Origin of the sequence: Flavisphingomonas formosensis (assembly GCF_009755815.1) — a bacterium.
Lineage (GTDB): Bacteria > Pseudomonadota > Alphaproteobacteria > Sphingomonadales > Sphingomonadaceae > Flavisphingomonas > Flavisphingomonas formosensis.
Genome location: NZ_WRPK01000002.1, coordinates 339478 through 452173, shown reverse-complemented (window position 1 = coordinate 452173; position 112696 = coordinate 339478). Strand labels below are relative to the sequence as shown.

102 protein-coding genes, 1 tRNA gene and 2 riboswitches (1 of these 105 cut by a window edge) are annotated in these 112696 nt (G+C 65.9%); of the genes, 51 read left to right on the top strand and 52 right to left on the bottom strand.

Going from position 1 to position 112696, the window contains the following annotated elements:
* Positions 1-78: 78 nt before the first annotated feature.
* Entirely contained in the window at positions 79-306 is a 228-nt protein-coding gene (locus GQY20_RS08170; RefSeq protein WP_157216562.1) for a hypothetical protein, read from the top strand.
* 252 nt (positions 307-558) lie between these two features.
* On the opposite strand, the gene GQY20_RS08165 is transcribed toward GQY20_RS08170, so the two are convergent.
* The 3 genes from GQY20_RS08165 to GQY20_RS08155 all read right to left on the bottom strand — a co-directional run bounded on the left by GQY20_RS08165 (position 559) and on the right by GQY20_RS08155 (position 3306).
* Positions 559-1395 (bottom strand): SDR family NAD(P)-dependent oxidoreductase, encoded by an 837-nt coding sequence (locus GQY20_RS08165; protein WP_157216561.1) that lies wholly within the window; start codon positions 1393-1395, stop codon positions 559-561.
* Between the two features lie 34 nt (positions 1396-1429).
* Positions 1430-2347, bottom strand: coding sequence for a homoserine O-acetyltransferase MetA (metA, locus tag GQY20_RS08160; RefSeq protein ID WP_157216560.1), 918 nt, complete (start codon positions 2345-2347; stop codon positions 1430-1432).
* 44 nt (positions 2348-2391) lie between these two features.
* Positions 2392-2497, bottom strand: a riboswitch (SAM-I-IV-variant riboswitch).
* 92 nt (positions 2498-2589) lie between these two features.
* Positions 2590-3306 carry a 2OG-Fe(II) oxygenase gene (locus tag GQY20_RS08155; RefSeq protein ID WP_157216559.1) on the bottom strand — a complete coding sequence of 239 codons (717 nt, stop codon included), beginning with the start codon at positions 3304-3306 and terminating at the stop codon, positions 2590-2592.
* A gap of 38 nt (positions 3307-3344) precedes the next feature.
* Here GQY20_RS08155 and GQY20_RS08150 point away from each other — a divergent pair, with 38 nt between their 5' ends.
* Positions 3345-4061, top strand: coding sequence for a DNA-3-methyladenine glycosylase (locus GQY20_RS08150; RefSeq protein ID WP_232475945.1), 717 nt, complete (start codon positions 3345-3347; stop codon positions 4059-4061).
* 15 nt (positions 4062-4076) lie between these two features.
* Here GQY20_RS08150 and GQY20_RS08145 read toward each other — a convergent pair whose 3' ends face one another.
* The 3 genes from GQY20_RS08145 to GQY20_RS08135 all read right to left on the bottom strand — a co-directional run bounded on the left by GQY20_RS08145 (position 4077) and on the right by GQY20_RS08135 (position 6109).
* Entirely contained in the window at positions 4077-4472 is a 396-nt protein-coding gene (locus GQY20_RS08145) for a nuclear transport factor 2 family protein (RefSeq protein ID WP_157216558.1), read from the bottom strand.
* A 408-nt stretch (positions 4473-4880) separates the two neighbouring features.
* Complete coding sequence (locus GQY20_RS08140; RefSeq protein WP_157216557.1) at positions 4881-5630, bottom strand: SDR family NAD(P)-dependent oxidoreductase; 750 nt, start codon at positions 5628-5630, stop codon at positions 4881-4883.
* A 14-nt stretch (positions 5631-5644) separates the two neighbouring features.
* Positions 5645-6109, bottom strand: coding sequence for a nuclear transport factor 2 family protein (locus tag GQY20_RS08135; RefSeq protein WP_157216556.1), 465 nt, complete (start codon positions 6107-6109; stop codon positions 5645-5647).
* Between the two features lie 155 nt (positions 6110-6264).
* Here GQY20_RS08135 and GQY20_RS08130 point away from each other — a divergent pair, with 155 nt between their 5' ends.
* The 15 genes from GQY20_RS08130 to GQY20_RS08060 all read left to right on the top strand — a co-directional run bounded on the left by GQY20_RS08130 (position 6265) and on the right by GQY20_RS08060 (position 23534).
* Positions 6265-6699 (top strand): nuclear transport factor 2 family protein, encoded by a 435-nt coding sequence (locus GQY20_RS08130; protein WP_157216555.1) that lies wholly within the window; start codon positions 6265-6267, stop codon positions 6697-6699.
* Positions 6700-6891: 192 nt separating this feature from the next.
* Positions 6892-9021 (top strand): oxidoreductase, encoded by a 2130-nt coding sequence (locus tag GQY20_RS08125; RefSeq protein ID WP_157216554.1) that lies wholly within the window; start codon positions 6892-6894, stop codon positions 9019-9021.
* 14 nt (positions 9022-9035) lie between these two features.
* Positions 9036-9755, top strand: a complete 720-nt coding sequence (locus tag GQY20_RS08120) for an SDR family NAD(P)-dependent oxidoreductase (protein WP_157216553.1) — start codon at positions 9036-9038, stop codon at positions 9753-9755.
* 127 nt (positions 9756-9882) lie between these two features.
* The gene (locus GQY20_RS08115) at positions 9883-11010 is read left to right on the top strand and encodes a helix-turn-helix transcriptional regulator (RefSeq protein WP_157216552.1); all 1128 of its coding nucleotides are present in this window, start codon (positions 9883-9885) and stop codon (positions 11008-11010) included.
* A 241-nt stretch (positions 11011-11251) separates the two neighbouring features.
* Positions 11252-13480, top strand: coding sequence for a TonB-dependent receptor (locus GQY20_RS08110; RefSeq protein WP_157216551.1), 2229 nt, complete (start codon positions 11252-11254; stop codon positions 13478-13480).
* A gap of 179 nt (positions 13481-13659) precedes the next feature.
* The gene (locus GQY20_RS08105; protein WP_332836081.1) at positions 13660-14448 is read left to right on the top strand and encodes an SDR family oxidoreductase; all 789 of its coding nucleotides are present in this window, start codon (positions 13660-13662) and stop codon (positions 14446-14448) included.
* 255 nt (positions 14449-14703) lie between these two features.
* Complete coding sequence (locus GQY20_RS08100; RefSeq protein ID WP_157216550.1) at positions 14704-15360, top strand: PilZ domain-containing protein; 657 nt, start codon at positions 14704-14706, stop codon at positions 15358-15360.
* 62 nt (positions 15361-15422) lie between these two features.
* Positions 15423-16328 carry a DMT family transporter gene (locus GQY20_RS08095; RefSeq protein WP_232475944.1) on the top strand — a complete coding sequence of 302 codons (906 nt, stop codon included), beginning with the start codon at positions 15423-15425 and terminating at the stop codon, positions 16326-16328.
* 122 nt (positions 16329-16450) lie between these two features.
* Positions 16451-16942 (top strand): methylated-DNA--[protein]-cysteine S-methyltransferase, encoded by a 492-nt coding sequence (locus tag GQY20_RS08090; protein ID WP_157216549.1) that lies wholly within the window; start codon positions 16451-16453, stop codon positions 16940-16942.
* A 13-nt stretch (positions 16943-16955) separates the two neighbouring features.
* The gene (locus tag GQY20_RS08085) at positions 16956-17789 is read left to right on the top strand and encodes an isocitrate lyase/PEP mutase family protein (protein ID WP_157216548.1); all 834 of its coding nucleotides are present in this window, start codon (positions 16956-16958) and stop codon (positions 17787-17789) included.
* Between the two features lie 312 nt (positions 17790-18101).
* On the top strand, positions 18102-18632 hold the full coding sequence (locus tag GQY20_RS08080; RefSeq protein WP_157216547.1) for an RNA polymerase sigma factor: 531 nt from the start codon (positions 18102-18104) through the stop codon (positions 18630-18632).
* A 449-nt stretch (positions 18633-19081) separates the two neighbouring features.
* On the top strand, positions 19082-20479 hold the full coding sequence (locus tag GQY20_RS08075; protein WP_157216546.1) for a calcium-binding protein: 1398 nt from the start codon (positions 19082-19084) through the stop codon (positions 20477-20479).
* Positions 20480-20869: 390 nt separating this feature from the next.
* On the top strand, positions 20870-22210 hold the full coding sequence (locus GQY20_RS08070) for an erythromycin esterase family protein (RefSeq protein WP_157216545.1): 1341 nt from the start codon (positions 20870-20872) through the stop codon (positions 22208-22210).
* Complete coding sequence (locus GQY20_RS08065) at positions 22207-22866, top strand: dienelactone hydrolase family protein (RefSeq protein ID WP_157216544.1); 660 nt, start codon at positions 22207-22209, stop codon at positions 22864-22866. The genes GQY20_RS08070 and GQY20_RS08065 overlap by 4 nt, the downstream gene beginning before the upstream one ends.
* Entirely contained in the window at positions 22863-23534 is a 672-nt protein-coding gene (locus GQY20_RS08060; RefSeq protein ID WP_232475943.1) for a phosphoribosyltransferase, read from the top strand. Before GQY20_RS08065 ends, GQY20_RS08060 begins: the two co-directional genes overlap by 4 nt.
* A gap of 82 nt (positions 23535-23616) precedes the next feature.
* Here GQY20_RS08060 and GQY20_RS32800 read toward each other — a convergent pair whose 3' ends face one another.
* Genes GQY20_RS32800 through GQY20_RS08040 form a run of 5 tightly spaced genes read right to left on the bottom strand, consistent with a single transcriptional unit; the run spans position 23617 to position 30145 of the window.
* On the bottom strand, positions 23617-23748 hold the full coding sequence (locus GQY20_RS32800) for a hypothetical protein (RefSeq protein WP_269769726.1): 132 nt from the start codon (positions 23746-23748) through the stop codon (positions 23617-23619).
* A 54-nt stretch (positions 23749-23802) separates the two neighbouring features.
* The gene (locus tag GQY20_RS08055; RefSeq protein WP_157216542.1) at positions 23803-24924 is read right to left on the bottom strand and encodes an ABC transporter permease; all 1122 of its coding nucleotides are present in this window, start codon (positions 24922-24924) and stop codon (positions 23803-23805) included.
* Positions 24925-24927: 3 nt separating this feature from the next.
* The gene (gene rbbA / locus GQY20_RS08050) at positions 24928-27654 is read right to left on the bottom strand and encodes a ribosome-associated ATPase/putative transporter RbbA (protein WP_157216541.1); all 2727 of its coding nucleotides are present in this window, start codon (positions 27652-27654) and stop codon (positions 24928-24930) included.
* The gene (locus GQY20_RS08045) at positions 27651-28673 is read right to left on the bottom strand and encodes an HlyD family secretion protein (protein ID WP_456298461.1); all 1023 of its coding nucleotides are present in this window, start codon (positions 28671-28673) and stop codon (positions 27651-27653) included. Before GQY20_RS08045 ends, rbbA begins: the two co-directional genes overlap by 4 nt.
* A gap of 50 nt (positions 28674-28723) precedes the next feature.
* Positions 28724-30145 carry an efflux transporter outer membrane subunit gene (locus tag GQY20_RS08040; protein ID WP_157216540.1) on the bottom strand — a complete coding sequence of 474 codons (1422 nt, stop codon included), beginning with the start codon at positions 30143-30145 and terminating at the stop codon, positions 28724-28726.
* A 1093-nt stretch (positions 30146-31238) separates the two neighbouring features.
* Between GQY20_RS08040 and GQY20_RS08035 the strand changes: the two genes are divergently transcribed.
* Positions 31239-32099: a DUF2306 domain-containing protein gene (locus tag GQY20_RS08035; protein WP_157216539.1), complete on the top strand. Its 861-nt coding sequence runs from the start codon at positions 31239-31241 to the stop codon at positions 32097-32099.
* A 321-nt stretch (positions 32100-32420) separates the two neighbouring features.
* On the opposite strand, the gene GQY20_RS08030 is transcribed toward GQY20_RS08035, so the two are convergent.
* Positions 32421-32507, bottom strand: a tRNA-Leu gene (locus GQY20_RS08030).
* A gap of 112 nt (positions 32508-32619) precedes the next feature.
* The gene (locus GQY20_RS08025; RefSeq protein WP_157216538.1) at positions 32620-33720 is read right to left on the bottom strand and encodes a 6-phosphofructokinase; all 1101 of its coding nucleotides are present in this window, start codon (positions 33718-33720) and stop codon (positions 32620-32622) included.
* A 139-nt stretch (positions 33721-33859) separates the two neighbouring features.
* On the opposite strand from GQY20_RS08025, the gene GQY20_RS08020 reads away from it, so the two are divergent.
* Positions 33860-35221, top strand: coding sequence for an MATE family efflux transporter (locus tag GQY20_RS08020; protein ID WP_157216537.1), 1362 nt, complete (start codon positions 33860-33862; stop codon positions 35219-35221).
* Here GQY20_RS08020 and GQY20_RS08015 read toward each other — a convergent pair.
* Complete coding sequence (locus GQY20_RS08015; protein ID WP_157216536.1) at positions 35193-35951, bottom strand: MJ0042-type zinc finger domain-containing protein; 759 nt, start codon at positions 35949-35951, stop codon at positions 35193-35195. The two genes, GQY20_RS08020 and GQY20_RS08015, sit on opposite strands and share 29 nt — an antisense overlap.
* A gap of 161 nt (positions 35952-36112) precedes the next feature.
* On the opposite strand from GQY20_RS08015, the gene ftsE reads away from it, so the two are divergent.
* The 4 genes from ftsE to GQY20_RS07995 are packed head-to-tail and all read left to right on the top strand — an operon-like array spanning position 36113 to position 38932.
* Positions 36113-36829 carry a cell division ATP-binding protein FtsE gene (ftsE, locus tag GQY20_RS08010; protein ID WP_157216809.1) on the top strand — a complete coding sequence of 239 codons (717 nt, stop codon included), beginning with the start codon at positions 36113-36115 and terminating at the stop codon, positions 36827-36829.
* A gap of 53 nt (positions 36830-36882) precedes the next feature.
* Entirely contained in the window at positions 36883-37719 is an 837-nt protein-coding gene (locus GQY20_RS08005; RefSeq protein ID WP_232475974.1) for a cell division protein FtsX, read from the top strand.
* Positions 37716-38246, top strand: a complete 531-nt coding sequence (locus GQY20_RS08000) for a YdcF family protein (RefSeq protein ID WP_157216535.1) — start codon at positions 37716-37718, stop codon at positions 38244-38246. The genes GQY20_RS08005 and GQY20_RS08000 overlap by 4 nt, the downstream gene beginning before the upstream one ends.
* Positions 38243-38932 (top strand): lysophospholipid acyltransferase family protein, encoded by a 690-nt coding sequence (locus tag GQY20_RS07995; protein WP_157216534.1) that lies wholly within the window; start codon positions 38243-38245, stop codon positions 38930-38932. The genes GQY20_RS08000 and GQY20_RS07995 overlap by 4 nt, the downstream gene beginning before the upstream one ends.
* 34 nt (positions 38933-38966) lie before the next feature.
* On the opposite strand, the gene GQY20_RS07990 is transcribed toward GQY20_RS07995, so the two are convergent.
* Both GQY20_RS07990 and hisC read right to left on the bottom strand, forming a co-directional pair.
* Positions 38967-39875: a prephenate/arogenate dehydrogenase family protein gene (locus GQY20_RS07990; RefSeq protein WP_157216533.1), complete on the bottom strand. Its 909-nt coding sequence runs from the start codon at positions 39873-39875 to the stop codon at positions 38967-38969.
* Positions 39875-40975 (bottom strand): histidinol-phosphate transaminase, encoded by a 1101-nt coding sequence (hisC, locus tag GQY20_RS07985; protein ID WP_157216532.1) that lies wholly within the window; start codon positions 40973-40975, stop codon positions 39875-39877. Before hisC ends, GQY20_RS07990 begins: the two co-directional genes overlap by 1 nt.
* Positions 40976-41153: 178 nt before the next feature.
* Between hisC and GQY20_RS07980 the strand changes: the two genes are divergently transcribed.
* The gene (locus GQY20_RS07980; RefSeq protein ID WP_157216531.1) at positions 41154-41594 is read left to right on the top strand and encodes a GNAT family N-acetyltransferase; all 441 of its coding nucleotides are present in this window, start codon (positions 41154-41156) and stop codon (positions 41592-41594) included.
* A gap of 50 nt (positions 41595-41644) precedes the next feature.
* On the opposite strand, the gene GQY20_RS07975 is transcribed toward GQY20_RS07980, so the two are convergent.
* The 6 genes from GQY20_RS07975 to rpmI form a co-directional block, all read right to left on the bottom strand.
* Positions 41645-41947, bottom strand: coding sequence for a hypothetical protein (locus GQY20_RS07975; RefSeq protein WP_157216530.1), 303 nt, complete (start codon positions 41945-41947; stop codon positions 41645-41647).
* Positions 41944-44313 carry a phenylalanine--tRNA ligase subunit beta gene (gene pheT, locus GQY20_RS07970; protein WP_157216529.1) on the bottom strand — a complete coding sequence of 790 codons (2370 nt, stop codon included), beginning with the start codon at positions 44311-44313 and terminating at the stop codon, positions 41944-41946. The genes GQY20_RS07975 and pheT overlap by 4 nt, the downstream gene beginning before the upstream one ends.
* Positions 44310-45392 (bottom strand): phenylalanine--tRNA ligase subunit alpha, encoded by a 1083-nt coding sequence (gene pheS / locus GQY20_RS07965; RefSeq protein WP_157216528.1) that lies wholly within the window; start codon positions 45390-45392, stop codon positions 44310-44312. Before pheS ends, pheT begins: the two co-directional genes overlap by 4 nt.
* A gap of 43 nt (positions 45393-45435) precedes the next feature.
* Positions 45436-45636: a GIY-YIG nuclease family protein gene (locus GQY20_RS07960; RefSeq protein WP_408641060.1), complete on the bottom strand. Its 201-nt coding sequence runs from the start codon at positions 45634-45636 to the stop codon at positions 45436-45438.
* A 98-nt stretch (positions 45637-45734) separates the two neighbouring features.
* A complete protein-coding gene (gene rplT, locus GQY20_RS07955; protein ID WP_157216526.1) occupies positions 45735-46112 on the bottom strand; it encodes a 50S ribosomal protein L20 in 378 nt (125 codons plus the stop codon).
* Positions 46113-46124: 12 nt separating this feature from the next.
* Positions 46125-46328, bottom strand: coding sequence for a 50S ribosomal protein L35 (rpmI, locus tag GQY20_RS07950; protein ID WP_157216525.1), 204 nt, complete (start codon positions 46326-46328; stop codon positions 46125-46127).
* A 156-nt stretch (positions 46329-46484) separates the two neighbouring features.
* On the opposite strand from rpmI, the gene GQY20_RS07945 reads away from it, so the two are divergent.
* Positions 46485-48551 (top strand): AsmA family protein, encoded by a 2067-nt coding sequence (locus GQY20_RS07945; protein ID WP_157216524.1) that lies wholly within the window; start codon positions 46485-46487, stop codon positions 48549-48551.
* 1 nt (position 48552) lies between these two features.
* On the opposite strand, the gene GQY20_RS07940 is transcribed toward GQY20_RS07945, so the two are convergent.
* Positions 48553-49122, bottom strand: coding sequence for a TMEM165/GDT1 family protein (locus GQY20_RS07940; RefSeq protein ID WP_157216523.1), 570 nt, complete (start codon positions 49120-49122; stop codon positions 48553-48555).
* A 91-nt stretch (positions 49123-49213) separates the two neighbouring features.
* Positions 49214-49323, bottom strand: a riboswitch (yybP-ykoY riboswitch).
* A 181-nt stretch (positions 49324-49504) separates the two neighbouring features.
* Between GQY20_RS07940 and GQY20_RS07935 the strand changes: the two genes are divergently transcribed.
* Positions 49505-49927: a GFA family protein gene (locus GQY20_RS07935; protein WP_157216522.1), complete on the top strand. Its 423-nt coding sequence runs from the start codon at positions 49505-49507 to the stop codon at positions 49925-49927.
* 4 nt (positions 49928-49931) lie between these two features.
* Here GQY20_RS07935 and GQY20_RS07930 read toward each other — a convergent pair whose 3' ends face one another.
* From GQY20_RS07930 to GQY20_RS07895, 8 genes are all read right to left on the bottom strand, one after another.
* Entirely contained in the window at positions 49932-51872 is a 1941-nt protein-coding gene (locus GQY20_RS07930; RefSeq protein ID WP_157216521.1) for an energy transducer TonB, read from the bottom strand.
* 242 nt (positions 51873-52114) lie between these two features.
* A complete protein-coding gene (ftsH, locus tag GQY20_RS07925; protein ID WP_157216520.1) occupies positions 52115-54058 on the bottom strand; it encodes an ATP-dependent zinc metalloprotease FtsH in 1944 nt (647 codons plus the stop codon).
* A 104-nt stretch (positions 54059-54162) separates the two neighbouring features.
* A complete protein-coding gene (gene tilS, locus GQY20_RS07920) occupies positions 54163-55149 on the bottom strand; it encodes a tRNA lysidine(34) synthetase TilS (RefSeq protein ID WP_232475942.1) in 987 nt (328 codons plus the stop codon).
* The gene (locus GQY20_RS07915) at positions 55137-56066 is read right to left on the bottom strand and encodes a tetratricopeptide repeat protein (RefSeq protein ID WP_157216806.1); all 930 of its coding nucleotides are present in this window, start codon (positions 56064-56066) and stop codon (positions 55137-55139) included. Before GQY20_RS07915 ends, tilS begins: the two co-directional genes overlap by 13 nt.
* A gap of 66 nt (positions 56067-56132) precedes the next feature.
* The gene (locus GQY20_RS07910) at positions 56133-57158 is read right to left on the bottom strand and encodes a helix-turn-helix domain-containing protein (protein ID WP_157216519.1); all 1026 of its coding nucleotides are present in this window, start codon (positions 57156-57158) and stop codon (positions 56133-56135) included.
* A 114-nt stretch (positions 57159-57272) separates the two neighbouring features.
* Positions 57273-59561, bottom strand: a complete 2289-nt coding sequence (gene ptsP, locus GQY20_RS07905; RefSeq protein ID WP_157216518.1) for a phosphoenolpyruvate--protein phosphotransferase — start codon at positions 59559-59561, stop codon at positions 57273-57275.
* An 81-nt stretch (positions 59562-59642) separates the two neighbouring features.
* Positions 59643-60668 carry an NAD(P)H-dependent flavin oxidoreductase gene (locus GQY20_RS07900; RefSeq protein ID WP_157216517.1) on the bottom strand — a complete coding sequence of 342 codons (1026 nt, stop codon included), beginning with the start codon at positions 60666-60668 and terminating at the stop codon, positions 59643-59645.
* A 46-nt stretch (positions 60669-60714) separates the two neighbouring features.
* On the bottom strand, positions 60715-61977 hold the full coding sequence (locus GQY20_RS07895) for an aspartate kinase (protein WP_157216516.1): 1263 nt from the start codon (positions 61975-61977) through the stop codon (positions 60715-60717).
* A 72-nt stretch (positions 61978-62049) separates the two neighbouring features.
* On the opposite strand from GQY20_RS07895, the gene ubiG reads away from it, so the two are divergent.
* The 3 genes from ubiG to GQY20_RS07880 are packed head-to-tail and all read left to right on the top strand — an operon-like array spanning position 62050 to position 64669.
* Positions 62050-62802 carry a bifunctional 2-polyprenyl-6-hydroxyphenol methylase/3-demethylubiquinol 3-O-methyltransferase UbiG gene (gene ubiG / locus GQY20_RS07890; protein WP_157216515.1) on the top strand — a complete coding sequence of 251 codons (753 nt, stop codon included), beginning with the start codon at positions 62050-62052 and terminating at the stop codon, positions 62800-62802.
* Between the two features lie 23 nt (positions 62803-62825).
* A complete protein-coding gene (locus GQY20_RS07885) occupies positions 62826-63797 on the top strand; it encodes a GDSL-type esterase/lipase family protein (protein WP_157216514.1) in 972 nt (323 codons plus the stop codon).
* Positions 63794-64669, top strand: coding sequence for a peptidylprolyl isomerase (locus tag GQY20_RS07880; RefSeq protein WP_157216513.1), 876 nt, complete (start codon positions 63794-63796; stop codon positions 64667-64669). The genes GQY20_RS07885 and GQY20_RS07880 overlap by 4 nt, the downstream gene beginning before the upstream one ends.
* A gap of 139 nt (positions 64670-64808) precedes the next feature.
* Here GQY20_RS07880 and GQY20_RS07875 read toward each other — a convergent pair whose 3' ends face one another.
* Complete coding sequence (locus tag GQY20_RS07875) at positions 64809-65567, bottom strand: Coq4 family protein (RefSeq protein ID WP_157216512.1); 759 nt, start codon at positions 65565-65567, stop codon at positions 64809-64811.
* 70 nt (positions 65568-65637) lie between these two features.
* Here GQY20_RS07875 and GQY20_RS07870 point away from each other — a divergent pair, with 70 nt between their 5' ends.
* Entirely contained in the window at positions 65638-66207 is a 570-nt protein-coding gene (locus GQY20_RS07870) for a TetR/AcrR family transcriptional regulator (protein WP_157216511.1), read from the top strand.
* A 3-nt stretch (positions 66208-66210) separates the two neighbouring features.
* On the opposite strand, the gene GQY20_RS07865 is transcribed toward GQY20_RS07870, so the two are convergent.
* The 11 genes from GQY20_RS07865 to lptF all read right to left on the bottom strand — a co-directional run bounded on the left by GQY20_RS07865 (position 66211) and on the right by lptF (position 80660).
* Positions 66211-66672: a hypothetical protein gene (locus GQY20_RS07865; protein ID WP_198350868.1), complete on the bottom strand. Its 462-nt coding sequence runs from the start codon at positions 66670-66672 to the stop codon at positions 66211-66213.
* A gap of 250 nt (positions 66673-66922) precedes the next feature.
* Positions 66923-68548 (bottom strand): Na+/H+ antiporter, encoded by a 1626-nt coding sequence (locus GQY20_RS07860; protein ID WP_157216509.1) that lies wholly within the window; start codon positions 68546-68548, stop codon positions 66923-66925.
* A gap of 189 nt (positions 68549-68737) precedes the next feature.
* On the bottom strand, positions 68738-69409 hold the full coding sequence (locus GQY20_RS07855; protein WP_157216508.1) for a glutathione S-transferase family protein: 672 nt from the start codon (positions 69407-69409) through the stop codon (positions 68738-68740).
* Between the two features lie 86 nt (positions 69410-69495).
* Positions 69496-69831 carry a VOC family protein gene (locus tag GQY20_RS07850; RefSeq protein WP_157216507.1) on the bottom strand — a complete coding sequence of 112 codons (336 nt, stop codon included), beginning with the start codon at positions 69829-69831 and terminating at the stop codon, positions 69496-69498.
* Between the two features lie 136 nt (positions 69832-69967).
* Positions 69968-74503 (bottom strand): glutamate synthase large subunit, encoded by a 4536-nt coding sequence (gene gltB, locus GQY20_RS07845; protein ID WP_157216506.1) that lies wholly within the window; start codon positions 74501-74503, stop codon positions 69968-69970.
* Positions 74504-74522: 19 nt separating this feature from the next.
* A complete protein-coding gene (locus GQY20_RS07840) occupies positions 74523-75263 on the bottom strand; it encodes a DUF2059 domain-containing protein (protein ID WP_157216505.1) in 741 nt (246 codons plus the stop codon).
* Between the two features lie 52 nt (positions 75264-75315).
* Positions 75316-75795 carry a hypothetical protein gene (locus tag GQY20_RS07835; RefSeq protein ID WP_157216504.1) on the bottom strand — a complete coding sequence of 160 codons (480 nt, stop codon included), beginning with the start codon at positions 75793-75795 and terminating at the stop codon, positions 75316-75318.
* A gap of 81 nt (positions 75796-75876) precedes the next feature.
* On the bottom strand, positions 75877-77325 hold the full coding sequence (locus tag GQY20_RS07830; RefSeq protein ID WP_157216503.1) for an NAD(P)-dependent oxidoreductase: 1449 nt from the start codon (positions 77323-77325) through the stop codon (positions 75877-75879).
* A 157-nt stretch (positions 77326-77482) separates the two neighbouring features.
* Positions 77483-78292, bottom strand: coding sequence for an undecaprenyl-diphosphate phosphatase (locus tag GQY20_RS07825; RefSeq protein ID WP_157216502.1), 810 nt, complete (start codon positions 78290-78292; stop codon positions 77483-77485).
* 66 nt (positions 78293-78358) lie between these two features.
* Positions 78359-79453 carry an LPS export ABC transporter permease LptG gene (lptG, locus tag GQY20_RS07820; protein ID WP_157216501.1) on the bottom strand — a complete coding sequence of 365 codons (1095 nt, stop codon included), beginning with the start codon at positions 79451-79453 and terminating at the stop codon, positions 78359-78361.
* Between the two features lies 1 nt (position 79454).
* Positions 79455-80660: an LPS export ABC transporter permease LptF gene (lptF, locus tag GQY20_RS07815; RefSeq protein WP_157216500.1), complete on the bottom strand. Its 1206-nt coding sequence runs from the start codon at positions 80658-80660 to the stop codon at positions 79455-79457.
* Between the two features lie 123 nt (positions 80661-80783).
* Between lptF and GQY20_RS07810 the strand changes: the two genes are divergently transcribed.
* From GQY20_RS07810 to GQY20_RS07800, 3 genes are read left to right on the top strand one after another with little or no spacing between them, the layout of a single operon-like run.
* Entirely contained in the window at positions 80784-81314 is a 531-nt protein-coding gene (locus GQY20_RS07810) for a DUF2141 domain-containing protein (RefSeq protein ID WP_157216499.1), read from the top strand.
* Positions 81315-81316: 2 nt separating this feature from the next.
* Complete coding sequence (locus tag GQY20_RS07805; RefSeq protein WP_157216498.1) at positions 81317-82291, top strand: diacylglycerol/lipid kinase family protein; 975 nt, start codon at positions 81317-81319, stop codon at positions 82289-82291.
* A gap of 10 nt (positions 82292-82301) precedes the next feature.
* Positions 82302-83231, top strand: a complete 930-nt coding sequence (locus GQY20_RS07800; protein ID WP_157216497.1) for a hypothetical protein — start codon at positions 82302-82304, stop codon at positions 83229-83231.
* Between the two features lie 45 nt (positions 83232-83276).
* Here GQY20_RS07800 and GQY20_RS07795 read toward each other — a convergent pair whose 3' ends face one another.
* Positions 83277-84722 (bottom strand): glycosyltransferase family 2 protein, encoded by a 1446-nt coding sequence (locus tag GQY20_RS07795; protein ID WP_157216496.1) that lies wholly within the window; start codon positions 84720-84722, stop codon positions 83277-83279.
* A 175-nt stretch (positions 84723-84897) separates the two neighbouring features.
* On the opposite strand from GQY20_RS07795, the gene GQY20_RS07790 reads away from it, so the two are divergent.
* From GQY20_RS07790 to GQY20_RS07770, 5 genes are all read left to right on the top strand, one after another.
* Entirely contained in the window at positions 84898-85464 is a 567-nt protein-coding gene (locus tag GQY20_RS07790; RefSeq protein ID WP_157216495.1) for a cytochrome b, read from the top strand.
* A 93-nt stretch (positions 85465-85557) separates the two neighbouring features.
* Entirely contained in the window at positions 85558-85866 is a 309-nt protein-coding gene (locus GQY20_RS07785; protein WP_157216494.1) for a DUF485 domain-containing protein, read from the top strand.
* On the top strand, positions 85863-87581 hold the full coding sequence (locus tag GQY20_RS07780) for a cation acetate symporter (RefSeq protein ID WP_157216493.1): 1719 nt from the start codon (positions 85863-85865) through the stop codon (positions 87579-87581). Before GQY20_RS07785 ends, GQY20_RS07780 begins: the two co-directional genes overlap by 4 nt.
* 122 nt (positions 87582-87703) lie before the next feature.
* The gene (gene parC, locus GQY20_RS07775) at positions 87704-89950 is read left to right on the top strand and encodes a DNA topoisomerase IV subunit A (protein WP_157216492.1); all 2247 of its coding nucleotides are present in this window, start codon (positions 87704-87706) and stop codon (positions 89948-89950) included.
* Between the two features lie 60 nt (positions 89951-90010).
* Positions 90011-91774 (top strand): putative bifunctional diguanylate cyclase/phosphodiesterase, encoded by a 1764-nt coding sequence (locus tag GQY20_RS07770; RefSeq protein WP_157216491.1) that lies wholly within the window; start codon positions 90011-90013, stop codon positions 91772-91774.
* Here GQY20_RS07770 and GQY20_RS07765 read toward each other — a convergent pair.
* From GQY20_RS07765 to GQY20_RS07750, 4 genes are read right to left on the bottom strand one after another with little or no spacing between them, the layout of a single operon-like run.
* Positions 91750-92964, bottom strand: coding sequence for a CCA tRNA nucleotidyltransferase (locus GQY20_RS07765; RefSeq protein ID WP_157216490.1), 1215 nt, complete (start codon positions 92962-92964; stop codon positions 91750-91752). The two genes, GQY20_RS07770 and GQY20_RS07765, sit on opposite strands and share 25 nt — an antisense overlap.
* Positions 92961-93563 carry a CoA pyrophosphatase gene (locus GQY20_RS07760; RefSeq protein WP_157216489.1) on the bottom strand — a complete coding sequence of 201 codons (603 nt, stop codon included), beginning with the start codon at positions 93561-93563 and terminating at the stop codon, positions 92961-92963. The genes GQY20_RS07765 and GQY20_RS07760 overlap by 4 nt, the downstream gene beginning before the upstream one ends.
* The gene (locus GQY20_RS07755) at positions 93560-94132 is read right to left on the bottom strand and encodes a DUF1285 domain-containing protein (protein ID WP_157216488.1); all 573 of its coding nucleotides are present in this window, start codon (positions 94130-94132) and stop codon (positions 93560-93562) included. Before GQY20_RS07755 ends, GQY20_RS07760 begins: the two co-directional genes overlap by 4 nt.
* Positions 94133-94178: 46 nt before the next feature.
* A complete protein-coding gene (locus GQY20_RS07750; RefSeq protein WP_157216487.1) occupies positions 94179-94697 on the bottom strand; it encodes a GNAT family N-acetyltransferase in 519 nt (172 codons plus the stop codon).
* Between the two features lie 111 nt (positions 94698-94808).
* Between GQY20_RS07750 and GQY20_RS07745 the strand changes: the two genes are divergently transcribed.
* The 3 genes from GQY20_RS07745 (at position 94809) to GQY20_RS07735 (ending at position 96744) form a co-directional block, all read left to right on the top strand.
* The gene (locus GQY20_RS07745; protein ID WP_157216486.1) at positions 94809-95438 is read left to right on the top strand and encodes a glutathione S-transferase family protein; all 630 of its coding nucleotides are present in this window, start codon (positions 94809-94811) and stop codon (positions 95436-95438) included.
* A gap of 122 nt (positions 95439-95560) precedes the next feature.
* Positions 95561-96346 (top strand): SDR family NAD(P)-dependent oxidoreductase, encoded by a 786-nt coding sequence (locus GQY20_RS07740; protein ID WP_157216485.1) that lies wholly within the window; start codon positions 95561-95563, stop codon positions 96344-96346.
* Complete coding sequence (locus tag GQY20_RS07735) at positions 96343-96744, top strand: dihydroneopterin aldolase (protein ID WP_157216484.1); 402 nt, start codon at positions 96343-96345, stop codon at positions 96742-96744. Before GQY20_RS07740 ends, GQY20_RS07735 begins: the two co-directional genes overlap by 4 nt.
* A gap of 7 nt (positions 96745-96751) precedes the next feature.
* On the opposite strand, the gene GQY20_RS07730 is transcribed toward GQY20_RS07735, so the two are convergent.
* Positions 96752-97591, bottom strand: a complete 840-nt coding sequence (locus GQY20_RS07730) for a hypothetical protein (protein WP_232475941.1) — start codon at positions 97589-97591, stop codon at positions 96752-96754.
* Between the two features lie 299 nt (positions 97592-97890).
* Here GQY20_RS07730 and GQY20_RS07725 point away from each other — a divergent pair, with 299 nt between their 5' ends.
* The 4 genes from GQY20_RS07725 (at position 97891) to GQY20_RS07710 (ending at position 100421) form a co-directional block, all read left to right on the top strand.
* Positions 97891-98541: an energy transducer TonB gene (locus GQY20_RS07725; RefSeq protein WP_157216804.1), complete on the top strand. Its 651-nt coding sequence runs from the start codon at positions 97891-97893 to the stop codon at positions 98539-98541.
* 89 nt (positions 98542-98630) lie between these two features.
* On the top strand, positions 98631-99386 hold the full coding sequence (locus tag GQY20_RS07720) for a MotA/TolQ/ExbB proton channel family protein (protein ID WP_157216483.1): 756 nt from the start codon (positions 98631-98633) through the stop codon (positions 99384-99386).
* 101 nt (positions 99387-99487) lie between these two features.
* Positions 99488-99976, top strand: a complete 489-nt coding sequence (locus tag GQY20_RS07715; protein ID WP_157216482.1) for an ExbD/TolR family protein — start codon at positions 99488-99490, stop codon at positions 99974-99976.
* A 19-nt stretch (positions 99977-99995) separates the two neighbouring features.
* Entirely contained in the window at positions 99996-100421 is a 426-nt protein-coding gene (locus GQY20_RS07710) for an ExbD/TolR family protein (RefSeq protein WP_157216481.1), read from the top strand.
* A gap of 264 nt (positions 100422-100685) precedes the next feature.
* On the opposite strand, the gene GQY20_RS07705 is transcribed toward GQY20_RS07710, so the two are convergent.
* Both GQY20_RS07705 and GQY20_RS07700 read right to left on the bottom strand, forming a co-directional pair.
* Positions 100686-102635 carry an OPT family oligopeptide transporter gene (locus tag GQY20_RS07705; RefSeq protein WP_157216480.1) on the bottom strand — a complete coding sequence of 650 codons (1950 nt, stop codon included), beginning with the start codon at positions 102633-102635 and terminating at the stop codon, positions 100686-100688.
* Between the two features lie 81 nt (positions 102636-102716).
* A complete protein-coding gene (locus GQY20_RS07700; protein ID WP_157216479.1) occupies positions 102717-104498 on the bottom strand; it encodes an ABC transporter transmembrane domain-containing protein in 1782 nt (593 codons plus the stop codon).
* A gap of 211 nt (positions 104499-104709) precedes the next feature.
* Between GQY20_RS07700 and GQY20_RS07695 the strand changes: the two genes are divergently transcribed.
* From GQY20_RS07695 to GQY20_RS07680, 4 genes are all read left to right on the top strand, one after another.
* Entirely contained in the window at positions 104710-105933 is a 1224-nt protein-coding gene (locus GQY20_RS07695; protein WP_157216478.1) for a polyhydroxyalkanoate depolymerase, read from the top strand.
* Complete coding sequence (locus GQY20_RS07690) at positions 105923-107497, top strand: tetratricopeptide repeat protein (RefSeq protein WP_157216477.1); 1575 nt, start codon at positions 105923-105925, stop codon at positions 107495-107497. The genes GQY20_RS07695 and GQY20_RS07690 overlap by 11 nt, the downstream gene beginning before the upstream one ends.
* Before the next feature lie 7 nt (positions 107498-107504).
* Positions 107505-108494: an N-acetyl-D-Glu racemase DgcA gene (dgcA, locus tag GQY20_RS07685; RefSeq protein WP_157216476.1), complete on the top strand. Its 990-nt coding sequence runs from the start codon at positions 107505-107507 to the stop codon at positions 108492-108494.
* 251 nt (positions 108495-108745) lie between these two features.
* A complete protein-coding gene (locus tag GQY20_RS07680) occupies positions 108746-109231 on the top strand; it encodes a hypothetical protein (protein WP_157216475.1) in 486 nt (161 codons plus the stop codon).
* 102 nt (positions 109232-109333) lie between these two features.
* Here GQY20_RS07680 and GQY20_RS07675 read toward each other — a convergent pair whose 3' ends face one another.
* Complete coding sequence (locus GQY20_RS07675; protein ID WP_157216474.1) at positions 109334-109762, bottom strand: TIGR01244 family sulfur transferase; 429 nt, start codon at positions 109760-109762, stop codon at positions 109334-109336.
* Between the two features lie 312 nt (positions 109763-110074).
* Here GQY20_RS07675 and GQY20_RS07670 point away from each other — a divergent pair, with 312 nt between their 5' ends.
* Both GQY20_RS07670 and GQY20_RS07665 read left to right on the top strand, forming a co-directional pair.
* Positions 110075-110734 carry an outer membrane protein gene (locus GQY20_RS07670; protein ID WP_157216473.1) on the top strand — a complete coding sequence of 220 codons (660 nt, stop codon included), beginning with the start codon at positions 110075-110077 and terminating at the stop codon, positions 110732-110734.
* A 600-nt stretch (positions 110735-111334) separates the two neighbouring features.
* Positions 111335-112696, top strand: the 5' portion of a protein-coding gene (locus GQY20_RS07665) for a TonB-dependent receptor (protein ID WP_157216472.1). Its footprint extends 1044 nt past the window's final position; only the first 1362 of its 2406 coding nucleotides appear in the window; its start codon is at positions 111335-111337; the stop codon falls past the right edge of the window.

The following is a 112696-nucleotide window of genomic DNA, read 5'->3' as shown; positions in this document are numbered from 1 at the left end:
TGCGCATCAGGCAGACGCTATGGCGTTGCTCTGACGAAACCCGCGCGCGGCGCGCTCCATCCTGCTAACAGCCGCGTCATGACCGCTGCCGATCTCCGCGACCTCTTTGTCCGCACTCTCGTCCGCCAGGTCGGCGGGACCGCACGGGGGTGGCGGTTGGTGATGGGCGAGGTAAAGATCTACAGCGTCGAGACGCATCCGCATTGCAACTGGGCGATCACGCCATCCGGACGCGCACGGGAGATTGCCGAGGTGGAGCGCGTTGCCGACGATCTGCGGCTGCGCCATCCGATCATCCGGGGGTGAGTGCTTCCCCTGTGCGCACCGCAGAGGTTATCGGATTCACACTTTGCGGTTCGGACCTTTTAATCCTCCCCGGAACGGGGAGGGGGACCGCCGACGGCGGTGGAGGGGTTCCCGCGCCCGACGAGCGGCACCTCTGGAGTGAGCGGAGCCCCTCCACCACCCTGCGGGTGGTCCCCCTCCCCCTCCGGGGGAGGATGAACAACGCCAAGTGAGCCACGACGTGCGCATCCCGTTGCCCTGAAAGGGGGAATCCTAGCCTTTCATATAGTCCGCGAATGCGGCGGCGTAGTCAGGGTGCCAGCGGGAGAGGGCGGGGCGGTTTTCGATGATGTCGGCGGCGGCCCAGGCGATCCGCTTCTCGTCCGTTTCACGGGGCACGTCATTGTCCGGGCAGAGAATGTAGAAATCGCCCGCGGCCAGCGCCGGCAGCATGAAATCCACCACCTGCTCCGCCGTCCATGCGCCTGCCGGCTTCTCGCTGACGCCCCGGGCGCGGGTGAAGCCGGTGTAGGTGAAGCCGGGGATCAGGAGATGGGCAGTCACGCGTCCTTCCGTCGCCAGCAGATCGTGTGCCAGCGATTCGGTGAGCGCCTTCACCGCTGCCTTGCTGACATTATAGGCGGTGTCGCCCGGCGGCAGGGTGATGCCTTGCTTCGATCCGGTGTTGACGATGGCGCAGGGCCAGTCGGCAGCGATCATGTCCGGCGCGAACAGCTGGACGCCGTGGAGTACGCCCCAGAAATTGACGTCCATCGTCGCCTGCCAGCGATCGATCCCGCTCAATATCCCGCCGCTCCCTTCGCGTGCGGCATTGTTCATCACCAGCGAAACCGGACCGAGCGCATCAGCCTCGGCCTTCACGCGCGCGACATCCTCGCGCACGCTCACGTCCGCCGTCACGGTGCGTATCGTCGCGCCGGAGGCGGCGATCGCCTTGCCTGCCGCGGCCAGCGCTTCGGCGGAAATGTCCGCCAGGACGATCCGCATGCCTGCCGCGGCGAGCCGATAGGCGGCGGCCAGACCGATACCGCTGGCGGCACCGGTGATCACGGCCACCCGATCGCGGGCGATCGCGGGATGATGAGGCATGGGTGGGCTCCTCTGCTGGGCGAAGGCGAGATGTTTACTCCCCGATCGCCCTCAGATCATAGGGTGTCGTCTGGTAGATCTGGTGGATCCAATTGCCGAACAGCAGATGCGCATGGCTCCGCCAGCGGTTGAGCGGCGGGCGTTCGGGATCGTCGTCCGGGAAATAGTCGTGCGGCGGCGCGATCGGCTTGCCGCTTGCTCGGTCGCGGAAATATTCGTCGCTCAGCGAGCCCGTGTCATATTCGATATGGTTGAACATGTGCAGCGACCGATGGTCCGGATCGTCGATCAGGCAGAGCCCCGCCTCATCCGAATCCATCAGCACCTTGAGGCCGCGCCCCTCCGGAATGTCCTCCCGCCGCATCTCGGTCCAGCGCGAGACGGGGATGGCGAAATCGTCGGAAAAGCCACGCAGATAGGGCGAGGCGGGCGCCAGGTTGCGGTGGCTGTAGACGCCGAACTTCTTCTCCGGCAGCTCATATTTCGGCATGCCGTGGAAATGATGCGCGGCCGCCTGCGCGCCCCAGCAGATGGTGAAGCTGCCATGGACATGGGTCTGCGTCCAATCGAAGATGCGGCGCAGTTCGTCCCAGTAGGTGACTTCCTCGAACGGCAGCGTCTCGACCGGCGCGCCGGTGACGATGAAGCCGTCGAACTTCTCGGACCGGATATCCTCCCAGTTGCGGTAGAAGGAGATGATATGGTCGCTCGACGTGTTGCGCGGCACGTGGTTGGTCATCTTGACCAAAGTGAGCTCGACCTGCAGCGGCGACGCGCCGAGCAGTCGGGCGAACTGCGTCTCCGTCTTCACCTTGTTAGGCATGAGGTTGAGCAGGCCGATCCGCATCGGCCTTATGTCCTGCCGGATCGCGTCGGTTTCCTGCATCACCATCACGCCTTCCGCCTCCAGGATCGAGCGGGCAGGCAGGTTGTCTGGAATCTTGATAGGCATCGATCGTCACGGTTCCGCACTGCGGGGACAGGACCGATACGTGGCGAGACCCGTTTGTTTGCCGGTTCGGCCACATCCTCCCTTTCGGGAGCGCCACCTTGCTCGGGAAGCAGGTTGGCGTCGGGCATGGCCCAACTCTTGATGTATCCCGCCAGCTAGGCCCTTCCGCGCGCCTTTACAAGAGCATGTGTGGAAGGGGGGTGAGCCTTCCCCCGCCTGCGGGAGAAGGGAAAGGCGGCATCTTACGCCGCGTCGTGGAAGATGATCCCCATCGTCCGCCGATGTCCGGATCGCAGCGTGCTGACGCCGTGGCGCATCGCCACGCGATAGTCGCCGCGTGCCCCCTTCGCCGGACGTGCATTGACCGCGAACAGCACGGCATCGCCCTTGGCGAGCGGCACCACCTCCACGCGCGATTGCATGCGCGGGCGCTGCTCGGTCAACACGAACTCGCCGCCGGTGAAGTCGTCTTCCGGCGCAGAAAGCAGGATGGCGGCCTGCAGCGGGAAGACGTGGGGGCCGTAGAGATCCTGATGCAGGCAATTATAGTCGCCGGTGCGATACTGGAGAATCAGCGGAGTCGGCCGACGCTGCCCATCGGCATGGCAGCGCGCAAGGAAGTCGGCATGGGCCTCGGGAAAGCGGGCGTCCATGCCCATCCGTGCGTGCCAGCGGTTCGCGATCGGCGCGAGGCCGGGATAGAGGCCGGCGCGCAGTGCGGCCACTAGCGGCGGCAGCGGATAGGCGAAATAGCGATATTCTCCCCGGCCATAGCCGTGACGCGCCATCACCACATGGCTGCGAAAGCCCTGCTCGGCGTCGTAGAGCGCGGCCGCGGCGTCGCATGCCGCCGGATCGAGCAGCCGCTCCAGCCGCGCCCAGCCGCGCGCGTCGAGATCGGCGGTTACGGCTTGCCAGTCGATGGCGGCGATGCGGGCGGTGATGTCGGTGTCTTCCATCGGGCCGATCCTAGCGCATCCTTTCCGCCGTGCCTCCCGTGGCTTGCGGTGAAAGCGCCTGCTTCCCGTTCGCGCTGATCCTGTCGAAGCCGCTTCCTGCTTTTCAGGGCCTTCTTGTCGGGTCGGCCGGCGCGGTCTATCCCGCTTCTCCGGCCACCTGGGATTTCACGCTGCCGATGCACGATGACCCGCGGTTGACCGCCGATTTCTTCGCGCAGGATGCCGAGACGGTCGCCCGCGCGCTGATCGGGGCGGGGCTGTTCGTCGACGGGGTGGGCGGCACGATCGTCGAGACGGAAGCCTATGATCCCAGCGATCCGGCCTCCCACAGCTTCAACGGCCCGACCGTCCGCAACGCCAGCCTGTTCGGGCCGGCGGGACATGCCTATGTCTATCGCAGCTACGGCATCCACTGGCTGCTGAACTTCGTCTGCGCCGGAGCGAACGGCGTGCTGATCCGCGCAATCGAGCCGACCGCAGGCATCGAGCGCATGGTGGAGCGGCGCGGGACCGCGGTGCTGCGGCATCTATGCTCCGGCCCCGGCCGGCTCAGCCAGGCGCTCGGCATCGACAAGCGCCTCGATGGATGGCCGCTCGGCCAGCTGCCCTTCCTGCTGCGGCCAGCCGAAGGAGCGGTGCAGGTCAGCGTCGGGGTGCGGATCGGTATCAGCCGGGGAGTCGAGACGCCCTGGCGCTTCGGTTTGGCGGGATCGTCCTTCCTGAGCCGTCCGATCGCCGAGCCCGTCGGCGGCTGAGCCCGCGGCGATTCATCACGCCGGCGGCCCGTCGACCATGGACTCGACGAGATGCGCGCGCGACGGGCCGGGATCGAAGCGGTCGGCGAAATATTGGGTCTCATGGGCGACCAGTCCGTCATGGAATTCCATGATGCTCACCACATAGGACGGCACGTCGTCATAGCGCAGGACGAATTCCGTGACCCACAGATCGCCTCCGCCGATGATCCGCCGCACCGTGAAGCGCTTCCGGTTCGGCTGGACGAAACGGCTCTCCTGGATGTTGCGTCGGCCGCGGATCCGTTCGCCCGATTGTGGATAATCGAGCACGGCATCCTCATGATAAATCTCATGCTCGGCCGGGAAATCATTGGCGTCGGATGCGTCCCAGTGGCGCTGCAGAGCCGCCCGCACCGTGCGATCGTTCATCGCGTCTCTCCCTCTGCGGGGAAATGTGCAGCGTTAAGGGCGAAGATCAAGCCGGGAAGGGCCTGACCTGCGCGGATCGCAGCCGGCGCGAATGCCTTTCTGTTTGAGCCGATACCCACTTCGAAGTGAGCGGCAGCGGAATGACAAGCTGATGAGGAACAAGTCATTCAGGATCGGCCAGGCGGCGGTTCTGGCCAACCATGGCACTGCTGGCTAAGGACGCCAGGGAAAACATGGCGATGGCAACGTCGCATAGATCGATCGAATGCGCTGACCCCATCGTTCGGGCTCGGCGTCGGGGGAGCGTGCGACCCGTTGCTATTCCACGGGATCCGTTTGCGCCTGCGGCGGCGCGACCCTCAAAGACGTGACGGACGAAGCCTGCTCTCGTGAGGGCCGCTCGTCGCCTCAGCCCGCGGTTTGTGCGCCGTCGACCGGCATGGCGATGCCGCTGATCGTGCGCGCATCGTTCGATCCCAGGAAGGCGATCGCGGCGGCCACTTCCTCCGGCTCGATCATGTCGCCCATCTTGGAGGCGTTGCGCATCAGCAGGTTCAGGTCGATGCCTTCCGGCCATTTGGCCTCGCCGGTCATCGGCGTCTTCACCCCCGTCGGGCAGATCGCGTTGACGCGGACGCCCTTGGCGGCGAATTCGATCGCCATCGATTTGGTGAGCGCGACCACGCCTGCCTTGCTGGCGCAATAAGCCTCACTGTAGGCGATGCCGACGAGCGCCGCGGCCGACGCGATGTTGACGATATTGCCCTTGGTTTCGAGGAGGTGCGGCATCGCGGCCTGGCTCAGGAAGAAGACGCTGCCTAGGTTGATGCGCAGCATGCGATCCCAGCGGTCGTCGCCGAACTGATCGAGCGGCGCCCAGTCGAGGATGCCGGCGATGTTGCACAGCATGTCGATGCGGCCCCCGGCCTCGGCGGCGCGGGCGATCAGCATACGGCAACTCTCCGGATCGCCGGCATCGAAGGCGACGGCAAGGGGAGGCGTCGCGGCGGTGATCGAGGCGGCCACCGCCTCTACGCCAGCCTGGTTGATGTCGCCGAGGATCAGCGTCGCGCCTTCCTCCGCCATCAGCCGTGCGGTGGCTCGGCCGATCCCCGATGCCGCGCCGGTGACGACGACGACCTTGTCCTTGAAACGCATGGAAGCTCCTCTCCTCAATTGGCGCGAGCGCGCTTGATGGTGCCGAGATCGCGGCCGTGGCCGGTGAGATTGCCGATCATGTCGTTGCCCATGATCCGCTCGACGAAGCGCCATTCGCCGTCGACCTTCTCGACCGTGTCGCGATAGTCCCCGCCGATGACGGGCTGGAGCGGCACCGCGTCGGTTTCCTGGAAGACCATGACGTAGGAGGTGGCGACGGCGCGGTCCGGCCCGTCCGGGGTGATGATCAGGTTCGCGATATAATGGCGCGTGCGCGGCGTGCCGTCGGGATAGACGATCACCCAGTCGCGGAAGGCCGCGGCCATCTGCCCGGCGCTGCGATCCGCCATCAGCGCGCCGCCGCTATGGACCCGGGCATGCTGGAACAGCCGGCCGACGCCGTCGAAATCGCCGCGATCGAGCAGCATCGGATAGCTGTGCACCAGATTCTGGATCTGGAAATAGTCCTCGCCGGTCATCCGCTTCTCCCTTGTCCGGCCGCCGCTATCGCGTTCGATCCGGGCCGCCCACCTTGATTTGGAGGAGGCGGCGCTGCGCATTTCGGTGCAGCATGGCTGGGATAGGCCGCGAGACGCGAAAAGGCGACGGCTTCCGAGCGAGAGGAGACAGAGCGATGACCACATCCGCCAACCGGCAGCTTTTCGAAACGATGCTGGGCGCGCTCGGCCGCAAGGAATTCGATGCGTTCGAGGCATGCCTGGCCGAGGACGTGCTGCTCGAATGGCCTTTCCCGGTGATGGAAGGCTTTCCGCTGGAGCAGCGCGGTGCGCGCTGGTTCCGCGATTCGCTGGAAGCCAGCTGGCAGAATTTCGCGCCCTATGATTACCGGATCGAGGCGATCCACGACATGGCCGATCCCGACAGGCTGATCGCCGAATACAGCTCGCACAGCATCTATCTGCCGACCGGCGAGCCCTATTCGAACAAATATGTGAGCGTGCTGGATTTCGCCGACGGGCGGATCACGCGGTGGCGGGAATATCTCAACCCGCAAGTGATCGCGCGTGTCGTGGGCGGCGAGGCGGTGTGGAGTGGGGCAGACGCCTGATCTTCATCCTCCCCCGCAGGGGGAGGGGGACCGCGCATAGCGCGGTGGAGGGGTTCCGCTCACTGCAGACGGATCGCTTGTTGCTGGCGGGAGCCCCTCCACCATGCTGCGCACGGTCCCCCTCCCCGTTCCGGGGAGGATGAAGATAAGCGAAGCGACTCGACGGAAAACGAACCAACGAAGGATGTCGTCATGGCCTATCGTCACCTGCTGAGCCCCGGGCGCATCGGCGCGATGAACTTGCGCAACCGTATCTTCATGACGCCGATGGGATCGAATCTCGCCGACGAGGACGGCATCACCGGCGAGCGGCTGCGGGCCTATTATGTTGCGCGGGCGAAGGGCGGGGCGGCGCTGATCACGATGGGATCGGTGTCGATCGGCTATCCCGACGGATCGGGCAATTACCGCAACGAGGCGATCTCGCATGATCGCCACGTCCCTGGCGTGCGCGCGCTTGCGGACGAAGTCCATGCGCATGGCGCCAAGCTGGCGATGCAGCTGCAGCATGCCGGCCTGGTGGCGATGAACGACATGCTCGCCGGCCGGCCGATCTGGACGCCATCGGTGCCGGAGGTCGGCAAGAGCGACGGCGACATGATGGCGGGTTTCCTGCCGGACGAGCTCGCCATCTTCGCCGCGCCCTTCGCCGCGATGGGCGAGCCCAAATATCGCGTGATGACCGCGCAGGATATCGAGGAGCTGGTTCAGATGTTCGCCAGCGCCGCGCTGCGCGCGAAGGGGGCGGGCGTCGACGCGGTCGAGATCCATGCCGGGCACGGCTATCTCATCTCCTCCTTCCTCAATCCGCTGATCAACCGACGCGACGACGCCTATGGCGGCACCGCCGAGAACCGGGCGCGCATCCTCGGCGACATCATCCGCGGCATCCGCGCCGCGGTCGGCCCGGACATGCCGATCTGGCCGCGCATCGACAGCCAGCATTTCCTGATCGACGGCGGCATCACCGTCGAAGACGCGATCGTGACCGCGCGGCTGGCGGTGGAGGCGGGGGCGGACGCGATTCACGTCTCGGCGGACGGGCATCCCGGGCGGGGGCTCACTTACTCGACCGGCCATGCCACCAACGTTCCCAACGGCTTCGTGCCGGCGGCGGAGCGGATCAAGGCGGCGGTGGACGTGCCGGTGATCTGCCCCGGCCGGATCGAACCGGAGGATGCCGACCGCTTCATCGCCGCAGGCAAGCTCGATTTCGTGACGATGGGGCGCAAGCTGCTCGCCGATCCGGCGCTGCCCGCCAAGCTGGCGGCGGGCACGCCCGAGGAAGTGCGGCCCTGCGTCTATTGCTACACCTGCATCAGCCAGATCTTCTTCTCCCGCCACGTCAAATGCGCGGTGAATCCCGAGACCGCCTATGAGCGCGAGCGGGCGCTGCAGCCGGCGGCGACGCCGCGGCATGTGGCGGTGATCGGCGGCGGGCCGGCGGGCATGGAGGTGTCGCTGCGCCTTGCCCAGCGCGGGCATCGCGTGACCCTGATCGAGGCGAGCACCGGCCTCGGCGGCACGGCGCGCTTCGCCTCGATCGCCTATGCGCCCAACCAGCGCATCGTCGACTGGCTGAAGCGGCAGGTGGCGCAGGAGAAGGCGATCACCGTCCGGCTCGGCACCACTGCCACGCCCGAGCTCTTGCGCACGCTCGCGCCCGACGAGGTGGTGGTCGCCACCGGCGCGCGGCGCGCGCTGCCGCCGATTCCGGGTGCCGATCGCGCCAACGTATTCAGCGGGGATGAGATGCGCAGCCTGATGCTCGGCCAGGATCTCGATCGGCTGGCCGGCAAGGTGGATGCGAAGACGCGCGCGGCGATGCGGCTCGGCGCGCTGACCGGCCTTACTGCGCGGCCCGGTTTCGTGCGGGCGGCGAGCGCGCATTGGATGCCGTTCGGAGAGCGGATCGTGATCGTCGGCGGCGAGCTGGTCGGCATGGAGCTGGCCGAGTTCCTCGCCGAGCGGGGCCGCACTGTGACGATCGTCGACGAGGCGCCAGTGTTCGGGGCGGGGCTGCAGGTGGTCCGGCGCTGGCGGGTGCTCGACGATCTCAAAAAGCTGGGGGTTACGATGTTGACCGGCGCGCAGGACATCGCGATCGGCGAGGGCACCGTCTCCTACGCCAATGCCGGCGGCCAGGTGCGCACCATTGCGGCCGATCAGGTGATCGTCGCCAAGGGCGCGACCGGGGACACGCGCCTCGCCGACATACTGCGCGAGGCGGGCTTCTCCGTGCGCAGCATCGGGGACGCGAACGGCGTCGGCTATATCGAGGGTGCGATCCAGGATGCGGCCGAGACCGCGCTGGCGATCTGAGCGGAGGACAGGAAATGTTCGATTATAGCGGCCGGCGCGTACTCGTCACCGGCGGGACCAGCGGCATCGGCGCGGCGATCGCCACGGCCTTCGTCGCGGCCGGCGCGGACGTGACGATCACGGGCACGCGCGGGAGCGCGGCGGAGTATGACGGGCTGCCGGCCGGCGTCGCCTATGCACCGCTCCGGCTGGACGAGCGCGACACGGTGCTGGCGCTCGCGGGCTCGTTCGATGCGCTCGACATACTGGTCAACAATGCCGGGCGGACCACCGTGCCGGAGGATTTCGACGGGGCGGTCGATGCCAATCTCAAGGGCGTGCATGCGCTGATCCAGGCCTGTCTGCCGATGCTGGCGCGGAGCGACCAGCGCGGCGGCGGCGCGGTGGTAAACATCGCCTCGATGATGGCCTATTTCGGCAATTCGATGTTTCCGGGATACAGCGCGTCCAAGGCCGGGCTGCTGCTGCTCACCAAATCGCTGGCGCAGGGTTGGGGCGGGCGCAACGTGCGGATCAACGTCGTGGCGCCGGGGCCGGTGCGCACGCCGATGACGATCCGCTATGCCGACGATCCCGCCTATGGCCCGGGCACCGCGCAGCGCATGGCGCTCGGCCGCTGGGGTGAGCCGGAGGATATTGCAGCGCCGGTGCTGTTCCTCGCCGGGCCGGGCGCGGCATTCATCACGGGCGAATGTCTGCCGGTGAGCGGCGGCTATATGATCGCCGAGGCGTGACAGCTCCATCCTCCCCGAACCGGGGAGCATGAAGGAAGATGAAAGGGCCGCGCCCCTGTCCCTTCCGCGCGCATCCCTCTATGATCTCGCTCTACCCCGCCGCGTCGAGGAGGGAGAGGGAAGCCGCATGGCCGAGAAGGCCGATACGACCGCCGCATTTTCGAGGCTCATCCTGGCGCTCAACGGCGCGCTGGTCGACGGCGAGCCGTGGCGCGACTTCCTCCTTCTGCTGCGCGATCATCTGCACGCTAAGCACGCGACCCTGATCCTGACGCCTCCCCACACGGCGGAGCTCGGCACGATGATCACGCCGAGCGCGCCGCCGGCTGACGTGGCCGAATATCTCGATCGCTTCCTGGCGACCGATCCCTTCGTCGGCCTGCCGGACGGGCAGGTGGTCGCGCTCTATGAATATGTCGGCGAGAGCGAGCTCAAGAACAGCGACTATTATCGCGACTGGTTCGAGCGGATCGACGGGTCCCACGTCATGGGCGTCGACATCCGCTTCCGCAGCGGCTTCGAGGCGCGGCTGCGCATCACCCGTGCGCCCGGCGGCGACGTGTTCGACCGGGAGGAGCGCGCACGGCTGGAACGCGTCGTGCCGCATCTGCGCCAGGCGGTGGACATCTATCAGCGGCTCCAGACCTCGGCCAGCGAGCAGGCGGTGATGACCGATGCGGTCGCCCAGTTCGCGGTCGGCACAGTGATGCTCGATCATGCGCTGAACGTGCTCAAGATGAACGAGATCGCCGCGTCGATCCTTGCCGAGCAGGACGGGATCAGGCTGATCGGCAACCGGTTGGCGATCGCGAGCGCGCATCGCGACGGCGAGTTCCGGGCGCTGCTCAAGGCCGCGATTGCGGACGCCGGCAAGACGCAGCCGGTGTTCATGGTGGAGCGGCCATCGGGGCTGCGCGATATCGGCATCGTCGTGCGATCTGTGTCGATCCCGGATTTCATGCATACCGGCAGCGCGCCGGCGCTGGCGCTTTTCCTCGGCGATCCCGAGCGCCAGGCCGCGGTGAGCGGCGACACGCTGCGCGAGCTGTTCGGCCTGACGCCGACCGAAGCCGCCATCTCCGCCTCGCTCGCCAACGGCACCTCGGTGATCGAGACAGCGCGGCGGCTCGGCATCGCGGAGAATACGGTCCGCGCCCATCTGCGCTCGATCTTCGCCAAGACCGGCGTGAACCGGCAATCGCAGCTCGTGCACCTGATCCACACAAGCCTGCCGGAGCTGGCGCTGAGCCGATGAACGGAAACCGTCCCCATATATCCGACGCGACAATGTTGCTGATGCTCGTCCTTCTGGCGGACCAGGATATTCGCAACGGCAGGGTGAAACCCGCTCGCGATGTCGTCGCTCGGCTTCGAGCCAAAAAAAGGCGGTGAGCCGCGGTCTAATTGATTTGTAGGTGTCGCAGCCGATCAAGGCTGCGCGAAGGTTCCTCCCGCAAAAGCGCCCGCACCAAGCGGGCGAACCGAGGGGAGGGGTTATGGTTCGCAGGATTGCGGTATTCGCCTGTTCGTTGGGAGCGATCGCGGTAGCTGGGGCGGCGCACGCACAGGATGCAGGTCAGGCTGGGGCCGCGCCTGATAGGCTGCAGGACATCGTCGTCACCGCACGGCGCGTGAACGAGAGCCTGCAGGCGGTGCCCGTCGCGGTGACCGGCTACAACGCCAAGGCGCTCGCCGCGCTCGATATCAAGAGCTTCGGCGATATCGGCAAGACGGTGCCGAACCTCGACGTGCAGCGCCAGTTCGGCTCGGCCAGCGCGCCGCAATTCTATCTGCGCGGCGTTTCCACCGGTTCGCTGAAGTTCGAGCAGGATGCCGGCATCGGCCTTTATGTCGACGGCGTCTATCTGGGCCGGCCGGCGGGAACCGCGTTCAACCTTGCCGACGTCGATCACGTCGAGGTGCTGCGCGGGCCGCAAGGCACCTTGTTCGGCCGCAATGCGACGGGCGGTGCGATCAACTTCATCACCGCCGCGCCCAAGGGCCAGTTCGCGGTGCGGATGGACGGCACGGTCGGCAATTATGATCGCCGCAAGGGCCGGATCTCGATCGACCTGCCCGCGCTCGGCCCTCTCAGCGCGCGGGTGAGCTACGTGCATGACGAAAATGATGGTTATGTGAAGAACCTGACGCCGGGCCGCACCTTCACCTTCGCCCAGCCCTTCGGCACGATCAAATCGGTGAAGTCGTTCGGCTTCGAGAATACCGATGCGGTATCTGCCGCCGTGCGGCTGGATCTCGACCGCTTTCTCGTCGACTACAAGTTCGACTATACGGACAAGATCAGCTCGCAGCTCGGCCAGCAGGCGCTGGTCAATCCCGTGCTCGGCTTCGGTCTCGGCGGCGTGACCGTGCCTGCCTCCACCACCCGGCTGAACGCGCTGCCGCTCGATTTCGCCTCGGCCTCGCACCTCAGGATACAGGGCCACAGCCTGACCGCGACCTACAAGCTGACCGACGATATTTCGATCAAGAGCATCACCGCCTATCGCAAGCTCGACGAGTTCGTCGGCGGCAACGACATCGACGGCGCGGCCTTCACTGCTGGCGGCATTCCCTTCCAGGCGATCGCCTCGATCCAGGACCGCCATCAGCATCAATGGAGCCAGGAAGCGCAGTTGCTCGGCAAGACGGGCAATCTCGATTGGGTGATTGGCGGTTTCTGGTTCGACGAGAAGGGGCGGGACAACAACCCGGTCTTCATCTTCACGCCGTTCCCGCCCGGGCTGATCACGCCGAGCACGAACAATCCGCTGAGCGGCACCGGCAACGACTATTTCTCGGGCGCCAATGGCTCGGTGAACAACCGGTCCTACGCCGGCTATGCCCATCTCGGTTACAAGAGCGAGCGTTTCGAGCTGGCCGGCGGCGTGCGCTACACCAAAGACAAGCGGAAGGAGGATCTGATCGCCGCCGGCTCGATCGTCACGCCGACGACGTTCAAGGCGAGCAACGATCATTGGGATTTCGACGCGACCGCCACCTGGATCGCCAATCGCCGGGTGCGCACCTATGCGCGCTTCGCGACCGGCTATCTGTCGGGCGGCGTGCTCGGCGGCGTGCCGTTCAAGCCCGAGACGATGCAGAGCTACGAGATCGGCCTGAAGGGCGATTTCCTCGACAACAGGTTCCGGATCAATGCGGCCGCTTTCCACTCGATCCGCAAGAATGTGCAGATACTCAGCTTCAGCGCGGCGGCGGGCACCTTCCTCGTGCCGCTTCGCAAGGAGAAGACCGACGGCGTCGAACTGGAGCTTACCGCGGTGCCGACCGACGGCCTCACCTTCAACGCCAGCGTCGGCTATCTGCACGACCGCCTGTCGCAGGATCTGGGGCCGCGCCAGTCGCAGGCGCCCAAATATACCGCCAGCGTGTCGGGCCAATATGATCTGCCGAAGTTCGACAATGGCAGCTACCTGTCCTTCCGCATGGACGGCTTCTTCAAGGACAAGCGCAACAGCGATCCGTTGCCGAACAGCGCGACGGGCGCGATCACCCGGCTGCCCTCGCGCTTCGATATCAACGGGCGCTTCGGGCTGGTCGAGATTCCGCTCGCCGGCACGACGGCCAATATCTCGGCCTGGGCGCAGAATCTCACCAATAACAAGAAACTCGAATTCGCGCGCGATCTGGGCGCGCCGCTGGCGGTGATCGGCGTGTTCCAGGTGCCGCGGACTTACGGTCTCGATTTCGGGCTGCGCTTCTAAGGCGGATTCAGGCCGCTACCGGGCCCTTGCGCTTCCCAATTTGGGCTGAGCTTGTCGAAGCCCTCTTATTTCTCCCTCCTTTTCAATGCCTGAAGAAGAAGGGAGCGCTTCGACAAGCTCAGCGCAAACGGGGAAGGGGGCGGCCTGTCGATTGACAGATTCTTTCTAGGACGAAGCACATGATGATCCTCAAGGACAAGGTGATCCTCATCACTGGTGTAGGCCCCGGCATGGGCCAGGCGATGGCGAAGCTCGCTGCACAGGAGGGCGCCCGGGTGGCGCTGGCGGCGCGCAAGCAGGCTTATCTGGACGACGTCGCCGCCGAGATCGCGGCGGCGGGCGGCGAGGCGCTGGCGCTTTCCACCGACGTCACCGACAGTGCCCAGTGCGATGCGCTGGTCGCGGCGACGGTCGCGCGCTTCGGCCGCATCGACGGGTTGGTCAACAGCGCCTATGCACCAGGCGAGAATGGGCCGTTCGAGACGGCGGACGTCGAGAGCTGGGCTGGCACGATCGACGTCGCCTGCCTTGGCGCGGCGCGCATGGCGCAGGCGGTGGCGCCGCATATGAAGGCGGCCGGCGGCGGTGCGATCGTCAATGTCGCTACGATGCAGGCGCTCAAGCCTCTGCCGGGCGGATCGCTCTCCTATGCGATCGCCAAGGGCGCGCTGATTACCGTTTCGCGCCAGCTGGCGGCCGAGCTCGGACCCTGGAACATCCGCGTCAACGCGACGCGGATGGGCTGGCTGTGGGGCGAGCCGGTGCGCCAGGCGCTCGAGAGCATGGCAGCGGCGAGCGGTACGACCGCTGAAGCCATCGCGGCGAGGGTCGCGGCCTCCATCCCGCTCCGCATCATCCCGCCGGAGGAGGAATGCGCGCGTACCGTGCTGCTTTTGCTTTCCGATTATACGCGGATGGTGACAGGCGCGGTGCTGGATGTGAACGGCGGGGAATGGATGGCACCGTGACCGGCGATGAGCCTTCGGATACGCTGAAACGCGGGCTTGTCGCGCCGATGTGAGTACCACTCTTGCCGCGATGACGTGACCGTTCTGGATAGTTAAATTATGATCATCGACGGCCCGTAACGATTTCTCCACCAAGCTTGGGCATGGAGGGGGCCATAGGGCAGGGCCGTTGGCCCGGTTATTGTGATATGGCCGAGCCGGACGACAGGTGAGAAACGCACCGACGCCGCTGGTGGCAAGAAGGTGCATTTGTTGATGGAAGAACTTACCGCCATTTCCCCCTCGCCGGTGGTGCCGCGGCCGCCCGAGAAGACGCTGAGCAATCGGCATCTGCCGATGCTGCAGGCCGGCAAGCTGATCACCGACACGCAGCAATCGCTCTGCCTGCTGCGTGTGATTTCCGCTGCGGGCGTCATGGCGCATGCATCCCGCCCGTTTTCGGAGGGGGAACCCGTCGCGGTCGGCTTCCGCTCCTCGCACGTTCTGCCAGGCCATGTCGTTTGGACGCGCGGCGAACTGATCGGCGTCGCGTTCGACAAGGTCGCGGATCTCGACATCGTGCTGGCGATGCAGCGCCGCGCGGTCGACGGACGTTTCCTGCCCGAATCGGTCCGCCTTCAGGTCGAGGGAGAAGCCTCGATCGAGACGCCGGCGGGCAGCTTTCCGACCGAGCTGTTCGATATCTCCCTTGCCGGCGCCAAGATCGGCGACCTGCCGGAGCTGGAGGTCGAGATGTCGGTATCCTTCGCCGTCGCCGGTCTCCCGGTACGCTCGGGATCGCTGCGTTGGAAAGAGGATGGCCGCGCCGGCATCGCCTTCAACCTCAGCATGCCCTACGACGTGCTGGCCGGCTGGGCGCTCAAGCAGCGCCCCCGCATCGTCCTCTCGGACATTCTCGCCACCCAGGGCTGAACCTCCCCGCTGACGCCGCGCGCGAAAGCGTGTAGCGGCGGGGGCGAGGAGAGGGCGTTTCCATGATGCAGTCGACGCGGACGCTTCCGCCGCCGCTGGTGTTCGCGATCGCGGTGCTGGGCATCGCGATCTTCTCGTGCATGGATGCGGTGATGAAGCATCTCGTGCTGGCGATCGGCGCCTATGTCGCACTGCTCTGGCGCAGCATCGCGGGCGTCGCGGTCAGCGGGCTGCTCTACGCGATCCAGCGGCCCGGCGTGCCGAGCCGGGCCGCGCTGATCCTGCACGCGGTGCGCGGTGTCGTCTCCGCGGGAATGGCGGTCACCTTCTTCTGGGGGCTGGCGCGGGTGCCGATGGCGCAGGCAGTGGCGCTGACCTTCATTGCGCCCCTGCTCTCGCTCTTCCTTTCCGCCGCGTTGCTCGGCGAACGGCTGGCACGCACGGCGATCGTCGCCTCGTCGATCGCGCTGGCCGGCGTGGTCGTGATCCTGCTCGGCCAATGGCAGGCGGAACTGGGGCCGGAGGCGCTGCGCGGCGCGCTTGCCATCCTCTTTGCCGCGCTCTGCTATGCGTTCAATATCGTGCTGATGCGGCGCCAGGCGCAGGAAGCCGGTCCGATCGAGGTCGCCTTCTCGCAGAGCCTCGTCGTCGCCGCGGTGCTCGCGCTCGGGGCCCCCTGGTTCGCGGTCGCCCCGGACGTGCGGCATGCGCCCCTGATCCTGCTCGCCGCGGTGCTGGCGGTCGTCTCGCTACTGCTGCTCGCCTGGGCCTATGCGCGCGGCGAGGCGAATTATCTGTCGCCCAGCGAATATACGTCCTTCGTGTGGGCGGCGCTGTTCGGCTGGCTATTGTTCGGCGAGCATGTGGCACGGCTGACCCTGCTCGGCGCTGCGATGATCATCGCCGGCTGCGTGATCGCCGCGCGCCAGCGGCCGCCGGCCATCATCGATGCCGAAGCGGCCTATTGAGGCCTCGGAGGAGGATGAAGAAGTTTGAAAGCAAGGCTCGGGACGTATCGGGGCGGGGACGAGGCTATCTGTCCGGCTATGAGGAAGATCGACGGTCTTCCCGGAACGGAAGGAGACGAAGCATGACCTGCAGCTTCACCCATATGGATTCGCCGGTCGGCCGGCTGAAGCTCGTCGCCGGCGAGAAGGGGTTGGTTGCCGTCCTCTGGGAGAATGACGATCCGAGGCGCGTGCAACTAGGGGCGATGAGCGAGGATGACGGTCACCCCGTGCTGATCGAGGCGCAGCGGCAGTTGCGGAGCTATTTCGCCCGCGAACGTTCGACGTTCGACGTGCCGTTGGATTTCCGGGGCACCGCTTTCCAGAAGCGGGTGTGGGCGGCGCTGCTTACCATCCCGTTCGGCGAGACGCGCAGCTATGGCGAGATCGCGCATCAGATCGGCCATCCCACCGCGTCGCGGGCGGTGGGGGCGGCGAATGGCCGCAACCCGATCTCGATCATCGCGCCTTGCCATCGCGTGATTGGATCGACCGGTAAGCTCACCGGCTTTGCCGGCGGTCTGGCGGCCAAGGCCCATCTGCTCGCGTTAGAGAACCGCCTGCTCGCCGCCTGAAAGGAAGACTGCCATGTCCCGCACCATTGCCGAAAGGCGCGCGCGTTTCCGTGCCCTGCATGCCGAAGGCTGCTTCCTCCTCCCCAATCCCTGGGATGCGGGCAGTGCGCGGCTGATGCAGCATCTCGGCTTCGAGGCGATCGCCTCCACCAGCAGCGGGCATGCCTGGACGCGGGGCCTTGCCGACTATGCGGTGACGCGCGATCAGGTGCTGGATCATCTCGCTGTCCTGGCGGCTGCCGTCGACATCCCGGTGAATGCGGATTTCGAGACCGGCTTTTCGGCGACGCCGGAAGGATTGGCGGAGAATGTGCGGCTTGCGGTGGCAACCGGCATTGCCGGCCTGTCCATCGAGGATCGCGACGTGGCGGCGATCGACAGCCTCTATCCTGCCGAGATGGCGGTGGAACGCATCCGCGCCGCGCGGGCTGCGATCGATGGAACGGGGGAGGATGTCCTGCTCGTCGGCCGGACCGAGGGGCTGCTCACCGGCGGCACGGTTTCGGATGCGATCGATCGGCTGGTCGCGCTGGCCGATGCAGGTGCGGATTGCCTCTATGCGCCGGGGATCGGCATGCCCGGGCGCGGCACGATCGACGATATCGCCGTGATGGTGCGGGCCGTGGCGCCCAAGCCGGTCAACGTCCTCGTCGTCGGCAGCGGCATTGCCATGGGCGCGCTGGCGGATGCTGGGGTACGGCGGATCAGCGTCGGCGGCGCGCTCGCCCGCATTGCCTGGGGCGCTGCAGTCTCCGCGGCCGAGCGGCTGCGAGAAGGCGATCTTGCCGCGCTCGACGGCGCGCTTCCCGGACGGGACCTGGACGCGATTTTCGGCGATGCGGGGTGAGGCGTCTCAAGATGCTCCCCCCAGGCTCTTAGAGCAAGCTGCGCGATATGTGATCGCACAGCTTGCCCTAAGAGCCCGGTGCCGAGCATGCGCCGAAGGCGCATTTCCAAACAGACTCAAAGCCTTTGTGGTCGCATCGCCGTCTACCTGCACGGCCGCGTAGTGCTATGTCGGCAATGGTTGTACCGAATACAGCCGCCAAACCAGCGATGCTTCAAAGAATAAAAACTGGTGGGGGTAAGTAGGTATTCGTATAGTGAGGATGTGGCTTTTTCTCCAGCCTACTTTCCGTTCGGAAAGAGGACGTCGGACATGGCAGCCCGAGGAAATCCAAACCAGCTCGGAATTAATCTGGTCGAGATTCGTCCGTCGATATCGAGGTTCCTCGCTGCCCAAGGGGCGAGCGGCGCCGAGATCGACGATATGATTCACGACCTTTATCTCAAGACATTCAGCGTGGCCGATTCTGTTTCGACGCCCACCGGCTATCTTTACCGGATGGCACATAATCTGTTGATCGACCGAAAGAAAGCTGCCCGTAGACGAGAGAAACGCGAAGCAGAATGGGCAGATCACCAATCCGATATATATTTCGCAATTGATGCGGCGCCTTCGCCGGAGCGGATCGTGATAGCATGTGATTATATGAAGGCCGTGCAGGCAGCGATCGATGCGTTGCCCAGAAGAGCGGCATTGGTGTTTAGGCTGTTCAGAATTTCCGAGCTGTCACATGCTCAGATCGCAACCCAGTTGGGAATAAGCGTAAGCGCTGTGGAGAAACACTTGAATCGCGCCTATCGCGGATTGCGCGAGTTTCGCGAGCGGCATGATCTCGCAGAATGAAACCCTCCAACTCTGCCCAAACTGTATTCAACTTGTCAAAAGTTGGCTGAATCAAACGGAATTACCTGGAGATTCGGTAAAAAGGGCGATTTGCGATATAAAAATGTTAAGCTGAGTCGGGTTTAAACGTCCTGCACGTGAGGGCTGGTCGTATGGATGGGCATAGCCAACTTAAGCTCGCACAACTAAAAAGAGCGCTGGAATCGAGCTCGATGTCGATGCGGCTGCGAAGCTTCGACGACAAATCGTGCTTGAAGAGGCAGCCTTACGGCTCCGGGAACGAATTAGGCAGCGCGATTAGCATTCAGGCTCATTCAGCTTGGCATGCACTTGATAGTGCGCCACCAGTAATGACTAGGGACATCCCGTACTGACCCGACCCACTCCGCAATGCATCATCGCACCATCATGCGAACGATCGCGGCCTGCGAGAGAAGGAGTGTGGCATCATGGGGCAGATCAACGATGTACGTGAGACGATCGATCGGGCTACGGGGACCTTCGACCTGACGATCGACTATCAGCTCGCCGGGGCCTGGTACGACGAATATGACGGGTTCCGCTATTCCTCCGAATGGGACGTCGATTATACCGAGACCGGAACGTCCAATACGCAGCATTTCCAGGGCGGCTTCTGGCAGGAAGTGGACCCCCATGTCAGCACGGGGCCGGTCCACCTGGGGCTCGATTCCACGCCGGATGTGAGCAGCTACACGCTCGATTTCTTCGCCTACGAGACCACCGGCGACACCGGCGATTCTGTCGACAGCCATTTCGAGGTGCAGAGCGCGGCCTATTCCACCAATGGCGTGACGCTGGAAGGAAAGCCGCTGCCGGTCGACCAGTGGAACAGTACTGACATATTGATCGGCGGCTATGGCGCGGACACGCTGAGCGGCCTGGACATGAGCGACATATTGGATGGCGGTCCCGGCCGCGATACGCTGTACGGCGGCGACGGCGACGACCGGCTGGACGGCGGTGCCGACAAGGACATGCTGGCCGGCGGGGCCGGTAACGACGTTTATATTTACGGCCAGCAGGATGTGGTGGTGGAACTGCCTGGCCAGGGCACGGATACGATCGAGACCGCGCTCAACGGACTCACCCTGCCCGACAATGTCGAGAATCTCACCCGGCTGGGCAGCGCCTCGTTCCGTGGTACGGGCAACGACCTAGCCAACATCCTCACCGGCTCCACGGGCATCGATCAGCTCGATGGCGGCAAGGGCAACGACAGCCTCTATGGCGGTTCGGGCAACGACGTGCTGATCGGCGGCCTGGGAGCGGACAAGCTCTATGGCGGCGACGGCATCGATACGGTGGACTATTCCGCGGCGCCGGGGCCGGTGACGGTGCGTCTGTCGACCGGGCTGGGATCGGGCGGGGATGCCACCGGCGACATGCTGAACGGGATCGAGAATGTGAAGGGTGGCAACTTCGCCGACATTCTGCAGGGCGATGGCAATGCCAATGTGCTGACTGGTAATGGCGGCGCGGATGCGATGCGCGGCGGCGACGGCAGCGACACGCTCTATGGCGGTGCGGGCGATGACCAACTGCTCGGTGAAGGTGGCAACGATCGGCTGACCGGCGGTGACGGCAACGACATATTCCTGATCGGCAAGGCAGCTGGACGCGACATCATTTACGACTTCGCGGCCGGGGATGCGGCGGGCGATGTGATCCGGATAAGCGGCTTGCCATTTCACAGCTTCGACGAGGTGATGGCGTCGGCCGTTCAGTCGGGAGCGAACACGGTGATCCGGTTCGATGCCCTCGACAGCCTGACCTTGGTCAATGTCGCGATGGACACCCTCACTGCGGGAGATTTCGTGTTCGTGTGAGCTGTCAGGGTGTCGCCCCTTGACTGGAGGGTTGGCTACGGCCGGGAGTCCGCATTCTCCGCCTGACACGGCCACAGAGCCCCTCGTGCCATGTCGGTGGGGGGCTTGATTTCCTACGCAATGCCTTGGCGTTGGCGCCGCGCAGGGCGCGCTCTCGGCAGCCATCTTCTCCGAGTGGATCGGACATAGGCTGAGAGCATTAGGACGCATTGTTCGCGGCGACGCCAATATCCGCGTGGTCGATGCTGGGCTCCCGCTCGAACTCGGGCGTTTGCGTAAAGTCCCGTAGTGAGCCGTCTGCCAAATTGGTGCAAGTCGGGCAGGTTCGCCGGCGTTGGACCAGGGGATGGCGGCCGGCCGCTTGGCATGATGCATCGCCGGAGAATAGTCATGGCAGATCATTCCGTTCACCAAACTCTCCGGGAACCATCGGCCGAACTCGTCGCGGCTCTGCGTCACCATGCCGAGCCACTCCCTCCTCCAGCCCAGCATGAGGAGTTCGGAAGCTGCTTCGATCGTTTCGGCGACGCGAGAGTCGTTCTGCTCGGCGAGGCGACCCACGGCACATCCGAATTCTACCGGGCACGCGCAGCAATCACGCGCCGCCTGATCGAGAAGCACGGCTTCACCATTGTCGCGGTCGAGGCCGACTGGCCGGACGCCGGGCGGATCGACGACTATGTGCGTCACCAGGCGCCGCGCCCGCGACGCGGCGATCCCTTCACGCGGTTTCCGACCTGGATGTGGCGCAACATCGAGATGCTGGAGTTCGCCGATTGGCTCCGTCGCCACAACGCGCCGTTCCCTGAGGCGCAGCGCGTCTCCTTTCATGGGCTCGACGTATACAGCCTCGGCGAATCCATTCATGCCGTGCTCCATTATCTCGATGCCGTCGATCCTGCGGAAGCGGCGGATGCGCGGCGACGCTATGGGTGCCTGACGCCTTGGCAGGACGATCCTGCACTCTATGGGCAGGTGATGATGCATGGCGGTCGGAGCAGCTGCGAGGACGGCGCGGTGGAGCAGCTGCGGGTGCTGCTTCGCGGTCGTCTGGCCTTTATCGCCGAGGATGGCGCGCGCTGGTTCGATGCGGTCCAGAATGCCCGGATCGTGAGGGCCGCCGAGCGCTATTATCGCGCCATGTATCGCAGCTCCGCGGAGAGCTGGAATTTGCGCGATCGCCACATGTTCGAGACGCTGCAAGCGTTGCTTGCGCACGGCGGCGACGGGAGCAAAGCCGTGATTTGGGCGCATAACAGCCACGTCGGCAATGCGGCCGCGACCGCCATGGGCTGGCAGGGCGAGTTCAATATCGGAGAGCTTTGCCGCATGGCCCATGGCGACGATGCCGTACTGATCGGCTTCGGAACCAACACGGGCACCGTCGCGGCGGCGGATGACTGGGGCGGAGAAATGCGGATCAAGACGGTCCGCCCCGCGCGCGCCGATAGCTACGAGCATGCGTTTCGCCGGACAGGCCTGGCCCGGACCTTGACCGAGTGGCGAGGCGGCAGCCGTCGCGTGCTGGCGGACCTGCTGCGCGTGCCGCTGCTCGAACGCGCAATCGGCGTCGTCTATCGCCCGGAGTCAGAATTGCTGAGCCATTATTTCGAAGCAGTCCTCGCCGAGCAATTCGATGCGTGGGTCTGGTTCGACCAGACATCGGCGGTCACGCCGCTCGGTGCCGAGCGGCCCCAGGGCACCCCCGAGATGTGGCCGTTCGGCATATGACCGGGTCTGTCATTGGTGGCGATGCACCTGTCCCGGTGCTCATTCAGCCCGACGGTCTGAAGGGGCTGCTCGGGATGCCGCCGAGCCCCAACGGGCTGGTGATCTTCGCACATGGCAGCGGCAGCGGCCGCCTCAGTCCGCGCAACACCCATGTGGCGGATGCGCTGCATCGAGCGGGATTGGCCACGCTGCTGCTCGACCTGCTGACGCCCGACGAGGAACTGGATCGCGCCAACGTGTTCGACATCCCGCTGCTCGCGTCTCGCCTGGCGGGTGCGGCAGCATGGGCGCGGCGCGTGCCGGAGCTCGAGAGGCTTTCGATTGGCTATTTCGGTGCCAGCACGGGTGCTGGGGCAGCCCTGCTTGCCGCCGCCGCGCCCGACGCCGAGGTCGCTGCAATCGTTTCCCGCGGCGGACGCCCCGACCTGGCGGGCGCACGTGCCTTGGCTCACGTTCGTGCGCCGACTTTGCTTATCGTTGGCAGCCGCGACCTGCCGGTCATCGATCTTAATCGTATCGCGATGCGTCATCTGCGTGGTGAAACAGAGCTCGTGATAGTGGAGGGCGCTACGCATCTGTTCGAGGAGCCTGGTACGCTGGATGAGGTCGTCCGGCACGCGATGCGCTGGTTCCTTCATCATCTGGGAAAGGAATGATCATGTTCGGCGGCCGACCAGCCTTTGCCGATCGACGCGCCGCCGGGCAGCGGCTGGCGCAGGCGCTAGGCCATCTCGCGCGGCAAAATCCGCTTGTCCTGGCGCTTCCGCGCGGTGGTGTTCCCGTCGCCTATGAGGTGGCGCGCGCGCTGCACGCCGATCTCGACCTGCTTTTCGTACGCAAGCTCGGCGCGCCGGGCTATGAGGAGCTGGGGATAGGTGCCGTGGTCGACGGTGCCGATCCGCAACTCGTCCTGAACGAGGACATCGTCCGCCAACTCGCGCCAAGCCCGAATTATTTGCGCACGGAGATGCAGCGCCAGCTCGCCGAGATGGAGCGGCGCCGCGAGGCTTATTGCGGAGGAAGGGCGCCGCTTCCGATCCAGGGGCGGACAGTCATCCTGGTCGATGATGGAATAGCCACCGGCGGCACCGTCAAGGCGGCGCTCAAGGGCCTGCGCAAGGCACATGCTGGCAGGATTGTGCTCGCGGTGCCGGTCGCGCCGGCCGAGGTGATCGCCGCGCTTCACGATGAATGCGACGAGATCGTCTGTCTGTTTCAGCCGGAGCCTTTCCATGCGGTAGGCTTGCACTACGCCACATTCGACCAGACCAGTGACCAGGAGGTCGTGCGGCTGCTCGAGGAAGCCCGTCATCGTGCTTCCTGAATTACTGCGCATCTTTGCGATAACGGAAATGCCGACAGGCTGATCGACGACATCTTCGCTGTCGACGATCAGGCGGCGGCGGTCAGCCGTGGCGCAGGCGCGTCTTGACGGACGGGCGGGATGCGAACGGCGCCTGCCGATCGGTCGGCAGCCGCTGCTGGCTGCGCCAGCTTTCGATCATCGCAAGTGCCGCTGGGCGCCGTTCGCCACGCATCGGAGGCGCCGTGACCGGGTCGGGTTCGGGGTGCCCTCCAGTAAAGCGGGGCCCTCATATCATGCTGCTGATAGCGCGTCGGAACTGAAAGAGGGCAAAGGCGAAGAACAGACTGCCGATTGCGAGGATCGCAATCAATTGGGGCCATATGACCGTCAATCCGGCGCCACGATAAAGTATGCCCTGCGCCAGCTTGACGAAATGCGTCGTCGGTGCGGCAAGCATTATGTCCTGAACCAATTGCGGCATGCTCTCGCGGGGCGTGCTGCCACCCGACAGGAGCTCCAAAGGAAGGATCGTCAAGATCACGAGCAGGCCGAACTGGGGCATCGATCGAGCAACAGTGCCGAGCAGGATGCCCATCGACGTCGTTGCGAACAGATGCGCCGCGGCGCCCAGCAGGAACAGCACCACTGACCCTTCGATCGGTACGCCCATCGCGCCTTGCACGATGAAGAGCAGGGACAGGCCGGTCGCCGTGATCACCACGACGCCCATCGACCAGATCTTGGCGGCCATGATCTCGAACGGTGTCACCGGCATCACGAGGAGATGCTCGATCGTGCCATGCTCACGCTCGCGGATCAGGGCGGCGCCGGTCAGGATGATCGACAAGAGGGTGACATGGTTGATGATCTGCATGACGGACCCGAACCACAGCGAGGTGAGGTTGGGATTGAAGCGAGAGCGAACCGCGAGGTCGATCGGCGGTGGCTCCGTCCTGCCGGTCCGCCAGATGAACCCATTCATTTCTGCGGTCACGATCTGCTGCACATAGGCATTGCCGGAAAAGGCCTGGGCCATCCGCGTGGCATCGACGTTAAGCTGAATTTCCGGTTCGCGCCTGGCCAGCAGGTCGCGTTGGAAGTTGGGTGGGATGTCGATGACGAACGTATAGAGTCCCTGGTCCATCGCCGGATCGACATCCCTCTGGGTGATCAGCGCCGGTGTGGTGAAGTAGGGAGGATAGAAGGCGTTGATAATCCGCTCCGACAGCGGAGAGCCGTCTTCGTCGACGATTGCGATCGGTGCCCTGTTCAGCGTCTCGGGAATACCCGTTGCCGCCACATAGACCGAGCCCGTGAATGCCCAGAGGATGAGGATCATCATCATCCGGTCGCGCCACAGGCTCCGCAACTCCTTGATGCCGAGGCGCCAGATGTTCGACGGGCGCATCGATCATCGCTCCTGCTTCGGAACCAGCATGATTCCGATAGCGATGAGTAGCGGTGCCGTGACGGCGAGCGCAAGAAAGGCAGAGGGCAGATCGGCTAATCCCAAGGCCTTGCAGAAAACGCCCCGGCTGATCGTCAGCATGTAGGTGGCGGGGTAGATCTCGCCAACGAAGCGTCCGGATCTTTCCAGCGAGGCGACCGGTGTCAGCATTCCGGAAAATTGTATGGCCGGGATGATGGTGATGATCGCCGTGCCGAATATGGCTGCGATCTGGGTATGGAAGAAGGTCGAGCAGATCAGCCCGATCGCGGTGGAACTGAGGATGAAGAGCAGCGCTCCCAACGCCAGCGCGAACAGACTGCCCTTCAGCGCCACGCCGAACACCGTAACCGCGAGAAGGGTGAGCAAAGCGAAATTGAACATCGCGAGCACGACATAGGGAAGCTGCTTGCCGAGCAGGAACTCGGCCCGTGTCACGGGAGCGACGTAAAGGTTGACGATCGATCCGAGTTCCTTCTCGCGCACGACGCTGAGCGCGGTGAGCATCGACGGAATCAGCAGCAGCAATATGGGAATGACGCCGGGCACGATCGCGACCAGGCTGGCGACGTCCGGATTATAGCGATAGCGGGTCTCGATTGCCATCGATCCCATCGATGGCCTGGTCCCCAGCTCGCGCATCGCGAAATCCGAAAGCCAGGCGAGATGCATGGCCTGTACATAGGACAGCACGGTCTCAGCGCGGCTGGGCATCGAACCATCCACCCACATGCCGATCGATGTCGGAGAACCGCGGCGGATGTCGCGAGCGAAATGGACCGGGAGCTCGATGACGACGCTCAATTCGCCGTCTCGCATCCGCCGGTCGAGCTCCGCATAGCTGTGTACCGGCGCGTGCTCGACGAAGTAGCGCGAGCCAGCGAGGTTCAGGGCATAGTTTTGACTTGTTGTCGTCCCGTCGCGGTCGAGGACAGCGAAGGAGAGATTCTCGACGTCCAGGCTGATACCGTAGCCCATGATGAACATCAGGATGATGCTGCCGACGAGCGCAAGCGTCGCCCTCACCGGATCGCGGCGCAATTCCAGCGCCTCTCGCCGACTATAGCCGAGCAGGCGGCGAAGGCTGAAGCCTCTGTGCTGGTTGGCCGCTGGGGTTGTCCGGGAAGCTGAGGTCGGCCCGGTGGCGGACGCGGCGGTGCCCACATCGGTGAGCCGGAGAAGATCGACGAAAGCAGCCTGCAGGTCCGGCGCGCCGGTCTTTCGGACCAGCTCGGCGGGCGTATCCGTCGCCAGCACCTTCCCCATGTGCATCAGCGCCACCCGATCGCAGCGCTCGGCCTCGTTCATGAAATGCGTGGAAATGAAGATCGTCACCGCGTCCTTGCGAGCGAGATCGAGCATCATCTGCCAGATATTGTCCCGCGCGATCGGGTCTACTCCCGACGTCGGCTCGTCCAGGATCAGGATTTCCGGTGAATGGATCATCGCAACCGCGAGGCTCAGACGCTGACGCTGGCCGAGCGGGAGCTGATCAGGGTGGACGTCCATTCTGTCAGCGAGTCCGAACCGTTCGGACATGCTGTTGACCCGCGCAGCGATTTGATCGTCCGGTACGTGAAAGAGCTGGGCGTGGAGCTCCAGATTCTGGCGCACCGTCAATTCGCCATAGAGCGAGAAGCTTTGCGACATGTAGCCTACCCGCGTGCGCGTCTCGATATCCCGCGGATCCAGCGGCCGACCGAACAGCAGGGCTTCGCCTTCGCTGACCGGCAGCAGCCCCGTCAGCATCTTCATCGTCGTGGTCTTGCCGCAACCATTGGATCCAATGAAGCCGAAGATCTCACCTCGGCCGATCTGGAAATCCGCGTGGTCGACGGCGGTGAACTCTCCGAAGCGCTTGGTGAGGCCTCGCGCCTCGATGGCCAGAACATCATCGCTACGAGCGACGGGCGGGGGGATGACGATGCTATGATGCTGATTGCGTCGCTTTTCTGGCAGGAGGGTGATGAACGCATCCTCCAAAGTGTCCGCGCCGGTCCGTTCGAGCAGCTCGCGGGCTGTGCCGGTAGCCAATATGCGACCCGCATCCATTGCCACGAGCATGTCGAAACGTTCGGCTTCCTCCATATAGGCAGTGGCGACGATCACGCTCATTCCCGGCCGATTCGCCCGGATATGCTCGATGAGCTCCCAAAATTGCACGCGCGACAGCGGGTCGACGCCGGTGGTCGGCTCGTCGAGGAGCAGGAGGTCGGGATCGTGGATGAGCGCGCAGCACAGGGCAAGCTTCTGCTTCATGCCGCCGGAGAGCTTGCCCGCTGGGCGATCGCGAAAAGGCGCGAGACCCGTCGCCTCCAGCAGTTCGGAGGTCCGGCGCTCGCGTTCCTGCCGGGCTTGGCCGAACAGGCGCGCGAAGAAGTCGATATTCTCGGTTACGGAAAGAGTGGGATACAGGTTCTTGCCAAGGCCCTGTGGCATATAGGCGATACGCGGGCAGATTCGCCGCCGATGGTCTGCATCGGCCATGTCGCTGCCGAGCACCTCGACGCGTCCCCGCTGGATCATGCGGGCTCCGGCGACAAGCGCGAGCAGGCTCGATTTGCCGACGCCGTCAGGCCCGATCAGGGCGACGGAACGGCCGGCAAGAAAGTCCAGATCGATGCCGTCCAGCGCGATTACGTGGTGGAACTGCAGATGAACCCCTGCGAGGCGGGCGGCGAAGCCGGTCATTTGGGCGGCTTCGGTGCAAGCTTCGCGGGCCATGGCTTGAGCGGATCGGTCCGCACATAGGCCATACCCGGCATCCCGGACTTAATGAGCCGGCCGATGCGCGAAACCAGGCTGGGCTCCAACGAGGCGCGCACGCGATACATCAGCTTCTGGCGTTCATCCTTCGTCTCGACGGTTTTGGGTGTGAATTGCGCCACATCGGCGACGAAGGAGATCCGGGCCGGGAGGACCCGATCGGGAGCGCTGTCGAGAACGATACGCGCTTCATCGCCGAGCGCGACGCGGCCCGCAGCCTGCTCGGGGAGAAAGAAGGTGAGATAGACATCGCTCAGGTCGATCATGTTGAGCACCTTGCCGCCGGAGCCGACGACCTCGCCGGGTTCGGCAACGCGGTACTGAATGCGGCCCGAGCGCGGCGCGCGCAGCACGGCATCGTCGATGTCCGCGCCGATGCGCCGGACCGTCGCTCCTGCCGCCTCGACATTGGCCCGGGCCCCGGCAACCTGTGAGCGGGCGGTGGCGACCGCTGCATCGATCGCGCCGACCTGAGCGCGTGCGGCGTCGATCGCCGCTCGCGCCGCCTGCACGCGGGCATTGTCGTCCTCCTGCTCCTGTCTCGGCGTGGCTCCCTCGGCGGCGAGCTTGGTCGACCGGTCGAAATGCTGAGACGCCGACAGGAAGTCGGCTTCGCGCTGCCGTAGCTGTGCGAGTGCCGCGGCGCGCTGGCTCAACGCCTGCGCCACCTGCGCTTCGGCAGCTTGGACCGAGGTGGCCGCTGCACGGACCTGTGCCTGCGCCTGGAAGTGTTGCGCCTGCAGCGAATCGGTATCGATTACCGCGAGCACCTGTCCCACGCGCACCTCGTCTCCTTCGTCAGCGAGTATCGAACGAATTCGGCCGGGTGACTTAGCCGCGATATCGACTTCGGTTGCCTCGATACGACCATTACCGCTTGCGATGCCCTCCCCGAAGGCGTCGCGCGTAAGATAGTGAACGGCGATCAGCACGGCTGCGACCACCACGGCCCCTGCGGCGAAGCGAACTATCCACTTGGTGGGAGGAACTGTCATCATCGGCGGCCCTGGTCTTCGGGTTCGGGAAAGCCGCCGCCGAGCGCGGCATAGAGCGCAACGCCGCTCGCCAGCCATGCGCGACGAAGCTCGACGAGATTCTGCTCGGCCGTGAAGCGATCGCGCTCCGCGTCGAGGATTTCGAGATAGGCGGAACGACCTGCCTCGTAGCGCAGGCGGGCGAGCCGCGACCGCTCGCGCAGGGCAGCGAGCGACTGCTCGGCCGTTGCGATCCGATCGCCGAGCCAGTGTCGAGCGGCAAGCGCATCGGCGACATCGCGAAAGGCGGCCTGGATCGCCTTTTCGTAGGTCGACAGCATCTCGTCGCGCAGTGCCTCGCTGCCGCGCAGATTGGCCCGCAGTTTTCCTCCGGTGAAGATCGGCAGAGTGATGGTCGGGCGAAAAAGCCACAGGCCTGTGCCGCCGGTGAACAAACTGTCCAGGGCCTGGCTTGTACTGCCCGCAGCACCCGTGAGGCTGATGGACGGAAAGAATGCAGCTCGCGCCGCGCCGATATCGGCCTCGGCACGGCGCAACTCATGCTCGGCGGCAAGGATATCGGGCCGGTGGACGAGCAGCTCCGAGGGCAACCCGGCGGGTATCGGCCGATTCAGGCCGACATCGGCGAGGCTGCCTGCGAACCGGGCGATTGGCATCGGCTCGCCGACGAGCAGGGCCATCGCGTTCAGCGTCTGAGCGCGTGCGAGTTCGATCGTCTGAATCTCGGCTGCGGCCTGATCGCGAAGCGTCTCGGCCTGCGTGACTTCAAGCTTGGACCCCGAACCCGTCTCGTAGCGTCTGACCATGAGGCGAAGCGACAGGGTGCGATTGGCCAGCGCGTCGCGCGCGATCGTCAGCCGCTCCGCGTAGGCGCGGTCGGCGAGATAGGCCTCCGCGAGCTGCGCGACGAGGCTTGTCGCCACGGCACGGCGTGTCTCCGCGGCAGCAAGATATTGTTCGAGCGCGGCCGCGCGCAGGCTGCGAAGCCGCCCGAACAGATCGATCTCCCAGCTCGCCTGGAGGAGCGCGTCGTAGTTGGTAATCATATGCTTGCGCAGCAGCAGCGCAAAATCATCCGGCACGCCGAGCTTGGTCATCTCGATCGTGCCGCCGAGTTGAGGGAGGGAGTCGGCCTGTTCCGCGCGAAGGGCCGCATGTGCCTGCTCGATGCGGGACGCCGCGATCCGCAGATCACGGTTGTTGGCTAGCGCCTGCTCGATCAGCGTCTGCAGTTCACCGCCCCCGAAGACGCTGCGCCAGCCCTCGCCGGCAGCGGACGATCCCGCGGGATCGTCCGACTGCGCTGGAAAGGTGGCGGGTAGCTGAAGCGGCAGGCGGGCCGGTCGTGGCGGTGGCGCGCAGCCGCATGGAAGCAGCGCGACCGCCGAAGCGTAGAAGATGGCGGAGCGCAGATGGGCCATTTGTGTGATCTCAAGGATATGCAGAGCCTAACGCTGTCACAGAAGAGCGGGGGCGCTGGCGAAGCGTTTCGACGACAGCGATCCGACGGGAAAGGCCCGGAAGATCGCTGACCGAGGCTGTCGCTCTGCCGGTCGCCTGATCGCGGTTTCGCAGGGTTCGTGCATGGCCGCTGGGCGGCCGGAGGCGAGCGTTCTGACGCAGAGTGCGGGAGGGCGTTTGCTCGCGACCGGCGGATACGACGCTGTGCCGAGACCAGACTGCCATCGCGACACCTCCCTTAGGTGAGGGTGCTCGGCAACGCCGCTAAGGCGTCGCGACCGGATCGGAAATCAGCCGACCAGAATATGCGCCAGCGACGCCAGCGCGATTGCGCTTAGTCCGCAGGCACCGATCATAGCTCGGCCGAGATCGCTCCGCGAAACCCGGACTGCCCATCGCCCCGAACGCTCCATGAACATATCCATCGCATTCCATCTCCGCTGAAGAGGTGCGCCAAATTGGCGCCGGCCTTCATCATGTTCCATCCGCAGTTGTACGGAGAAACAACGCGCCTCAGGCAAAACAGGTTGGGGACGTAGGCAGGCGAACAACAGCGCCCGGCACGGAGTTGCGGTGTGTGCAAGCGCTCGACTGGGTCGGCTCGAGGGGATCACGTAACGCAGCGGATAGGCGGTCAGGATGTTGGCTCAGCCGCCCCGCTTTCTCAATCCCGGAGGATCGAAGCGCCCACTCCGGGATGTGGGGACTAGCGGATCACGCGTCCCCCTGACCAGCACGATCCCGTAGCCGTTAGCCTGCCATTCTGACTGAAACGGATATTCCTGGCTTCCGGAAGTCGTGGAGCGCATTCGCCAGGATCTGCGGGGCAGCTCGTCTTCATGGCGGGCGCCACTCGGATCTGCGCCTCCGGAAGCCAGCCGCTCATCCGGCATCTTGATGTGATCGCTTTGCTTACCCAAACCAATCGTAGTGCCGTTTCCGGACCGCTCCCAAAGGCCGATCGTGAGCTCTCGCGTTGACGGGAGCGGTGCCCGAGCAGATTTCTTCGGGCTTGGCTCCATGGTAGACGCACGTGTGGTTTTTTGGAGGCATATGGCCACTTCATCACAAGGTCTCGCGACAGGGGCCTCGTCTCGCGGCGCTCGGGGTTCCGCTCTGCGCTGGAGCGCCACGCTCCTCGTTGCGGCGAGTTGGGTCAGCGCCGCCATCTTCGGTGCCTATATCATCCTTTTCTTTGGCGGCATGGCGGCAAGGGGCACCACCCTGCGCTGGAACGAGGCGCTGCCCGCCCTCTACGACGCGAGATTGCCGCTGGCGGCCCTCGCGATCGGCTTGCACTTCATCACCGGCGGCATCCTGCTGCTGCTCGGCCCCATCCAGTTGATCGGCGCGATCCGCCGGGCAGTGCCGGCGCTGCACCGCTGGCTGGGCAGGGCCTATGTCCTGTCCGCCGGCCTGGCCGGGCTCGGCGGCCTCGGCTTCATCGTCTCGAAGGGTACTATCGGCGGTCCGCTGATGGACGTCGGCTTCGGTCTCTACGGTGCGCTGATGGTGCTGGCGGCGACGCTTGCCTATGCCCATGCGCGCGCCGGCCGGCCCGAACGGCATCGCGCCTGGGCGATCCGGCTCTACGCGCTAACCGTGGGCTCCTGGCTCTACCGCATGGAATATGGCTTCTGGTTCCTTACGGCCGGGAAGTTCGGACATACGAGCCACTTCACCGGCTGGTTCGACATGGTGATGGTGTTCTTCTTCTACCTGCCGAATCTCGCCGTCGCGGAACTCTTCATCCAGGCTCGCCATTCCGGCCACGGATCCACTCTCAGGCTGGCGGCTGCGACCGCCCTGCTGACGGCGAGCGTCTTCGTGATCGTCGCGACATGGTTCTTCACCGCAGCCTATTGGGGGCCCGGCATGGTGAGCGGCCTCACCGGGGCGCCACTCAGCCAATAGACTGCGCTTCGATACTGATTGACCGCCAGTCAGGCCGAGCGCGAGATGGAGTATCATCCAGAATTTGGTGCAAACCTATTGCGTCGGTCGATCGCGACCCGCGAGTTGCGACGCTGGCCCGACCCAAGGCAGGTTCCGGAGACTGCTACGAATGGGCGGGGGTCAACAGCGAATCTGCGTCAGTCCGGGTCGATTGCTCTCGCAGGATCGCAGATGAGAATTCGGCCGATCTTTTTGGCGTGTTTGCAGAATCTCTCACAGACTTCAGGGGGGATGCGCAATGTAGCAAAACCCCTGAAAATATCCTTTTTCAAAGGATATTGGTGCGGTCGAGAAGACTCGAACTTCCACGGCCTTTCGGCCACAGCGACCTCAACGCTGCGCGTCTACCAATTCCGCCACGACCGCACATCGAGTAGGACCCCGAAGGACCGGGGCGCTGGCAGGCGGGTGCCTCTAGCAAAGGGTTTCGGGGTGCGCAATGCCCGAAATCGATCGAAATGCATGTCGCCCCTCCTGCTCAGTAGAGGAACATCGGCATGCCCTCGACGCGCATGATCTTCGCGCGGTAATTTTCCCGATCGTAGAGCGCCGGCACGTCCACCGATTTTGTTCCGTGAAGCAGCGTATCGACCGGTACATGGCCATATTTGCCGTCGCTCAGCGTCACCATCCGCCCGGTGCGCCCGGAATGGATGAGCTGCACGGCGAGGCCGCCGAATGCGAATCCGACCATCCGATCCATCGCGTCGGGTTCGCCTGCGCGCATCAGGTAGGCGAGCGCCTGCACCACCGTACCATGGCCGGTCCGCTCCTCGATCGCCTGAGCGAATCGGTGTCCAATGCTGGCTTCGTGGCGGTGGCTGGCGGATTTGGCACGTTCGGCATCGCCAGTTGGATCGCCTGCGATCTTCGCCCCTTCCGAGATCACGCACACCGCATAATTGGCCGGGCGCGAGCGCTTGTCCTCGACGAGCAGCGGCAATAGCCGATCGAGATCGACCGGTACCTCGGCGATGACGGTGCGATCCACCTGAGCCAGGAAGCCGGACAGCAGGGACGTCTCACCGCTGCGGCGCCCGAACAGCTCGATCACCCCGATTCGTTCATGGCTCTCGATCGTCGTGCGCAGCGCGTTGATCGCCTCCACCGAACGGCTGACCGCGGTAGCGAAGCCGATGCAATAGTCCGTGCCGAAGACATCATTGTCCATCGTCTTCGGAACCGAGATGATCGGATAGCCGAGGTTCGCGAGATGGGCAGAGAAACGTAGCGTGCCGTCCCCGCCGAGCGTGATCATCGCATCGACCTGCAGCGCCTCCAGCACCGCCAGCACATGCTGGGTGCGATCGCCTTCCTTGATCGTGCGCGGATCGAGGCGGGAGGTGTGCAGCATCGTGCCGCCCATCCGGTCGATGCCGCGCACCGCCTCGCGATCCAGCCGCCGGGTGTTGGCGGCGACACTGGCCGGATCGCCGGGATCGATGGTGAGCACGCCTTCCCAGCCGCGGCGAAAGCCGATCACCTCCCAACCGAGATCGATCGCCGAGAGGGTGATCGAGCGGATGCAGGGATTGAGACCGGGCACGTCGCCGCCGCCGGTGAGGAGTCCTATACGCATCTGGGGCATTCTCCTTTTTGCGGCTGGCCAGCCAGCCTAGCAGATTCGAACGCAGAGCAGCATGACGGAGAGGAGGGAAGTCGTATCTTCCCGAAAAAGCGGTTCCCACTCGCTTGCCCGATGCTCTATCGCCTGCGTCATGCGCCTCGACACCCAGGAGATCGCCGCCGAGGCGCAGCGCATCTTGCGCCTTGCCTGGCCGGTGGTGCTGACCAGCTTCAACTGGACGCTGATGCAGCTCATCGACGTCGCCGTGGTCGGCCATGTCGGTACGGCGGAGCTCGGCGCGCTGGCGGCGGGGCGGACGATCACTTTCGTCACCATCGTGATGGGCCTTGCTGCCATGTCCGGCGTGCTGGTTTTCGCGTCGCGCGCCGATGGGGCTGGCGATCGCGGCACGACGGGCGACACCTTCCGCGCGGGGCTGGTCTACGGCCTGGGGCTCGGAATCATCGCCACCGCCATACTCGGGCTGTGGGCGGCGGCGCTCCTCCATTTCGCCGGTGTGCCGGAGTCGTTGGCGGACGAAGGCGCGGCGGTAGTGCGGGCGATGGCCTATGGCTTTCCGGGGCAGCTGCTGCTCTCCGCTACTTCCTATTTCCTCGAGGGGATCAGCCACCCGAGGCGGGTGATGGCGATCAACATGCTGATGCTGCCGGTCAATGCCGTGCTGGCCTGGGCATGGGCTGCGGGCCATCTCGGCCTGCCGGGGCTCGGAGCCGTCGGCGCAGCGCAGGCTACGGCGTGCGTGTCCACCTTCGGCGGCCTTGCCATGCTTGCGTCGGTCTGGCTGCTGCCCGACGCCCGCGAGCGCGGCATTCGCGACGTCTCCGCAGCGGCCTGGGGCCGCGCGCTGAGCGACGTGCCGGCGCTGCTGCGCTTCGGCTTCGTGCCGTCAGTCTCCGCCGGACTGGAGCTGGCGGGTTTTTCATGGCTGATCGCTTTGTCGACGCAACTCGGCGCGGTACCGGCGGCTGCGTTCCAGACCGTCTTCTCGCTGCACAATTTCGCCTTTGCCATGGCGATCGGCTTTTCCTCCGCGGCCGGCGTCCGCGCCGGCAATGCGGTGGGCGAAGGCGTGCCCGATCAGGCGTTCGTCCGGACGCTCATCGCCTGCGCCCTGACCACGCTGGTGATGGGCATGCTGGGCTTGGTCTACTGGTTTGCCGGCGCGATCGTCGTCACGCCCTTTTCAAGCGATCCTGCGGTGCAGGCGCTGGCCGCGTCGCTGCTGCTGATCTTCGCGCCGTTCATGTTCTTCGACGGGGTGCAGATGGTCTGCGTCTACGCATTGCGCTCGCTCGGCGATCAGGTGGTGGCCGGTTTCAACGGTATCATCGCCTTCTTCCTCGTCACCGGCGGACTCGGCTGGTGGTTGGTGTACAGTGGCTGGGGCGCGGAGGCGCTCGCGATCGCGTCGGTCAGCGGCATGGTGGTCGCCACGCTGCTCCAGGGCGGGCGGATGATCCAGCTCAGCCTTCGGGCGTCTTCACGAAGCTGAGATTCAGGGTGCGCGCGCCGATCGGCACATCCACCTCCGCGCTGTTGAACTCAGCGCTGGTCTTGGGACCGAGCGTCGCGACCGGCCGCGCGATCGTCCAGCCATAGACGATCCGGCCCTGCGCATCGCGCAGCTCCGCCTGGATGTCGGGCACCCGCAACGGCTGGTCGGTCGGGTTGAACACGCGGCCGGTGACGGCGAACAGCTCCCGTCCGCTCGGCATGATCTTGCGATCCGGCTTGCGGGTGACCTCGATGGACAGCGGCGTCGCCTTCGCCGCGAGGCCGAAGCGGGATGCGAAGTCGGCCGGGCCGAACAGCAGCAGGGCAGCGATGGCGAGCAGCATTGCGATAGCGGCGCCGATCGCTATCCGCGTCCACATCCGCGCGGGATTGCGCCGCGGCCGGAAAGGCGGTTCATGCGCGAAGGCATCGTAGCTGCTGTCGGCCGGCTCGACCGAGGGATCGACGAATGTCGGGATCGGGCCGGCCTCGGCCGGGGCCGGCGCTGCCGCAGCGGCGGCCGAATCGACCGGTTCCGATGCAGCGGCGGCCGGGCCCGGCGGCGTGGTTTCGGCCGCGGGCGCCGAGCTGGCCTGGGTCTCGGCCGCAGGCGTTTCCTCGAACCAGCTATGCTTGCACGAGGCGCAGCGCACCTGACGTCCGGTTGGCCCGATCGCGCTGTCGGGGACGAGATAGCGGGTTCGACAGGCTGGGCAGGTCAGGATCATCGATGGCTGGTGTCCGCTCGCGAAAGGGCCTTCGACTAAGCACGGAGCCGCCGGGCTTTCAAGCATCGCTGCCGCGCAGCAACGCCTTTACGCCGCACGCGCGCCTGTGCGATGGCGGAACCGGCGAGGAACCGGTGCGGGAGGGCGAGGACGCGGGCGCGATGGCAGGCATCGTGCAATTTCAGAATGTTGGTCTGCGCTATGGAACGGGCGCGGAAACCCTGACCGACGTCACCTTCACGCTGAATGGGGGCGCTTTCTATTTTCTCACCGGCCCGTCGGGCGCCGGCAAGACCTCGCTGCTGAAGCTCCTCTATCTCGCCCAGCGGCCGAGCCGCGGCCTCATTCGTCTGTTCGACCAGGATGTCGTAACGCTGCCGCGGGCGCGCCTGCCCGGCTTTCGCCGCCGGATCGGCGTGGTCTTCCAAGATTTCCGGCTCGTGCCGCACCTGTCTGCCTATGACAATATCGCTCTGCCGCTGCGTATCGCCGGCGTGGAGGAGCGCGATCTGGAAGTGCCGGTGCAGGAGATGCTGAACTGGGTCGGACTCTCCGATCGCGCCAGCGCGCGTCCGGCCACCCTCTCCGGCGGAGAGCAGCAGCGCGTCGCGATCGCGCGCGCGGTGATCGGCCGGCCCGAAATCCTCGTCGCGGACGAGCCGACGGGCAATGTCGATCCTGAAATGGCTTCGCGCCTGCTCCATCTGTTCGATGCGCTCAACAAGCTCGGCACGACGGTGGTGGTGGCGACGCACGACATCCACCTGCTCAGCCGCGTGCCCAATGCGCAGATGATCCGGCTTGAGCGGGGCCGTGTCTCCGATCCCACCGGCGCATTGCGCTATCCGCCTCCGCCGCGCGGACAGGCCGTATCGTGAATATCGGCTGGCGGCCGACGGCGGCCGAACGGAATCTGCTGCCCGAGGGGCGCATGGCCGGGCCCATGCCCTGGGTGATCGCGATCATGATGTTCCTGACCGTGCTTGCCGCCGCGGCGGGAATGTCGCTCGCCGTCGGGGCACACACGCTGGGAAATCAGCTCGGCGGCCGGATTACCGTCCAGATCGTGGAGGCCTCGCCCGACGCGCGCGAGGCGCAGGTGGCGGCGGTGATAACCGAGTTGAACCGCACCCAAGGCGTCGGTGCGGTCAGCCGGATGAGCGAGGCGGACATGGCGCGGCTGCTTGCGCCATGGTTCGGCGCGGAAGGGCTGGGTCCGGATATCCCGGTGCCGGCGCTGATCGATGCCGAGCTTTCGCCCGCCGCCCATGCCCGGATCGATCGGATCGCGGCCGCCGTCGCCCATGTTGCCCCCGCCGCCAAGATCGACGACCATGCCGCCTGGCTGGCGCCGCTGGCCGGCCTGGTCCGTTCGCTGGAATGGTTGGCACTGGCGCTGGTGTTGTTGATGGCGTTGGCAACGGGCTGTGCGGTCGTGCTGGCCTCCCGCGCGGCGCTCAACACGCATCGCCAGGTGATCGACGTCATGCACTTGATGGGAGCGACGGACATTCAGATCGCGCGCCTCTTTCAGCGAAGGATCGCTTTGGATGCGTTGTTCAGCGGGCTGGTGGGGCTGGCCGTGGCGGTGCTCGTCATCCTATTGCTGGGCGAGCGGGTCGAAGGGCTCGGCTCGGAGTTGCTCGGATCGATGTCGTTGCCTGTCTATGCCTGGGGTATACTGACGATGCTGCCCATCGCCGGCGCGCTGCTGGCGACGGTCGCGGCGCGGCTGACCGTGGTAGGCGCGCTGAGGAGGATGCTGTGATCTCGCGCCTCGTCGCCGCGGTGCTGCTGCTCTGGATGCTCGGTTTTGCCTGGTTCGCGGTCTCGCTGCCGGGGCCGGCCGACGATCAGATGACCGATGGGATCGTGGTGTTGACCGGCGGTCGCGGCCGGATCGAGCGCGGGCTCGACCTGATCCGCGCCAAGCGCGCCAAGCGGATGCTGATCAGCGGCGTGGACCGACAGGTGAAGCCGCACGAGCTCGCCGCCGAATATCATGCGCCGCTCTCCCTGTTCGACTGTTGCGTCGATCTGGGTCACGAGGCGGTGGATACGCGCTCCAATGCGCAGGAAACGGCGAACTGGGTGCGGCGCTACAAATATCGCTCGATCCGGCTGGTGACGACCGACTGGCACATGGCGCGTGCCCGCTACGAACTTGCCCGCATGCTGGATGGCGAGGTGGTGATCGTCCGCGATGCGGTGCCGAGCGAACCCGGGCTGCTGGCGTTGCTGACCGAATATAATAAATATGTGCTGCGGCGGGTGTCGGGGCAGATGGGGATATGAGCGCTTTCCTGCGATCCGTGCTGTTCGTGGTCGTCTTTTACGGCGGCACCGTATTCGCCGTGCTCGGCGCGCTGCCGGTCGCCTTGCTCGGCCGCAAGGCGGTGCAGGATTATGCGCACGGCTGGTGCCGCTTCCATGGCTGGTGCGCCGCCGTGCTGCTCGGCATCCGTCCGCGGGTGGAAGGGATTATACCCAAGGGGCCGGTGCTTTACGCGGTGAAGCACCAGGCGGCCTATGAGACGCTGGAACTGGTCGTGCTGCTCGGCAATCCGGCCGCAGTGGTCAAGAAGGAACTGACCGACATTCCGCTCTGGGGCTGGGCGGCCAAGCGTTATGGCGTCATCCCGATCGATCGGTCGCGCAAGGCGGCGGCGCTGCGCGCCATGCTCCGCGCCGCGCAGCAGGCGGTGCACGAGGGGCGGCCGCTGATGCTGTTTCCGGAGGGAACACGCGTGCCGCCGGGGCTGAAGCCGCCGATTCGTGCGGGCTTTGCGGGGCTCTACCAACTCCTCGGTCTGCCGGTGGTGCCGGTGGCGGTGGACAGCGGACGCGTCTGGCCGCGGCGCGGCTTCGTCAAGCGGCCGGGAATCATCACCTTTCGCTTCGGCGAGCCGATTCCACCGGGCTTGCCGCGCCGCGAGGCGGAAGCGCTGGTGTTCGAGGGTATCAACGCGCTGGAAGAATGACGGAAACGCTTCCTCACCCCGCGGAGGATGAGAATCAGGGGTGAGCGCGGCCGAAGTCGGGACGGGCGTCGTCCTGGCCCTGCTCGATGATGCTGCGGCGGATCGCGCGGGTGCGGGTGAATAGATCGAACAGCGTGTCGCCGTCGCCCCAGCGTATCGCCCGCTGCAGCGCGGTGAGATCCTCGGTGAAGCGCTGCAGCATCTCCAGTACCGCTTCCTTGTTGGCGAGGAACACGTCGCGCCACATGGTCGGATCCGAAGCCGCGATGCGGGTGAAGTCGCGAAAGCCGCCCGCAGAATATTTGATCACTTCGCTACGTGTCACCTCTTCCATGTCGGAGGCGGTACCGACGATCGTATAGGCGATGAGATGTGGCAGGTGGCTGGTGACGGCGAGCACGAGATCGTGATGCCGCGGCTCCATCAGGTCGACCTTGGCGCCGAGCGCTTCCCAGAAGGCGCTCACCCGCGCGACCGCGGCCTCGGCGGCGCCGGGCGGCGGCGTGACGATGCACCAGCGGCCATGGAACAGGCTCGCGAAGCCTGCGTCCGGCCCGCTATGCTCGGTGCCGGCCACCGGATGGGCGGGGATCACCGTCGCACCGGGCAGCGCCGCGGTCAGCGTCGCGAGCACGCCGGCCTTGGACGATCCGACGTCGGATATGATCGCGTCGACCGGCAACTCCGGGGCGATCGAGGTGGCGACCATATCCATGGCGCCGACCGGCACGCACAGGATCACGAAATCGGCGTCTGTGACCGCCACGCCCGGCGTGTCGGTGACGTCGTCGACGATGCCCAGTTCCTCGACGCGTGCGCGCACGGCCGGATCGGCGTCATGCGCGGTGAGGCGCACGGTAGGCATGTGCTGGCGCACGGCACGCGCGATCGACGAGCCGATGAGCCCGAGTCCGATGATCGTGACGCGCGCGAAGGGCAGCATCAGGCCGCGGCTCCGACGATCTCGCGCAGTGCGGCGGCGAGGCCGCGTGTTTCCTCCTCGGTGCCGATCGAGATGCGCAGGGCGTGCGGCAGGCCCTGGCCGGGCAGCCAGCGGACGATAAAGCCATGCTCCATCAGCGCCTTATACGCTTCTTCGGCGGTCAGCTTGCCTTCGAACAGGACGAGCAGGAAATTCGCCTTGGATGCGACTGCGCGCAGGCCGGCATTGCCGAGCGAGGCGATCTCGCCGGCCAGCCAATCGCGCCAGCGGTCGTTGTGCGCGCGGGCCGCAGCCACGAACGCGGTGTCGCCCAGTGCTGCGATCGCGGCCAACTGGCCGGCGGTGGTGACGTTGAATGGCGCGCGGATCTTGTGCAGCGCCTCGATCACCGGCGCCGGGCCGTATCCCCAGCCGATCCGCTCGGCTGCAAGCCCGTAGATCTTCGAGAAGGTTCGGGTGACGAGCACGTTCGGCTGGGTCTTGGCGAGCTCCATGCCGCCATCGTCGTCCGCCTCGTCGAGATATTCGGCATAGGCCTGGTCGATCACCAGCAGGCAATCCCCGGGCAGGCCGGCATGCAGGCGCTGCAGTTCGTCCCGGGGAATATAGGTGCCGGTCGGGTTGTTCGGGTTGGCGACGAACACCACCCGGGTCTTTTCGGTCACATGGGCGAGCAGCGTGTCGACGTCCGTCCCATAGTCGCTGTCCGGCGCTTCGACCGGGACCGCGCCTACGCGGCGCGCGGCGATCGGATAGACGGAGAAGCCGTAGCGGACGAACAATATCTCATCGCCGACGCCGGCGAAGGCGCCCGCCGCGAGATGCAGAACCTCATCCGAGCCGGTGCCGTAGATCACCCGCGCGGGATCGAGCCCGTTCGCGGCGGCGATCGCCTCGCGCAGCGCGGCGGCGGAAGCGTCCGGGTAGCGATCGAGCGATGCCGCGCCCTGCGCGAAAGCCTCGCGTGCCTTGGGGCTGGTGCCCAGCGGGCTTTCGTTGGAGGAGAGCTTGGCAACCTTGCGGCCGTCGTCGGTGGTCGAGCGGCCAGGCACATAGGGTGCTATCGCATCGATCCACGGCTTGGGCTGGGGGGCGGGCATAGGCGTTCGGTTCTTCCCTGCGGCCGCTCCCGGCGGAGGCAGGAGCGACGGGTCTTTCGGACAGGCCCCGCGCCTACGCCAGCGTTTCCGCAATGACAAGCCGATCCCAGCAATTCCGCGCACATCTGGCCATCGCGCGATTTCCCCGGCCGGCAAAAAGGGTTAGCGAGGCATCGTCATGAGCGAGTGCGATAGCCCGATTACGCCGCCGGCGCTGCCGCCCGGCTACTGCCTGTCGGACGATCCGGCGGATATGCAGATCGACGTCATTCACGGCTATCTCGCGCGCAGCTATTGGTCGCCCGGCGTGCCGCGCGAGCGGGTAGAGCGCGCGATCGCCGGATCGCTGGTGATCGGCGTCTTCCGGGGCACGGTGCAGGTCGGCTTCGCCCGGCTGATCACCGATCGGACGACCTTCGCCTATCTTGCCGACGTGTTCGTGCTGGAGGAGGAACAGGGCAGGGGGCTCGCGCGGGCAATGCTGCACCATCTCCAGTCTCGCCCGGACCTTCAAGGGCTGCGCCGCTGGATGCTGGCGACGCACGATGCCCACAGCCTCTATGCTTCGCTCGGCTGGACGCCGCTCGCCAATCCGGAATGGTTCATGCAACGAAGCTGAGGCTGTTTCCGGAGCAGGATGGCGTGGAGTCGATGCAAAGTCATCGCATCCTAGCGCCGCTTGCGCGCCACGAGCATGATCAGGGCGGGCCAGAACAGGGTGGTGACGCAATCCCATAGCGTGTCACCCCGCCACGTGCCGAAATAAAGGCGGTCGCCTACCTCGTTCAACGCCTGCAGTACGGCCAGCACCGCGAGCGGGCGCCAGTCGCGCAGCGGCCGTTTCAGCAGCAGCGCGGCCAGCAGCCAGATCGCCAGGCCGAGATGGACATGCAGCAGCGCCGGACTGAAGCCGGTCTGCACATGTACCCATTCCTTGGCGTCCCAGAAGCGGGCCGCGAGGCTGTGGATCATCGCCGCAGCGTCGCGCCCAGCTTCTCGGCGGCCTTGATCACCCGATCGGCGATCGCGGTGAGATCCCCCTCGGTGAAGCTGGCCGATCCCGGCTGCAAGGTCACTTCGATGGCCAGGCTCTTCTGGCCCTCCGGCACGCCCTGGCCGGTGAAGACGTCGAACAGCCGGACGTCGACGATCGTCGCCTTGTCCGCGCCCCGCACCGCGCGCAACAGGCTATCCGCGGCCAGCGTCGCGGGCACCAGGAAAGCGAAGTCGCGCGTCACCGCCTGCAGGGCAGGGGGAGCATAGGCGCTGCGCATATGGCCGCCGGACCGCTTCTGCGGGATCGCGTCGAGGAAGATCTCGGCCGCCGCGACGGGATCGTCGATGTCGAAGGCCCGCGCCGTGGCTGGATGCAGCATGCCGAACTCGGCCAGCACCGTCTTCGGACCGAGCCGCAATGTGCCGGAGCGGCCGGGATGATAGACCGCGGACACCGCCTCCATCACCTGCAGCCGGTCGACGGGAGCGCCGACTGCGGCGAGGATCGCGAGCGCCTCCGCCTTGGCGTCATAGGCGTCGAACGGCTGGGCGCGGCCGGACCGCCAGTCGCGCTGCGTCCGCTCGCCCGCCAGCACCAGGCCGAGCGTCGGGTGCTCGTCCTCGGCGCCGTAGCGGCGTCCTACCTCGAACAGACGCACCGAGCGCTGCCCGCGATCGGCATTGCGCTTGGCCGCGGCGATCAGCCCGGGCAGGAGCGAGGGCCGCATCACCTTCAGCTCCTCGCTGATCGGATTGGCCAGGATCCATTCGCCGCCGCCGAACGGCGCGGCTTCGCGTTCGGAGACGAAGCTCCACGTCACCGCCTCGCTGAGGCCCCGCGCAGCTGCGGTGCGGCGGGCGCGGCGCTCGGTTTGCTGCATCGGGGTGACGGTCGGCTTGGCGACGCCTTCGGCGCGGGGCAGCGGCGTGGAGGGGACATGGTCGATCCCCTCGATGCGCACGATCTCCTCGACGAGATCTGCCGCGCCATCCACGTCGCGGCGCCAGGTCGGCACGCGCGCCGTCCACGAAGCGTCCAGGCCGAAGCCAAGGCTGGTCAGGATCGCCTTCTGGCGCGCCGCGGCCACCTTGATGCCGGCCAGCTTCTCGCAGAGCGAAGGCTCATAAGCGATGGTGTGGGTGGCAAGCGGCGGCGTGCCGGCCTCGATCTTGGCCGCCGCCACGCCGCCGCACAGATCCAGGACCATGCGTGTTGCCAGATCAAGCCCGGTGCCTAGGAACGCCGGGTCCACGCCCCGTTCGAAGCGGCTGCGCGCGTCGCTGGTCAGGCCAAGCTTCTGGCCGGTGCGCGCGATCGTCTCGGGATCGAACCAGGCGCATTCGATCAGCACGTCGGTGGTCGTCTCGGATACCCCCGAATGCTCGCCGCCCATAATGCCGCCAATGTCATGCACGCCGGCGTCGTCGGCGATCACCGTCATCGACGGATCGAGCGTATAATCCTTGCCGTTGAGCGCGGTCAGCGTCTCGCCCGCGCGTGCCTTGCGGGCGACCAGCGGGCCGCTGATCTTCGCGAGGTCATAGACATGGAGCGGCCTGCCCCAGCCGATCATCACATAGTTGGTGATGTCGACCAGCGTGGAGATGGGGCGCTGCCCGACCGCCTTCAATCGCTGCTGCATCCACGCCGGCGACGCGCCGTTCTTCACGCCGTTGACGACGCGTGCGAAGAAAGCCGGACAGCCTTCCGGGTCGTCGATCCGTACCGTCGCCGGGCCTGGCTTGCCGGGGGGTATAGGGAGAACCGCCACCGGCTTCAGCGTGCCCAGTCCCGCCGCCGCAAGGTCGCGGGCGATGCCGTGCACGCCCATGCAATCCTGCCGGTTGGGCGTGATCGACACGTCGATCACCGGATCGTCGAGCCCGGCCCAGGCGGCATAGGCCTGGCCTACCGGCGCGTCGGTCGGGAGCTCGATGATACCGTCATGATCCTCGCCGAGCTCGAGTTCGCGCGTCGAGCACATCATGCCGTGGCTCTCGACGCCGCGGATCGCGGCGACTTTCAGCGTGATGCCGCTGCCGGGCACATAGGCGCCGGGCGCTCCGAACACGCCGACCAGGCCGGCGCGGGCGTTGGGCGCGCCGCACACCACCTGCAGCGGCGCGCCGGTGCCGGCATCGACGCTGAGCACCTGCAGCTTGTCCGCTTGCGGATGCGGCTCCGCCGTCAGGATCTTCGCGATGGTGAAGGGGGCGAGCTTTTCGGCCACGTTCTCCACGCCTTCCACCTCGAGGCCGATACGGGTCAGCGCATCGGTGATCGCGGTGAGATCGGCGGTGGTGTCGAGATGCTCCTTGAGCCAGCCGAGGGTGAATTTCATGCGCCCACTCCTCCGCTGAGCGTGGGCACGTCGAGCGAGGCGAAGCCGTAATGGCGCAGCCAGCGCAGGTCGCCATCGAAGAAGGCGCGCAGATCGTCCATGCCATATTTGAGCATGGCGAGGCGATCGATGCCGCAGCCGAAGGCGAAGCCCTGCCATTCGTTCGGATCGAGGCCGCAGGCGGCGATGACGCGCGGATGGACCATGCCCGAACCCAATATCTCCATCCAGCCGTCGGATCCGCCGATCACGCGGCGGCCATTCTCACGCGAGAAGCCGACATCCACCTCGGCCGAAGGCTCGGTGAAGGGGAAGTAGCTCGGGCGCAGGCGCAGCACGACGTCGTCCCGCTCGAAGAACGCCTTCACGAAGGTCTCGAGCGTCCATTTGAGATGGCCCATATGGATGCCGCGATCGATCACGAGACCCTCCACCTGGTGGAACATCGGCGTGTGGGTGGCGTCCGAATCGGAACGATAGGTACGGCCCGGCGCGATGATCCGGATCGGCGGCTCCTGGTTCATCATCGTGCGGATCTGCACCGGCGAGGTGTGGGTGCGCAGCAGCATGCGCCGCCCGTCGCGCGCCTTGTCCTCCGGAAAATAGAAAGTGTCGTGCATCGCCCGCGCCGGATGGCTCTCGGGGATGTTGAGCGCGGTGAAATTATGCCAGTCGTCCTCGATTTCCGGGCCGGTCGCGACCGCGAAGCCGAGATCGGCGAAGATCTCCGCCAGCTCGTCCATCACCTGGCTCACCGGATGCACGCTGCCCTGCGGCAGCGAGGCGACGGGCAGCGACATGTCCAGCGTCTCGGAAGCGAGCTGCGCGTCGAGCGCGGCAGCTTCCAGCGCCTGCTTCTTTGCGGCGATCGCCTCGGTCACCTCGGCGCGCAGGCCCTGGATGAGCGGGGCCTTCACCTGCCGCTCCTCGGGGCTCATACCGCCGAGCGTCTTCATCAGCCCGGCGATGTCGCTGGCCTTGCCGAGCGCCCTGACGCGCACCTCTTCGATCGCGTCCAGGCTGGCCGCCGACTCGGTCAGCGCCAAGAGGTTCGATCGAAGCGATTCCAGATAACTCATGCCCCACCTTCGTCGTCCCCCGCGGAGGCGGGGATGCATAAATTCAACCGTATGTGCCGTTCACGCCAAGCCCTTCGGCAAGGTCGGCCCAGCTCGGATTGGAACCCTCTATCAGGTTCAGCTTCCAGTCGCGTCGCCATTTCTTGTGTTGCTTTTCACGTAGGATCGCGTTCGGCATGTCCTGGAACATCTCGAAATAGACGAGACGGGAGCTCCCGTAGCGGCTGGAGAAGCCTTTGATCAAGCCTTGGCGGGAATGACGAGGGAGGGTTGCCCCGAACACGAAAAGGGCGCGGACCGCTTGTGCAATCCGCGCCCCGAAGCGTGCCTGTCTGCTAAAGGTTACGCCGCGACGCGGGCGTCCTCCGGCAGCGCGGCCTTCGCCTGCGCGATGATGGCGCTAAACGCTTCGCCTTCGTGCATGGCAAGATCGGCGAGGACCTTCCGGTCCAGCTCGATGCCGGCCAGCTTGAGGCCGTGCATGAACACGCCATAGGTCAGGCCTTCCGCGCGGACAGCAGCGTTGATGCGCTGGATCCAAAGGGCGCGGAAGCTGCGCTTCTTAACCTTGCGGTCGCGGTAGGCGTACTGCCCGGCCTTCTCGACGGCCTGGCGGGCGATACGGATGGTGTTCTTGCGGCGACCATAATAGCCCTTCGCCGCATCCAAGATGCGGTTATGCTTGGCTTTGGTGGTCGTACCGCGCTTGACGCGTGCCATGTCCCGGTCTCCTTACTTCAGGCCGTACGGCGCCCAGAGCTTGATCGTGGGCGTGTCGGCTTCGGAAAGAACCGAGGTGCCGCGGTTCTGGCGGATATATTTGGAATTGTGGCTGATCAGCCGGTGGCGCTTGCCGGCGACCCCATGCTTCACCTTGCCGGTGGCGGTGAGCTTGAAGCGCTTCTTGACGCCGCTCTTCGTCTTGAGCTTGGGCATTTTCGTCTCCTTGTTCGCGACGTATGCGGACAGCCACGGCAGCCCATACAGCCGGGCAGTCCCTCAAATCGCATGAAGCGCGGGCCTATAGTGGCGAAAGCCGGTGCTGGCAACCTCTTCGGAACATAGCTCGCCACCGGGGGTTTTCGCGAAGTCATGGCCGATGCGGATCCCCCGCCCCCGCGCGAACCTGCGCTCCGCATCCGCCGCGTTCCGGAAACTCCGATCGCGGCGGTTATCGCGGTCCTGTCGACGATCATCGGCCTGATTCTGCTCGCCTGGACGATCCTTTTCGTCACCAAGGGCCGTTTCCTGAAGCATCCGTTCGAGCGGATCGTGAGCCATTCGACGGGACGAGTGGTCAAGGTGCCGGGCGATTTCCAGCTTTATTTCGATCCGATCGACGTGAAGTTCGTGGCGGAAGGGATGACCATCTCTAACCCGGCCTGGGCGAAAAAGCCCTATTTCTTCCAGGCGCGGCGAATCGACACGCGAATCGCTTCCATCCCGCTGATCTTCGGGCGCAAGCGGGTTAACTGGCTGGATCTGCTGCACGGCGACGTGAATCTGGAATGGGATGCGCGGCACAAGCGCAACACGTGGACGTTCGGCGATCCCGACGCACCAGGCAAGCCGCTGGAGATGCCGGTGATCCGCCGCGCGATCATGAGCGGCACGACGCTGCACTATACCGATCCGATGATGCAGCTGACGACCGACATTCAATTCGAGACGATCAAGGCGGCGGACACTCAGTTCGCCGGCGCCATCCGCTTCGCGGGCGACGGGCACCTGCGCGATCGCCGCTTTACGCTGTCCGGCGCGCTTCAGTCACCCAACGAAACTCTGGCCGGCGGACGCAACCAGTTTACGATGCACGCGGTTTCGGGCGGCAACATCCTCGACGTCTCCGGCGCATTGCCGGGCGCGACGGTGATCGAGGGCGCGGATCTGGCGATGAAGGTGCGCGGACCCAATCTGGCGCGGCTGTTCGATTTCCTCGGTGTCGCCGTTCCCGACACGCGCGCCTACCATTTCCGGTCGCATCTCACCAAGGAGGGCGGTGCATGGAAGTTCACCCGCCTCGCCGGCGCATTCGGCGACAGCGATCTCGCCGGCGGCATGACCATCACCATGCCCGACAACCGGCTGAAGATCGATGCGGACCTCGCCTCCCGCTCGGTCGATATCGTCGATATCGGGCCGTTCATCGGCTACGAGCCTCAGGCGCTCGCCAGCAAGGGCGTGGTCGCCGCAGTCGCCCAGAAAGGCGATCATCCGCGCATCCTGCCGGACGCGCCGCTGCGCGTCGACGCGATCTCGCGCTTCGATGCGCATGTCGATTACAAGGTGACGGACATAAAGGCGCCGCACCTGCCCATCTCCAATGTCGCGCTGACCCTGGATCTCGATCATAGCCTGTTGAAGCTCTCGCCGCTGACGATGGATCTCTCGCGTGGCCACGTTGCGTCCGACATCGTGCTCGACGCCCGGCAGCGGCCGGCATTCACTGATTACGACATCCGCCTGTCGCCGACGCCGATGGGCACGCTCCTCGCCGGCTTCGGAGTCGATGAATCGGGCACCAGCGGCGTCGTGAAGGCGCGCATCAAGATGAGCGGGCGCGGCGATACCGTGCATGATTCGCTGGCGAGCGCCAATGGGCGCATTGTCGTGATCCTGCCCAAGGGCAGCTTCTGGACGCGCAATATCCAGCTTTCGGAACTGGATATCGGCACCTTCCTCACCAAGCTGATCGGCCATAAGCTCAAGAAGCCGGTGCAGATCAATTGCGGCCTGATCGGCTTCACCGTGCGGGACGGCGTGGCGGCGGCCGATCCGATCCTGATCGATACCGACAAGAATGTGATCACCGGCCGCGGCGGCTTCAGCTTCAAGGACGAATCACTCGATTTCTCGGTGCGCGCCGACGGCAAGACGTTCAGCCTTTTCTCTGCCCAGTCGCCGGTCGGGCTCGACGGCTATTTCGCCAAGCCGGGCCTGCGCATCATCAGCCCGCAGCTGCTGACGCGTGCGGGAATCGGCATCGGGCTTGGCGTCGTCGCGACGCCGGTCGCAGCGCTTATCGCCTTCGTCGATCCCGGCGACGCAAAGGCCGCGGCGTGCGGCCCCGTCCTCGCCGGAGCCGACGCCTCCGCGCAACGCACCACCAAGGGTAAGCCGCGCAAGGACGTAGGCAACGGCAAGCCCCTGAAACGATAGGTCAGATAAGGTGCGCGGCTTCGGCCAGCGCCCAGAGGCCGAGGAAAAGGAAGATCAAAGCGGCGCCTATCCGCACATAGTTGAGCGGCACGATGCGGATGATGCGATCGCCGAGGAACACGGCTGGGACGTTGGCGAGCATCATACCGATGGTGGTACCCGTCGCGACCAGCGCGACCTGATGATAATGCGCGCCGAGCGCGATCGTCGCGACCTGCGTCTTGTCTCCCATCTCGACCAGAAAGAAGGCGACCAGGGTAGTAAGGAAGGCGCCGTGGCGGGAGACCTGCTCCTTCTCTTCCTCATATTTGTCAGGGATCAGCGTCCAGATCGCCATGGCGATGAACGAGAGGGCAATGGCGTAGCGGAATAGCGGGCCGTCCAGCAGATTGGCGACTTCGGATCCGAGCAGCGCCGCCAAGGCATGATTGACCAGAGTCGCGCCCAATATCCCGGCGATGATCGGCCAGGGGCGGCGGAAACGGGTGGCGAGCAGGATGGCGAGCAGCTGGGTCTTGTCGCCGATCTCGGCGAGCGCGACGACCAGCGTCGACGTGAGCAGGGCTTCCACGCTTATTCTCCAGGCCGGGCGGCAAGACTTCCAACGACGCACGGCACCCCCGCCCGGCCATGAGCGGAAGCCCTGCGTCATTGGTCTCGCCAGACGATCCGATCGCCCCCCGCGCCATGGCGTCTCCGCCAAATATGTTGACGCGGGGCCTGCCTGTTGCGGCAGCCGACTACTCCCCAGATGACCCCGCCCGCTTAGCGGTCCGAGGCCGCTACGTCAACGCGAGGGGCGGCGATTCATCCGTTGGCAGAAGGTACAATGGGCTGGAGCGCCTGCTTGGCCGAATGTGAATTTCGGCGCATTATCGGCACGCGCATGGAAGATGATGCCAAGGCGAAGCAACCCATGCTCCGTCTGCGTGGCAGGAATAGGGAGGAACGCGATGAGCTATAGCGGGCAATGCTTTTGCGGTACCGTCAAGCTGGAAGTCTCCGGCGAGCCCGAGGGCATGGGTTATTGCCACTGCAATTCCTGTCGATCCTGGTCCGGTGGGCCGATCAATGCCTTCACCTTGTGGAAACCCGACATGGTGACAGTTACTGCGGGAGAGGACCATATCGCCGTCTTTCAGAAGACACCGCTCAGCCAGCGCCAATATTGCGATCGGTGCGGTGGGCATTTGCTCACCAACCATCCGACGCTGGGCGTGGTGGACGTCTTCGCGGCAACGCTTCCGACGCTCGCCTTCGCGCCCGGCGTGCATATCAACTATGCGGAGACGGTGTTGCCGATGAAGGACGGCCTGCCCAAATTCCGGGATTTTCCCTCGGAATTCGGCGGTTCCGGCGAGCAGATCGCCGAATAGCCGCCTATCCCGGGATGCGATAGTTCACGGTCTGCTTCTCGCCGATGCAGCCGACCGGCTTGCCGTCGATCATCGGCGGCAGGTAGCGGAACTTCGCGGCCGCTTCTTCCGTGCCCTTGCCGAAGACGAATGGTGGATAGGCGAGGATTGTGCGCACGTTCGAAACGCTGCCGTCGGCCGCTATGTCGTAGGCGACCTCGACATGGCCCTCGAAGCGCCAGTCCAGCGCGGTTCGCGGGAATTGCGCGCTCGATATCGCCACGCTCTCGGGGATCGGATGCGTGTCGATAAGGGAGCATTGCTCCACGTTCAGGGCGCTCGCCGCTGCATTGGCGGCCTGCGCCGTGGGCGCGCCGAGTTGACCCTTGACGATCGCGGCATGCAGCAGCGCGACGTGGCGAACCGGATCGTCGGCCGGAAGCACTGTCAGCGGCGTCGCGAGCACGGCATCAAGCTGGGCCGGCACCGGATCGAAGTCATGCGCGTTTTCGAGCGCGAGCGCCAGTTCCAGGCGCAACCAGGCAGTCGCCGTCTCACCCGGAAAATGGCTGTCGAAATAGGGGAGAAGCTGAGCGAACGCGTCGGCGCGCGCGCGACCGGCGGCGCGGATTGATCCTGGGGAGGCGCTGTTCGCATAGAGATTGGCGGCGACCGCATAAGCGGAGGCGGGCGCTCGCGCGCTTTCGAGCGCACGATATACCCGGTCGAGCTGTGGCCTCCCGCCCTGGTTGCGAAGATATGCGAGTAAACTAGGAAGTTGGTGCAGATCGTCCCCGAACGCCCCTGCGGACGCGCTGCCCATATCGTTGGGGTCGATGCCGATCGAGCTCAGCCAGGCGTACATCTGGTCCGTAAAGCGCTTAGCGAGCTTGTCCGGCGCTGGCCTGCTGATGCAGCGCAATTCGAAACGGACCGATTGCCGCCAGAAAGGCTCGACGTCCTTGAGCAGCGCAGGATCCCAGCGCCAGCCGCTCATCGCGCGCGCAAATGCCCAGCCAATCTCGCCCGAACGGCTGGCGTAGATGGGCTGGGCTCCTGAGATACGTCCGTCGGCGTCGATCGCGAACTGCACGACGGCGCTGTCCTCCGGCCGGATATCGCCATCCTGTCCGCAGACTGGCAATTCTCCGTCATATCGGCCGATCCAATCGGTGTTCTTGAGATGGCCGGCGCCGGTGAAGGTCAGATAGAGGCGGGTCGATTCGCTGTCGCCGCGCAACTGGGAGATGATTGCGGCGTCTCCTCTTATCTCGACCTGGAGCAGCGAGATGCGGGTCGTCTGTGCGCCGCCGCTATGCCCTAGCGCCTGCCCGATCCACCGCTTGGCGCCTGCGAGGTCACCCGCATTGGCGGCGACCCGCGCGCGCATCTCCTCAAGGACGGCAAGGTCCCTGTTCTCCATTTTCGCGATTGTCGTTCGATCGGCGAATAGCGCGTCCAGCGCGGCTGCGGCGCGAGCCGGATCCGATGTCGCGGCCGCGATCGACAGCCCGACTGTGGCATTGATCCGAATGATCGGCAGATTTGCTGCGTTGCCGATCGCTATCGCCTGCTCATAAGCCGCCATCGCGGCCGGCCCGTCGAAATCGAACCGCGCTGCATTTCCCATGGCGAGATAAACGAAGGCGCGCTCGTCCACCTTGTCGGCCGGAAGGCCGGCGAGCGCACGCGTGAGCCAAGGCCTCGCCGCGGCCGACCGGCCGAGATGGCTCAAGGAGTCGGCTAGCCGGGCGGCGATCACCGCCTGGGAAGGTGTGAGCGGACGTCGCGGATCGGCAGGCAGCAAGGGTTGGAATCCGGCCGCGGCCGTCGTCCAGTCCTGCTTGTCATAGGCCGTCTGGGCGGCATCATAGGCTGCCTGGAGGCGCGACGGCTCCGCGCTGGTCAGGCTGCTCGACGTTGCGAGCATAGCAGCCGCGATCGGCCAGATCCGAGAAATTGTCATGCCCCATGTCTCCCCGAACATCGCGCTTCGGGTACCATCGCCGTCTCTGGCCTCCAATGCGGCAAACATCCGAAGCCGACGCTTCTTTTTCCGCCATGTAGACCGCGCTTCGGCATGATGCAGAAGATGTCACGGTCGTACCGTGTAGGCCTCCTGCTTGGTCTCAACGCAAATGTGAGCGCCGCGACCAGGGGTCGCGGCGCTCACATTTGCGATGCTTCTCTTGCAGGCGGTTGCTGCGATCAAGCGCCCTGCGGGGCGGGATCGCCCCAGCCGCCGGGGCGGCGGCTCTTCGGGATGGCCGAACCACCGCGGCCGATGTTCACCGGCGGGCGCTTGGCTTCGTCGCCGCGATCCACGCCTTCGCCATCGAGCAGCTTCTTGATCTCGTCGCCCGACAGCGTCTCATATTCGAGCAGGGCGCCGGCCAGCATGTGCAATTGGTCGATATGCTCGTTCAGCAAATCCTTGGCCTTCTGATAGCCGGACTCGACGATGCGCTTGATCTCCTGGTCGATCAGCACGGCCGTCTCGTTCGACATCTGGCGGCTGCGGTTGACCGAATAGCCGAGGAACACTTCCTCGTCCGCTTCGGCATATTGCAGGGGGCCGAGGATGTCGGACATGCCCCAGCGGGTGACCATGTCGCGCGCCAGGCCGGTGGCGTACTGGATATCCGAGGACGCGCCCGAGGACACTTTGTCATAACCGAAGATCACTTCCTCGGCGACGCGGCCGCCCATCGAGACCGACAGGTTGGCGTACATCTTGTCGCGGTGATAGCTGTAGCTGTCCCGCTCCGGCAGGCGCATCACCATGCCGAGCGCGCGACCGCGCGGGATGATCGTCGCCTTGTGGATCGGATCCGACGCCGGCTCGTGCAGCGCAACGATGGCGTGGCCGGCCTCGTGATAAGCGGTCATACGCTTCTCGTCATCGGTCATGACCATCGACTTGCGCTCGGTACCCATCATCACCTTGTCCTTGGCGGCTTCGAATTCCGCCATGGCAACGAGGCGCTTACCGCGGCGAGCCGCCATGAGCGCAGCCTCGTTGACGAGGTTGGCGAGATCGGCGCCCGAGAAACCGGGCGTGCCCCGTGCGATGGTGCGCGCATTGACGTCGGGTGCAAGCGGCACCTTCTTCATGTGAACGGCCAGGATCTTCTCGCGGCCATCGATGTCCGGACGCGGGACCACGATCTGTCGGTCGAAGCGGCCCGGGCGCAGCAGCGCGGGATCGAGCACGTCGGGGCGGTTGGTCGCGGCGATGATGATGATGCCTTCATTCGCCTCGAAACCGTCCATCTCGACCAGCAGCTGGTTCAGCGTCTGCTCGCGCTCGTCATTGCCGTTGCCGAGGCCGGCGCCGCGATGGCGGCCGACCGCGTCGATCTCGTCGATGAAGACGATGCAGGGCGCATTCTTCTTCGCCTGCTCGAACATGTCGCGCACGCGGCTGGCGCCGACGCCGACGAACATCTCGACGAAGTCGGAACCCGAGATGGTGAAGAAGGGCACGTTGGCTTCACCCGCGATGGCGCGGGCGAGCAGCGTCTTGCCAGTGCCGGGCGAGCCGACCAGCAGGGCGCCTTTCGGAATCTTGCCGCCGAGGCGGGCGAACTTGGTCGGATCCTTCAGGAAGTCGACGATTTCCTGCAGCTCCTCGCGCGCCTCGTCGATGCCAGCGACATCGTCGAAGGTGACGCGTCCCTGCTTCTCGGTCAGCATGCGCGCCCGGCTCTTGCCGAAGCCCATCGCGCCGGAGCCGGCATTTTTCTGCATCTGGCGCATCACGAAGACGGCGATGGCGAGCAGGGCGAGGAAAGGCAGCGAATTATAGAGCAGGATCAGCCACAGGCTCGCCTGCTCTTGCGGCTTGGCGCGGAACTCGACGTTCTTCGCGGCCAGCCGGTCAACCAGACCGGTGTCCTTCGGCGCAAAGGTGTGGAAGCTCGTGCCATTGGTGAACTTGCCGGCGACGACATCGTCCCCGATCTCCACGCTCTTGACCGAACCCTGCTCCACCTGGTTCAGAAATTCGGAATAGGCGATCGCATCGCCGCCCTGATTGCGGGCGCTGGAATCGAACAGCGAGACGAAGAGCACGAGGGCGAGCAATATGCCCACCCAGATCATCAAGCTCTTCACCCAGGGATTGCCCTGCGGGTCCTTTTCTTCGTTCATGCGTCCGTACCAGCCTTTCTATTCTGCAAGATAGGCGATCAGGGGTTAATGGCAATGGAACAGCCGCGCTTTCGGCGTTTTTACGGATATGGATAGCCGCCCGATCACGATTGGCCGTGTCGTGGAGGCGCCGGAGCGAAGCGCCATGGTGGTCCGGGGCGTGCCAATATGCCGGCCAACGTGGCCGCCCGGCCCGAATCGAGATGGTCGATCAGGCCGTCCAGCCCCTCGCCCGGCCAGTCCTCACCGTTCCGGAGCTGCCGGATGGCGCGCGCGGCGAGCCGGCGGCGGGTCTCGCGCGGCAATTCCGCGGCATCGATCCGAATCGTGGTGCCATCGACGGTCGCGCGCGTGAGCCATGCCTCGTCGGCGAGCCATTGCAGCGCCGCCTCCGCCTCGTTGAGGTTGCGTGCCGCCTGGGCGAGCCGATCGGACGGAAGGTCTGGCGCGTTGGCGAGAAGCCTCCGGATTCGCGCGCGATCATATTTGGGATTGGTATTGGAAGGATCGTCGGCGATCGGCCAGCCCGTGCTTTCGGCCAGCGCACGCAGCTCCGCGCGGGACCAGTCCAGCAGCGGCCGGACGAGCCGCACGCCGCTTTCGGCGGCATAGGGCATGGCCGTCTCGGCCGCCATGCGGGCCAGACCGGAAACGCCTGCGCCGCGCGCGGCCCGCATCAGGAAGGTTTCCGCCACGTCGTCGCGGCTATGCGCTGTCAGGATGCGGGTGAGGCTCCGTTCCACGGCCCAGTCGGACAAGGCCCGATACCGGGCCTGGCGCGCCTTTTGCTGAAGGTTGCCCGGCGCGGCGATCGGCACGGTGGGGGAAAGAACAGCGTGGGGAACACCGAGGGTTGCGCAGATGTCGGCGACGGCCTGCGCCTCCTGCGCCGATTCGGGGCGCATGCCATGATCGACGGTGGCGGCTGCCAAGCGCCCGGAAAAGGCCCGGACAGCCAGCCGTAGCAGGGCGAGGCTGTCTCCGCCGCCCGATACCGCGATCCCGACCGGACTGCCGTCATCCTGCGTGCCGAGCGCGGAACGATAATCGGCGATAAAGCGATCGAAGGAGGCTTCCGTCAGCTCGCGCACTTGGCGTCTGCGCGCGCCTTGGTCACCCGATCCTTCAGGGCGGGCGAGAGCTTGGCGCCATAGACGTCGTTCAGCTCGTCATAGACCTTGCAGGCTTCCGTGGTCTTCTTGAGCTGGGTCAGGGACTGCCCGAGATAATAGAGGCTGTCAGGCGCCCGCTCGCCCCGGGGATTGTTCTTGTAATTGGCGTAGAAGGCTTCCGCCGCCGTGGCCGGCTTGCCGTCGTCCAGATAGGCGCGGCCCAGCAGATTCTGGGCATAGCTGGTACGGCGATGGTTGGGATATTTGGCCACGAACGCCTTCAGCGACGTTTCAGCCTCCGGATATTTCTTCGCGGCCCAGAGATTATAGCCGGCCATATAGGCGTCCTCCGCGGCATCGCCCGTGGAAGGGGAAGGCGGCGTTGCCGCGGCAACGGGCGGCGGAGGAGGGGGGGCGGACTGGGGAGAGCTGGCGGGTTCGCGCGAGCCGAACGGCGGCGTTCCGGGAGGCGGATAGCCCCCCGATCCGCCCGGCTTGCCGCCGGCTGCAGGGTTGCCGCCTTCCAGCGCGCTCAGCCGATAGTCGGTGTCCGCCTTATATTTGGCGAAGGCGTCCTCGAGCTGGCGATTCTTGAAGTTGGCCTGCTCGACCTGGCCGGTGAGCTGCGAGAGCGATCGTTCCAGCGCATCGACGCGTGCATTGAGATCGGCAAGGGGCGATGTCGCGGCCATGCCCGGCACCGCCTGCGGTGAGGCCGGAGCGATCTCCGGTTCGAAATAGTCGGGATTGGCGCCCGGGAAGACCTTGCGTTGGACGGCCCGCATTTCCTTTTCCAGCTTGGTGACGCGGCCTTCGACGGCGGGCGCGCTCTGCGCCAGCGCTGGCGTGATCGCGGTTCCCGCGAGCAACAGTCCGGCAATCAGCATCACGCGCATCATTTTCTCCCCCGTCTTCCGGTTCGTCATCGGCATGCTTCTGCCCGATCCTGGCTGACGCCAGGATTAAGGCTGGGGCTGCGTGGCGCCATCGCTGCCGCTGGCGGGCGTCGTGGTGGTCGTTGATTCGGACGGAGCCGCGAATGCGGGCGGCAGCGCGCTGTTGGTGGTTGGCGCGGTGCCATTATCCGGCAGTCGACGGCGACTTTCCCGGCGTTGTGGCGTTGGAGCGGATACGGCGCCCGTGACCGGCGGCAGCGTCACCGTCGACGGCGGGGGCACGGTAACGGGCGAAGCGGCGGCTGGCGCCGCGCCGCCGGCCTGCGCGCGTGCCAGTAGCGCAGCCGGCTTCAAGCTGACGTCGGCCACGGTCTTGTCGGCCGGGCCGAGCGGCGGGACGGCCTTGTCGCCGACGGTGATGGTCAGGGACTGCGGCCGTCCGGTCAGGATCTGGGGATCCACTGCATCGGGCGGAACGGTGAACGCCTCCCCGGCCTTCATCTCATGATCGAGATATTTCTTGCCGCCATTGGGCTCATAGATGCGGACCCAGACCGGTGCGGTCGCCGTGATCACGACCGGCCCGGTGGCGGCAGGCGGCGCCACGGTCGGCGGCTGCGCGGGGGCAGGGGCGGGCGCGGGAGCCGCATTGTCCGGCCCGGTGCCGGCGGCGAGCTGATCGGCTTCACCACCCGGCCCGCGCCACAGCGCATAAGCGAGCGCTATCGCTATTGCGATTGCCAACGCTGTCCAGGCCAGCAATTTGGTGGGAATGCGCGCGGGATCCGCCGGCTCGAACGGCTCGACCTGACGGCGCGTCGGTGGCGCCGCGCCCAGCTCGGCACGAAAATCGCTGGCCAACGCGGTGCCGTCCAGCCCGACCACCTGCGCGTAGGCCTTCACGAAGCCCGCGCTGTAGGTGGGGGCAGGCAATGCGCCATGATCTCCGGCTTCGATTGCGGCGAGCTGCCGCTTGGTGACGCGCGTGCGCGCTGCCACCTCGTCCAGCTCGAGACCCATCGCAGTGCGAGCGGCCGCGAGGCGTTCGCCGACGCGCTTAGGAAACAATTCGCGGTTTTCCGCTTCGTCCATGCGACCTCCAGGACCGCGGGGTCCGTCCTTTTGCCCGCCCACATTTCGCAAGCGGTGTGGTTACTTGTCAAACGAAGTGCTGCAATTTGGCGCGATTGCGTGCCTTGCACGCGGTCAGGCGATGGCGACCTGGTTTGCCTCCGACCATTGCTCGAGCACAGCACGCATCGATGCGGGCGGCTTGATCAGCCAATCCGCCATGGCCGTGCGCAACGCGGCGGCATCCAGTGTCCGGATCATCGCCTTGACAGGGCCGATCGCCGCCGGGGTGATCGAGAGCCGATCGATGCCGAGACCGATCAGCGCCATCGCCTCTAGCGTGCGTCCGCCCATTTCGCCGCATACGCCTACGGGTACGTCCGCTGCCTTCGTCTCGCGCACGACGCGCGAGATGAACCGCAGGATTGCCGGGGACAGCCAGTCGTAACGCTCGGCCAGCTTGGGATGCGCGCGATCCGCGGCAAACAGGAACTGGGTGAGGTCGTTGGTTCCGATCGACAGGAAATCCAGCTTGGGCAGAAGGATGTCCAGGCTCTCGGCCAGTGCCGGCACCTCCAGCATGCAGCCGTATCGGATCGCGAGCGGCAGCATCCGTCCGCGTTCGGCGATCCATTTGCGTTGCGCCTCGAACAGCTCGCGTGCCTCGTCGAACTCCCACGGCTCGGACACCATCGGGAACATGACCTGCAGGACGCGGCCGGCGCCTGCCTCGATCAAGGCACGGGCCTGCGCCTTCATCAGTGCGTCGCGCTCCAGCGCCAGCCGGATCGCGCGCCAGCCCATTGCCGGATTTTCCTCGGTGGCGATGTCGCCGTCCTGATTCATGTAGGGCAGCGCCTTGTCGCCGCCGATGTCGACGGTACGGAAGATCACCGGACGATCGCCGGCCGCATCCATCACGTCGCGATAAAGGCGCTGCTGCCGCTCGCGCTGGGGCAGAGTGGCGGAAACGAGGAACTGGAACTCGGTGCGGAACAGGCCGATGCCGTCCGCGCCGGTGACGTCCAGGGTCGAGACGTCGTCGCGCAGGCCGGCATTCATCATCAGCGTGATGCGCTCGCCATTCTTCGTCACCGGCGGCTGGTCGCGCATCGCGGCGAATTGGGCGCGGCGCTTCTGGCCGATCAGCAGCTTGGCATCGAACGCCTCTTCCATCGCCGTGGTGGGCCGGACGAACACCGCCCCTTGCACGCCATCGAGCAGCAGCAGATCGCCCTCCGCGATCGTGCGGCGTACGTCGCGCACGCGCCCCAAAACGGGAATACCCATGGCCCGCGCGACGATGGTGACGTGGGCGGTGAGCGATCCTTCCTCCAGCACCACGCCCTTGAGGCGGCGGCGATCATATTCGAGCAACTCGGCAGGCCCGAGATTGCGTGCGATCAGGATCGAATCATGACGCAGGCCGAGCTGCGCGGCGGTGCTGAGCTGGCCGGAGACGATGCGCAGCAGACGATTGGAGAGATCCTCCAGATCGTGCATGCGATCCTGCAGCAGCGGATCGTCAATCTCGCGCATGCGCATGCGGGTGCGCTGCTGGACGCGCTCGATCGCCGCCTCGGCGGTGAGGCCGGAGCTGATCGCCTCGTTGATCCGCCGGCTCCAGCCTTCGTCATAGGCGAACATCTTGTACGTCTCGAGCACGTCGTGATGCTCGCCCGCGGTGCCGAACTCGGCCTCGCGCGTCATTCGCTCGATCTGCTCGCGCATCTTGGCGAAGGCGGAATAGACGCGATGCCGCTCGGCCTCGATATCCTCGGCGACGGTATGCTCGATATTGACGCGCGGCTGGTGGAACACGGCGACGCCGCGGGCCATGCCCTCGACCAGCTTGAGGCCGGTGAGCCGCACCGCACCGGTCTCGCGCGGGTCGCGGCTGGCGGTCGCGCTCTCGTCGATCAGGCCGGCGCCGGCGATCAGCTCGGCCAGCACCATGGCGACGGTCTGCAGCGCCTCGATCTCGACATCGTCGTAACGGCGCGACGCCTCGTGCTGGACGCAGAGCACGCCGACGGCGCGCTGGCGGCGCACGATCGGGACGCCGGCGAAGCTGTGATAGAGTTCTTCCCCGGTTTCCGGCTTGTAGGCGAAGTCTGGATGGCTGGTCGCCTCGTCCAGGTTCAGCGTCTCGACATGCTCGGCGATGGTGCCGACGAGACCCTCGCCGAGCGCCAGCTTGGTGACGTGCACCGCCTCCTGCTTGAGACCGCGGGTGGCGAAGAGCTCCAGCACGCCGTCGCGCAGGAGATAGATGGAGCAGACCTCGCTATCCAGCGTCTCGCCGATGATCTGGACGACCTGGTTGAGCTTCACCTGCGCGGCGGAGCGCGACGCCATCACGTCGTGCAGGCGCGTCAATATCTCGCGTGCGGCCGATACTGCGAGGGTGGGCGTGGAGGACATGCGCCGTGCCTAGCAGGAAGGGGGCGGCAGCGTCACGGGCTTAGTTGGCATTTCCGACCGAACGGGACGAATCGGATAAGGCTAAGCCCGCGTCGCCAGCGCCGTGGCAGCTTCCTCGAGCAGCGCTGCGATGATCTCCGCGACGGGCTCTTCCTTCGTGACCATGCCGACCGACTGGCCCGCCATCAACGAGCCATGCTCCACATCGCCGTCGATCACCGCGCGGCGCAACGCGCCGGCCCAATAATGCTCGATCTGGAGTTGCGCTTCGGCCATCGCCACGCGGCCTTCGTCCAATGCCTGCGCCACTTCGCGCTGCTTTGCGGTGAAGAGCTCGGTCGACGCGTTCTTGAGCGCGCGCACCGGAATCACCGGCAGCCGCGGATCGATCTGCACGGAGGCGATGGCATCGCGCGCCGAGGCGCGAATGAAGGCTTTCTTGAAATTTGGGTGGGCGATCGATTCGGTCGCGCAGACGAAACGGGTGCCGAGCTGCACGCCGGCCGCACCCATTTCCAGATAGGCCGCGATCGCCTCGCCGCGGCCGATGCCGCCGGCAACGAAGACGGGGAGCTGCCGCGCGATCTCGGGCAGCATCTCCTGCGCGAGCACGGAAGTGGAGACGGGGCCGATATGGCCGCCGGCCTCCATACCCTCGATCACCAGCGCGTCCACGCCCGAACGGATCAGCTTCTTCGCCAGCGCGAGGGCGGGGGCGAAGCAGATCAGCTTTGCCCCGGTCGCCTTGATCCGCTCCAGCGATCCTGCGGGCGGCAGGCCGCCGGCGAGGACGACATGGCCGACGCCATGGCGTCCGCAAATGTCGATCAGCTCCATCAGATCGGGGTGCATGGTGATTAGGTTGACGCCGAACGGCCTCGTCGTCAGCGCCTTGGTGCCGGCGATCTCGGCATCGAGCAGCGCAGGCGTCATCGCGCCGCAGGCGATAACCCCGAACCCGCCGGCATTGGAAATGGCGGCGACGAGATTGCGCTCGCTCACCCACGACATCGCACCGGCCAATATGGCCACGTCCGTGCCGAGGAATTCCGCGCCACGCGCCATCAGCGCGGTCAGCCGCGAACGGCCCGAACGGGGCGGCGTCATGCGCGGATCGCCGCAGTCGCCACGGCGCGGAAAGGCAGGCTGTTCATCACTCGGCGGGTTCTTCCGCGTCGAGGCCATAGGCGCTGTGCAGCACGCGCACCGCCAGCTCGGTATATTCCTCGCTGATGAGCACGGAGACCTTGATCTCGCTGGTGGTGATCGCCTGGATGTTGATGCCGCGATCGGCGAGGCTCTTGAACATCTCAGCGGCGACGCCGGCGTGGCTGCGCATGCCGACGCCGACCACCGAGACTTTGGTGATCGCGGTGTCGGAGATGACGCGCTCGTGGCCGATCGTCGGGCGCGACTTTTCCAGCACGTCAAGCGAGCGGGCGAGCTCGGCCTTCGGCACGGTGAAGGTCACGTCGGTCGACTTGCCGTCCAGCGCGACGTTCTGGACGATCATGTCGACGTTGATGTTGGCGTCGGCGAGTGGCGAGAAGATCGTCGCCACGGCCCCGGGCCGGTCCGGCACTGAGACGAGCGTGATCTTCGCCTCGTTCTTGTCGTGCGCGATGCCGGTGATGAGCTGTCGTTCCATCCTGCTTTCCTCGATTTCGTCCTCGCCGACGATCAGCGTGCCGCGATGTCCCTCGTCGTCGCGCGTATCGTCGAAGGAGGAGAGCACGCGCACGCGCACCCGCTCCTTCATCGCCAGCCCGACGGAGCGCGTCTGCAACACTTTGGCGCCCACGCTGGCCAGCTCCAGCATCTCTTCATAGGTGACCCGGCCGAGCTTGCGTGCGCGGGGCACGATGCGTGGATCGGTGGTATAGACGCCGTCGACGTCGGTATAGATGTCGCAGCGATCGGCCTTCATCGCCGCCGCCACGGCGACGGCCGAGGTATCGGATCCGCCGCGACCGAGCGTTGTGACGCGATTGTCGTCGGTCACGCCCTGGAAGCCGGGGATCACAGCCACTTCGCCGGAGGCCAGCGCGGCATCCAGCCTGTCGGTATCGATCGTGCCGATGCGCGCGCTGGCATGGGCGTCGTTGGTGTGGATCGGCAGCTGCCAGCCGAGCCAGCTGCGCGCCGGCACGCCCATGCCTTGCAGCACGATCGCGAGCAGTCCGGAGGTAACCTGCTCGCCCGAGGCGACGACGACGTCATATTCGCGCGGATCGTAGAGCGAGCTCGCCTCGCGGCAGAAATTCACCAGCCGGTCGGTCTCGCCGGCCATGGCGGACACGACGACCGCAACCTGGTTGCCTGCCTCGACTTCCTGTTTCACGCGGTTCGCGACGTTGCGAATTCGCTCGATGCCCGCCATCGAGGTGCCGCCAAATTTCATTACGATGCGCGCCATGAACCGGATCTTCGAGAGAGGGAGAAAAGGCCCTTGGGATCGAGGGCGCGGCCCTGATAGAGAGACGGAACCATGAACGCAAGCACGCCCATACCCGCTACGATCGACCCCGCAGAAGCCGCGCATTTCGGCAAGCTGGCGCAGGATTGGTGGAACCCACGTGGATCCTCGGCAATGCTGCACCGGCTGAATCCGGCACGTCTTTCCTATCTCCGTGAACAGATCGATGCCCATTGGCAGGGCGACGGCACGACGCTCAAGCCGCTCTCCGGCAAGCGTGCGCTCGACGTCGGCTGCGGCGCCGGCCTGCTCAGCGAACCGCTGGCGCGCCTCGGCGCGCGTGTGACCGGGCTGGACGCGGCGTGGGAGAATGTCGCTGCGGCGCGATTGCATGCCGAGGGGCAGCGGCTGTCGATCGACTATCGCTGTGGCGGTATCGAGGATCTGGCGGCGGCGGACGGCGAGGCCGGCAGCTACGATCTCGTGACCTCGATGGAGGTGATCGAGCATGTCGCCGATCCGGCCGCCTTCGTCGCCGGCCTCGCAGCCGCGCTCGCGCCCGGCGGGCTGATGATCGTTTCGACCCCCAATCGCACCGCCCGTTCTCGCCTGGCACTGATCACGCTCGGGGAGGGGTTGGGCATGATCCCTCGCAAGACGCACGACTGGTCCAAATTCCTGACGCCGGACGAACTGACCGGGCTCATGGCGGCGGCCGGGCTGCGCGTCCTCGATCGGCGCGGACTCGATTTTATGCCGACGCGCGGTTTCAGGTTGTCCGCGGATTGCTCGGTGGATTATTTCCTCACCGCTGTCGCGGGCTGACGGTTGCAACAGGGGATATGAAAATGATCACGCGCCTGCGCGTGCCGATAGCGTTTGCGTTGCTGCTGGGGGTACCGGCCGTCGCCGTAGGACAGGCGCCGCTGCCTGCATCGGCGAATAATGCGGCGCCGGCTGTCCGTCAGTCCGCCCCGCCCGTGATCGCGCGCGCATCGGCCTTTCCGGCTCCCATCGTGCCTGGCGGCATCGTGGAGCAGCCCTGTCTGCCGACCTGGTTCCGCCCCCGAACCGAAACGCCGATTCAGAGCGCGCTGATCAAGCCCAGTCCGACGCCGATCGTCCCCGCTCCGACCGCCCCGGACGCCGCCTACAATTATGCCGCGATGATCCGCGCCGATTATGGTCGGCTCTGCTATTATCGGCGCGACAATGCGGAACTGCCGGCCATGCCCGATCCTGGCAAGCCGCGGATCATCTTTTTCGGCGCCTCGGTGACGGAGCAATGGCGCTTCGGCGACAGGCAGCTTTTCGATCGGGTGATCGATCGCGGGATCAGCGGGCAGACCACCGCGCAGGGACTGCTGCGCTTCCGACAGGATGTGATCGATCTCAATCCGACGATCGTCCAGATCCTGATGGGCACCAACGATATCGCCGGCAATGGCGGCCCGACCACCTTCGCTGCGGTGGAGAATAATATCCGCACCATGGCGGAGCTTGCGCGGCTGCACGGCATCCGGGTGATCATCGGATCCGTGACGCCGGCCCGGCTGTTCGGCTGGAATACTAAGCTGAAGCCGCCGCCCGCGCAGACCATCGTCGCGATGAATGCCCGCCTGCGCGCGATGGCCGCGCGGGAGGGATATGTCTATGCCGATTACCATGCGGTGCTGGCCGACAGCGAAATGGGGATGAAGCCTGCCCTGACCAATGACGGCGTCCATCCCAACCGGGACGGTTATGCGATGATGCGGCCGATCGCGGATCGGGCGATCGCGGAGGCGTTGGCGAGCCCGGGCAGGGCGGCGGAGCGATGAAAAGAGGCCGGGGCTGGCTATGCCTGGCGTTGACTGCCCTCGCCGCGCCGCTCGCCGCGGCGACGCCGAATGACATCGTCGCCCAGGCTCCCGCCTCTGCCTGGAAGGCGATCGATCCTCATTTCCTGATCATGCTGACGCTGGAGGACGGTCGGCAGGTGGCGATCCAGCTCACGCCCCGCTTCGCGCCGATCCATGTCGCCAATATCGTGACGCTCGTTCGGGCGGGCTGGTTCGACGGCGCGGCGGTGACTCGCGTGCAGGACAATTATGTGGTGCAATGGGCGCGGCCGGATGCCGGTTCGCAGCGGCCCGCGGCGCTGGTTCGGCATCCGCCTGCCGAATATGAACGGCCCGCTGCGGGTCTCGTGTTCCGGCCGCTCGGTTTTCGGGACAGCTATGCCGCCGAGACGGGTCATGTCGATGGCTGGCCGGTGGCGCGGGAGGGCGGTGCCGCCTGGCTCGTGCATTGTTATGGCATGGTGGGCGTCGGGCGGGACATGGCGCCCGACACCGGCGACGGGACGGAGCTCTATGCGGTCATCGGCCAGGCGCCGCGGCATCTGGATCGCAACATCGCGCTGGTCGGCCGCATCGTCGAAGGAATGGAGTGGCTCTCGGCCCGACCGCGCGGCACCGGTCCGCTCGGGTTCTACAAGGACGAGGCGTCAGCGCTGCCGATCCGGTCCGCGAAGATCGCGGCCGATCTGCCGGCCGAACAGCGGCCGCGCTTCGAAGTCTTGGACCAGACGAGCCCGGCCTTCGCGCAATGGATCCATGCTCGCGCCAACCGCAAGGACGATTTCTTCGTCCGCCCGGCCGGCGCGGTGGATGTCTGCAACGCTTCGACTCCGGTGCGGCGCGCGCCTTAGAGGAAGCTGGGCGATATGCGAATCGTAGCTTGCTCTAAGCCTTTGCGGTCGCATCGTTTCTGCGGAAAGCCGGTTCCCACTTTTCCGCACGATGCTCCAATGATCTGGCCCAGACGGAGGCATCCGCTTCGAAATCGCGTCAGCGCATGAGCCGGAAGCGGGCGCCGGTGCCGCCGAGCCTGGTCCGGGCCTGCCTATAGACGATGGGTTCCCCCAGACCCAGGCGTTCGCGCGCGGATGCGAGCGGTTCGGCCATCAGCCGGTCATAATCCTCCGCGGCGAGCCATTTGGCGCTGCGGCCCCGGCGATAGCCTTCCCAGATGGCGGCAGCGTAGACGCGCCCGTTCGGCATGCGCAGCGCCTTGAATGTCGCGCCGAGCGCGATCAGCGCCCAGCCCAGGCCGTGGGTCTGCGCGTAGGAGAAAGCGACGAGGCAGGCTTCGCCGAGATGCTCGTCGGCCGCATAGCCGGTCAGGACATGCCAGATGTCGTGCGTGTCGCGCTGGCGGCGGCCGAACCAGGCATAGGGATGTTCGGCGTCGCGCTCCTCCATGCCACCCGTCCTGCTGACGTCGACGAGCCCCTCAGCGGAATAGCCCGTCGAGCGCAGGAAATCCCGGTAAGCGGCGCCCACGGTGCCTTCGGCAAAGCGATCGACATAAGCCGGCTCCGCAAGGCGGCGCGCCAGTTCCACCCGTTCATAGGCGATGCGCCCGCCCTCGGGCGTGTCCAGCAGCTGCAGATAATTGCGCCGCGCTGTGCCGGCATTGAGCGCGCGCATGATCCGAAACACCTGGGCCGTATCGTCGCCATTGGCGAGAAGCTGGCGAAGTGCGCCGAGGGCGGTGCGCCAGTCACGCCGATTCTCGATCGAGGCGAAGGAAGAGGGGGATGACATGGTACGCCCTTAATCTGACAAGGATGATTGTCAAATTGTGCTTTCGGTGTCGCTATGTCAAGGCGGCGCGATGAGCGAACCCAAGCAGAGAGCCTATGGCGGCCGCAGCCAGGAGGCGCGGGTGGCCGAGCGGCGGGAGCGGCTGATGCATGCCGCGGCGCGCCTTTATGCGCGCGTCGGCGCGGAAGGCGCTTCGGTAACCGCGATCTGTGCGGAAGCAGGCCTTACGGCACGGTATTTCTACGAATCTTTCCCGAGCCGGGATGCGCTGTTCCTCGCCGTCTTTCGTGAGGTGACGGAGAGGCTGGTCGCCATGATGGGCGAGGCGGGGGTGACCGTCGATGCGCGGCTGACGGGCATGTTCCGCGCACTCGCGGACCATCCCGAGCTCGCGCGGGTTTTCCTCATAGATCTGAATTTGCACGATCCGGCGGTGCATGAAGTGGGCCGCGCCGCGGGCAGCGCGATTGCCGCGCTGCTGGCGCCGCCCGGTGCCACGCCGCTGGCCGCGGCCGGCGTCGTCGGTGCGGTGATGCGGATTGCGCGGCGCTGGATCGAGGGCGGCTATGGCGAACCGCTCGAGGAGGCGGTCGCCGTCGCGCGCATCTTTGTCGAGGCGGCCCTCGCCGCGCCGCGCTGACCGTCAGCACACGTCGATTCGCGCTGCTGCCGGGCTGGTGTGCCGTAACGCGAAGGGGGTGGCAGAGCCGTGCCGTTCGAAGCCCTGCGCGGCCAGCAGCCGGTCGAGCGCCGGATCCTCGCCGAGGCAATGTGCCTCCAGCCGGTCGAACGGATGGGCTGCTGCCAGCGCGCGCATCACTTCCGCCAAGGCTTCGGCCGCCAGCGCCGTCGATCGTGCGCCGGCCGCGACGTGCAGGCCGAGGGCGAGCACGCTGCTTGCGGTGCGGGCGATGAGCAGCAGTGCGTGAAGACGCCCGGCCTCGCAATCATATATGCCCAGCAGGCGCCGTTCACCCGCGCCGAACAGCATGGCGCCGATCTCCTCGGCGGGTATGTCGAGCCGTTCGGCGATGTCGGGGGCATCGCTCATGCCAAGCGGGGCGATGCGGCATCGGAGTGTGGAAAGCTGGAAGATCCTGATCATGAGATGGCCTTTCGAATGGGCCGCCGCGATCGGGAGATTGCCGGTGATGAATCCATGCACGCCCTGACGCGACGGCATGGGTCATGGAAGATGACGTGCCGCGCTTTCCTACAGAAAGCGCCAATAGCTCCGGCTCGTGGGGCGGGCGGTCGTCATGGCGCATGCTCTGCCACGACCGCCGGCGCCGATCAATGGGCGGCCACTATTTGCCGGATTCGGCTGCCGGACGCGAGTTCGTGCCGGCGCTATCTCAGCCCGCGAAGCGAGCTTCGAGCAGGTCGAGCTCGCGAACCAGCTTGCGGGCGATAGCGCTGCCGAGCTTGCGCTGGCGGACAAGGCGGTAGATCTCGGTTCGCTCGGCGCGCAACGCGGCGAGCCTCAGGTCCCGATCGATCCGTTCGAGCAGGCGCACCGTGGCGCGCTCCTCGGTGGTGCCCTGGCGGCCTTCGATACGCTTGCGATAGGCGTCCATGATCCGCGCGGCGGCGCCCACATAGAGATCTGCATCGTCGCGGCCCTCCGCCATCTCATGCTCGGCACGCTCGACCGCCGCGATCGCCGCCTGCGCCGCGGCCAGGCGGGCGGCATCCTCCTCGGCGAGATGCGACGGCTCGGGCATCTGCAGTCCGCGCAGCAGCACCGGCAGACCGACGCTCGCGACGGCCAGCGACATGATGATCACCCCCATCGCCAGGAAGATGGCGAGATCGCGTGCTGGGAAGGGCGCACCGTCGGCGAGGGTCAGCGGCAGGGTGAGCACGCCGGCAAGGGTGATCGCGCCGCGCACGCCGGCAAAGGACATCGCGGCGACGATCCGCCAGTTGGGCGTGCGCTGTGGCTGGCCAGCGCGGAACAGGGTGAGGCGGAAGGACAGCCACACCCAGAGAAATCGGAGCGCTGCGAGACCCGCGTTGATCGCCACCACATAGATGGCCAGCCACCAGGGCTGGTGATGGCCGGTGATCCGCACCGTTTCGGCCGCACTGGCGAGGATCGCGGGCAGTTGCTCGCCGAGCAGCACGAAGATGATGCCGTTGGCGGTGAACTGGATCGTGTCCCACACCGTATTGCGGCGGATGCGGGTGGTCGCCTCCAGTTCGCCGCTCGTCTCGACGAAGCCCATCGCCAGGCCCGCGGCGACCGCGGCCAGGATGCCAGAGCAGTGGAGATGCTCAGCCACGAGATAGGATCCGAACGGAATCAGCAGGCTGATCAAAATCTGAGAGCCGCCATCCTCGCCATAGTATCGGCTGACGACGCCCTTGGCGCGGGCGACGCACCAGGTGAGGCCAGCGCCGATCGCGATGCCGCCTAATGCGACCCACAGGAAATTGAGCGCCGCGTGCTGGGCCGAAAAGGCGCCGGTCAGCGCGGCCGCTATCGCGAAGCGCAGGCAGACCAGACCGGACGCATCGTTGAGCAGCGATTCGCCCTCCAATATGTGCATCATGCGCTTGGGAATGGGCACGCGCTGGGCGATCGCGGATACGGCGATCGGATCGGTCGGCGAGATCACCGCGGCCAGCGCGAAGGCGACGGCCAGCGGCATGGATGGGATCATCCAGTTGATCAGGAAGCCCATGCCGACGACGGTGAACACGACCAGGCCGAGCGCCAACTCCAGCACCGTCTTGCCGTCCTTGAACAGCTCCTCCCGCGGGATCCGCCAGCCGTCGAGAAAGAGCAGCGGCGGCAGGAAGAGCAGGAAGAAGATCTCGGGATCCAGTGTCACGCGCCAGTCGGCGACGAGGCCGATCACGCCGCCCAGCGCGATCTGGAACAAGGGCCTCGGCAAGGGAAGCGGCACCACGCGCGAGAGGATTCCGCTGAGGATCACGGCGAGAAGGAGGAGCAGGACGATCGTGATGGTTTCCAAGGCGCGGCAGCCTCCGGGGCAATGGGACAGGTAGGAGCATGTTGCGACCGGGGGCGCCGAGGTCAACCGCTGGCGACATGTTTTGGGGGCGGGCCTTCGCTCCGTATGGGGCGCGGGGGCGGGGACGCCAAGCCCGTCATCTGAACCGCCAATACGTATAGAAAGCCGCGCCACGGAGGCGCCGCCGAATCAGAAGTCCAGCTTGTCGTAATGGTCCGGCGGGCTGATCACTTCCATTCGCTCGCTCAGCAGCGGGCGGAAGGAGGGGCGCGACTTGAGCCCGGCATACCAGTTCCGGGTCGATTCATGGCCGCGCCAGTCGATGCCACCGAGATAGTCGGCGACGGAAAGATGCGCGGCGGCGGCGAGGTCGGCGAGGCTCAGCACCGGGCCGCCGATCCAGCGGCGATGATCGAGCAGATAGTCGATATAGTCGAGATGGCTGATCGCGTTCTTCATCGCCTCGCGCAGTACCTTCGCATCGGGCGAGGCACGGTGGACGAGGCGCTTCTCCATCCGCTCGTACATCAGCGGGCGGACGACGTCCCCGAACAGCTTCTCGTCGAACCAGGCGACCAGGCGGCGGATCTCGGCGCGGTTGACTGCCGTGCCGCTGATCATCGGCGCCTTCTCGATCGTCTCTTCGAAATATTCGCAGATGACAGCCGAATCGATGAGGGTGATGCCCGCGGCGATATCGCGCATCACCGGCGTCTGCCCGGTCGGATTCATGTCGATATATTCGTCGCGCCGCAGCCAGGGCGATTCGCGGACGATCTCATATCCGACGCTTTTTTCGCCGAGGAGGAGCCGGACCTTGCGCGAGAACGGGCACAGGGGAAACTGGAACATCTGCCACATGGGTGCGCAGTCTTAGCGTGCTTGCTGCGGAGCGCTACTCCATATGGTGGGTTCTTCGCGCCAGCCTGTGGATAGATGGCTCCGGGTCAGCCGCTCTGCGCGACCGCCAGTTCGTTGCCTGATGGGTCGCGGAACTGAAAACGTCGTCCGCCCGGGAATGTGAAGATCGGCTGGGTGATGCGTCCGCCAGCCGATTCGACCTGCGCCAGCGCCGCTTCCAAATCCTCCACTTCGATTACGGGTAGCGGTGCGGTCGGAGCTTCCGAGCGATCGGCCTGCAGTCCGATATCGGTGTCGCCGGTCGTGGTCGCGGCATAGGTGGGTCCGAATTCGGTCAGCGTCCAGCCGAACGCTCTTTCGTAGAAAGTTCGCGCGGCTGCCGTGCCCGTCACCGGCAGCTCGACATAGTTGAGGCGCGCCATAATCCGATCTCCTGGAGCGATAGATCGGAACATAAGAAGAACATGTGCGATTCGCAACGGCTCCTTGTGGAGAGGGCCGCCCTGTCATTCACGCTCATCCCGGCTTTCGCCGGAATGAGGTGGCGCTGGAGTGCAGTTATTCCGCCGCGGCGATCGTTTCTTCCTCGTCGGTCAGCGGATGATCGAGCCGGCTCAGCATCTCCTTTGGGCAGACCTGCCAGAAGCGGCCGCGCCAGCGATCCCAATCGTCGAGCACGGAATTGGACCAGGCGCTGTCGGTCGCGATCGCATGTTCGGCGATCAGCGCCTTGAGCCGCGCTTCCCAATGGATCGAGGACAGGCGCTGCCAGACGATGCTGTCCGGATTGGCCCGCCGCTCGAACTCGTCATGCTCGTCGAGCACGAAGGCCATGCCGCCGGTCATGCCCGCGCCGAAATTCTCGCCGACGCGGCCGAGGATCACGGCGGTGCCGCCGGTCATATATTCGCAGCCATTCGCGCCGCAGCCCTCCACGACGACGATCGCGCCCGAATTGCGCACCGCGAAGCGCTCGCCGGCCTGGCCGGCGGCGAACAGCCGTCCCGCCGTCGCGCCGTAGAGCACGGTGTTGCCGATGATCGTATTCGCCTTGGTCTCGAGCGGCGAGGAGACCATCGGGCGCACGACGATGCGTGCACCGGACAGGCCCTTGCCGACATAGTCGTTGGCGTCGCCGAACACTTCCAGGGTCAGCCCCTTCACGGCGAAGGCGCCGAGCGACTGGCCGGCCGAACCGCGCAGGCGGACATGGACATGGCCGTCCGCAAGCGTCGACATGCCGAAGGTGCGCGTGATCTCGGACGAGAAGCGGGTGCCGACCGCCCGGTGCGTGTTGCGCACCGAATAGGTGAGCTGCATCTTCTCGCCGCGCTCGAAAACGGCCTTGGCGTCCTGGATCATCTGCGCATCGAGGCTGTCCGGCACTTCGTTGCGCAGCGCGCCGCCGGTGAAGCGGCGGTGATGGTCCGGGGCATCGACCTTGGCGAGGATCGGGTTGAGATCCAGATCGTCGAGATGTTCGGCGCCGCGACTGACTTGGCGGAGCAGCTCGGTGCGCCCGACGATCTCGTCGAGGCTGCGGAAGCCGAGCCGTGCAAGGATCTCGCGAACCTCCTCGGCGATGAAGGTCATCAGGTTGATCACCTTCTCGGGCGTACCGACGAACTTCTTGCGCAGCGCGTCGTCCTGCGTGCACACGCCCACCGGGCAGGTGTTGGAGTGGCACTGCCGCACCATGATGCAGCCCATCGCTACCAGGCTCAGCGTGCCGATGCCGAACTCCTCAGCGCCGAGGATCGCCGCGATCACGATGTCGCGCCCGGTCTTGAGGCCGCCGTCGGTACGCAGCCGCACCCGCTGGCGAAGGCCGTTCAGGGTCAGCACCTGATTGACTTCGGACAGGCCCATCTCCCAAGGCGTGCCGGCATATTTGACCGATGTCTGGGGGCTGGCACCGGTGCCGCCGACATGGCCGGCGACCAGGATCACGTCCGCATGCGCCTTGGCGACGCCGGCCGCGACCGTGCCGATGCCGGCCGACGAGACCAGCTTCACGCAGACCCGCGCGCGCGGATTGATCTGCTTCAGGTCATAGATGAGCTGCGCCAGATCCTCGATCGAATAGATGTCGTGATGCGGGGGCGGAGAGATCAGCATCACACCGGGCGTGGAATGGCGCAGCTTCGCGATCATCTCGGTGACCTTGAAGCCGGGCAACTGCCCGCCCTCGCCAGGCTTAGCGCCCTGAGCGACCTTGATCTCCAGCTCCTCGGCCGCGTTGAGATATTCGGCGGTGACGCCGAAGCGGCCCGAGGCGACCTGCTTGATCGTGGAGTTGGCGTTGTCGCCGTTGGGATAGGGGCTGTAGCGGCTCTTGTCCTCGCCGCCTTCGCCCGACACCGCCTTCGCGCCGATCCGGTTCATCGCGATCGCCAGCGTCTCGTGCGCCTCCGGCGAGAGCGCGCCGAGCGACATGCCCGGCGTCACGAAACGCTTGCGGATCTCGGTGATCGCCTCGACCGAGTCGATCGCGATCGGCTCGCGCGCCCAGTTGAACTCCAGGAGATCACGCAGATAGATGGGCGGCAGATCGCGCACGCCGCGGGCGAACTGCAGATAGGTGGAATAGCTGTCGGTCGCGACCGCGGTCTGCAGCAGATGCATGAGCTGCGCCGAATAGGCATGCGCCTCGCCGCCGTTGCGCTGGCGATAGAAGCCGCCCACCGGCAGCGTCACCACCGCCTCGTCGAAGGCGGCGTCGTGGCGCAGCGTCGCGTTGAGCTGCAGCGAGGCATAGCCTTCGCCCGAGATCTTCGCCGGCATGCCTGGGAAGAGATCGTTGCAGAGCGCGCGGCTGAGGCCCACAGCCTCGAAATTATAGCCGCCGCGATAGCTGGAGACGACGGCGATGCCCATCTTCGACATGATCTTGAGCAGGCCGTCGTCGATCGCCTTGCGCTGGCGCCTGAAGCATTCCTCCAGGCTCAGCTTGCCGAACAGGCCGCGGGCATGGCGATCCGCGATCGCGGCTTCGGCGAGATAGGCGTTCACCGTGGTCGCGCCGACACCGATCAGCACGGCATAATAATGGGTGTCGAGGCACTCCGCCGAACGCACGTTGATCGAAGCGTAGCTGCGCAGGCCCTTGCGGACGAGATGGGTATGCACGGCCGCGGCCGCCAGCACCATCTGGATCGCGACGCGCTCTGCGCAGACCGTCTCGTCCGTCAGAAACAGTTCGGACTTGCCTTCCCGCACCGCCTGCTCCGCTTCGCCGCGGATGCGGGTGATGGCGGCGCGCAGCGCATTGGGGTCCTCGCTATATTCGAAGGTGCAGTCGATCGTCGCCGCCTGGCTGCCGAAATGCGCCTTGAGCGTCGCCCAGTCCCGGCTGCTCAGCACCGGCGATTCGAGCACCAGCACATTCTGCTGCTGCGCCTCGCGGTCGAGGATGTTGGCGAGGTTCCCGAAGCGCGTCTTGAGGCTCATCACGCGGGTTTCGCGCAGCGAGTCGATCGGCGGGTTGGTCACCTGGCTGAAATTCTGGCGGAAGAAGTGACTGATCGTCCGCGGCTTATCCGAGATCACGGCGAGCGGGGCGTCGTCGCCCATCGACCCGATCGCTTCCTTGGCGTCCTCCACCTGCGGCGCGAGGATCAGCTCCATGTCCTCCAGCGTCTGGCCGGCGGCGACCTGTCGGCGGATCAGCTCGGCCCGGTCGAAGCGTGGCACGTGATCGCCTTCGGGAACGGCGAGGTCCGCCATTTCGGCGAAATTCTGCACCCATTCGCCATAAGGCTGCTCGGCGGCGATCCGCTCCTTGACGGCGCGGTCGTCATAGAGGCGGCCTTCCTCGAGATCGATCGCGATCATCTGGCCCGGGCCCATCCGGCCTTTGCGCACGATGGTGGATTCGGGAACCACCACCATGCCCGTCTCGGATCCGATGATCAGCAGATTGTCGGCGGTCTGCGTGGTGCGCAGCGGGCGCAGCGCATTGCGGTCGACGCCGGCCACCACCCAGCGGCCGTCGGTCATCGCGAGCGCCGCCGGCCCGTCCCACGGCTCCATCACCGAGGCGAAATAGCTGTACATGTCGCGCACCGGCTCCGACAGGTCGGCATCCTGCCAGGCCTCGGGCACGAGCATCAGCTTCGCGGTCGGCGCGTCGCGGCCGGCGCGGCAGATCGCCTCGAACACGGCGTCGAGCGCGGCGGTGTCCGACGCGCCGGCCGGGATCAGCGGCTTGATCTCCTCCGATTGCTCGCCGAAGGCGAGGGCGGCCATCTTGATCTCGTGGCTCTTCATCCAGTTCTTGTTGCCGCGGATCGTATTGATCTCGCCATTGTGGGCGAGGGTCCGGAACGGCTGGGCCAGCCACCATTGCGGGAAGGTGTTGGTCGAATAGCGCTGATGGAAGATCGCGACGCGGCTGACGAACCGCTCGTCCTGCAGGTCCGGATAGAAGACCGACAGCGCCTCGGCGAGGAACAGCCCCTTGTAGATGATCGAGCGGCAGGAGAGCGAGCAGATGTAGAAGCCCTGGATCTGCGCCTCGATCACCTTACGCTCGATGCGCCGGCGGATCAGGTAGAGCTCCTTCTCGAATTCGTCGCGGCTCATCACGTCGGGCAGGGGCCCGGCGATCATGATCTGTTCGATCTCCGGACGCAGCGCCATCGCCTTTTCGCCGATCACCGAGATGTCGACGGGCACCTGGCGCCACCCATAGATTTTGTAGCCCGAATCGATGATCTCGCTCTCGACGATCGTACGGCAGCTTTCCTGCGCGCCGAGATCCGAACGCGGCAGGAAGACCATGCCGACGGCGAGGCGATTGGGCAGCGGCTTGTGGCCGGCATGCTCGATCGCATCGTCGAAGAAGCGCACCGGCAGGTCGACATGGATGCCGGCGCCGTCGCCGGTCTTGCCGTCGGCATCGACGGCGCCGCGGTGCCACACCGCCTTCAGTGCGTCGATCGCAGCGGTGACGACGCGCCGCGAGGCCTTGCCGTCGGTCGCGGCGACGAGGCCGACGCCACAGGCATCGCCTTCATATTCGGGCCGGTACATGCCCTCGCGGGCGATGCGCTCGCGTTCGGATTCCGAACAATTGCTGATCTGATCGGTCATGATGTGGTCCAGCCCATGTCTAATTGGCGGCTTTCAGATTTCGAATATGATCGGCAACGGCCCGCGCGACTGCGACCTGGATGTCGCCCATACTGCCGTTGAGCAGGCCGCTCATCCAGTCAGCGAGCTCGCGTTTGACCCGCGGCGTCAGCGCGTAGAATTTCCGGCCTGGCGGTGTAAGCGCAAAGCGGCCGAGCGCTTTGATCTCGTCGTCCGTCATATTGTCGAGGAACAACGGGTTCATAGCCCGCGAGATCGATTGTTGGGTCACTGATAGCCCGTTGGGGGACGAGCGCGCTTCATCGATCAGTTTGTTGGGGTCCACCGCCTTTTCACCGAGGTTTACCATCTTGCGTCCCACCGGTGATTGCAAAAACGCATCCAGCTGGACGAATTCCTGGCGGAGAAAGGTATCGGTCAGCATTCTGACATAGATCGTTCGGAGATCGGCGAAAGCCTGCAGAAGCACCGTCTTGGCAGCCGCTCGCCCGGCTTCCAGTGCGGCAGCGCGCGTGCCGGGATATTGGCGTTCCAGCTCGACGGCTTGCGGATCCTTGTCGAAAGAATCGTAAAAACCCTTGTCGAAATTGCTGATCAGCTGACCTTCGAGCCGGTCTTTCGGAAGGAGGCAGTCGACAGCGACCGTCACCAGGGGATCGGAGTCGCTAACGCGCAACGACGGCGCGACGATTGGCAGCGCTGCGGGCGGTGGCGCTGCAGGTGTCGCACTACGCGCGTCTTCGGCGGTGAATATCAGCATGCAACCAGCGATTGCCGCCGTAGAAAAGCTGAGGGGCCTCATGCGTGCACCATCAATGCGTGGTCTTCGCCTCGACCGCGGACAGCGTTTCGGCGCTGGCGCGTTCGAGCAGGGGGTTGGCCTCACGATAGAGGGCGAGGGCGACGCGGCCCGCGAGTGCGTCGGGAACGTCCGGCGTCGCGCTGCGCAGCGCGGCGAGCACGTTCGCCTGCTCAGTGCCGTTCAGCGCCAGCCGATAGGCGGCGGCCATGTTCGCTTCCCACTCCGCGGCGTGGCGATTGGCAACGGTGTCGGCCGCCACCGACAGCATCGAGGCCGCGCGCTGCTCGCCATAGATGGCAGCGAGGTGCGCGCCCTCTTCGGACCGGTTGAGGTGCAGCAGGATCATCGACCGGAAATTTTCGCGCGGCGCCAGGGCGTGCGCGATCTGCGCCGCCGTATCGGCCGGCTGCGCCGCCGCCCTGGGCGTGCCGAGATCCGGCACGTCGGCATGGCTGATCGAGATGGCAGCAGCAATCATGACGGCGAACATGCTCCGTTCCCCCGCTAGGGCCGCAAAAATACGCGGCACTCTCTACACATGCGCCGGCCCCGCGCCGGCGCGCCGAAAATATCAGGCTGCGGCCGCCTGGGTCGGCACCGCCTTCGCCTTGAGATAGGCATGCATCCGCTCGGCGACATCCCGCCCGTCGCGCACCGCCCATACCACCAGGCTGGCGCCGCGGACGATGTCGCCCGCCGCGAACACACCGTCGACGCTGGTCTGCATCGTTTTGTGATCGACACGCAGCGTGCCCCAGCGGGTCACCGACAGGTCGGGCGAGCCGAACAGGTGCGGCAGATCCTCCGCATCGAAGCCGAGCGCCTTGATCACCAGATCTGCCTCCAGCCGGAACTCGCTGCCCGGATCGGCCTCCGGCGCGCGGCGGCCGCTGGCGTCCGGCGCACCGAGCCGCATCTTGGCCACGCGCACGCCCGCTACCGTCTCGGTGCCGTCGAAAGCCTCGGGCGCCGACAGCCAGACGAACTCGACGCCTTCCTCCTCGGCATTGTTCACCTCACGCTGCGAGCCGGGCATGTTCGCCCGATCGCGGCGATAAAGGCACTTCACCGAGCTCGCACCCTGGCGAATGGCCGTGCGCACGCAATCCATCGCCGTATCGCCGCCACCGATCACCACGACATTCTTGCCGGCCGCATCGAGCGTGCCGTCGTCGAAGGCGGCGACAGCATCGCCGAAGCCCTTGCGGTTGGAGGCGGTAAGATAGTCGAGCGCCTCGACCACGCCAGGCGCGCCGACCCCCGGCGCCTTGATCGCGCGCGGCTTGTACACGCCGGTGGCGATCACCAGCGCGTCGTGCCGCTGGCGCAGTTCGGCGAGCGTCGCGTCCTTGCCGACCTCGAAGCTTTCGTGGAAGACGACGCCGCCTTCCTTCAGCCGGTCGACCCGGCGCATCACCACATGCTTCTCCAGCTTGAAGCCCGGAATGCCGTAGGTCAGCAGGCCGCCGGCGCGGTCGTGCCGATCGTAGACATGCACCTCATAGCCTTGGCGACGCATCAGCTCGGCTGCGGTCAGCCCGGCGGGACCTGCGCCGATCACGCCTACCGACTGGGCGCTGCGATCCCGCACGGGGCGCAGGGGCTCGACCCAACCTTCCTTCCAGGCGGTATCGGTGATGAACTTCTCGACGGAGCCGATCGTCACGGCGCCGTGGCCGGCGAACTCGATGACGCAATTGCCTTCGCAGAGCCGGTCCTGCGGGCAGATGCGGCCGCAGATCTCGGGCATGGTCGAGGTGGCGTTGGACAGTTCATAGGCCTCGCGCAGGCGCCCTTCGGCGGTCAGGCGCAGCCAGTCCGGGATGTGATTGTGCAGCGGGCAATGGGTCGAGCAATAGGGCACGCCGCATTGCGAGCAGCGCGATGCCTGCTCCTCCGCGCCCGTTACTGCATAGCTGGGGCTGATCTCGCCGAAATCGTCGGTGCGTTCACTCGCTGGGCGCTTGGCCGGATAGGCCTGCTCCAGCGAGACGAACTTCAGCATCGGGGTGTCGGCCATGGCGCAGGTCTCCTCGCCCCGCCATTGGCAGACTTTTCCACAGAAGTCACGCGATAAACGCAATAAAGGTCAGTATCAATGACCTATTATTCTGTACGGATGAACGATGCGAAAGAAATCCAAGACCACCGCCGAGATAAATTGGTCCGATCCGGTCTTATTTGGCGACGAGCCAGATGAGTGCCGCCGTTCCAGCAATGATCCGGTACCAGGCGAAAGGCACGAAACCGTGGCGCGACACGATCGCCACGAAGCTGCGGATTACCACCACAGCCACCACGAATGAGACCAGCATGCCGAGCGCGATCATGGGGAGGCCCACGCCGGCCCCGCTCAGCACCTCGTGCCGATTCTTGCCGAGTTCCAGGACGCTTGCGCCCAGCATCGTCGGAATGGCGAGGAAGAAGCTGAATTCGGCGGCGGTGCGCCGCTCGACGCCGAGGGTCAGCGCGCCCATGATCGTAGCACCCGACCGGCTGACCCCCGGAATCATCGCCAGACACTGTACCAGCCCGATGCCGATCGCCGTCTTGAGCGGCAGCTCCGCAACGCCCACCGTCTCGCCCGGCTTGACGACGCGTTCGATGATGATGATCGCAATGCCGCCGACGATCAGCGCGATCGCGACGACGACCGGTAGACCGAGCAGTGCTTCGATCTGCTTGTGCAGCGCGAGGCCGATGATCGCAGCCGGCAGGAAAGCGCAGAGTATGTTGCGGACGAAGCGGATCGAGACCGGATCGCGGCGGAGGAGGCCCTGCAGCACGGCCCAGAAGGTCCGCCAGTATAGCACGACCACGGCCATGATGGCGCCGAGCTGGATGACGACGTTGAACACCTTCCACTGATCGTCATTGTAGCCGAGCAGCGCGCTGGCGAGGATGAGATGGCCGGTCGAGGAGACGGGCAGGAACTCCGTCAGACCCTCGACGATACCGAGGATGATGACGGTCAGCAGCAGGGGCATGGGGGCTGGCCTCCGTTATGTTGCGATGCAGCATGCACCGGATACGGGTGCGAAGTCGAGAGCGGGCTATTCTTCCGAACGGATCAGAACGGCTTCGCCGATCAGCAGGAACAGCAGGAAAGGCGCCCAGGCGGCGAGGAAGGGCGGATAGGCGCCGATATTGCCCATCGCCAGAGCGAAATTGTCGGCGACGAAATAAGTGAAGCCAAGTCCCATGCCGATCACGGCGCGCACGAAAAGCTGGCCGGACCGGGCAAGGCCGAAGGCCGCGACCGCGGCGAGCAGGGGCATCAGCACGGAGGAGAGCGGGCCGGAGAGCTTGTGCCAGAGTGCGGATTCGAGGGCGCCCGTCGGCCGGCCCGCGGCCTTCAGATCGCCGACCGCCTGACTCAGCGACAGGAAACCGCGGCTGTCCGCATCGACGTCGGCGAGGGTGAAGCGGTCCGGCGTGACGCCCTTGGCGAAGATCAGCGGCGCCAGCGGCGTCGCCACGCCGCGTGCCACGTTGAAGCGGCTGATGCCGCTCATGCGCCAGCCGCCTTCGGCCTGGATCGCACGCGTCGCGCGGACGATGTTCTGCAGGTTGCCGCCGGTACGATCATAGACGGTGATGCCGTGTAGCGTGGTGCTGCCCAGCCGGCCGCTGACCGAATCGACGTGGATCAGATCGTCCCCGTCGCGCACCCAGACGTTGCTCACGATGCCGGTCGCCTTCGGCACCGGCCCGTAGTCGACATTCTGCCAAGCTGTAAGGGTCGCGGTCGCGTGGCTGACGATGCGGTCGTTGAACGCGAAGGATATGCCAGCGATTCCTATACTGGCGATGATCAGCGGCGCCAGCACCTGATGCGCGGAGACGCCCGCCGCCTTCATCGCGATGATCTCGCTGTTCTGGTTGAGCGTGACGAAGGTGATCAGCGTGCCGAGCAGGACGGAGAAGGGCAGGAAGCGTGCGATGATCTGCGGCACGCGCAACGAAACATAATACCAGAGCTGCGCGTCGCCATTGCCCTTATAGGCCAGAATGTCTCCAGATTCGCCGAGCAGGTCGAGCGCCTGCAGCACTAGCACGAGCGCGGCCAGCACGGCCAGGCTGCGAAGCAGGAAGGTGCGCGCGAGGTACAGGCTCAGCGTGCGCGAGGGAAAGAAGCTGGGGAGCATGTCAGTGGGCTACGCGGAAACCGGCGAAGGGGAGGAGACGGCGCACGAAGATCCAGGCCTTGGCCGCCGCACGCTCGAGCGCCCCGATCGGCTGTCCTCCCGGCTTGTGGGCCAGCGTATAATACATCCACCAGATCAGCGCGGCGAACAGCAGGAAGGGCGTCCACAGCGCGATGATCGGATCGATCTTGCCGAGGGTCGCGATTGCCTGCGCATATTCGTTCACCTTGTGATAGGTGACGATCATCACGATCGACAGGAACACGCCGAGCGCCGACGAGGATCGTTTGGGCGGCACGGCCAGCGCGACGGCGAGCAGTGGCAGCAACAGCATTGTCGCTACCTCTACCATGCGGAAGTGGAAGGCGGAGCGCGTCGCGGCGCGCAGCTTGGGATCGGTGCCGGCATCCTTGCCGACCTTGACCAGCTCGGGCAGGGTCAGCTCCTCGTCCGCGCTGCCGCGCTTGCGGAACGCCTCTATCTTGGGAAGGTCGATCGGCAGGTCATGGCCGACGAAGCTCAGCACGCGCGGCGTCTTGAAGCCCGGGGCATCGTGAACGAGCACGCCGTCGCGCAGGCGGAAGATGATCGTGTCCGGATCGTCGGTGGCGAGGAAGGTGCCCTTGTCCGCGGTGACCGCCAGAGACTTTCCGCCCGGCGAATCCGTCATCACGAAGATGCCGGAGAGATCGCGTCCACCATTTTGGCTGTGCTCGATGCGGATCGTCATATGGCGGCCTAGCCGCGTGAATTCTCCGACCTTGATGGTTGCGCCGAGCGCACCCGTGCGGAGCTCGAACCGCAGCCCCTCATAGGCATAGCGCGAATAGGGCTGGACGAAGCCGACGATCAGCAGATTGAGGACGGCGAGGCCGATCGCATAGAGATAAGGCACGCGCAGCAGCCGCCCATAGCCGTTGCCCACCGCGCGCAGCACGTCGAGCTCGGACGAGGTGGCGAGCCGCCGGAAGGCGAGCAATATGCCGAGCATCAGGCCGATCGGGATGCCCAGCGACAGATATTCGGGGATGAGGTTGGCGAGCATGCGCCACACCACGCTCACCGGGCCGCCCTGTGCCGCGACGAAATCGAACAGGCGCAACATCTTGTCCAGCACGAGCAGCATGGCGGCAATCACCAGCGTGCTGAGCAGGGGCACCACGATCAGTCGGGCGAGGTAGCGATCGACGAGGGTGAAGAATCTCAAATTTCAGACGCCTCATCACCATGTTTTGGCCGCAAACGCAGCCGATCTAGCGGAGCACATGGGGGCTGGGCGTTCCAGGCCATGCGTTTGTGCATGCCTATAGCTTCCGTAAGGTGAGAGGTCATGTTGAAACTGAAGTCCGCTGCTGCTCTGGCGATCGCCGTTTTTGCGGCTCCGATTGCGAGTGGGCAGGCGGCGATTCTCGGGCCGAACGTGGCCGCCTGCCAGGCCGATGCGAAGCAGGCGGCGGCGCTTGTCGTGGTGCAGGGATTCAAAAATCGGATCGGCACGGTACGCGTGCGCGCCTTTCCCGCCAACTCGCCCGACCTGTTCCGCAAGGAAGGCATGATCGATCGAGTCGTCGTGCCGACTCCGGCTTCCGGCAAGGTGGCGGTCTGCGTGCCGCTGCCGCGTCCGGGCCAATATGCCTTCGACGTGCGGCACGACGCCAATGACAATGGCGATACGGACGCATCCGACGGCGGGGGTTTCTCGGGAAATCCGAAGATGACCCTGTGGCAAGCGATGATGAAGCAGCGGCCAGACGTGAAGGACGTCGCGATCTCGATCGGCAACGGCGTGACTCCGGTTCCCGTGATCCTGAATTACAAGCAGGGCCTGAGGCTGGGCCCGGTCAACACGGCTGAACGGTAGGAATGGCTCGCGTCGCGCTTCTCTCCAATCCCCGCTCGACGGGAAATCGCGCGATGCTGCCGCGCGTGCGCAGCTTTTGCGCCCAGCACAGCGACATATTTCATTATGAGGTCGAAAGCGTCGAGCAGATCGGCGAGGCGCTTAAGACGATCGCGAGGGTCGAGCCCAAGGTGCTCGTCATCAATGGCGGCGACGGCACCGTCCAGGCCACGCTGACCGAACTCTATCATGGCGGCCATTTCGGCGACAATCCGCCTCCGGTCGCGGTGCTGCCCAATGGCAAGACCAATCTGATCGCGCTCGATCTGGGCGCGGTCGGCGATCCGCTGGAGGCGCTGGCGCGCGTGATGGAGCTGGCACGCGAAGATGTGTCGGATCATATCGTCGCGCGCGAGTTGATCGCTCTCTCCGATGGCGAGGCGAACAGCCGCCCGGTGCTCGGCATGTTCCTCGGCGGTGCGGGTCTTGCCGACTCGATGCTGTTCTGCCGGCATAAAATCTATCCGCTCGGCCTGCCCAACGGGCTCAGCCATGTGCTGACGCTGTTTGCGGTGCTGCTGTCGCTGTTCTTCGGCCTGCGCTCCAAGTTCCTGCCGCCGCAGGCTCGACCTGTCCAGGTTTCCGTCACCCGGCAGGGCGTGCTTTCGGGGCGGTTCGCGCTGCTCATCGTGACCACGCTGGAGCGGCTGCTGTTGGCTGGCGACACGCGCGTCCATTCCGAGAAGGGCGGCGCGCTGCAGCTCGTCGCGGTCGATCAGCGGCCGCTTGCACTTATCCGAGCGATCGTTGCGGGCATTTTCGGCCGGCTCGGCCGGGCGCATTTCTCGGGCGTCCATCTCGGCCGTGGCGACGAGATCCGTATCGAGGGCGAAAATAGCAGCGTGATCCTCGACGGCGAGCTGTTCGAGGCCGGACGCGGCCGCCCGATCGTGCTGACCCAGACGGCGCCGGTCCCGTTCCTGCGCCTCGCCGCCTGAGCGGTCATTCATGGATTCCCTGAACGATCTGGTGGCTGCGGAGCTTGCCGAGCCGGTGGATCCGCGGGTTTCGGCGATGGCGGTCGCGCTTGCCGCGCGACACGGCACCGCCGCTCGCGCGGTGCTCTTCTATGGGTCCTGTCTGCGCGCGCAGCAGCTCGACGGACTGATGCTCGATTTTTACCTGATCGTCTCGGATTATCGTGACGCCTATGGGCGCGGCTGGCGCGCCTTTGCCAATCGGCTGCTGCCGCCCAACGTCTTCCCGATGGAGCATGACGGTCTGGCCGCCAAATATGCCGTGCTGAGCGAGGCGGATTTCGCACGGCTCGCGTCGCGCGGCACGCGCAACGTGTCGGTCTGGGCGCGTTTCGCCCAGCCGTCCCGCCTCGTCTGGGCGGCGCATGAGCCGGCGCGCCGGCGCGCCGTTGCAGCCGTGGCGGAGGCCGCGCCCGCTTTGCTCTCCGCCGCGCGGCCGATGCTGCCCGATCGGATCGATGCGGTGGCGATGTGGGCGGGCGCTTTCGATCTCACCTACGCGGCTGAGCTGCGTGCCGAACGGGGCGGTCGTGCCGTCTCGGTGGTGGATAGCGATCCGGATCGCTACCGGCGCTTTACCCCCGCCGCGCTCATGGCCGCGGACGAGGCGGTGCGCATCACCGCCGGAGGCGAGGTGCATTTCATCCACGCGCTGACCCCCGAGCAGCGTGCGGCGGGCGCGCGGGCCTGGGCACGGCGGCGTCGCGAAGGCAAGGCGCTGACGCTCGCCCGCCTCGCCAAGGCAAGCACCACCTTCGCCGGCGGCATCGATTATCTCGCCTGGAAGATCAATCGCCACGCCGGCACCGCGATCGCCATCCGCCCCTGGCAGCGGCGCTTCCCGATCCTCGGCGCGATCAGCCTGTTGCCGCGGCTGTGGCGCAAGGGCGCGGTGCGCTGAGGAGGCCTGAAGCCCCTCCTCCTTTTCCGGGGAGAGGCTTGAACATCACTCCGCCGGCACCTGTTGTCGGGCGTGGATGCCGCCGCGGGTCTGGCGTCCCCAGCTCGATCGGCCGGTAAGAAAGGTCCACCAGCCCCAGGCCGCGGCGCTGTGGCGGATGAGCTGGAAGCTGAACGGCTCGATCAGCGATGCGAGGACGGCGAGCGGTGTGCTCGCTTTTTCGCGCGCGCCCGTCCAGCGCCGGTAGATGCGAAGCGACCAGAGGTGGAAGCTCAGATCGATCAGGATCTTAGCGAAGATCACCATCAGGATCGGCCCGGCGATATGCGTCCGGCCTGTCGCGAGAAAGAAGAGCAGCAGCGCGAAGGCGGTGAGGCCGTAGATTGGCTGCAGCGTGTCCAGCGCCTTGACCGGCAGCATCGCCGTGCCGAGCAGGCCGAAGCGGCCATTGCCCACCATGTCGCGATTCCAGTGCTGGGTCTGCAGGAAGCCGCCGAACCAGCGCCGCCGCTGGCGCAGGAAGGCGCCGAGCGTGCCGGGCGCGTCCGTGCTCGCGCGCACCTCGCCGATCACCCGGACATGCCAGCCCAGGCTGCGATCCGCCGAATAGCGATGGAGCCGATGGATCAGCTCATAATCCTCGACGAGGCATTCGGGATCGAAACCGCCGACGTCGAGCACCGCCTGGCGCCGGAAGCCGGCGCAGGCGCCAGAGATCAGCAGCAAACCGTTCAGCCTCTCCCAGGCGAAGCGCGACAGGAAGTTGCGCACATATTCATAGGCCTGGAACCATTGGAAGAAGCGGCCCGAGCGGCTGTGGTCGCAGATCGGATTGAGGACCCCGGTCGCTGCGACCAGCGCGGGTTCGGCGGCGAAGGCACGGCGCATCGCGCCCAGCGATTGCGGCTCGAGCAGCGTGTCGGCATCGACGGTCAGCACGATGTCCGTGTCGATCTGAGTCAGCGCGGCGTTCAGCGCGCGTGCCTTGCCGCCATGCGGCAGGCGCAGCCAGCGCAGGATCGGCACGTCCGGGCTCGGCGGGCTCAGCATGCCGATCTCGGGCGGCAGCAGCCCGTAGCGCTGCATCATCACGCGGCGGCTGTCGTCGGTCGATCCGTCGTCGGCGAGCAGGATGGCGTCGGGCGGATCGTTCGAGGCGAGCAGCGTGTCGATCGTGACGGCCAGCACCTGGGCTTCGTTGTGCGCGGCCACGATCACGCCCAACGACGGGCGGCTCGTTGCCGAAGGCTCAGGCAACGGCCGCGCGAGGATCCGCACCTGCCAGAAGGTGAAGATCAGCAGCGCCGTATCGTAGAGCACGTAGACGACGCCGGTCGCCCAGGCGCCGAGCCCCTGGCGAATGAAGGCCTGCGCGAACAGCAGCAACAGGAAGATCACGACCGAGGCGGATATCAGCCGGCTGATCAGCGGGACCGGACGGGGGTTGAGTCGCGGCGAGTAGGCCGCGAAAGCCGTATCGAGAGAGGACATGAGCAGCACTTACTCCGCGCAACCTTAACCTAAGTCACGCGCGCGCCGATGTAGGTGCTGCGCTGCGGCATCACCAGCCCCGTTTGGTACCTTGGTCGCAGGTGGCCCGATTTCCGCTTTCGCCCGCCGCGCCGTGCCCGTAACATTCCGGGCGCGACCCCAGCGAGGAGCCCCCATGGCTGCGACCGAGAAATACAGCCGCACTGCGATCGTCCTGCATTGGCTCATTGCGTTGCTCATCATCGTCAATGTCGGCCTTGCGCTTGCCTGGCCTTATGTCGCGGACGAAAGCGTCCGGCCGCTCATCGACAATCACAAGTCGATCGGCATCACCGTGCTCGGCCTCGCCCTCCTGAGGTTGTTGTGGCGATTCGGGCATCGCCCGCCGGCTTTTCCCGCCGGTTATGCCGGATGGGAGAAATGGAGCGCCCATGCCGTCCATTGGGGCCTCTATCTGGTGATGTTCATGATGCCGCTCTCCGGCTGGATCATGGATTCGGCGTGGAAGGATGCGGCGACCCATCCGATGTATTTCTGGCATATGTTCGAATGGCCGCGCATCGGCTTCATCATGAACCTGCCGCCCGAGACCAAGCTGAAGGTGCACGACATTTTCGGCGAGATGCACGAGCTGGTCGCCTATCTGCTCTACCTGCTGTTCTTCCTGCACGTCGCCGGGGCGCTGAAGCACCAGTTTCTGGACAAGGAGCCGGAGTTCCAGCGCATGGGCATCGGCCGCTGATCCAAAGCCCGATTTTCGCACGAACGGCACGGAATATTACATTTCCTTCACGATCAGGGCCGCGCTACCATTTCCCAAAAAGGGAGGGGGAGCATGACCGAAGAGGCACTTGCCAGGATCGAGGCGGATCCACGCTATGTCGCGCTGGTGCGCGAGCGGACGCGGCTGGCATGGCTGCTGACCGCGCTGATGGTCACGGCCTTTCTCGGCTATGTCCTGCTCATCGCCTTCGATAAAGCGCTGCTCGGCATGCCGATCGGCGGTGGCGTCACCTCGCTGGGCATCCCGGTGGGTTTCGGGCTGATCCTGTTCGCGATCCTGCTCACCGCCATCTATGTGCGGCGCGCCAACGGCGCGTTCGACCGGCTGACGGCGGCGATCCTCGCCGAGGTGGAGGCATGAGCCGCGGACCGCGTTACCTGTGCGAGGGCGGCGTGCTGCTGCTGATCGCCGGATCGGCGCCGCCTGCGTTGGCCGCTGCCGTCGAGGGGCAGGCCGAGCGGCAGCCGATCAACTGGACCGCGATCGCCCTGTTCGCGCTGTTCGTGGCGCTCACCCTTTGGATCACTCGGCGCGCGGCGCAGCGCACTCGTACCGCCTCTGATTTCTATACGGCCGGCGGCGGCATCAGCGGTTTTCAGAATGGGTTGGCCATGGCGGGCGACTATATGTCCGCCGCCTCCTTCCTCGGCATCTCCGCGCAAATCTTCACCGATGGCTATGACGGGCTGATCTATTCCACCGGCTTCCTGGTCGGCTGGCCGATCATCCTGTTCCTGATGGCGGAGAAGCTGCGCAATCTCGGCCGCTATACCTTCGCCGACGTCGCCTCCTACCGTTTCGCGCAGCCGCCGGTGCGAAGCTTCGCCGCGGTCAGCACGCTGCTCGTCGTCGCTTTCTATCTGATCGCGCAGATGGTCGGCGCGGGACAGCTCATCAAGCTGCTGTTCGGCTTGCCCTATGGCTATGCGGTGGTGATCGTCGGCGTGCTGATGATGGCCTATGTGCTGTTCGGCGGCATGCGCGCGACGACATGGGTGCAAATCATCAAGGCGGTGATGCTGCTGGCGGGCGCAACCTTCATCGCGGTGATGGTGCTCGCGCGCTTCGGCTTCTCGCCCGAGGCGCTGTTCGCGCGGGCCGTGCAGGTGAAGACAAATCTCGCCCTGGCGGGCGGCGCGACGCCGGACGAGGCGGCGGCGCAGGGGCGCTCGATCATGGCGCCTGGCAAGTTCATCAAGGATCCGGTGTCTGCCATCTCCTTCGGCCTGGCGCTGATGCTCGGCACGGCGGGCCTGCCGCATATATTGATGCGCTTCTTCACCGTGCCCAATGCCCGCGAGGCGCGCACCTCGGTGCTGTGGGCGACCACCTGGATCGGCTATTTCTATCTGCTCACCTTCGTCATCGGCTTCGGCGCGATCGTGCTGGTCGCGACCGATCCGATCTATCTGGATGCAGACGGCGCGCTACGCGGCGGCGGCAACATGGCCGCGATCCATCTCGCCCAGGCGATCGGCGGCGACGCCTTTCTCGGTTTCATCTCGGCGGTGGCGTTCGCGACGATCCTCGCCGTCGTGGCGGGGCTCACCTTGTCCGGCGCCTCGGCGGTGAGCCACGATCTTTATGCGACCGTCTTCCGCAGGGGCAGCGCTACCTCGGCCGAGGAACTGCGCGTCTCGCGGATCACCACCGTGCTGCTCGGGGTAATGGCGGTCCTGCTGGGCCTCGCGTTCGAGAAGCAGAACGTTGCCTTCATGGTCAGTCTCGCCTTCGCGCTGGCGGCCTCCGGCAACTTTCCGGTGCTCGTCCTGTCGCTGATGTGGAAGGACTGCACGAGCCGGGGCGCGGCGATCGGGGGGCTGATCGGGCTGCTGACCGCTTTCGTGCTCACCGTCCTTTCGCCGGCCATCTGGGAAAAGATCCTGTTGCTCGAGCATGCGCCCTTTCCCTACACGTCGCCGGCGATCTTCTCCGTACCGATCGCCTTCCTTGCGATCTGGCTGATCTCGACGCTCGACCGGTCTCCCCGCGCAGCGGTGGACAGGGCAGGCTTTCGCGAGCAACGGATCCGGTCCGAGACCGGCATCGGCGCAGCGCAGGCCTCCTCGCACTGACCGAGGGGTGGAGAAGCCGGGCGCCTTTGATCCCGACCCGCGGCGAATGAAAGGGATTGCGAGGACGGAAGTGACGCGCGCCCGGTTCCAAAGCGGATTCGCGCCTGCTACCAGCCGGGATCATGGCTTCTCCCTCCTCCGATCCTTTCGACCAGATCGTCGACGCCCCCTTCGATAGCGCGCTTTCCGAACGCTATCTCGTCTATGCGCTCTCCACGATCACCGCGCGGTCCCTGCCGGACGTGCGAGATGGGCTGAAGCCGGTGCATCGCCGCCTCTTGTGGGCGATGCGGTTGCTCCGGCTGGAGCCGGCCGCCGCGTATAAGAAGAGCGCGCGCGTCGTCGGCGACACGATCGGCAAATATCATCCCCACGGCGACACGTCGGTCTACGATGCGATGGTGCGCCTCGCGCAGACTTTTGCGCTGCGCTATCCGCTGGTCGACGGGCAGGGCAATTTCGGCAATATCGATGGGGATAACGCCGCAGCCTATCGCTACACCGAGGCGCGGCTGACCCAGGCCGCGATCGAGCTCATGGAGGGGCTCGACGAAGGGACGGTCGACTATCGGCCCACCTATAATGGCGAGGAAGAGGAGCCCGAGGTCTTTCCCGGCCTTTTCCCGAATCTGCTCGCCAACGGTGCCAGCGGCATCGCGGTCGGCATGGCGACGTCGATCCCGCCGCACAATGTGGCCGAGCTGATCGATGCGGCGACACTGCTGATCGACGAGCCGCAGGCCGGTCTGGCGGGGGTGCTGCAGCATGTGAAGGCCCCCGATTTCCCGACCGGCGGCCAGATCGTCGATTCGCCCGCGGCGATCGCGGAAGCCTATGCCACCGGGCGCGGTGGCTTCCGCGTGCGGGCGCGCTGGACTGTCGAGGATCTCGGCCGCGGCACCTGGGCTGCGGTTGTCACCGAGATCCCCTATGGCGTGCAGAAATCCAAGCTGATCGAGCAGATTGCCGCGCTGATCGGCGAGAAGAAACTGCCCATCCTCGACGATGTCCGCGACGAGAGCGACGCCGAGATCCGCATTGTGCTGGAGCCGCGTGCGCGCACCGTCGACGCGCAGATGCTGATGGACAGCCTGTTCCGCCTCTCCGATCTGGAAGTACGCGTCCCACTCAACCTCAACGTGCTCGACGCCAATCGCACGCCGCGTGTGATGAGCCTCGACGAGGCGCTGTCAGCATGGCTCGCGCACCAGTTCGAGGTGCTGGTGCGGCGTTCGAAGCACCGGCTGGCCAAGATCGAGGATCGGATCGAGCTGCTCGACGGCTATCTGATCGTCTATCTCAACCTCGATCGCGTCATCGAGATCATCCGGACCGAGGATGAGCCGAAGCCGGTGATGATGGCCGAATTCGGCCTCACCGATCGGCAGGCGGAGGCTATCCTCAACATGCGCCTACGCTCTCTGCGCCGGCTCGAGGAAATGGAGATCCGCAAGGAGCGCGACAAGCTGGATGAGGAAGGCAAGGGCCTCGCCGCGCTGATCGAGAGCCCGGCACGCCAGCGCACCCGGCTCAAGAAGGATCTTGCCAAGCTGCGCGAGCGCTATTCGCCGGAAACGGAGATCGGCCGCCGCCGCACGCTGATCGAGGAGGCTGGCCCCGCGCGCGAAATACCGCTGGAAGCGATGATCGAGCGGGAGCCGATCACCGTGATCCTCTCCCAGCGCGGCTGGATCCGGGCGATGAAGGGCCATGGCGATCTCGCCTCTGCCGACACGCTGAAGTTCAAGGAAGGGGACGGCCCGCTCTTCGCCTTCCACGCGCAGACTACCGACAAGCTGTTGCTCGCCGCGGACAATGGTCGCTTCTACACGCTGGCGGCCGACAAGCTGCCCGGCGGGCGCGGTTTCGGCGAACCGGTGCGGCTGATGGTGGATATCGAGGGGGAGGCGGGCTTCAGCGCCCTGCTGCCGACGCGCACCGGCGGCCGGCTGTTGCTGGCCGCCTCGGACGGACGCGGTTTCATCGCCAAAATGGAGGAGATCATCGCCGAGACCCGCAAGGGCAAGCAGGTGGTGAATCTGCGCACCGGCGCTCGGCTCAAGGTCGTTCGGCCTGTGCCCGAGGGGGCCGATTATGCAGCGGTGATCGGCGAAAACCGCAAGCTGGTGGTCTTCCCGCTCGGCGAACTGCCTGAAATGGCACGCGGTTCGGGCGTCCAGTTGCAGCGCTATCGCGATGGCGGCCTCTCGGATGCGATCGCCTTCCGCTTCACCGATGGATTGTCCTGGGCGATGGGCGGAGAGACCGGACGGACCCGCACGGAGACAGATCTTACGCCCTGGCGCACTGCGCGCGGCGCGGGCGGCCGTATGCCGCCCATCGGGTTCCCGCGCGACAACCGCTTCTGATGCGGAAATTCGGAGCTGTCCGAAAGCAGAAATTAACCGCTTTGGGATAAGGCTCGGTCGATGCAGTCGACGCGCCGGAACCCTGAGAATCCCGAGAAGGAAGAAGAGCATTCCGCTCGCCCGTCGCCCGTCGCCGATGCGCAAGGGCAGGAAGATGCTGGAAATGCCGAGCCGCTGCAGGAATATCTGGATGCATTGCCCATCGCGGCGGCGGTGATCGGACTCATGGAGGGCAGCGCTGCGATCATCGCGGCGAATGCGCGTTACGACATGGTGAGCAGCTCGATGGTCGCTTTCGGCGACAGCGACGGCAGCATACCCTTGCTGAGCCGCCGCGGATTGAGCGAGGCGATTCGTGATTTTTTTCAGAGTTCGGCCGGCGCTCGCGAATTCGAATGGCAAGAGGGCGGCGCGATCAGCGGTCGCCATTTCATCGTGCGGCTGGCGCAGCTGCCGCCTCGCGGCGGGAACGGGCGCTGTCTGCTGTCCCTTGTCGACCGCACGACCGAGATCGAGACGCAGCGCAGCCTGCGCGCCGAAATGCTCCGCGACAGCCTGACCGGCCTACCCAACCGTTCGGCCTTCAACGGTGCGGTCGATTCCGCGATGCATGCTCCCGACGCCGCCGGAAACTTCGCGGTGATGGTGGTGGACCTCAACCGGTTCAGCCGGATCAACGATTCGATGGGGTCGCTTGCCGGCGACGAACTGATCATCACAGTGGCTCGCCGTCTCGTGTCGGTGCTCCGCGGCGGCGACATGCTGGCGCGGATCGGCGGTGACGAGTTCGGCATCCTGCTGCGCCTGCACGACGGGCCGGACGATGCCTTGCAGGCCGCCAAGCGCATCCAGGCCACGCTCTTGACGCCCTTCCGCCTTTCCGAACTGGAATTCCGGGTCGATTGCGCGATCGGATGCGCGTTGCTCGGCGTGGAGACCGTCTCGTCCGAGGATCTGCTGCGCAACGCCCAGTTCGCGCTCAAGCGCGCCAAGCAATCGGGCCGCGTCGAAATCTACGAGGCGGAGGAGGCGAGCATAGCCCGTCGCCGCTTCAGCATCGAGACGGAGTTGCGGCGAGCTATTGAGGGGGACAAGCTCACCCTGGCGTTCCAGCCGCTGATCCATCTGGCGAGCGGTCGGGTAACCGGTTTCGAGGCGCTTTCGCGCTGGACGCACGATGACGGCCGGGTGATGTCGCCGATCGACTTCATCCCCGTGGCGGAAGAATCGGGCCTCATCCTGCCGCTTGGCCGCTGGGCGCTGGATGCCGCGATGCGTACGCTCGCGGATTGGGATCGACGCGCAGGCATGCTGCTGCCGGTGCGCATGGGGGTGAACGTCTCGCCGATCCAGATCACGCGCGACGACATGGCGACGACGATTACCGAGGCTCTGGCCGCGCATGGGCTCGGAGGCGACCGGTTGATGATCGAAATCACCGAAAGCGCGATCATCGCCGATCCCGAGCGAGCGAATCGCGTGCTCGAAGAGCTGAAACGGATCGATACCGAGATCGCGATGGACGATTTCGGCACAGGCTATTCCAGTCTCGCCTTTCTGCAGAAGCTGCCGATCGACATGCTCAAGATCGATCGGAGCTTCGTTGGCCGGATGCTCACCGATCGCGATTCGCTCGCGATCGTGCGCGCGGTGCTGAGCCTGGCCGAATCGCTGGGCATGTCGACCACGGCCGAGGGTATCGAATCTGTGGAACTGGCAGAGACACTGACGGCGCTGGGTTGCTCGGCCGGGCAGGGCTTCTATTTTTCAGAGCCGCTGACAGCGGATGCGGCCTTTGCTTATTGGGCCGGCCGCAACAACTGATCGACCGCTTCCTGAGCGAGCGCAAGCGCGCGCGCGTGGGCCGGAAAATCCTCGGCGATCCAGCGCGCTTCCACAGCCTGCAGCGTCTTGGCGACGACCGGCCCGGCCGGTAGCCCCATCGCAATCAGGTCACCGCCGCCGAGCGGCAGGCGCGGGCGATCCCAGCCCTCCAGCTCCGCAAGCGCCGCGACGTCCCGTTCCGATAGCAAGAGCCTATCGATCGCCTCCTCCCGGCCGAGCCGATAGGCGAGCGCGCGCAACGGCTCGACCTCTTCGGTCCGCCCTGCTGCCGCGGCGAGACGGCGTTGCGCCGCGTTGGAAAGCTTGAGCCGCACCGCCAGCGCGGTCGCCAGCGGCGGATCCGGGGGGAGCAGCGCGGCGAGCCGGCGAAGCGGGTCCGGTCCGAGGCCGGCCGCTCGTTCGCGTTCGATCAGCGCGCGAAGCCGAGCGAGGCCCTGCAGGTCGATCTCGGGAAGCACCGGCCTCCAGATCCCATGTTCGAGCATCGTCGCGAACGCAGGGGCGGGATCCTCGACGGCGAGGAGCTTCAGCAACTCGTCGGCGATCCGCTCGCGGGAAAGGGCCATCAGGTCGTTGGCGCGGGCCGCGCAGGCGGCGAGGGCATCCGCATCGGGCGCTCCTTTTCCGAAGCGGGCGTGGAAGCGGAAGAAGCGCAGGATACGAAGATGGTCCTCCGCGATTCGCGTCAGCGGTTCGCCGATGAAGCGGACACGACCTTGGCAAAGATCGGCGAGGCCGCCGAAATAGTCATGGATGCGCCCGCTCACCGGCTCCGCCGACAGGGCGTTGATGGTGAAATCGCGTCGCGCGGCATCCTCTTGCCAGTCTTCGGTGAAGGCGACGGTCGCCCGCCGTCCGTCGGTGGAGACATCACGGCGCAGCGTGGTGACTTCCACCGGGCCGCCCGGCGTGACCGCGGTGATCGTGCCATGGGCTATGCCGGTCGGAACGGCCTTCAGGCCCGCCTGCCTTACTCTGTCGAGCACCTCCTGCGGAAGCAATACGGTGGCGCAATCTATGTCGGCGACGGGAAGGCTCAGCAGCGTGTCGCGCACTGCGCCGCCGACGAAACGGATCTGCCCTTGGCGGCCGCCCAGCACATCGAGCAGTTCGGCAAGGCCCGGGCGGCTGCGCCATTCAGCGTCGGGCAGATAGGTGTCGGTACTCATGCGGGATAGGCGAGGCGGCGTGCCAGGTTGACGATGATCCCCGCGGTGGCGCCCCAGATGCGGCGATCCTGCCAGGTGAGCTCGAAGAACCGGCGCTCGTGCCCCTGCCATTCGACCGCTTGTTCGACATGGTTGCTCGGTTCGAGCAGGAAGGACAGTGGCACCTCGAACAGCGCGGCGACCTCGGCATCGTTCGGCACCAGCGCAAGATCCGGCGGGATCACCCCGATCACCGGCGTGATCTCGAAGCCCGTGCCCGTCCGGTAGCGGTCGGCGATGCCGATGAGCTGCACCATGCTCGGCGGCAGCCCGATCTCCTCCTCGGCTTCGCGCAGCGCGGTAGCGATCGGCCCGTCATCATCCGGGTCCATCCGGCCGCCGGGGAAGGAGATTTGCCCGGGATGTTTGCGAAGCGTTTCGGTCCGCTGCGTCAGCAGCACGCCGGGATCGGATCGGTCGGTGACCGGAACGAGCACCGCTGCCGGCGCGAACGGTTCCAGGCCGTCCGGCTCATGATCGCGAAAATCGCTGGTCAGATGAATCGTTTCGCGGCGCGCCCCTTCTTCGAGCGCGACGCGCAACCGTTCGGCAAGCGTCATGCGTCCGGCTCCAGGGGAAAGAAGGCGCCTTCGCTCCACAGGCCAGGCGGCGCCGCATTCTCGTCGAGCGCGAGCTCGACAAGTTCATAGTAGACGGAACGGACGACCAGCGCTTCCAGGCCGCCGCGGACGTGCAGATATGGATGGGGGCCGTCCTCGCGCGACTCGAAGCGCAGCGAATGGGTGGCATCAGCCACCACCATGTCGCCGGTATTCAGCCGAAAGGCGAGACGCCGCGCCGGGCCCTTGCCCTCGGTCTTGAGCTCGACCGCAACGAAAGGGGCATCCTCCACTTCGATGTTCAGCTTTTCGGCCGGGGTCACCAGCACGTGGCTCCCGTCCGGCTCCCGCCGCAAGATGGAGGAGAAAAGCCGAACCATCGGTGCCCTGCCGATCGGCGAGCCCTCGTGGAACCAAGTGCCGTCGCGAGCGATGCGCATGTCGCTCGGCCCCGTGCGGCTCGGGTTCCATGTCTCGACCGGAGGCAGCTTCCGTTCGGCCGCCCGCGTCGCGATCTCGGCCAGCGACAAGCCGGCTAGATCGTCGGGAGGCGGTGCGGTCTCGGGCATGGATCCGCGTTATGCCATTGCGGCCGCAGGTGCAAATCCGGGAGGATCAGCCGGCGAGAGCGGCCTGGCGGGGGCGAATTGCCCCCGTAGCGGGCAGTGTGCGGCCGCCGGTCAGGCGCGCGAGCAGGCGCCGCCGTTCGACCGGACCCGGTATCTCCCAGCTGCCCGTCGCGTCTGCATCGAAACCGAAGAAGCGGCCATAATATTCCGGGTCGCCGATGAGCATCAGCGCCGTCTCGCCGGAAGAATCGGCCGCACGCAGCGCATGGTCCATCATCTTGCGGCCGATGCCGTCGCGTTGCCGACAGGGGATCACCGCAACCGGCCCGAGCAGAACCAATGGTTCCGCCCTGCCGTCGGGCTGCGCCAGTTCCACCGGCCACATCTGCAGCGTGCCGATCAGCGCGTCGCCGTCGAACGCTGCGAAGGAGAGGTGCGGCACCGCATGCACGCCCGCGCGCATGCGATAGGCGGTTCGGCCGTGACGATCGGTTCCGAAGGCGGCATCCAACACCGCTTCCACCGCGTCCGGCGCGGCCCGGGAAAGGGGAACGATCTCGATCACTCTGCCAGATACTCCTGTCGCAGCGAGGGGATGAAGAATGCGGCCGCACCATGTGGACGCCCGGCGCGGCGCGCTTTAGCGTTCGCTCTACGAAAGGAAAGCGATATTCCGATGAAATTATATGATGCACCCTGGGCGCCGAGCCCGCGGAAGGTCCGCATGTATCTTGCGGAGAAGGGAATCCATGTCGATCGCGTGATGGTCGATCTCAAGACCGACGAGCAGCTGACGCCTGCCTATCTGGCGATCAATCCGCGCGGCACGGTGCCGGCACTGGCGTTCGAGGACGGCACGGTACTGGACGAGACCTCGGCGATCTGTCGGTATTTTGAGGCACTGCATCCCGATCCGCCGCTGTTCGGCACCACGCCGGAGGAGATCGGGCGGATCGAGGCCTGGACCCGCCGCATCGAGGCGGAGGGCTATGCCGCGGTTGGCGATGCTTATCGCAACAGCCGCCCTTTCTTCGCCGATCGTGCGCTCAGCGGAAAATGGCCGGCGATGCCGCAGCTGCCTGGCCTCGTCGATCGCGGCCGGGCGATGTGGGATCGCTTCCTGGACGTGATGGATGCGCGCCTGAGCGAGAGCGAGTGGATCGCCGGGGGCAGCGTCAGCTATGCTGATATTTGCGGCTTTGTCGCGGTGGAGTTCGCCCGTGCGACCAAGCTGCAGAGCGTGGAGCGGCCTTCCGTGGCGCGCTGGCACGCGGCGATGGCGGAGCGTCCCAGCGCCGGTGTGTGAATTATCCCCACCATGCGTGGGGAAGCTTGTGGACAAGTGCGGGACGACGGCCCATTCGGCCCGTCGTTGCGCCGCCGGCTTCGCCTTGCCCGTTTTTCGGGCAGACGCTATCCGCCCTATGGATGGCATCCGAATTCGGTAATCTCGAAGAGTCGCCCCGCACGGCGATCGTCACCGGGGGCGCACGACGCATCGGCGCCGCGCTAAGCCGCGCGCTTGCCGCCGATGGCTGGCATGTGCTGATCCACTGCCGCGATTCGGCCGAAGCGGCCGAAGCGCTGGCGGCCGAGATCGGCCATGCCCATTGCGTCGCGGCCGATCTCGCCGATCCCGCGGCGGCGGCGCTGATCCTGGATGCGGCGCGCGACATGCCGCCGCCCGGCCTGCTGGTGAACAACGCTTCCGGCTTCGTCTTCGACAGCTTCGACGATTTCACGGCCGCGGACTGGGACGCGCATATGGACGTGAATCTGCGCGCGCCGGCGCTCCTCTCGCAGGCATTCGCGCGGGCGGTGCCGAGCGGGGTGCCAGGGCTGATCGTCAACATCCTGGATGCCAAGCTTTCGGCGCCCAACACCGACTTCTTCAGCTACACCATCTCCAAATTCGGTCTCGCGGGGCTCACCGAACTCAGCGCCCGCGTGCTCGCCTCGCGGGGCATTCGCGTTGCGGCGATCGCGCCGTCCGTCACGCTCGTGTCGGGCGAACAGAGCGAGGCGAATTTTGCAGCGGTCCACGCCTATAATCCGCTCGGCCATGGCGTCTACCCGGAGCAGATCGTGGACGCGTTGCGGTTCATCGTCGCCACCCCGACCTATACCGGCCAGACCATTACCCTGGACGGCGGCCTGCGCTTTCTCGGGCTGCAGCGCGACATTCAATTCATCAAGGACCTGGAAAGCCGATGATCACTTCTCCGACGTTCGATGGCCTGGTGCCGGCGGCCCTTGCTCCGAAGACGCGGCGGATCATCCTCCAGGATTATGATCTGCCCGTCGACATCGGCTTCCACGCGTTCGAGGTCGGCAATCCGCAGCGGCTGCTGGTCACGGTGGAAGTCTGGCTGGACGAGTCGGCGTTCGCCGCGGAAGATACGGTCGCGGCTGCGTGGAATTATGATTTCCTGCGCACGGAGATCAGTAGGATGACGTCCGGCCGCCGCTTCAACCTGCAGGAGACGCTGGCGCGCGAGATTTACGATCTAGTCGCCTCGCGCGCCGGCGTCACCGCCCTGCGCATCTCCACGCGCAAGCCGGACGTCTATCCGGACTGCGCGGCCGTCGGCGTGGAGCTGGCCTCCTTCTGATCTTCGCTCAACGCGGCTGGCGGGTGCGGGCGCAGGGGCCGAGGCGCTGCAGGATGAGTTGGTAATCGTCGCGGGTTGCGGCGGCATCGGCGTCGCTCATCGACGAGACCGAGCTGTCCGGCAAGCGCGCGGGCAGGAAACAGGCGAGCTGATACCAGAGCAGCGTCTCGGGCTTGGGCGGAGTCGCCGCCTCGTCGACCATCTCGCCCAGCGCGACCGCCCAGCGCGGATCCTCCTGAGGCCGCCGCAGCACGTTGAGGGATATGGGGCGGCCATTTTGGGTGGTGAGGAAGATCTGGGTCTCGCTCTCGCCGGGGATCGCGCCCGGGACGTGGAAGGCGTTACCGATGCCGGTGACGTGCGGCGGTGCGTCCTTCGATGCGGCCTCCACGAGAATCGCCCGCACGCGCTGCTCCGTCTCGGGCGTCCAGCCGATCTGAGCGTCGGGCGCCACGAGCTGCAGCGTGCCCGGGCGGCCCGGCACCGGTGCGGCGAGCACCAGCATGCGGGCCTTGCGCAGCCTCGGGGGCCGATTCGAGGGACCCAGCGGTACGTCGACGAGATAATTCACTTGGGCTTGCAGACCATCGGCGCCGCGGATCAGAGTCTGCACCGTCGCCTCGACATAAAGGCGTACGACGCCTGGCGGGACATCCGCCGCCTGTGCGCCTTTCAGCGGGATCGCATCGTCCACGAGCACGACTGCGGCGATCGGCGCGGTGACCGCGATATCCGCCAGATCTGCATATGAAAAGGAATTGTTAACAAGCGGTTGCGTCACTGTTTCGGCATGGGCTGGGAGGGTGGAAAAAGCCGTTAAACAGGCCAGAAACAAGAGCGTACGCATGCAGCCTCCCGGGTCACGAGCCCATGCCGTTACCATGGATTTCGCCCCGTGGGCCAGCATTCGGAACGGCCGCGCCTATGTGCAAAATCAAGTTTTTTGGCGCACAAGGGGGTGTTGCGTCGTCAAGTCGGTCGCGATAGAGAGTGTCCGCCGCGCGATCGGTCATATAAGATGCATATGCGGGGACCATATGTGTCTTGGACAAGAACAAACAAGAGGCTGGTCGCGCTGAAAGATCGATCGGGTGCCCGCAACGGCGCTTCGGCGAATCCTTAATCCGGAGGGAGTGTCGTTCATTAATGGCTTATGCTGACCAATCGATGAGCTCCCGCCGCATGGTGGCGATCGTGATCGTCGTCCTGTTGCATGCGGCTCTCGGCTACGCTTTCATCACCGGCCTGGCATATAATGTCGTCAAGAAGGCCGTTCAGGATCTGAAGACCTTCGATGTGGAGGATGAGCCGCCGCCTCCCGAGGCGCCGCCGCCCCCACCTCCCAAACAAGTCGAGGTCCAGCCTCCGCCCGTCGTGACCCCGCCGCCGATCGTTCAGGCGCCGGTCGTCGCGGCCCCCATCATCCAGACGGTCCCCGTCGCGCCGCCGCCGGTCATCACGCCGACTGCGCCGCCTGCTCCGCCGCCGAAGCCGAGCATCGCCGTCCCGGGCAAGCCGAAAGGCGCGCCGGGTGACTGGGTGACGTCGGAGGATTACCCCGCGGCTGAGATGCGCGCCGAGCATCAGGGCGTGACCGGTTTCCGTCTCGATGTCGGACCCGATGGCAAGGCCACCAACTGCACGGTGACCTCGTCGAGCGGCTTCCCGGCCCTGGATGATACCGCGTGCCGCATGCTGATGCGTCGCTCGCGCTTCTCGCCCGCCAAGGACGATGCTGGCAACCCGATTGCATTCAGCTACTCCAACCGCGTGCGTTGGCAGGTACCGAAGGATTGATCCTGTTCGGGGCTCCGGCCGTATCCTTGGCCGGAGCCGCGTTAGTTTTTCGCCCCCTTGCACTGAATTAGAAGAGGAAAGTTAACCCCATGAGCACCCCCGCAGCTGCCGGCGCCGCCGCGAACTCCAACCCGTACGGCTTGCTCGCCGCGCTCCATCAGGGCGGCGTGATCGCCTGGACCGTCTTCCTCATCCTCGTGGTGATGTCTGCCGCGTCCTGGTACATCATGTTCACCAAGCTGCTCGAGCAGCAGAAGATCATCAACCAGGCGAAGCGGGTTCGCGCCGGCTTCTGGAGCGCACCGAACCTGAAGGACGGCGCGGCGAAGCTCGAGAAGAACAGCGCCTACCGTCAGATCGTCGACGACGGCCTGATCGCGCAGGACCAGCACACCAAGCTGACCGATCCCGTCGATCAGCATGATTGGATGCTGAGCTCGCTCGCCCGCAGCCAGGCAGCGGTGAACTCGAAGCTGGGCACTGGCCTCGCTTTCCTCGCCACCGTGGGTTCGACTGCGCCGTTCATCGGTCTGTTCGGCACGGTTATCGGTATCTACCGCGCGCTCATCAAGATCGGTGCCGCTGGCCAGGCCTCGATCGACGCCGTCGCCGGTCCGGTCGGTGAAGCTCTGATCATGACCGCGCTCGGTCTGGCCGTGGCCGTCCCGGCCGTGCTCGGCTACAACTGGCTGATCCGTCGCAACAAGTCGGTCGCCGAGTCGCTCAGCGCGTTCGCGAATGACATCCATGGCTACATGATGTCCGGTGGTGCGGTGCGTCCGCTTTCGGCTCCGGCGAAGCTCGCTGCTCCGGCCAAGCCGGCTCCGGCGCCGACCAAGGCCTGATCTATGGTTCGGGGCGGGCCGCGTGCCCGCCCCTTGCCTTCGATCCGACCGGGCTCGTCATATGATGCGCCCAAGACAAGTACAGGACAGGATTTGACCCTATGGCCATGAGTGCGGGCCCCTCGGAAACGGGCGAGACCGACACCCCGATGTCCGACATCAACACGACGCCTCTCGTGGACGTCATGCTGGTGCTCCTAATCATCTTCCTCATCACGGTGCCCGTCGTCATTCAGACTATTCCGATGACGCTGCCGAAGGTTCGCTTCGAGCCGACGACCACCAAGCCCGAAAACGTATCGCTTTCCGTTAAGGCAGCGGCGAACGGGACCTGCGAGATCTATTGGGGTCTGACCAAGGTCGGCCCGCAGGAACTGCTCGATCGTGCGGTCGACAAGCTGAAGAAGGAAATCGCGAAGCAGGGCGGCGTGAACGCGAAGGGTCTCGAATTGCCCGAGGCGCATATTCGCGGCGACATCAATACGCCTTACCGCTGCATCGGTGCGGCGATCACCAACATGCAGCGTGCCGGTTTCGCGCGGATCGGGTTCATCTCCGAACCTCCGCCCGGTGCCAGCGAACGCCTCTAGTCTGCAGGAGTAACTGACCATGGCCATGAGCTCAGGCAGCGCCGAAGGCGAGCCCATGATGGACATCAACACCACGCCGCTGATCGACGTGATGCTGGTGCTCCTGATCATGTTCATCATCACCATTCCGATCCAGACCCACGCGGTGAAGCTGGACTTGCCGTCGAACCAGGCAAATCCACCAAAGAATCCGGTTCAGGCGGATAAGAACAAGGTGACGATCGACGCCGCCGGACAGGTTTACTGGAACGGTACGCCGATCGATCTGAAGACGCTGCGCCAGTATCTGGACATCTCGCAGCAGATGAACCCGATCCCCGAGCTGCATCTGCAGCCGGATCCCCAGGCCCGTTACGTGGTGGTGGACGAGGTGCTCGCCGTCACCAAGCGTGCCCAGGTGGAGAAAATGGGTTTCGTGGGCAACGAGGCCTACGCCAACTACTGATAACGCGCTCGCGTTGGACATATCGGGGCGGGCCTATGGTCCGCCCCTTTTTTTATGCGCGGTTGCTGTGTCGAGCATAGGGCTCGATCTGTGGGCTGTCGAATCTTGACGGGTGGGTTGCGACCCCGGTGGCTGAGGTAATGCAGGCAGTTTGACGCCTCATCGGCGGGCGGTATACGCGGTTCTCCGGCGTCGCATCGATGGGAGCCGGAGAGCGCAGCCGGTCGCCGAGCAGCAGCGTTGCCGGATCGGCTTGGGTGCCGATCAAGCCGCAGCTTCTTGACGCATGATCCAGCGGTAGGAGACGCTCAGGGCGATAAGGAACGCCAGGCCTCCGATCACGAGCGCAGCCGTCTCGAAGCTGTCGCCGACGATCGCGAGCGGCGTCGCGCTGCCAGTCACGACGATCAGCAGCGCCAGCAAGACGCCGAAGAGGCTCTCCCCCACGATGAAGCCGGAGGCGAGCAGGACGCCGATCCGCTTTCCTGCCTCGCCGCGGCCGCGTTCGTAGAGGAAGCCGACCACGGCTCCGATCACCAGCGGCATGGTGAGGCTGATCGGCAGATAGATGGCAATGCCGACGGCGAGCGGGGGCAGGCGGAGCAGCTTCAACCGGCCTAGCAGCGCATCGAGCAGGATGAGCCCCGCGCCCAGCCCCGCGCCGCCGCCGATCAGCGACCAGTCGAGGCCCTCTCCGAGCACGCCGCGAGCGAGTGCGGTGATCAGTGTCGCCTGGGGAGCCGGCAGAGGATTGGTGGGCTGGACGGCGCCGGGGACGGCGCTGGCGAAGCCGTAGGCGGTGTTGAGCAGATCGAGGATTGGCGGGATTACCAGCGAGCCGGCAACCACGCCGATCATGAGCGCGACCTGCTGGCGCCACGGCGTCGCGCCGACGAGCTGGCCGGTCTTGAGATCCTGCAGATTGTCGTTTGCGATGGTGGCGGAAGCGAAGATCACCGCGGTGACGAAGAGCGCGAAGGCGACGAGGTGCTGGCTCGCCTGCGGTCCGGCGACCGGCTGGACCACTCCAGCCAGGAGCAGTGCCGCGCCTATGATCGCGAGGATGCCGACGCCCGACAGCGGGCTGTTAGATGCGCCGATGAGGCCCGCCATATAGCCGCATACGGAGGCGACGAAGGCGGCTCCGAGCAGGATGTAGAGCAACGCGCCTGCGATCAGCGGCCAGGTGAGCGGCGCAAGTGGACCGCCCTGGAGGAAGCCGTAGAGTACGATGCCGACGGGGACGATGAGCGCCGCCAGGATGATGCCGCCGATGCCCAGCGGTAGGTCTCGTTCCTCGACCGGCAGCGCGACGGCCGAGCCGCGCCGCGCCCGCGAGGCGGCTGCTGCGCCGGCGAGGCCGGACGCCAGGGGCCTGGCCAGCTTTGCCAGGGTCCAGATCGCGGCGATGCCGATCACGCCGGCGCCGATGAAGCGGACCTCGCCGCTGAACACGCTCTGCGCGGCTTCGGCCGCGGAGCCGGGGGTGTGGTGCAGCCAGGTGAGGAAAGGCGTGGCGATGCCGAATGCGATGATGACGCCGAGCAGCATCGCCATGCCGACCGAGATGCCGACGAGATGGCCCGCGCCGATCAGTGCGAAGGACAGGGTGACGGAGATGCCGCTGGCGCCGCCGCCGACACGGAACCAGGAGCCGGCCTCGGCCGCGAAGAGGCGCATCGCGGAAATGGCCGCGAAGCCCGCGGAGACGAGGCTGCCGATGACGATGGCGCGCAGGCCGGTTTGATTCTCCTCGGCACCCTCGCGGCTCTCGGCGCCGACCTTCAGCACTTCGGCGGCGGCGACGCCTTCGGGATAGGGCAGGTCCGATCCGGTGACGAGCGCGCGGCGCAGCGGGATGGAGAGGAGGACGCCGAGGATGCCGCCGGACACGCAGACCAGGAAGCTCGGCAGGAAGGGGAAGCTGTGCCACCAGCCGGTCATCACCAGGCCCGGCAGCACGAAGGCGATGGCCGCGAGCGTGCCCGCGGCCGAGGCGATCGTCTGGACGATGTTGTTTTCCAATATGCCCGCGCCGCGCACGAAGCGGAGCAGGGCCATGGAGATCACCGCGGCGGGGATGGAGGTGGCGAAAGTCAGGCCGACCTTGAGGCCTAGATAGACGTTGGCGGCGGTGAAGACGAGGGTGATGGCGAAGCCGAGCGCGATGCCGCGCAGGGTGAGTTCGGATTGCGCGGCCGCTTGCGACGCCATGGCTGTCCCCCGGAGCAAAGGATCAGCTTAGAGCATCCCGGCGAGCGGAGGGAGCCGGATTCCGGGCCTTCGATTTTCGCTTCACGCCAGCGCGCCTTCGAATTGCAGGCGGGCGAGGCGGGCGTAGAGGCCGCCGGTTTCGGTAAGGGAAGCGTGCGTGCCTTCCTCGACGATGCGGCCCTTGTCCATGACGATGATGCGGTCGGCCTTGCGGACGGTGGCGAGGCGGTGGGCGATGACGATGGTGGTACGGCCGGCCATCAGCGTCTCGAGGGCGCGCTGGACCAGGCGTTCCGATTCGGCGTCGAGCGCGCTGGTCGCCTCGTCGAGCAATAGCAGCGGGGAATCCCGCAAGAGTGCACGCGCGATCGCGATGCGCTGGCGCTGGCCGCCGGACAGGCGCGCGCCGCCCTCGCCCATATAGGTGTCGAGCCCCTGGGGCAGGGTGCGCAGGAACTCGGCGGCGTTGGCGGCCTCGGCGGCCGCCCAGAGCGCGGCGTCATCGGCCGCCCAGCGGCCGTAGCGCAGATTGTCGCGCGCGGAAGCGGCGAAGATCACGGTCTCCTGCGGCACCATTGCGATGCGCCCACGCACCGCCGCCGGATCCGCTGCGGTGAGCGGGACGCCATCGAGGCTGACCGTGCCCGCCTCCGGATCGTAAAAGCGCTGGGCCAGCTGGAACAGCGTCGACTTACCGGCCCCCGACGGGCCGACCACGGCGACGAGCTCGCCCGGCGCGATGTCCAGCGTGAAATCCTCGAGCGCGGCGATCTCCGGCCGCGTGGGATAGCGGAAGCGGACATGTTCGAAGCTGAGCCGGCCCTGCGGCGGCTCGGGCAAGGCACGCGGATGCGCAGGCGCGCGGATCTCGGGGATTTCGGCGAGCAACTCGGCGATGCGGCTCGACGCGCCGGCGGCGCGCAGCAGGTCACCATAGACTTCCGTAAGCGCGCCGAAGGAGCCGGCGACGAGGCCGCCGGTGATCACGAAGGCCGCGATCGAACCGCCGGAGAGAGTGCCGTTCGCGACGTCGCGCGCGCCTTCCCACATCACCATGGTGATCGCGCCGAAGATCAGCCCGATGATGATCGCCGTCATGATCGCGCGCAGGCGGATGCGCTGCTTGGCGGTTGCGAAGGTCGCGTCGACTGCGCTGTGGAAACGCTCCGCCTCGCGCTTTTCCTGTCCGAAGGCCTGGACGATCTTCATCGCGCCCAGCGTTTCGGAAATGATCGAGCCGATGTCCGCCACGCGATCCTGGCTGGCGCGCGAGGCCGTGCGAACCTGTCGGCCAAGCAGGATGATCGGGATCATGATCGCCGGTATGCCGAGCAGCAGCATCCCCGCGAGCTTCGGCGCGAGCGCAAAGAGATAGATGATCCCGCCGACGCCGATCACGAGGTTGCGCAGCGCGACGGAGACCGTGGTGCCGACCACCTGCTCGATGATCGCGGTATCGGCAGTCAGGCGCGACGCGATTTCGGACGGGCGATTCTCCTCGAAGAAGCGCGGAGCGAGGGTGAGCAGGTTGGTGTGAACGGCGGTGCGGATGTCCGCGACGGTCCGCTCGCCGAGCCAGGACACGAAATAGAAGCGCACGGCGGTCGCAAGCGCCAGCACCACGACGACGAGCAGCAGCCCGTGGAAATAGGCGCTAATCTGATCGGGCGCGGACGCGCCGCTGAAGCCCTTGTCCACCACCTGCTTGAAGGTTCGCGGGATCCAGAGGGTGGCGCCCGCAGCGAGGACGAGCGCGACCGATGCCAAAGCGAGCTGCGCCGGATAGCGGGAGGCAAAGCTCCAGATCAGCGCGAGATTGCCGAGCCGGCGGGGCTGATCGGCGGGAGGGCGGGCGTCGGCCATGCGGAAAATACCTGCGGGAAATTAGGGAGCGCGCGTGCGCCTGCCCCTAGCAGTGGCCGCCGGTACGCTCAACTCAAAGCAGCTTTTCGCGCGAAACGCACGCTCGCTCGCGCGAAACGCACGGCTGCGCGGGGCGTTGTCTCATTGCAAGCGGGTGCCGGGCACTCTAGATGGACAGCCAAGTAGGCCCTCGGGCCGCAAGGGAACATGCATGCTCTATAACGCCTATGAAATGCAGCGCTCGCTGCTCGCCGGCGCCAGCGCAATGGCCAATTTCGGTTCCGAATGGTTGCAAAATCCCGCCAATCCGCTGGCCTATAACGGCTTCAGCCCGCTGCTCGCATCCGGCCTCGACGTCTTCGCGCATGCATCGGCGCCGCGCGGCAAGCCGGCCTTCGGGTTCGATCATACCATCGTCGACGGCAAGGACGTGGCCGTCACCGAAGAGATCGTGCTGCGCAAGCCATTCGGCCAGCTCAAGCGCTTCCGCCGCCACGGCGTGGCCGATGGCCAGCCAAAGCTGCTGATCGTCGCCCCGATGTCCGGCCATTATGCGACACTGCTGCGCGGCACCGTGGAACGGATGCTGCCCAAGCATGACGTGTACATCACCGACTGGCGCGACGCGAAGCTGGTGCCGTTGGAAGACGGCCTCTTCGATCTCGACGACTATATCGATTATGTGATCGAATTCCTCGAGACGATCGGCCCGGGCGCACACATGCTGGCCGTCTGCCAGCCTTCGGTGCCCGCCTATGCGGCAGCGGCGATCATGTCGGCCGACGGCAATCCGGCACGGCCGCGCACCTTGACGATGATGGGCGGCCCGCTCGACACGCGCGAGGCACCGACCCAGGTGAACACGGTGGCGACGCAACGCCCGCACAGCTGGTTCGAGCAGAATGTGATCCAGACCGTGCCGTTCCTCTATCCGGGCGGCGGACGGCGGGTCTATCCCGGCTTCCTGCAGCTGACCGGCTTCATGGCGATGAACCTCGGCAATCATCTGATCAGCCACTGGACGATGTTCAAGCATCTCGTGCAGGGCGACGAGGACAGCGCCGACGCGACCAAGGCCTTTTACGACGAATATCGCTCGGTCTGCGACATGGACGCGGAATTCTATCTCCAGACGATCGACGTCGTCTTCCAGCAGCATCTGCTGCCCAAGGGCGAGATGACGCATCGCGGCCGCCTGATCGATCTCGGCGCGATCACCGACGTGGGTCTGCTGGCGGTCGAGGGCGAGAAGGACGATATTTCGGGTCTGGGCCAGACCAAGGCGGCGCTCACCATGTCGAAAGGCCTGCCCAAGAGCTTCAAGAAATATTATATGGCGAAGGGTGTCGGCCATTACGGCATCTTCAACGGCCGCCGCTGGCGCGAGGTCATCGCGCCGGTGGTCGAGGACTGGATCGCGAAGCATGCGGCGTAGCGGGAGCCTCCTCCCGCTGATCGGTGCGGCGGCGCTGCTGGCTGCACCTGGCAATGCAAGCGTCACTCCGCCCAAGCCTGCGATCGCGCGGCCCCAGGATCGCAGCGAGGCGGTACGTGCCGCCGCCACGGCGGCGCTCGAGCGGGCGCAGGCCAATGACTGTCGCGGCGCGCTCGCCAAGCTGGATCCGCTGCTGCCCGGCCTGCCCTCCGGCCGCGATCGGGACATGGTGCAACTGCTGCGCCTGCCCTGCCTCGGCCCGGCGGGTCGTGCGGCAGAGGTGCCGAAAGTGCAGGCCGAGCTCGCCGTCGCGCAACCCAATAACGGCATGGTGCGCAGCTTCGGCATCTTCGTCGCCGCCAACCAGAACCGGTTCGACGATGCCGGCGAGCAGCTCGTCACCCTGGCCGAGCAGGATCCGGACGCGCTGCGCATGGTGCCCGGCGCGATCTGGCGCGGTATTTCCCAGAAGCTGACCGAAGAAGACAAGCTGACTCTGCGCAACCGGGCCTATATCGCGCTCGCCCGCGCCGACTGGCAGCCGAACGACCAACCCGATATGCGCGATGCTCTGGCGCAGGGTGCGATCCAGGCGCTGCTGGAGCAGAAGCAGGTCGAGGAAGCGCGGGAACTGCTGCCCCGCGTGACCATGCCGGAGCTGCTGGCCGGCATGGCGATGGAACGGGTCTATCAGCCGATCTGGCCGGATATCGAGACTCGTCTCGGCCCCAACTCCGGCAGGGCCGTGGACCGCTTCGCCACCGCGCGGCTAGCCCGGCTGGCCGATGCCCCGGATGATGTTCATGCGCTGCGCGATGGCGTGCGCGCCTTCATCCTGCTCGGCCGTTATGCGGATGCGATCGAGCAATCGGCGCCCGTCAAGATCGCGGTCGGTATGGACGAGGATGCGGTGGCGGTGATCCGCTACCGCGCACAAGCGCTCTCCGCGCTCGGCAGGCGCGACGAGGCGATCGCCCTGCTCAACGGCTTCACGACGCTGGATCTCAGCAAAACGCCGCAGGCGGTGGACGGTGTGGTCGGCCTTGCCGAGATGCTGGACGAGGCCGGACGCGAAGCCGATGCGCTGAAAGTGGCGGACGATGCGCTGGCCAAGGCACGCGATACGCTGAGCGACTATGGCGCGATGTGGCTTGCGCGGACGCGGGCCTGCGCGCTCGGCGCGCTGGGCCGCACCGCGGAGGCTGCGACGCAGGGTGACGCGCTCAAGGCCAAGGCAAGCGACAATGAGGCTGCGGCCGTCGAGGGGCTGCTGTGCCTCGGCCGCAGGGACGAGGCCGCAGCGATCGCCGTCCACGCGCTGAGCAGCATCGAGGGCGCGAGCAACATCACCGACCAGTTCCAGCCCGACGGTGCCTTCTGGGCGCCGAGCCAGTCGCGGCTGCGCGGGCTGTGGGTTCCCCTGCTGGCGCGGCCCGACGTCAGGACGGCGTTCGACAAGGCGGCCCGGATCCTGCCCCAGTCGCTCTGGCCGTCCCGCACGCCGCGCGACATTCCTGGCCCGGCACCTGCGGTCCAGGACGACGATTCCGTCCCGACGACCTGATCGGCGGATGCGGCCGCTCAGGCTGGATGCGCGGATCGAACGCTGGCCCGTGGCCGGGGCCTTCGTGATCGCGCGGGGATCGAAGACCCATGTCGACGTGGTCGTCGTCGAGCTTGCCGAGGGCGACCGGATCGGGCGCGGCGAGGCGACCGCCATCTATTATCATGGCGAAAGCGCAGAGAGCGTGCTGGCGCAGGTCGAGTCCGTGGGCGAAGCGATCCGCGCAGGCGCGGGGCGCGGGGCGCTTCAGGCCCTGCTGCCGCGCGGGGCGGCGCGCAACGCGCTGGATTCGGCGCTCTGGGATCTCGATGCGAAGCGCGCGGGGATGCCGGCGTGGCGCCTGGCCGGCCTCGCAACGCCGCAGCCGCTCACGACTGCCTATACCATCTCGCTGGGCGAGCCCGTGGAGATGGAAGCCGCAGCGCGGCGCGCCTCCGGCCGCTATCCGCTGCTCAAGCTCAAACTGGCCGGAGAGGGCGACGATGCGCGGGTGGCGGCGGTACGCCGCGGCGCACCCACCGCGCGGCTGATTGTGGATGCCAACGAGGCCTGGACGGGACGCGATGTCGCGGCCGAGGCCGCGCAGCTCGCCGCCCACGGCGTGGAACTGATCGAGCAGCCGGTAAAGGCGGGCGAAGATGCGCTCCTGGACGGCGTCGTCTCGCCCGTGCCGCTGTGCGCCGACGAAAGCTGCCAGGACCGGACCGACCTGGCGCGTTGCGTCGGCCGCTATGCGGCGATCAACATCAAGTTGGACAAGGCCGGCGGCCTCACCGAGGCGCTGGCGTTGGCGGCCGAGGCGCGGGCGAGCGGGCTGGAGATCATGGTCGGCTGCATGCTTTCGACGTCGCTCGGCATCGCGCCGGCTTTCCTGGCCGCCCAAGGCGCGCGCTGGGTGGATCTGGACGGGCCGTTGCTGCTTTCCAAGGATCGTGCGGACGGATTTCGGTTCGAGGGTGGGACGATGCATCATGCCGAGGCCCGGTTCTGGGGGTAGAACGGCGGCTTCGTATCCCGGCGAGGGATGGCGAGGGTGATGCAGATTCCGCCGAAGGCGGAGGTATCCTGAGCGAAGTCGAAGGGCTGGCATGGCGCAGGAAACACACGGCCAAAGCGATGCGTGAATATGGTAGCCCGCGGAGACGGTGGGCGCAGGGACTATCCCGATCGAGCGTGTGACGGCCGTCACTGAGGCATCCGGCGCTCCGATGTAGGTCCCCCGGCAGGGGACGAACAAGGAGACCCTGAATGCTTTACCATCTCTCGCTCGCAGCTGACGATCCCCGCCATGCCGCGAGCGTGATCGCCGAACTCTGGGGTGGCCGCGCCTTTCCCTTTCCGCCTGTAATCGCGGGAAGCTGGATCGCGATGGCTGGCGACGAGCGGCGGACCGCGATCGAATTCTATCCGCGCGGCACCGAATTGCGCCGCGCGCCGGGCGATGCGGATGCCTATGGCCTGTTGACCGGCGTGCCGCGCCACGGACCGACCCATGCGGCGATCGGTACGATGCTCGACGGCGATGCGGTTTTCGCCATCGCTGTGCGCGAGGGTTGGCCAGCGAAATATTGCAAGCGCGGCGGCGTGTTCGGTGTGATCGAGCTCTGGGTCGAGGGTTGCCAGATGATCGAAGTGCTGACCCCCGAAATGCAGCGCGAATATCGCGACGGCGTCACGATCGAGAATTGGGAGCGCTTCCTGGAGGCATCCGGTCACGTCGCCATCGCGGCCTGATCGCGGCTCTTTGCGCGCCTCGTTTCCGGAAGCGAGGCGTTGTGGAGGCGGGGCGGCTCGCCGTCATGGCGGGCCGCCCGCGTTCATCCGGGCCTCGGGCGTTCAGCCCTGGGCGGCGAGCGTATCCAGCGACGCGCGGATCGGGCTCAGATCATAACCCGCAGCTTCGGCCTTGGCGGCGAGCGCGTCGGGCGCGTCGCCCATCGTCGCGCGGGCCAGCGCCCACACGAGCGTCGACCGGGTACCCGAGCGGCAGAAGGCGAGCACCTTGCCGGGCGCGGCCTCCAGCGCAGCGCGCATCGCTTCGACCTGGTTCATCGAGAAGCCGGCATGGGTGATCGGGATGGCGGCATAGCCGAGACCGGCCTTCTTTGCCGCCGCTTCGATCTCGCTGCCCGCCGGCTGGCCGGGCTGTTCCTCATCGGGACGATTGTTGATCACGAAGGTGACGCCGAGCGCGGCCGCTTCTGCGATGTCGGCCGGGTTCACCTGACCGGCGACCATGATCGTATCGTCGAGCGTGCGGAACATCGGCCATCTCCTTATCGGCTCATCTCCGCCCGCCTGCAAAAAGGCGAGGGATCGGCGCTTCGCTTAGCCGTGCGGCGGGCCGGCGTCCACTGCGAGAGCGGTTCCGGCCGGGCGCCCCGATCCCGCATGGCCGAGGCGCGTTCGCCCCATTTGTTCATCGGGATGAAAGAAACCGTGCCCCCGCGGCCACAGGCGGCGGCAAAGGGCCGCTGACGTGGTCGATTGTGCGGAACGATCCCAGGCCCCGGCGCTTCTCCCCCCGCGGCGCCAAGGCGGTGCTGCTTTCATTTCAGTAGATTACGGGGAATACCAATGAAGACCATTTTGCTCGCATCCAGCGTCGCTCTCGCCGCGGCTGCGGCTCCGGCGTTCGCGCAGGACACCGCGCCGGCGCCTGATGCCATGAGCTTCACTGGCCCACGCGCAGAGATATTCGGCGGCTGGGACCGGGTGGGCGCGCGCGCCCGCTATGATGACGGTGCAACCCGGATAACCGAAAAAGGCCATAAGGACGGTGCGCTGGGCGGTGCCCTGATCGGCTATGATTTCCCGATCGGCGATCGCTTCGTTGCGGGTCCGCTCGGCAGCATTTCCTTCTCGACCGCCAAGCAGTGCCTGTATGGCGCCGATACCATTGCGTGCGTGCGGCCGGGCCGCGAAATCGAGGGCGGCGCCCGCTTCGGCGCCAAGATGGGCAACCAGGCGCTGGTCTATGCCAAGGGCGCCTATGTGAATGGTCAGATCCGGGCAACCGTTGCCGACGGCTTCGACTATTATCATGCCCATGCCAATCGCGACGGCTGGCGTGCGGGCGCGGGCGTGGAATATGCCCTGAACCGCCATGCCTATCTGAAGGCGGAATATGACTATACCCGCTTCAAGAGCTTTGGCGCCGATGAACTCGGCACGCCGGACACCCGCGTGCGGTTCGACCGGAACCAGGTGCTCGGGGGCTTCGGCGTCCGTTTCTGATTGCGGGAGAGTGAGAACGGCCTGCAATCCATCGGTATCGGATAAGCCGTTCTGACGCTTCTTTCCTGATCGGGCCGCTTCCTCCGGGGAGCGGCCCTTTCTTATGTTTCCAGCCTGTCCGGTTTCTGGCTTCAGTCTGTCCGACCTGTCATCGGACCATCCTTCGGCTTCACAAGCCTGACCGGGAAGCGAGGATTTCCGGCGATGTCGCGGTCGCGAAAACGGCGTCGCTCCGCAAAAACGAAGCTAAACAATCTTTCACTGTTTACAACAATTCCGCAGTGCCCGGTCCCGGTTGCGCCTGTGAAACGGAAGGCTCATGCTCAGCCCCACGCAAAGGATGCGTCAAATGAGCCGGGCAAAAATCCGGCCATGAGGGGTGAGGACTTTGCCAGATGGGTGCCGCACGCGCCGGTTTCGGCGCGTAACCTTCCTATTGTCTGAAGCGTGAGAAGGGGCATGCAATCCTGAGCATCGACCGATCCTCTACCGGACAGGGGAGAAAGTCACATGCGCATTGGCGGGACGGATCAAGCGAAAAGGTCGAAAGCTGCGTTGCTGCTCGGAACGGCGACGATACTCCTCCTCCCAGGACAGGCCATGGCGCAGGGTGCGCCATCCACCGTGATCAGCGGCGTCGAGGATATCGTCGTCACCGCGCAGAAGCGCGAACAGAATCTGCAGGTCGTGCCGATCTCGATCACCGCGATCAGCGCGGATACGATCAAGGCCAACCGCATCCAGGACGTGCGCGATCTGAGCGCCGTGGCGCCCAACCTCACGGTGCGCGTCGCTACCGGCGGCAGCCAACAGCCCAACTATACGCTGCGCGGCATATTGACCGGCGGCTCCGCCGCGGGATCGGACAAGGGGGTCTCGCTCTATCTCGACGGCGTCTACGTCCAGAACGTGCAGGGATCGATCTTCGAATTCGCCGACATCGAGCGGATCGAGGTCTTGAAAGGACCGCAGGGTACGCTGTTCGGCCGCAATGCAACCGGTGGTGCGATCAGCATCATCACGCGCAATCCGAGCGGCAAATTCGGCATCAAGCAGGATTTCACCTACGGCAATTATGATCAGATCCGTAGCAAGACGCGGATCGACCTGCCCCAATTCGGACCGATCAGCGCTTCCTTCACCTATCTCCATTCCGAACGGCGCGGCGACATCCGCAATCTCGGTGCCGGGACGAAATGGGATTACGGACCGGCATCGGGCGGCAAGCAGGGCGTCGCAACCTCACCCAAATGGCTGGGCAGCGACAATGTCGAGGCCGTATCGGCGGCCGTGAAGTTCGATTTCACAGCGGATCTCGATCTGGTCTACAAATTCGACTATTCGGAAAATCATTATACGCCAAATGGCCAGGGCGTTGCCTATCTCCTGGATTCGAGCACGCTGCAATATGGCGGCGTAAATCCCAACCTGCTGTTCCTCAACGCGCTCTACAACACCAGCCCGAATCCGATGACGCCGATCACCAACAAGCGGCCGAAGGCGGTGAACAACGCCTATCACATACCGAGCTTCACCAAAACCTACGGGCATAATCTCACGGCGAAATATCAGCTGAACGATTCGATCGCGATCAAGGACATATTGGCCTATCGCAAGGCCTATCTGCGCACGGCCTTCCAGCTCGACGGGCTCGGCGGGCTCATCAACGCCATCCCAACCCAGTTCGGCACCTTCCCGATCGATTCGAGCGGACCGCTGGGCGCGCCATATACCTTCCTCGCGAACAATGGCGAGCATTCCGAGAAGCAGTGGAGCAACGAGCTGCAGCTCAACATCACGACCGACTGGTTCAATCTCACCGCCGGCTATCTGCACTTCGAGGACAAGGCGTCCACCGCGGGCTTCGAAGGCCAGTTCAACACCACCATTTCCCGCGCCATCGCCGGGCAGAATACCGACGCGGCAGGAACGCCGTTCGTGATCCTCGGCAATCCGGGCTAT

What these genes read in the sequence shown, in the direction of transcription:
- GQY20_RS08170 (WP_157216562.1), top strand. Translation starts at nt 79, where the DNA reads ATGACCGCTGCCGATCTCCGCGACCTCTTTGTCCGCACTCTCGTCCGC.
- GQY20_RS08165 (WP_157216561.1), bottom strand. Translation starts at nt 1,395, where the DNA reads ATGCCTCATCATCCCGCGATCGCCCGCGATCGGGTGGCCGTGATCACC.
- metA (WP_157216560.1), bottom strand. Translation starts at nt 2,347, where the DNA reads ATGCCTATCAAGATTCCAGACAACCTGCCTGCCCGCTCGATCCTGGAG.
- GQY20_RS08155 (WP_157216559.1), bottom strand. Translation starts at nt 3,306, where the DNA reads ATGGAAGACACCGACATCACCGCCCGCATCGCCGCCATCGACTGGCAA.
- GQY20_RS08145 (WP_157216558.1), bottom strand. Translation starts at nt 4,472, where the DNA reads ATGAACGATCGCACGGTGCGGGCGGCTCTGCAGCGCCACTGGGACGCA.
- GQY20_RS08140 (WP_157216557.1), bottom strand. Translation starts at nt 5,630, where the DNA reads ATGCGTTTCAAGGACAAGGTCGTCGTCGTCACCGGCGCGGCATCGGGG.
- GQY20_RS08135 (WP_157216556.1), bottom strand. Translation starts at nt 6,109, where the DNA reads ATGACCGGCGAGGACTATTTCCAGATCCAGAATCTGGTGCACAGCTAT.
- GQY20_RS08130 (WP_157216555.1), top strand. Translation starts at nt 6,265, where the DNA reads ATGACCACATCCGCCAACCGGCAGCTTTTCGAAACGATGCTGGGCGCG.
- GQY20_RS08125 (WP_157216554.1), top strand. Translation starts at nt 6,892, where the DNA reads ATGGCCTATCGTCACCTGCTGAGCCCCGGGCGCATCGGCGCGATGAAC.
- GQY20_RS08120 (WP_157216553.1), top strand. Translation starts at nt 9,036, where the DNA reads ATGTTCGATTATAGCGGCCGGCGCGTACTCGTCACCGGCGGGACCAGC.
- GQY20_RS08115 (WP_157216552.1), top strand. Translation starts at nt 9,883, where the DNA reads ATGGCCGAGAAGGCCGATACGACCGCCGCATTTTCGAGGCTCATCCTG.
- GQY20_RS08110 (WP_157216551.1), top strand. Translation starts at nt 11,252, where the DNA reads ATGGTTCGCAGGATTGCGGTATTCGCCTGTTCGTTGGGAGCGATCGCG.
- GQY20_RS08105 (WP_332836081.1), top strand. Translation starts at nt 13,660, where the DNA reads ATGATGATCCTCAAGGACAAGGTGATCCTCATCACTGGTGTAGGCCCC.
- GQY20_RS08100 (WP_157216550.1), top strand. Translation starts at nt 14,704, where the DNA reads ATGGAAGAACTTACCGCCATTTCCCCCTCGCCGGTGGTGCCGCGGCCG.
- GQY20_RS08095 (WP_232475944.1), top strand. Translation starts at nt 15,423, where the DNA reads ATGATGCAGTCGACGCGGACGCTTCCGCCGCCGCTGGTGTTCGCGATC.
- GQY20_RS08090 (WP_157216549.1), top strand. Translation starts at nt 16,451, where the DNA reads ATGACCTGCAGCTTCACCCATATGGATTCGCCGGTCGGCCGGCTGAAG.
- GQY20_RS08085 (WP_157216548.1), top strand. Translation starts at nt 16,956, where the DNA reads ATGTCCCGCACCATTGCCGAAAGGCGCGCGCGTTTCCGTGCCCTGCAT.
- GQY20_RS08080 (WP_157216547.1), top strand. Translation starts at nt 18,102, where the DNA reads ATGGCAGCCCGAGGAAATCCAAACCAGCTCGGAATTAATCTGGTCGAG.
- GQY20_RS08075 (WP_157216546.1), top strand. Translation starts at nt 19,082, where the DNA reads ATGGGGCAGATCAACGATGTACGTGAGACGATCGATCGGGCTACGGGG.
- GQY20_RS08070 (WP_157216545.1), top strand. Translation starts at nt 20,870, where the DNA reads ATGGCAGATCATTCCGTTCACCAAACTCTCCGGGAACCATCGGCCGAA.
- GQY20_RS08065 (WP_157216544.1), top strand. Translation starts at nt 22,207, where the DNA reads ATGACCGGGTCTGTCATTGGTGGCGATGCACCTGTCCCGGTGCTCATT.
- GQY20_RS08060 (WP_232475943.1), top strand. Translation starts at nt 22,863, where the DNA reads ATGATCATGTTCGGCGGCCGACCAGCCTTTGCCGATCGACGCGCCGCC.
- GQY20_RS32800 (WP_269769726.1), bottom strand. Translation starts at nt 23,748, where the DNA reads ATGCGTGGCGAACGGCGCCCAGCGGCACTTGCGATGATCGAAAGCTGG.
- GQY20_RS08055 (WP_157216542.1), bottom strand. Translation starts at nt 24,924, where the DNA reads ATGCGCCCGTCGAACATCTGGCGCCTCGGCATCAAGGAGTTGCGGAGC.
- rbbA (WP_157216541.1), bottom strand. Translation starts at nt 27,654, where the DNA reads ATGACCGGCTTCGCCGCCCGCCTCGCAGGGGTTCATCTGCAGTTCCAC.
- GQY20_RS08040 (WP_157216540.1), bottom strand. Translation starts at nt 30,145, where the DNA reads ATGGCCCATCTGCGCTCCGCCATCTTCTACGCTTCGGCGGTCGCGCTG.
- GQY20_RS08035 (WP_157216539.1), top strand. Translation starts at nt 31,239, where the DNA reads ATGGCCACTTCATCACAAGGTCTCGCGACAGGGGCCTCGTCTCGCGGC.
- GQY20_RS08025 (WP_157216538.1), bottom strand. Translation starts at nt 33,720, where the DNA reads ATGCGTATAGGACTCCTCACCGGCGGCGGCGACGTGCCCGGTCTCAAT.
- GQY20_RS08020 (WP_157216537.1), top strand. Translation starts at nt 33,860, where the DNA reads ATGCGCCTCGACACCCAGGAGATCGCCGCCGAGGCGCAGCGCATCTTG.
- GQY20_RS08015 (WP_157216536.1), bottom strand. Translation starts at nt 35,951, where the DNA reads ATGATCCTGACCTGCCCAGCCTGTCGAACCCGCTATCTCGTCCCCGAC.
- ftsE (WP_157216809.1), top strand. Translation starts at nt 36,113, where the DNA reads ATGGCAGGCATCGTGCAATTTCAGAATGTTGGTCTGCGCTATGGAACG.
- GQY20_RS08005 (WP_232475974.1), top strand. Translation starts at nt 36,883, where the DNA reads ATGGCCGGGCCCATGCCCTGGGTGATCGCGATCATGATGTTCCTGACC.
- GQY20_RS07995 (WP_157216534.1), top strand. Translation starts at nt 38,243, where the DNA reads ATGAGCGCTTTCCTGCGATCCGTGCTGTTCGTGGTCGTCTTTTACGGC.
- GQY20_RS07990 (WP_157216533.1), bottom strand. Translation starts at nt 39,875, where the DNA reads ATGCTGCCCTTCGCGCGCGTCACGATCATCGGACTCGGGCTCATCGGC.
- hisC (WP_157216532.1), bottom strand. Translation starts at nt 40,975, where the DNA reads ATGCCCGCCCCCCAGCCCAAGCCGTGGATCGATGCGATAGCACCCTAT.
- GQY20_RS07980 (WP_157216531.1), top strand. Translation starts at nt 41,154, where the DNA reads ATGAGCGAGTGCGATAGCCCGATTACGCCGCCGGCGCTGCCGCCCGGC.
- GQY20_RS07975 (WP_157216530.1), bottom strand. Translation starts at nt 41,947, where the DNA reads ATGATCCACAGCCTCGCGGCCCGCTTCTGGGACGCCAAGGAATGGGTA.
- pheT (WP_157216529.1), bottom strand. Translation starts at nt 44,313, where the DNA reads ATGAAATTCACCCTCGGCTGGCTCAAGGAGCATCTCGACACCACCGCC.
- pheS (WP_157216528.1), bottom strand. Translation starts at nt 45,392, where the DNA reads ATGAGTTATCTGGAATCGCTTCGATCGAACCTCTTGGCGCTGACCGAG.
- rplT (WP_157216526.1), bottom strand. Translation starts at nt 46,112, where the DNA reads ATGGCACGCGTCAAGCGCGGTACGACCACCAAAGCCAAGCATAACCGC.
- rpmI (WP_157216525.1), bottom strand. Translation starts at nt 46,328, where the DNA reads ATGCCCAAGCTCAAGACGAAGAGCGGCGTCAAGAAGCGCTTCAAGCTC.
- GQY20_RS07945 (WP_157216524.1), top strand. Translation starts at nt 46,485, where the DNA reads ATGGCCGATGCGGATCCCCCGCCCCCGCGCGAACCTGCGCTCCGCATC.
- GQY20_RS07935 (WP_157216522.1), top strand. Translation starts at nt 49,505, where the DNA reads ATGAGCTATAGCGGGCAATGCTTTTGCGGTACCGTCAAGCTGGAAGTC.
- GQY20_RS07930 (WP_157216521.1), bottom strand. Translation starts at nt 51,872, where the DNA reads ATGACAATTTCTCGGATCTGGCCGATCGCGGCTGCTATGCTCGCAACG.
- ftsH (WP_157216520.1), bottom strand. Translation starts at nt 54,058, where the DNA reads ATGAACGAAGAAAAGGACCCGCAGGGCAATCCCTGGGTGAAGAGCTTG.
- GQY20_RS07915 (WP_157216806.1), bottom strand. Translation starts at nt 56,066, where the DNA reads ATGCGCGTGATGCTGATTGCCGGACTGTTGCTCGCGGGAACCGCGATC.
- GQY20_RS07910 (WP_157216519.1), bottom strand. Translation starts at nt 57,158, where the DNA reads ATGGACGAAGCGGAAAACCGCGAATTGTTTCCTAAGCGCGTCGGCGAA.
- ptsP (WP_157216518.1), bottom strand. Translation starts at nt 59,561, where the DNA reads ATGTCCTCCACGCCCACCCTCGCAGTATCGGCCGCACGCGAGATATTG.
- GQY20_RS07900 (WP_157216517.1), bottom strand. Translation starts at nt 60,668, where the DNA reads ATGACGCCGCCCCGTTCGGGCCGTTCGCGGCTGACCGCGCTGATGGCG.
- GQY20_RS07895 (WP_157216516.1), bottom strand. Translation starts at nt 61,977, where the DNA reads ATGGCGCGCATCGTAATGAAATTTGGCGGCACCTCGATGGCGGGCATC.
- ubiG (WP_157216515.1), top strand. Translation starts at nt 62,050, where the DNA reads ATGAACGCAAGCACGCCCATACCCGCTACGATCGACCCCGCAGAAGCC.
- GQY20_RS07885 (WP_157216514.1), top strand. Translation starts at nt 62,826, where the DNA reads ATGATCACGCGCCTGCGCGTGCCGATAGCGTTTGCGTTGCTGCTGGGG.
- GQY20_RS07880 (WP_157216513.1), top strand. Translation starts at nt 63,794, where the DNA reads ATGAAAAGAGGCCGGGGCTGGCTATGCCTGGCGTTGACTGCCCTCGCC.
- GQY20_RS07875 (WP_157216512.1), bottom strand. Translation starts at nt 65,567, where the DNA reads ATGTCATCCCCCTCTTCCTTCGCCTCGATCGAGAATCGGCGTGACTGG.
- GQY20_RS07870 (WP_157216511.1), top strand. Translation starts at nt 65,638, where the DNA reads ATGAGCGAACCCAAGCAGAGAGCCTATGGCGGCCGCAGCCAGGAGGCG.
- GQY20_RS07865 (WP_198350868.1), bottom strand. Translation starts at nt 66,672, where the DNA reads ATGATCAGGATCTTCCAGCTTTCCACACTCCGATGCCGCATCGCCCCG.
- GQY20_RS07855 (WP_157216508.1), bottom strand. Translation starts at nt 69,409, where the DNA reads ATGTGGCAGATGTTCCAGTTTCCCCTGTGCCCGTTCTCGCGCAAGGTC.
- GQY20_RS07850 (WP_157216507.1), bottom strand. Translation starts at nt 69,831, where the DNA reads ATGGCGCGCCTCAACTATGTCGAGCTGCCGGTGACGGGCACGGCAGCC.
- gltB (WP_157216506.1), bottom strand. Translation starts at nt 74,503, where the DNA reads ATGACCGATCAGATCAGCAATTGTTCGGAATCCGAACGCGAGCGCATC.
- GQY20_RS07840 (WP_157216505.1), bottom strand. Translation starts at nt 75,263, where the DNA reads ATGCTGATATTCACCGCCGAAGACGCGCGTAGTGCGACACCTGCAGCG.
- GQY20_RS07835 (WP_157216504.1), bottom strand. Translation starts at nt 75,795, where the DNA reads ATGTTCGCCGTCATGATTGCTGCTGCCATCTCGATCAGCCATGCCGAC.
- GQY20_RS07830 (WP_157216503.1), bottom strand. Translation starts at nt 77,325, where the DNA reads ATGGCCGACACCCCGATGCTGAAGTTCGTCTCGCTGGAGCAGGCCTAT.
- GQY20_RS07825 (WP_157216502.1), bottom strand. Translation starts at nt 78,292, where the DNA reads ATGCCCCTGCTGCTGACCGTCATCATCCTCGGTATCGTCGAGGGTCTG.
- lptG (WP_157216501.1), bottom strand. Translation starts at nt 79,453, where the DNA reads ATGCTCCCCAGCTTCTTTCCCTCGCGCACGCTGAGCCTGTACCTCGCG.
- GQY20_RS07810 (WP_157216499.1), top strand. Translation starts at nt 80,784, where the DNA reads ATGTTGAAACTGAAGTCCGCTGCTGCTCTGGCGATCGCCGTTTTTGCG.
- GQY20_RS07805 (WP_157216498.1), top strand. Translation starts at nt 81,317, where the DNA reads ATGGCTCGCGTCGCGCTTCTCTCCAATCCCCGCTCGACGGGAAATCGC.
- GQY20_RS07800 (WP_157216497.1), top strand. Translation starts at nt 82,302, where the DNA reads ATGGATTCCCTGAACGATCTGGTGGCTGCGGAGCTTGCCGAGCCGGTG.
- GQY20_RS07795 (WP_157216496.1), bottom strand. Translation starts at nt 84,722, where the DNA reads ATGTCCTCTCTCGATACGGCTTTCGCGGCCTACTCGCCGCGACTCAAC.
- GQY20_RS07790 (WP_157216495.1), top strand. Translation starts at nt 84,898, where the DNA reads ATGGCTGCGACCGAGAAATACAGCCGCACTGCGATCGTCCTGCATTGG.
- GQY20_RS07785 (WP_157216494.1), top strand. Translation starts at nt 85,558, where the DNA reads ATGACCGAAGAGGCACTTGCCAGGATCGAGGCGGATCCACGCTATGTC.
- GQY20_RS07780 (WP_157216493.1), top strand. Translation starts at nt 85,863, where the DNA reads ATGAGCCGCGGACCGCGTTACCTGTGCGAGGGCGGCGTGCTGCTGCTG.
- parC (WP_157216492.1), top strand. Translation starts at nt 87,704, where the DNA reads ATGGCTTCTCCCTCCTCCGATCCTTTCGACCAGATCGTCGACGCCCCC.
- GQY20_RS07770 (WP_157216491.1), top strand. Translation starts at nt 90,011, where the DNA reads ATGCAGTCGACGCGCCGGAACCCTGAGAATCCCGAGAAGGAAGAAGAG.
- GQY20_RS07765 (WP_157216490.1), bottom strand. Translation starts at nt 92,964, where the DNA reads ATGAGTACCGACACCTATCTGCCCGACGCTGAATGGCGCAGCCGCCCG.
- GQY20_RS07760 (WP_157216489.1), bottom strand. Translation starts at nt 93,563, where the DNA reads ATGACGCTTGCCGAACGGTTGCGCGTCGCGCTCGAAGAAGGGGCGCGC.
- GQY20_RS07755 (WP_157216488.1), bottom strand. Translation starts at nt 94,132, where the DNA reads ATGCCCGAGACCGCACCGCCTCCCGACGATCTAGCCGGCTTGTCGCTG.
- GQY20_RS07745 (WP_157216486.1), top strand. Translation starts at nt 94,809, where the DNA reads ATGAAATTATATGATGCACCCTGGGCGCCGAGCCCGCGGAAGGTCCGC.
- GQY20_RS07740 (WP_157216485.1), top strand. Translation starts at nt 95,561, where the DNA reads ATGGCATCCGAATTCGGTAATCTCGAAGAGTCGCCCCGCACGGCGATC.
- GQY20_RS07735 (WP_157216484.1), top strand. Translation starts at nt 96,343, where the DNA reads ATGATCACTTCTCCGACGTTCGATGGCCTGGTGCCGGCGGCCCTTGCT.
- GQY20_RS07730 (WP_232475941.1), bottom strand. Translation starts at nt 97,591, where the DNA reads ATGCGTACGCTCTTGTTTCTGGCCTGTTTAACGGCTTTTTCCACCCTC.
- GQY20_RS07725 (WP_157216804.1), top strand. Translation starts at nt 97,891, where the DNA reads ATGGCTTATGCTGACCAATCGATGAGCTCCCGCCGCATGGTGGCGATC.
- GQY20_RS07720 (WP_157216483.1), top strand. Translation starts at nt 98,631, where the DNA reads ATGAGCACCCCCGCAGCTGCCGGCGCCGCCGCGAACTCCAACCCGTAC.
- GQY20_RS07715 (WP_157216482.1), top strand. Translation starts at nt 99,488, where the DNA reads ATGGCCATGAGTGCGGGCCCCTCGGAAACGGGCGAGACCGACACCCCG.
- GQY20_RS07710 (WP_157216481.1), top strand. Translation starts at nt 99,996, where the DNA reads ATGGCCATGAGCTCAGGCAGCGCCGAAGGCGAGCCCATGATGGACATC.
- GQY20_RS07705 (WP_157216480.1), bottom strand. Translation starts at nt 102,635, where the DNA reads ATGGCGTCGCAAGCGGCCGCGCAATCCGAACTCACCCTGCGCGGCATC.
- GQY20_RS07700 (WP_157216479.1), bottom strand. Translation starts at nt 104,498, where the DNA reads ATGGCCGACGCCCGCCCTCCCGCCGATCAGCCCCGCCGGCTCGGCAAT.
- GQY20_RS07695 (WP_157216478.1), top strand. Translation starts at nt 104,710, where the DNA reads ATGCTCTATAACGCCTATGAAATGCAGCGCTCGCTGCTCGCCGGCGCC.
- GQY20_RS07690 (WP_157216477.1), top strand. Translation starts at nt 105,923, where the DNA reads ATGCGGCGTAGCGGGAGCCTCCTCCCGCTGATCGGTGCGGCGGCGCTG.
- dgcA (WP_157216476.1), top strand. Translation starts at nt 107,505, where the DNA reads ATGCGGCCGCTCAGGCTGGATGCGCGGATCGAACGCTGGCCCGTGGCC.
- GQY20_RS07680 (WP_157216475.1), top strand. Translation starts at nt 108,746, where the DNA reads ATGCTTTACCATCTCTCGCTCGCAGCTGACGATCCCCGCCATGCCGCG.
- GQY20_RS07675 (WP_157216474.1), bottom strand. Translation starts at nt 109,762, where the DNA reads ATGTTCCGCACGCTCGACGATACGATCATGGTCGCCGGTCAGGTGAAC.
- GQY20_RS07670 (WP_157216473.1), top strand. Translation starts at nt 110,075, where the DNA reads ATGAAGACCATTTTGCTCGCATCCAGCGTCGCTCTCGCCGCGGCTGCG.